Origin of the sequence: Streptomyces parvulus, assembly GCF_014648855.1 — a bacterium.
In the GTDB taxonomy this organism is placed as follows: Bacteria; Actinomycetota; Actinomycetes; order Streptomycetales; family Streptomycetaceae; genus Streptomyces; species Streptomyces parvulus.
Genome location: NZ_BMRX01000001.1, coordinates 510,368 through 623,808, shown reverse-complemented (window position 1 = coordinate 623,808; position 113,441 = coordinate 510,368). Strand labels below are relative to the sequence as shown.

98 protein-coding genes, 14 tRNA genes, 1 other RNA gene and 1 riboswitch (2 of these 114 running past the window's edge) are annotated in these 113,441 nt (G+C 73.3%); of the genes, 56 read left to right on the top strand and 57 right to left on the bottom strand.

The window, feature by feature from the left end:
• Positions 1–2,006 carry the 5' portion of an asparagine synthase-related protein gene (locus IE108_RS02945; protein ID WP_189397565.1) on the bottom strand. It extends 112 nt beyond the left edge of the window, so only the first 2,006 of its 2,118 coding nucleotides appear in the window; it begins with the start codon at positions 2,004–2,006; its stop codon lies off the left edge, out of view.
• 735 nt (positions 2,007–2,741) lie between these two features.
• Between IE108_RS02945 and IE108_RS02940 the strand changes: the two genes are divergently transcribed.
• The 4 genes from IE108_RS02940 to IE108_RS02925 all read left to right on the top strand — a co-directional run bounded on the left by IE108_RS02940 (position 2,742) and on the right by IE108_RS02925 (position 7,748).
• Complete coding sequence (locus IE108_RS02940; RefSeq protein WP_064728661.1) at positions 2,742–4,163, top strand: NsdA family TPR-like regulatory protein; 1,422 nt, start codon at positions 2,742–2,744, stop codon at positions 4,161–4,163.
• A 75-nt stretch (positions 4,164–4,238) separates the two neighbouring features.
• Positions 4,239–5,444 (top strand): L-2-hydroxyglutarate dehydrogenase, encoded by a 1,206-nt coding sequence (gene lhgD / locus IE108_RS02935; RefSeq protein ID WP_064728662.1) that lies wholly within the window; start codon positions 4,239–4,241, stop codon positions 5,442–5,444.
• A complete protein-coding gene (trmB, locus tag IE108_RS02930; RefSeq protein WP_064728663.1) occupies positions 5,441–6,328 on the top strand; it encodes a tRNA (guanosine(46)-N7)-methyltransferase TrmB in 888 nt (295 codons plus the stop codon). Before lhgD ends, trmB begins: the two co-directional genes overlap by 4 nt.
• A gap of 10 nt (positions 6,329–6,338) precedes the next feature.
• Positions 6,339–7,748 (top strand): PrsW family intramembrane metalloprotease, encoded by a 1,410-nt coding sequence (locus IE108_RS02925; protein ID WP_064728664.1) that lies wholly within the window; start codon positions 6,339–6,341, stop codon positions 7,746–7,748.
• Positions 7,749–7,801: 53 nt separating this feature from the next.
• Here IE108_RS02925 and IE108_RS02920 read toward each other — a convergent pair whose 3' ends face one another.
• From IE108_RS02920 to IE108_RS02895, 6 genes are all read right to left on the bottom strand, one after another.
• Positions 7,802–8,746 (bottom strand): aldo/keto reductase, encoded by a 945-nt coding sequence (locus tag IE108_RS02920; RefSeq protein ID WP_064728665.1) that lies wholly within the window; start codon positions 8,744–8,746, stop codon positions 7,802–7,804.
• Between the two features lie 135 nt (positions 8,747–8,881).
• Positions 8,882–9,919, bottom strand: coding sequence for a M23 family metallopeptidase (locus IE108_RS02915; RefSeq protein ID WP_064728666.1), 1,038 nt, complete (start codon positions 9,917–9,919; stop codon positions 8,882–8,884).
• Positions 9,920–9,929: 10 nt separating this feature from the next.
• Positions 9,930–10,086: riboswitch (cyclic di-AMP (ydaO/yuaA leader) on the bottom strand.
• 224 nt (positions 10,087–10,310) lie between these two features.
• On the bottom strand, positions 10,311–11,537 hold the full coding sequence (locus IE108_RS02910; RefSeq protein WP_064728667.1) for a PP2C family protein-serine/threonine phosphatase: 1,227 nt from the start codon (positions 11,535–11,537) through the stop codon (positions 10,311–10,313).
• 163 nt (positions 11,538–11,700) lie between these two features.
• Positions 11,701–11,774: transfer RNA gene (locus IE108_RS02905), tRNA-Met, on the bottom strand.
• Positions 11,775–11,826: 52 nt separating this feature from the next.
• A complete protein-coding gene (locus tag IE108_RS02900; protein ID WP_064728668.1) occupies positions 11,827–12,987 on the bottom strand; it encodes a dihydrofolate reductase family protein in 1,161 nt (386 codons plus the stop codon).
• A 131-nt stretch (positions 12,988–13,118) separates the two neighbouring features.
• Positions 13,119–13,967, bottom strand: coding sequence for a helix-turn-helix transcriptional regulator (locus IE108_RS02895; RefSeq protein ID WP_064728669.1), 849 nt, complete (start codon positions 13,965–13,967; stop codon positions 13,119–13,121).
• A gap of 145 nt (positions 13,968–14,112) precedes the next feature.
• Between IE108_RS02895 and IE108_RS02890 the strand changes: the two genes are divergently transcribed.
• The gene (locus IE108_RS02890; protein ID WP_064728670.1) at positions 14,113–14,892 is read left to right on the top strand and encodes an NAD(P)H-dependent oxidoreductase; all 780 of its coding nucleotides are present in this window, start codon (positions 14,113–14,115) and stop codon (positions 14,890–14,892) included.
• Positions 14,893–14,952: 60 nt separating this feature from the next.
• Here the strand turns inward: IE108_RS02890 and IE108_RS02885 are convergent.
• From IE108_RS02885 to IE108_RS02865, 5 genes are all read right to left on the bottom strand, one after another.
• Positions 14,953–15,025, bottom strand: a tRNA-Lys gene (locus IE108_RS02885).
• A 119-nt stretch (positions 15,026–15,144) separates the two neighbouring features.
• Positions 15,145–16,680: an amino acid permease gene (locus tag IE108_RS02880; protein ID WP_064728671.1), complete on the bottom strand. Its 1,536-nt coding sequence runs from the start codon at positions 16,678–16,680 to the stop codon at positions 15,145–15,147.
• A gap of 116 nt (positions 16,681–16,796) precedes the next feature.
• Positions 16,797–18,893 carry a DEAD/DEAH box helicase gene (locus IE108_RS02875; protein WP_189397564.1) on the bottom strand — a complete coding sequence of 699 codons (2,097 nt, stop codon included), beginning with the start codon at positions 18,891–18,893 and terminating at the stop codon, positions 16,797–16,799.
• Positions 18,894–19,124: 231 nt separating this feature from the next.
• Entirely contained in the window at positions 19,125–19,673 is a 549-nt protein-coding gene (locus IE108_RS02870) for a hypothetical protein (RefSeq protein WP_064731845.1), read from the bottom strand.
• A gap of 166 nt (positions 19,674–19,839) precedes the next feature.
• The gene (locus IE108_RS02865) at positions 19,840–20,190 is read right to left on the bottom strand and encodes a metallopeptidase family protein (protein ID WP_064728673.1); all 351 of its coding nucleotides are present in this window, start codon (positions 20,188–20,190) and stop codon (positions 19,840–19,842) included.
• A gap of 71 nt (positions 20,191–20,261) precedes the next feature.
• Between IE108_RS02865 and IE108_RS02860 the strand changes: the two genes are divergently transcribed.
• The 7 genes from IE108_RS02860 to IE108_RS02830 all read left to right on the top strand — a co-directional run bounded on the left by IE108_RS02860 (position 20,262) and on the right by IE108_RS02830 (position 26,774).
• Positions 20,262–21,833, top strand: coding sequence for a metallophosphoesterase family protein (locus tag IE108_RS02860; protein ID WP_064728674.1), 1,572 nt, complete (start codon positions 20,262–20,264; stop codon positions 21,831–21,833).
• 80 nt (positions 21,834–21,913) lie between these two features.
• Positions 21,914–21,986, top strand: a tRNA-Glu gene (locus IE108_RS02855).
• Positions 21,987–22,020: 34 nt separating this feature from the next.
• A tRNA-Asp gene (locus tag IE108_RS02850) sits at positions 22,021–22,095 on the top strand.
• Positions 22,096–22,124: 29 nt separating this feature from the next.
• Positions 22,125–22,198, top strand: a tRNA-Phe gene (locus tag IE108_RS02845).
• A 98-nt stretch (positions 22,199–22,296) separates the two neighbouring features.
• On the top strand, positions 22,297–26,241 hold the full coding sequence (gene hrpA, locus IE108_RS02840) for an ATP-dependent RNA helicase HrpA (RefSeq protein WP_064728675.1): 3,945 nt from the start codon (positions 22,297–22,299) through the stop codon (positions 26,239–26,241).
• Positions 26,242–26,334: 93 nt separating this feature from the next.
• A tRNA-Asp gene (locus IE108_RS02835) sits at positions 26,335–26,409 on the top strand.
• Positions 26,410–26,579: 170 nt separating this feature from the next.
• The gene (locus IE108_RS02830; protein ID WP_064728676.1) at positions 26,580–26,774 is read left to right on the top strand and encodes a DUF6274 family protein; all 195 of its coding nucleotides are present in this window, start codon (positions 26,580–26,582) and stop codon (positions 26,772–26,774) included.
• A gap of 431 nt (positions 26,775–27,205) precedes the next feature.
• Here IE108_RS02830 and bldC read toward each other — a convergent pair whose 3' ends face one another.
• Together bldC and IE108_RS02820 are read right to left on the bottom strand one after the other, a co-directional pair.
• Positions 27,206–27,412 (bottom strand): developmental transcriptional regulator BldC, encoded by a 207-nt coding sequence (gene bldC / locus IE108_RS02825; RefSeq protein WP_003949541.1) that lies wholly within the window; start codon positions 27,410–27,412, stop codon positions 27,206–27,208.
• A gap of 532 nt (positions 27,413–27,944) precedes the next feature.
• Positions 27,945–28,796 (bottom strand): DUF8083 family protein, encoded by an 852-nt coding sequence (locus IE108_RS02820; RefSeq protein ID WP_064728677.1) that lies wholly within the window; start codon positions 28,794–28,796, stop codon positions 27,945–27,947.
• A 220-nt stretch (positions 28,797–29,016) separates the two neighbouring features.
• On the opposite strand from IE108_RS02820, the gene IE108_RS02815 reads away from it, so the two are divergent.
• A complete protein-coding gene (locus IE108_RS02815) occupies positions 29,017–30,111 on the top strand; it encodes a Leu/Phe/Val dehydrogenase (protein WP_064728678.1) in 1,095 nt (364 codons plus the stop codon).
• Positions 30,112–30,431: 320 nt separating this feature from the next.
• Entirely contained in the window at positions 30,432–30,686 is a 255-nt protein-coding gene (locus IE108_RS02810; protein ID WP_003974884.1) for a DUF3073 domain-containing protein, read from the top strand.
• 69 nt (positions 30,687–30,755) lie between these two features.
• On the opposite strand, the gene purM is transcribed toward IE108_RS02810, so the two are convergent.
• From purM to purS, 9 genes are all read right to left on the bottom strand, one after another.
• Positions 30,756–31,823 carry a phosphoribosylformylglycinamidine cyclo-ligase gene (gene purM / locus IE108_RS02805; RefSeq protein ID WP_064728679.1) on the bottom strand — a complete coding sequence of 356 codons (1,068 nt, stop codon included), beginning with the start codon at positions 31,821–31,823 and terminating at the stop codon, positions 30,756–30,758.
• A 43-nt stretch (positions 31,824–31,866) separates the two neighbouring features.
• Complete coding sequence (gene purF / locus IE108_RS02800) at positions 31,867–33,393, bottom strand: amidophosphoribosyltransferase (protein ID WP_064728680.1); 1,527 nt, start codon at positions 33,391–33,393, stop codon at positions 31,867–31,869.
• Positions 33,394–33,455: 62 nt separating this feature from the next.
• Positions 33,456–34,244 carry an META domain-containing protein gene (locus tag IE108_RS02795; RefSeq protein WP_064728681.1) on the bottom strand — a complete coding sequence of 263 codons (789 nt, stop codon included), beginning with the start codon at positions 34,242–34,244 and terminating at the stop codon, positions 33,456–33,458.
• Positions 34,245–34,304: 60 nt separating this feature from the next.
• On the bottom strand, positions 34,305–35,102 hold the full coding sequence (locus IE108_RS02790) for a sterol carrier family protein (protein ID WP_064728682.1): 798 nt from the start codon (positions 35,100–35,102) through the stop codon (positions 34,305–34,307).
• 9 nt (positions 35,103–35,111) lie between these two features.
• A complete protein-coding gene (locus IE108_RS02785; protein ID WP_064728683.1) occupies positions 35,112–35,948 on the bottom strand; it encodes a M23 family metallopeptidase in 837 nt (278 codons plus the stop codon).
• Between the two features lie 28 nt (positions 35,949–35,976).
• Positions 35,977–36,462 carry an ArsR/SmtB family transcription factor gene (locus IE108_RS02780; RefSeq protein ID WP_064728684.1) on the bottom strand — a complete coding sequence of 162 codons (486 nt, stop codon included), beginning with the start codon at positions 36,460–36,462 and terminating at the stop codon, positions 35,977–35,979.
• A gap of 136 nt (positions 36,463–36,598) precedes the next feature.
• A complete protein-coding gene (gene purL / locus IE108_RS02775) occupies positions 36,599–38,857 on the bottom strand; it encodes a phosphoribosylformylglycinamidine synthase subunit PurL (protein WP_064728685.1) in 2,259 nt (752 codons plus the stop codon).
• Positions 38,854–39,534: a phosphoribosylformylglycinamidine synthase subunit PurQ gene (gene purQ, locus IE108_RS02770; protein ID WP_064728686.1), complete on the bottom strand. Its 681-nt coding sequence runs from the start codon at positions 39,532–39,534 to the stop codon at positions 38,854–38,856. Before purQ ends, purL begins: the two co-directional genes overlap by 4 nt.
• Complete coding sequence (gene purS, locus IE108_RS02765; RefSeq protein ID WP_064728687.1) at positions 39,531–39,803, bottom strand: phosphoribosylformylglycinamidine synthase subunit PurS; 273 nt, start codon at positions 39,801–39,803, stop codon at positions 39,531–39,533. Before purS ends, purQ begins: the two co-directional genes overlap by 4 nt.
• Positions 39,804–40,143: 340 nt before the next feature.
• Here purS and IE108_RS02760 point away from each other — a divergent pair, with 340 nt between their 5' ends.
• The 8 genes from IE108_RS02760 to IE108_RS02725 all read left to right on the top strand — a co-directional run bounded on the left by IE108_RS02760 (position 40,144) and on the right by IE108_RS02725 (position 44,754).
• Positions 40,144–40,461 carry a histone-like nucleoid-structuring protein Lsr2 gene (locus IE108_RS02760; RefSeq protein ID WP_064728688.1) on the top strand — a complete coding sequence of 106 codons (318 nt, stop codon included), beginning with the start codon at positions 40,144–40,146 and terminating at the stop codon, positions 40,459–40,461.
• A gap of 127 nt (positions 40,462–40,588) precedes the next feature.
• Positions 40,589–40,660: transfer RNA gene (locus IE108_RS02755), tRNA-Gly, on the top strand.
• Positions 40,661–40,740: 80 nt separating this feature from the next.
• Positions 40,741–40,813 (top strand) — tRNA-Gly (locus IE108_RS02750).
• A gap of 143 nt (positions 40,814–40,956) precedes the next feature.
• Positions 40,957–41,949 carry an ABC transporter ATP-binding protein gene (locus tag IE108_RS02745; protein WP_064728689.1) on the top strand — a complete coding sequence of 331 codons (993 nt, stop codon included), beginning with the start codon at positions 40,957–40,959 and terminating at the stop codon, positions 41,947–41,949.
• Positions 41,946–42,758, top strand: coding sequence for an ABC transporter permease (locus IE108_RS02740; protein ID WP_064728690.1), 813 nt, complete (start codon positions 41,946–41,948; stop codon positions 42,756–42,758). The genes IE108_RS02745 and IE108_RS02740 overlap by 4 nt, the downstream gene beginning before the upstream one ends.
• 47 nt (positions 42,759–42,805) lie before the next feature.
• Positions 42,806–44,044, top strand: coding sequence for a sensor histidine kinase (locus IE108_RS02735; RefSeq protein WP_064728691.1), 1,239 nt, complete (start codon positions 42,806–42,808; stop codon positions 44,042–44,044).
• Positions 44,041–44,658, top strand: coding sequence for a response regulator transcription factor (locus IE108_RS02730; protein ID WP_308433737.1), 618 nt, complete (start codon positions 44,041–44,043; stop codon positions 44,656–44,658). The genes IE108_RS02735 and IE108_RS02730 overlap by 4 nt, the downstream gene beginning before the upstream one ends.
• Positions 44,659–44,681: 23 nt before the next feature.
• Positions 44,682–44,754, top strand: a tRNA-Gly gene (locus IE108_RS02725).
• Between the two features lie 84 nt (positions 44,755–44,838).
• Here IE108_RS02725 and IE108_RS02720 read toward each other — a convergent pair.
• The 6 genes from IE108_RS02720 to ffs all read right to left on the bottom strand — a co-directional run bounded on the left by IE108_RS02720 (position 44,839) and on the right by ffs (position 53,790).
• Entirely contained in the window at positions 44,839–45,738 is a 900-nt protein-coding gene (locus IE108_RS02720; protein WP_064728692.1) for a phosphoribosylaminoimidazolesuccinocarboxamide synthase, read from the bottom strand.
• An 88-nt stretch (positions 45,739–45,826) separates the two neighbouring features.
• On the bottom strand, positions 45,827–47,284 hold the full coding sequence (locus IE108_RS02715) for a N,N-dimethylformamidase beta subunit family domain-containing protein (RefSeq protein WP_064728693.1): 1,458 nt from the start codon (positions 47,282–47,284) through the stop codon (positions 45,827–45,829).
• 166 nt (positions 47,285–47,450) lie between these two features.
• Positions 47,451–49,553: a M48 family metalloprotease gene (locus IE108_RS02710; RefSeq protein ID WP_079163568.1), complete on the bottom strand. Its 2,103-nt coding sequence runs from the start codon at positions 49,551–49,553 to the stop codon at positions 47,451–47,453.
• Positions 49,554–49,858: 305 nt separating this feature from the next.
• Positions 49,859–51,112 carry a phosphoribosylamine--glycine ligase gene (purD, locus tag IE108_RS02705; RefSeq protein ID WP_064728695.1) on the bottom strand — a complete coding sequence of 418 codons (1,254 nt, stop codon included), beginning with the start codon at positions 51,110–51,112 and terminating at the stop codon, positions 49,859–49,861.
• A 147-nt stretch (positions 51,113–51,259) separates the two neighbouring features.
• On the bottom strand, positions 51,260–53,614 hold the full coding sequence (locus IE108_RS02700; protein ID WP_064728696.1) for a DNA polymerase III subunit gamma and tau: 2,355 nt from the start codon (positions 53,612–53,614) through the stop codon (positions 51,260–51,262).
• A gap of 81 nt (positions 53,615–53,695) precedes the next feature.
• An RNA gene (ffs, locus tag IE108_RS02695) (signal recognition particle sRNA small type) lies at positions 53,696–53,790 on the bottom strand.
• Positions 53,791–53,864: 74 nt separating this feature from the next.
• Between ffs and IE108_RS02690 the strand changes: the two genes are divergently transcribed.
• A tRNA-Ser gene (locus IE108_RS02690) sits at positions 53,865–53,952 on the top strand.
• Between the two features lie 84 nt (positions 53,953–54,036).
• On the opposite strand, the gene IE108_RS02685 is transcribed toward IE108_RS02690, so the two are convergent.
• From IE108_RS02685 to IE108_RS02665, 5 genes are all read right to left on the bottom strand, one after another.
• A complete protein-coding gene (locus IE108_RS02685; RefSeq protein ID WP_107420213.1) occupies positions 54,037–55,971 on the bottom strand; it encodes a copper resistance CopC/CopD family protein in 1,935 nt (644 codons plus the stop codon).
• Positions 55,972–56,172: 201 nt separating this feature from the next.
• Complete coding sequence (locus tag IE108_RS02680) at positions 56,173–56,961, bottom strand: SDR family NAD(P)-dependent oxidoreductase (RefSeq protein WP_064728698.1); 789 nt, start codon at positions 56,959–56,961, stop codon at positions 56,173–56,175.
• A complete protein-coding gene (locus IE108_RS02675) occupies positions 56,958–57,449 on the bottom strand; it encodes a cupin domain-containing protein (RefSeq protein ID WP_064728699.1) in 492 nt (163 codons plus the stop codon). Before IE108_RS02675 ends, IE108_RS02680 begins: the two co-directional genes overlap by 4 nt.
• Positions 57,446–58,066, bottom strand: a complete 621-nt coding sequence (locus IE108_RS02670) for a GNAT family N-acetyltransferase (protein ID WP_064728700.1) — start codon at positions 58,064–58,066, stop codon at positions 57,446–57,448. The genes IE108_RS02675 and IE108_RS02670 overlap by 4 nt, the downstream gene beginning before the upstream one ends.
• Positions 58,059–60,251: a penicillin acylase family protein gene (locus tag IE108_RS02665; RefSeq protein ID WP_064728701.1), complete on the bottom strand. Its 2,193-nt coding sequence runs from the start codon at positions 60,249–60,251 to the stop codon at positions 58,059–58,061. The genes IE108_RS02670 and IE108_RS02665 overlap by 8 nt, the downstream gene beginning before the upstream one ends.
• A gap of 84 nt (positions 60,252–60,335) precedes the next feature.
• Between IE108_RS02665 and IE108_RS02660 the strand changes: the two genes are divergently transcribed.
• From IE108_RS02660 to IE108_RS02635, 7 genes are all read left to right on the top strand, one after another.
• Positions 60,336–61,064, top strand: coding sequence for a siderophore-interacting protein (locus IE108_RS02660; RefSeq protein ID WP_064728702.1), 729 nt, complete (start codon positions 60,336–60,338; stop codon positions 61,062–61,064).
• A 24-nt stretch (positions 61,065–61,088) separates the two neighbouring features.
• Entirely contained in the window at positions 61,089–61,679 is a 591-nt protein-coding gene (locus tag IE108_RS02655; RefSeq protein WP_064728703.1) for an HhH-GPD-type base excision DNA repair protein, read from the top strand.
• Between the two features lie 416 nt (positions 61,680–62,095).
• A complete protein-coding gene (locus IE108_RS02650) occupies positions 62,096–62,758 on the top strand; it encodes an HdeD family acid-resistance protein (RefSeq protein ID WP_064728704.1) in 663 nt (220 codons plus the stop codon).
• An 82-nt stretch (positions 62,759–62,840) separates the two neighbouring features.
• A complete protein-coding gene (locus IE108_RS02645) occupies positions 62,841–63,146 on the top strand; it encodes a hypothetical protein (protein ID WP_107420214.1) in 306 nt (101 codons plus the stop codon).
• A 54-nt stretch (positions 63,147–63,200) separates the two neighbouring features.
• Positions 63,201–63,335 (top strand): hypothetical protein, encoded by a 135-nt coding sequence (locus IE108_RS35075; RefSeq protein WP_256036151.1) that lies wholly within the window; start codon positions 63,201–63,203, stop codon positions 63,333–63,335.
• Between the two features lie 142 nt (positions 63,336–63,477).
• Positions 63,478–63,774, top strand: coding sequence for a type II toxin-antitoxin system VapB family antitoxin (locus tag IE108_RS02640; protein WP_003999914.1), 297 nt, complete (start codon positions 63,478–63,480; stop codon positions 63,772–63,774).
• A 110-nt stretch (positions 63,775–63,884) separates the two neighbouring features.
• On the top strand, positions 63,885–64,499 hold the full coding sequence (locus IE108_RS02635) for a LytR C-terminal domain-containing protein (RefSeq protein WP_064728705.1): 615 nt from the start codon (positions 63,885–63,887) through the stop codon (positions 64,497–64,499).
• Between the two features lie 16 nt (positions 64,500–64,515).
• Here the strand turns inward: IE108_RS02635 and upp are convergent, their stop codons facing one another.
• The gene (upp, locus tag IE108_RS02630) at positions 64,516–65,151 is read right to left on the bottom strand and encodes a uracil phosphoribosyltransferase (protein ID WP_064728706.1); all 636 of its coding nucleotides are present in this window, start codon (positions 65,149–65,151) and stop codon (positions 64,516–64,518) included.
• 139 nt (positions 65,152–65,290) lie between these two features.
• Here upp and IE108_RS02625 point away from each other — a divergent pair, with 139 nt between their 5' ends.
• The 10 genes from IE108_RS02625 (at position 65,291) to IE108_RS02580 (ending at position 71,749) form a co-directional block, all read left to right on the top strand.
• Positions 65,291–65,527: a hypothetical protein gene (locus tag IE108_RS02625; RefSeq protein WP_079163569.1), complete on the top strand. Its 237-nt coding sequence runs from the start codon at positions 65,291–65,293 to the stop codon at positions 65,525–65,527.
• Between the two features lie 301 nt (positions 65,528–65,828).
• A complete protein-coding gene (locus IE108_RS02620; RefSeq protein ID WP_064728708.1) occupies positions 65,829–66,371 on the top strand; it encodes a tRNA adenosine deaminase-associated protein in 543 nt (180 codons plus the stop codon).
• 74 nt (positions 66,372–66,445) lie between these two features.
• Positions 66,446–66,877, top strand: a complete 432-nt coding sequence (gene tadA / locus IE108_RS02615; RefSeq protein ID WP_064731848.1) for a tRNA adenosine(34) deaminase TadA — start codon at positions 66,446–66,448, stop codon at positions 66,875–66,877.
• A 66-nt stretch (positions 66,878–66,943) separates the two neighbouring features.
• Positions 66,944–67,028, top strand: a tRNA-Ser gene (locus tag IE108_RS02610).
• A gap of 131 nt (positions 67,029–67,159) precedes the next feature.
• A complete protein-coding gene (locus tag IE108_RS02605; protein ID WP_064731849.1) occupies positions 67,160–67,957 on the top strand; it encodes a peptidoglycan-binding protein in 798 nt (265 codons plus the stop codon).
• Entirely contained in the window at positions 67,954–68,964 is a 1,011-nt protein-coding gene (locus tag IE108_RS02600; RefSeq protein WP_079163571.1) for a helix-turn-helix domain-containing protein, read from the top strand. Before IE108_RS02605 ends, IE108_RS02600 begins: the two co-directional genes overlap by 4 nt.
• A gap of 42 nt (positions 68,965–69,006) precedes the next feature.
• On the top strand, positions 69,007–69,183 hold the full coding sequence (locus IE108_RS02595; RefSeq protein ID WP_107420215.1) for a hypothetical protein: 177 nt from the start codon (positions 69,007–69,009) through the stop codon (positions 69,181–69,183).
• Complete coding sequence (locus IE108_RS02590) at positions 69,183–69,476, top strand: Dabb family protein (RefSeq protein ID WP_064728709.1); 294 nt, start codon at positions 69,183–69,185, stop codon at positions 69,474–69,476. The genes IE108_RS02595 and IE108_RS02590 overlap by 1 nt, the downstream gene beginning before the upstream one ends.
• Positions 69,477–69,678: 202 nt before the next feature.
• Positions 69,679–70,518 (top strand): RNA polymerase sigma factor SigF, encoded by an 840-nt coding sequence (locus tag IE108_RS02585; protein WP_107420448.1) that lies wholly within the window; start codon positions 69,679–69,681, stop codon positions 70,516–70,518.
• Between the two features lie 292 nt (positions 70,519–70,810).
• Positions 70,811–71,749, top strand: a complete 939-nt coding sequence (locus tag IE108_RS02580; protein ID WP_064728710.1) for an RNA polymerase sigma factor SigF — start codon at positions 70,811–70,813, stop codon at positions 71,747–71,749.
• 184 nt (positions 71,750–71,933) lie between these two features.
• On the opposite strand, the gene IE108_RS02575 is transcribed toward IE108_RS02580, so the two are convergent.
• Complete coding sequence (locus tag IE108_RS02575) at positions 71,934–72,134, bottom strand: hypothetical protein (RefSeq protein WP_064728711.1); 201 nt, start codon at positions 72,132–72,134, stop codon at positions 71,934–71,936.
• A gap of 205 nt (positions 72,135–72,339) precedes the next feature.
• Between IE108_RS02575 and IE108_RS02570 the strand changes: the two genes are divergently transcribed.
• The 3 genes from IE108_RS02570 (at position 72,340) to IE108_RS02560 (ending at position 76,364) form a co-directional block, all read left to right on the top strand.
• Positions 72,340–72,840 carry a MarR family winged helix-turn-helix transcriptional regulator gene (locus IE108_RS02570; protein ID WP_064728712.1) on the top strand — a complete coding sequence of 167 codons (501 nt, stop codon included), beginning with the start codon at positions 72,340–72,342 and terminating at the stop codon, positions 72,838–72,840.
• 85 nt (positions 72,841–72,925) lie between these two features.
• Positions 72,926–75,433: an MFS transporter gene (locus IE108_RS02565; RefSeq protein ID WP_064728713.1), complete on the top strand. Its 2,508-nt coding sequence runs from the start codon at positions 72,926–72,928 to the stop codon at positions 75,431–75,433.
• Between the two features lie 109 nt (positions 75,434–75,542).
• Positions 75,543–76,364 (top strand): YceI family protein, encoded by an 822-nt coding sequence (locus IE108_RS02560; RefSeq protein ID WP_064728714.1) that lies wholly within the window; start codon positions 75,543–75,545, stop codon positions 76,362–76,364.
• Here IE108_RS02560 and IE108_RS02555 read toward each other — a convergent pair.
• Both IE108_RS02555 and IE108_RS02550 read right to left on the bottom strand, forming a co-directional pair.
• Positions 76,347–77,048: a GAF and ANTAR domain-containing protein gene (locus IE108_RS02555; protein ID WP_064728715.1), complete on the bottom strand. Its 702-nt coding sequence runs from the start codon at positions 77,046–77,048 to the stop codon at positions 76,347–76,349. The genes IE108_RS02560 and IE108_RS02555 overlap by 18 nt on opposite strands.
• An 18-nt stretch (positions 77,049–77,066) precedes the next feature.
• Complete coding sequence (locus IE108_RS02550) at positions 77,067–77,816, bottom strand: ANTAR domain-containing protein (protein WP_064728716.1); 750 nt, start codon at positions 77,814–77,816, stop codon at positions 77,067–77,069.
• Between the two features lie 215 nt (positions 77,817–78,031).
• Here IE108_RS02550 and IE108_RS02545 point away from each other — a divergent pair, with 215 nt between their 5' ends.
• Together IE108_RS02545 and IE108_RS02540 are read left to right on the top strand one after the other, a co-directional pair.
• Positions 78,032–78,412 (top strand): STAS domain-containing protein, encoded by a 381-nt coding sequence (locus IE108_RS02545; RefSeq protein WP_064728717.1) that lies wholly within the window; start codon positions 78,032–78,034, stop codon positions 78,410–78,412.
• Positions 78,413–78,447: 35 nt separating this feature from the next.
• Positions 78,448–78,918, top strand: coding sequence for a PPOX class F420-dependent oxidoreductase (locus tag IE108_RS02540; RefSeq protein WP_064728718.1), 471 nt, complete (start codon positions 78,448–78,450; stop codon positions 78,916–78,918).
• Positions 78,919–79,043: 125 nt separating this feature from the next.
• On the opposite strand, the gene IE108_RS02535 is transcribed toward IE108_RS02540, so the two are convergent.
• The 8 genes from IE108_RS02535 to IE108_RS02500 all read right to left on the bottom strand — a co-directional run bounded on the left by IE108_RS02535 (position 79,044) and on the right by IE108_RS02500 (position 89,465).
• Positions 79,044–79,802, bottom strand: a complete 759-nt coding sequence (locus tag IE108_RS02535) for a TetR/AcrR family transcriptional regulator (RefSeq protein ID WP_064728719.1) — start codon at positions 79,800–79,802, stop codon at positions 79,044–79,046.
• 120 nt (positions 79,803–79,922) lie between these two features.
• A complete protein-coding gene (locus IE108_RS02530; protein WP_064728720.1) occupies positions 79,923–81,413 on the bottom strand; it encodes an MFS transporter in 1,491 nt (496 codons plus the stop codon).
• A 90-nt stretch (positions 81,414–81,503) separates the two neighbouring features.
• The gene (locus IE108_RS02525) at positions 81,504–83,693 is read right to left on the bottom strand and encodes an ArnT family glycosyltransferase (RefSeq protein WP_064728721.1); all 2,190 of its coding nucleotides are present in this window, start codon (positions 83,691–83,693) and stop codon (positions 81,504–81,506) included.
• Complete coding sequence (locus tag IE108_RS02520) at positions 83,690–85,051, bottom strand: bifunctional glycosyltransferase family 2/GtrA family protein (protein ID WP_064728722.1); 1,362 nt, start codon at positions 85,049–85,051, stop codon at positions 83,690–83,692. The genes IE108_RS02525 and IE108_RS02520 overlap by 4 nt, the downstream gene beginning before the upstream one ends.
• 14 nt (positions 85,052–85,065) lie before the next feature.
• Positions 85,066–86,610: a sensor histidine kinase gene (locus tag IE108_RS02515; RefSeq protein WP_064728723.1), complete on the bottom strand. Its 1,545-nt coding sequence runs from the start codon at positions 86,608–86,610 to the stop codon at positions 85,066–85,068.
• The gene (locus tag IE108_RS02510; RefSeq protein WP_064728724.1) at positions 86,607–87,344 is read right to left on the bottom strand and encodes a response regulator transcription factor; all 738 of its coding nucleotides are present in this window, start codon (positions 87,342–87,344) and stop codon (positions 86,607–86,609) included. Before IE108_RS02510 ends, IE108_RS02515 begins: the two co-directional genes overlap by 4 nt.
• 76 nt (positions 87,345–87,420) lie before the next feature.
• Complete coding sequence (locus tag IE108_RS02505) at positions 87,421–88,311, bottom strand: amidohydrolase family protein (RefSeq protein ID WP_064728725.1); 891 nt, start codon at positions 88,309–88,311, stop codon at positions 87,421–87,423.
• Positions 88,312–88,583: 272 nt separating this feature from the next.
• Positions 88,584–89,465, bottom strand: coding sequence for a DUF2797 domain-containing protein (locus IE108_RS02500; protein WP_079163574.1), 882 nt, complete (start codon positions 89,463–89,465; stop codon positions 88,584–88,586).
• 190 nt (positions 89,466–89,655) lie between these two features.
• Between IE108_RS02500 and IE108_RS02495 the strand changes: the two genes are divergently transcribed.
• Positions 89,656–90,060, top strand: coding sequence for a winged helix-turn-helix transcriptional regulator (locus IE108_RS02495; RefSeq protein WP_064728727.1), 405 nt, complete (start codon positions 89,656–89,658; stop codon positions 90,058–90,060).
• Here IE108_RS02495 and IE108_RS02490 read toward each other — a convergent pair.
• The 3 genes from IE108_RS02490 to IE108_RS02480 all read right to left on the bottom strand — a co-directional run bounded on the left by IE108_RS02490 (position 90,035) and on the right by IE108_RS02480 (position 92,039).
• The gene (locus IE108_RS02490; protein ID WP_064728728.1) at positions 90,035–91,522 is read right to left on the bottom strand and encodes a peptidoglycan D,D-transpeptidase FtsI family protein; all 1,488 of its coding nucleotides are present in this window, start codon (positions 91,520–91,522) and stop codon (positions 90,035–90,037) included. The genes IE108_RS02495 and IE108_RS02490 overlap by 26 nt on opposite strands.
• A gap of 150 nt (positions 91,523–91,672) precedes the next feature.
• Positions 91,673–91,745, bottom strand: a tRNA-Arg gene (locus IE108_RS02485).
• Between the two features lie 203 nt (positions 91,746–91,948).
• Positions 91,949–92,039: transfer RNA gene (locus IE108_RS02480), tRNA-Ser, on the bottom strand.
• A 180-nt stretch (positions 92,040–92,219) separates the two neighbouring features.
• On the opposite strand from IE108_RS02480, the gene IE108_RS02475 reads away from it, so the two are divergent.
• Positions 92,220–92,708, top strand: coding sequence for an SSI family serine proteinase inhibitor (locus IE108_RS02475; RefSeq protein WP_064728729.1), 489 nt, complete (start codon positions 92,220–92,222; stop codon positions 92,706–92,708).
• Positions 92,709–92,908: 200 nt separating this feature from the next.
• Positions 92,909–97,186 (top strand): PAS domain-containing protein, encoded by a 4,278-nt coding sequence (locus IE108_RS02470; protein WP_107420218.1) that lies wholly within the window; start codon positions 92,909–92,911, stop codon positions 97,184–97,186.
• Between the two features lie 90 nt (positions 97,187–97,276).
• On the opposite strand, the gene IE108_RS02465 is transcribed toward IE108_RS02470, so the two are convergent.
• The 3 genes from IE108_RS02465 to IE108_RS02455 all read right to left on the bottom strand — a co-directional run bounded on the left by IE108_RS02465 (position 97,277) and on the right by IE108_RS02455 (position 100,430).
• Complete coding sequence (locus IE108_RS02465) at positions 97,277–98,953, bottom strand: long-chain fatty acid--CoA ligase (protein ID WP_064728730.1); 1,677 nt, start codon at positions 98,951–98,953, stop codon at positions 97,277–97,279.
• A 136-nt stretch (positions 98,954–99,089) separates the two neighbouring features.
• Positions 99,090–99,662 (bottom strand): SigE family RNA polymerase sigma factor, encoded by a 573-nt coding sequence (locus IE108_RS02460; protein ID WP_064728731.1) that lies wholly within the window; start codon positions 99,660–99,662, stop codon positions 99,090–99,092.
• Between the two features lie 441 nt (positions 99,663–100,103).
• Positions 100,104–100,430, bottom strand: coding sequence for a hypothetical protein (locus IE108_RS02455; RefSeq protein WP_064728732.1), 327 nt, complete (start codon positions 100,428–100,430; stop codon positions 100,104–100,106).
• Positions 100,431–100,797: 367 nt separating this feature from the next.
• Here IE108_RS02455 and IE108_RS02450 point away from each other — a divergent pair, with 367 nt between their 5' ends.
• From IE108_RS02450 to IE108_RS02440, 3 genes are all read left to right on the top strand, one after another.
• Positions 100,798–101,673, top strand: coding sequence for a bifunctional DNA primase/polymerase (locus IE108_RS02450; protein ID WP_064728733.1), 876 nt, complete (start codon positions 100,798–100,800; stop codon positions 101,671–101,673).
• A gap of 70 nt (positions 101,674–101,743) precedes the next feature.
• Positions 101,744–102,208, top strand: a complete 465-nt coding sequence (locus IE108_RS02445) for a hypothetical protein (protein WP_064728734.1) — start codon at positions 101,744–101,746, stop codon at positions 102,206–102,208.
• Positions 102,209–102,314: 106 nt separating this feature from the next.
• A complete protein-coding gene (locus IE108_RS02440) occupies positions 102,315–102,743 on the top strand; it encodes a hypothetical protein (RefSeq protein WP_159394615.1) in 429 nt (142 codons plus the stop codon).
• Positions 102,744–102,770: 27 nt separating this feature from the next.
• Here IE108_RS02440 and IE108_RS02435 read toward each other — a convergent pair.
• Positions 102,771–102,857 (bottom strand) — tRNA-Ser (locus tag IE108_RS02435).
• A gap of 60 nt (positions 102,858–102,917) precedes the next feature.
• Complete coding sequence (locus IE108_RS02430; RefSeq protein ID WP_064728736.1) at positions 102,918–104,408, bottom strand: S1C family serine protease; 1,491 nt, start codon at positions 104,406–104,408, stop codon at positions 102,918–102,920.
• A gap of 263 nt (positions 104,409–104,671) precedes the next feature.
• Here IE108_RS02430 and IE108_RS02425 point away from each other — a divergent pair, with 263 nt between their 5' ends.
• The 3 genes from IE108_RS02425 (at position 104,672) to IE108_RS02415 (ending at position 107,460) form a co-directional block, all read left to right on the top strand.
• Entirely contained in the window at positions 104,672–105,499 is an 828-nt protein-coding gene (locus IE108_RS02425; protein WP_064728737.1) for a glycerophosphodiester phosphodiesterase, read from the top strand.
• 139 nt (positions 105,500–105,638) lie between these two features.
• Complete coding sequence (locus tag IE108_RS02420; RefSeq protein ID WP_064728738.1) at positions 105,639–106,277, top strand: ATP-binding protein; 639 nt, start codon at positions 105,639–105,641, stop codon at positions 106,275–106,277.
• 193 nt (positions 106,278–106,470) lie between these two features.
• Positions 106,471–107,460, top strand: coding sequence for a DUF5926 family protein (locus IE108_RS02415; RefSeq protein ID WP_064728739.1), 990 nt, complete (start codon positions 106,471–106,473; stop codon positions 107,458–107,460).
• Between the two features lie 246 nt (positions 107,461–107,706).
• Here IE108_RS02415 and IE108_RS02410 read toward each other — a convergent pair whose 3' ends face one another.
• Together IE108_RS02410 and IE108_RS02405 are read right to left on the bottom strand one after the other, a co-directional pair.
• Positions 107,707–108,483, bottom strand: a complete 777-nt coding sequence (locus IE108_RS02410; RefSeq protein ID WP_229851567.1) for a hypothetical protein — start codon at positions 108,481–108,483, stop codon at positions 107,707–107,709.
• Positions 108,484–108,538: 55 nt separating this feature from the next.
• Positions 108,539–109,204, bottom strand: coding sequence for a bifunctional DNA primase/polymerase (locus IE108_RS02405; RefSeq protein WP_064728741.1), 666 nt, complete (start codon positions 109,202–109,204; stop codon positions 108,539–108,541).
• Positions 109,205–109,887: 683 nt separating this feature from the next.
• On the opposite strand from IE108_RS02405, the gene IE108_RS02400 reads away from it, so the two are divergent.
• Together IE108_RS02400 and IE108_RS02395 are read left to right on the top strand one after the other, a co-directional pair.
• Positions 109,888–111,321, top strand: a complete 1,434-nt coding sequence (locus IE108_RS02400; protein WP_064728742.1) for a PP2C family protein-serine/threonine phosphatase — start codon at positions 109,888–109,890, stop codon at positions 111,319–111,321.
• 134 nt (positions 111,322–111,455) lie between these two features.
• Positions 111,456–112,958, top strand: coding sequence for an aminopeptidase P family protein (locus tag IE108_RS02395; RefSeq protein WP_107420449.1), 1,503 nt, complete (start codon positions 111,456–111,458; stop codon positions 112,956–112,958).
• A gap of 90 nt (positions 112,959–113,048) precedes the next feature.
• Here the strand turns inward: IE108_RS02395 and IE108_RS02390 are convergent, their stop codons facing one another.
• Positions 113,049–113,441, bottom strand: partial view of an ATP-binding protein gene (locus IE108_RS02390; RefSeq protein ID WP_064728744.1) — the 3' portion only. It continues 72 nt past the right edge of the window; 393 of the gene's 465 nt are visible here — the last part of the coding sequence; the start codon falls outside the window, past its right edge; its stop codon occupies positions 113,049–113,051.

Here is a 113,441-nt window from a genome sequence, read left to right as displayed (position 1 = left end):
CGGGCCAGCAGACGCCGCAGCCACAGCTCCAGGGAGACCAGGTCCGCCACCCCGTCCAGCGGCAGCGCCTCCCCCGCCGCCACCGCCCGCACCGCTTTGCGCACCACCCGCGCCTCCACCAGCCCCGCCTGCGCGAGCAACGGCGTGTCGAAGAGCCCGAGCAGCGAGTCCGCGGACACCCGCAGCCCCGCCCGGGACGCCGTCGCGGCCAGCCCCTGCGTGGGCGCCCCCCACCCGCTCGGCAGCTCACTCACCCCCGCCCCCTCCAGCACCGTCCGCAGGATCACCCCCCGCGCCCCCGGCTGCACCCGCAGCGCCTCCGGCAGCGCCCGGCACGCGCGCACGACCTGGTTGTCGAGGAACGGCGCGTGCAGCCGCTGGAAGCGGATCTCCGCCGCCTGCTCCAGCACCCGCACGTCCGCGGCCCGCCGCGCCAGCGCCGTACGCGCGCGGAAGTCACCGGGCCGCTGCCCGGGCCCCACCCCCGACCGCTGCGAGGAGGTCTGAAGGCGAACCGATACTTCAGCCAGCGCCTCTCCGGTCAGCCACCGCGCCGCCGGCCCGGCCCCGGCCCAGGTCAGCGCGGCGAGGGACGCGTCCATCGCCCCGTCCCCGAGCGGGTCGAACCGCCGTCTCAGCAGCCGCTCGGCGAGCACTTCGAGCCCCGTCCGGTAGGGCGTCCGCGCCAGCCGCCGTGCCGCCCCGTACACGCGCGCGGGCACCAGCACGGACCCGTCGGCCTTGGCGAGCGCGGCGACCGGCCGCACGAGGTGGCGCCGTTTGCGGTCCATCAGCAGGTCGGCGAGGCGCGCCGGATGGGCGTCCAGCACCTCCCGCGCCCCGTACCCGGTGAAGTGGTCCGCGCTGCCCGCCGCCAGCCGCGCCCGGTGCCGAGCGGCCGCGACGAGGGACGGTCCGGGTTCGTCGGTGAGCGGCCCGTCCAGGTCCGCGTAGGGCAGCATGTCCTCCCCGCCGGTGACCACCACGTGGTGCAGCCGGGGATTGGCCGCCAGCGCGCCCGCCCGCACCAGCTCGGCCTCCTGCCCGCCGGCGGCGAGGTCGTTGAAGGTGACGGCCAGCAGCCGCTCCCCCGCGCCGGTGCCGTGTCCGAGCACGGTCCCCGGCATCCCGGGCAGCCCGGCGGCCAGCAGCGCGAGGGTGCCCGAGGCCGGGCCGCCGGAGAGGTCGGCCCCGATGCCCGGCACCGGCATCCCGCGCGCGGCCCGCCGCTCCGCGGGCCCCATGCCCGGGACGGGCCCGGGGTCGATGCCGTCCCCGGGGACGTGCCGGGGCGCGGCGAGCCGGGTGCGCACGGCTTCCACGAGGGCGTCGCGCACCCCGTCCACCGCGCGGTCGGGATCGGCGGAGGGCGCCGCGACGGCGAGCGAGGCGACCGGCTCGTACCCGGCGATCTCGCGCGCCCCGGCCCGCAGGATCAGCGCGTGTCCGGGCGGCACGCGCTTCACGCCGTCGTACGGGGTGGAGTCGTCCAGCGCGGCGGGCACGTCGGGCGCGGCGAGCAGCGCGGCGAGGTGGCCGAAGTCGAGGTTGGCCTCGACGAGGTCGGCGAGCGGCAGGGCGGCGGTGGCGTAGGCGGTGCCGCCGGACCAGGGGGTGTGGAAGACGGGCCGCGCCCCGGCGAGGTCTCCGCAGACGGTGATCCGCCGGCCCACCTGGACGACGGCGGTGTAGCTGCCGGGCCACGCGGTCAGGTGCCGCAGGGCGCCGCCGCGCGCGGCGAACAGGGCGACCCGCAGCTGCTCGTCGGAGGCGCCGCAGATGCCGAGGACGGCGATCCGGGTCTGCGGGTCGGCGGTGACGACGCGCACTTCGTCGGGGCGCCAGTCGCCGACCGCCCACAGCGGATCGGGGTCGCCCCACAACGGCTGGGCGCCGACGGGCTGCACGGTCTCGCCGTCGTAGCCGGTGGCGCCCGCGGAGCCGGCCGCGCCGGTGATCCCCGCGGCTCCCACGGCGGCACTGCTCCACCCCACCAACCACCGCATCGACGCCTCCACAGGCTGGGGACAACCAGTGCACCGTACGAACTGGTTCCCCATGCTGCCATGAAGGGCGCGCCACAGAGCAGCGGCGGAGCCGCACGGGCTCCCGTGAATGCGTCCTCGCGGTCACCCGGCCGGGACGCCAACTCCTGTTCCGCTTCCGCTCGGTAGCCCTGCGGCACTCCTTCCGCACCCCACCCGGGGTCGCGAAGACGATGCGAATGCGCCCCCGAAACGCGCCGTTTTGGCTCCCCCTCGCGCCCTCAACTCCCGTGGTGAGGACGGATCTACGTCCCGAACACCGGGGCTTGTTTTCAGCCAAATCGACGACGCACGGACACGCTCGAACACGCTGCGTGCGGATGACGCACAAGCTCCCCGCCGGCCTGCCGGCGCTCGGCCCGGGAGGCGGGACTCGCCCCCCGGGCCGGTCCGCCGCCCGCGGGGATGTAGGCGGCGGTGTCCCCCAGCCCGCTGGATCCAGTACAGCGGGCCGACCCACGCACCGACCATGGAACCGCTCCCCCGATGGCCGGAGAAGAGCGCACGGACGGGCGCACGGCCACACACCAGGAGCACGCCGCAACGGACCGTGCACGCACCGCACTTGAGTACGGACCACAATCCCGCCATCCGGAACAATGCCTCTTAACGCCTGGGATCCGGCGAACTACGCTGGGTTTACGAATGCCGCGTGGTTATGCCAGCGCGGCAGCCGTCTGTGTCGAGGGGTGGCGCATGTCCAGGGAGCAACGCGGGCCGAACGAAAAGCTCGGCGCCGTTCTCGCCCTCGCGGGAATCAGCAACGCAGGACTCGCCCGGCGCGTCAACGACCTGGGCGCCCAGCGCGGGTTGACGCTGCGCTACGACAAGACGTCGGTGGCGCGCTGGGTGTCGAAGGGGATGGTGCCGCAGGGTGCGGCGCCGCACCTCATCGCCGCCGCCATAGGGCAGAAGCTGGGCCGCCCGGTGCCGCTGCACGAGATCGGCCTGGCGGACGCGGACCCCGCACCCGAGGTGGGCCTCGCCTTCCCCCGGGACGTCGGGCAGGCGGTCCGGTCCGCCACCGAGCTGTACCGGCTCGACCTAGCCGGACGCCGGGCCGGCGGCGGCATCTGGCAGTCGCTCGCGGGCTCCTTCGCGGTGAGCGCGTACGCGACACCCGCCTCGCGATGGCTGATAACCCCGGCCGACAGCTCGGTGGCGCGCGACGTGGGCCCGGCCGAGGGCTCAGGCGCACCGCTCAAAGTCGGCCACAGCGATGTGCAGAAACTGCGCGAGGCCGCCGAGGACGCGCGCCGCTGGGACTCCAAGTACGGCGGCGGCGACTGGCGTTCGTCGATGGTCCCCGAGTGCTTACGCGTCGAGGCGGCACCCCTGCTGCTCGGCTCCTACTCCGACGAGGTCGGCCGCGCCCTGTTCGGCGCCTCCGCGGAGCTGACCCGGCTGGCCGGCTGGATGGCCTTCGACACCGGCCAGCAGGAGGCGGCCCAGCGCTACTACATCCAGGCGCTGCGCCTGGCCCGCGCGGCGGCCGACGTCCCGCTGGGGGGCTACGTCCTGGCCTCGATGTCCCTGCAGGCCACCTACCGCGGCTTCGGCGACGAGGGCGTGGACCTCGCGCAGGCCGCCCTGGAGCGCAACCGGGGCCTGGCCACCGCGCGCACCATGAGCTTCTTCCGGCTGGTCGAGGCGCGCGCCCACGCGCGGGCGAACGACGCGGTGGCGGCCGGCGCCGCGCTCAAGGCCGCCGAGAGCTGGCTGGAACGCGCCCGTCCCGGTGACAGCGACCCGTCGTGGCTGGGTTTCTACTCCTACGACCGGTTCGCCGCCGACGCGGCCGAGTGCTACCGCGACCTGAAGGCACCACGCCAGGTACGCCGCTTCACCGAGCAGGCCCTGTCGCAGCCGACGGAGGAGTTCGTACGCTCGCACGGGCTCAGGCTCGTCGTGTCGGCGGTGGCCGAGCTGGAGTCGGGCAACCTGGACGCGGCCTGCGAGCAGGGCGTGCGGGCGGTCGAGGTGGCCGGCCGCATCTCCTCGGCCCGCACCACCGAGTACGTGAAGGACCTCCTGCACCGCCTGGAGCCGTACGGGGACGAGCCGCGGGTGGCGGAGCTGCGCGAGCGCGCGCGCCCGCTGCTGGTGACTCCGGCCTGATCCACCGCCCGCTTCCGGGTTTGAAGGCATTGTCAGTGGCGCAGTGCACTATCGGAGCCGGGAGGTGGACCGGGAATGGAACGAGCGTTCGACTGCGACGTACTGGTGATCGGTGGCGGCATCGTCGGCCTGTCGACGGCCTACGCGATCACCCGCGCCGCCCCGGGCACCCGGGTCACGGTCCTGGAGAAGGAACCGGGCCCGGCCCGGCACCAGACCGGGCGCAACAGCGGCGTCATCCACAGCGGGGTCTACTACCGCCCGGGCTCGCTGAAGGCGCGCTCCGCGGTGCGGGGCGCCGCCGAGATGGTGAAGTTCTGCGCCGAGTACGGCATCGCCCACGCCGTCACCGGCAAGCTGATCGTCGCCACCGACCGCGCCGAGCTGCCCCGCCTGCACGCCCTCGTCCAGCGCGGCCGGGAGAACGGCATTCCGGTGCGCGAGCTGGGCGCCGCCCAGATCCAGGAGTACGAGCCCGAGGTCAGGGGCCTCGCCGCCATACACGTCGGCACCACCGGCGTCTGCGACTACGTCGCCGTGGCCCGGCAGCTGGCCCACGCCTCCGGCGCCGAACTGCGCTACGGCGCCGAGGTCCGCCAGGTGGACCGCCGCCCCGGCACCGGCGTCGCCGTCCGCACCCGCTCCGGCGAGGTGCTGCGGGCCCGCGTCATGGTCAACTGCGGCGGACTGCACTGCGACGAGATCGCCCGCCTGACCGGCGACGACCCGGGGATGCGGATCGTGCCGTTCCGCGGGGAGTACTACGAGCTGGCCCGCCCCGAGCTGGTGCGGAGCCTGGTGTACCCGGTGCCGGACCCGGCGTTCCCCTTCCTCGGGGTGCACCTGACGCGCGGGATCGACGGCGGCGTCCACCTCGGGCCCAACGCGGTCCCGGCGCTGGCCCGGGAGGGCTACGGCTGGGGCGTGGTCCGGCCCCGCGAGCTGGCCGCGACGCTGGCCTGGCCGGGCTCCTGGCACATCGCCCGGCGCCACTGGCGGTACGGGACCGGGGAGCTGCACCGCTCGCTGTCCAAGGCCGCCTTCACCACCGCCGTGCGCAGACTGCTGCCGGCGGTGGCGGAGAGCGACCTGGTGCCGGCGCCGGCCGGCGTGCGGGCCCAGGCGGTGCTGGCGGACGGGACGCTGGTGGACGACTTCCTGATCAAGGAGGGCGCCCACGCGGTGCACGTGCTGAACGCGCCCTCCCCCGCCGCCACCGCCGCCCTGCCGATCGGCCGGGAGGTGGGCCGCAGGGCGCTGGCCCTGCTGGGAGGGTCATGAGCCCGGCACGCGCGGGCCGTAAAATCGGGGGCACTGTGTCTGATCTCCCCAAGGCCTCCGACGCCCACCAGCCCGCCGACGCCCATGCCGGCGCCTCCCTGCGGCACACCCGCGCCAAGGGCGAGCCGCGCTTCCCCGACGGCCCGAAGGCCGACCCCGCCGGGTCGCACTTCGAGCGGCGGATCCGCAGCTTCCAGCCCCGGCGCAGCCGCGTGACCACCGGACAGGCGGACGCGCTGCAACGGCTGTGGCCGCTGTGGGGGCTGGACGTGGACGGGCAGCGCGACCTCGACCTCGGCGAGCTGTTCGGCGACGCGCGCCCCGTCGTCCTGGAGATCGGCTTCGGCATGGGCGAGGCCACCGCCCGGATGGCTGCGGCCGACCCCGGCACGAACATCCTCGCCGTGGACGTCCACACCCCGGGCCAGGGCAACCTCCTCGCTCTCGCCGAGCGGCACGGGCTGTCCAACATCCGGGTGGCCAACGGCGACGCGATCATCCTGCTGCGCGAGATGCTCGCCCCCGGCTCCCTCTCCGGCCTGCGCGTCTACTTCCCCGACCCGTGGCCGAAGACGCGCCACCACAAGCGGCGCCTGATCCAGGCCGAGTTCCTGACCCTGGCCGCGACCAGGCTCGCGCCGGGCGCCCTCGTGCACTGCGCCACCGACTGGGAGCCGTACGCCGAGCAGATGCTCGACGAGCTGACGGCCCACCCCGACTTCGAGAACACGGCGCCCGGGGGCGGCTTCGCGCCGCGTCCCGCGCACCGGCCGCTGACCCGTTTCGAGGGCCAGGGACTGGACAAGGGACATGTGGTGAACGACCTGCTCTTCCGTCGCGTACCGCTTCGCGACGCCCACGAAGAGCAGCCCCCCACCGGTTAGGGTCCATGCCGTGGCCACCAGTCCCCCGTGTCCGACGCCTCAGCCGGCGTATCCGCGTACACATCCGCACTGGTGGCAGCGCCCCTGGGTGCGCTACGGCGCGCTCATCACCCTGCTCGCGCTCTCCGGCCTGGTGATCCTCGCGCTGGTCCGCGAACAGACCGGGACCCAGGGCTTCCTGGTCGGGCTCGGCCTCGCGGTCCTGCCCGTGCCGCTGCTGGCGGCCGCCTTCCGCTGGCTGGACCGGGTCGACCCCGGTCCCTGGCGCAACCTGCTGTTCTGCTTCTCCTGGGGCGCCTGCGCGGCGGCCCTCATAGCGATCGTCGCCAACAGCTTCGCGACCCGATGGATAGCGACCGCCACCGCCGACCCGGCGAGCGCGGACACCCTGGGGGCCACGGTGATAGCGCCGGTCGTCGAGGAGTCCGCCAAGGCCGCCGCGGTCCTCCTGGTCTTCCTCTTCCGCAGGCGGGACTTCACCGGCATCGTCGACGGCGTGGTGATCGCGGGGGTCACCGCCACCGGCTTCGCCTTCACCGAGAACATCCTCTACCTGGGCACCGCCTTCGGCACCGACCAGCTCACCGGCTCCGGCGGCATCGCCTCGGTCACCGCGGCCACCTTCTTCGTCCGCGTCGTGATGTCGCCGTTCGCGCACCCGCTCTTCACCGTGCTCACCGGCATCGGCTTCGGCGCCGCCGCGCTCTCCGCCGGCCGCCACCGCCTGCGCCGCGCCCTGCTCCCGCTGTCCGGCCTGCTGCTCGCGATGGGCGTGCACGCCCTGTGGAACGGTTCGGCCGCCTTCGGCGAGTGGGGCTTCTACGCCGTGTACGCCGCCTTCATGGTGCCCGCCTTCGGCCTGCTGACCTGGCTGGTCATCTGGACCCGGCAGCGCGAACTGGGCACCGTGCGCGCGGAGCTGCCCGCCTACGTGGCGGCCGGGTGGCTGACGCCCGCCGAGCCGTACGCGCTGGGCTCGATGCGGGCCCGCCGCGTCGCCCGGCAGCACGCGCGCCGGCACGGCGGCAAGGAGGCGGCCCGCGCGGTGGCCCAGTACGAGGCGTACGCGACCTCACTGGCGTTCCTGCGCCGGCGCGGCCGCCGGGGCGGGGCGGGCGCCGACTACGGCGTGCGCGAGCGGGAGATGCTGGACGCGCTGTGGCACCGGCGGGACGCGGCCCGCCCGGCCCTGGACCACGCGGCCCGGACGACGGCGCCGCCCGTGCCCCGAACCGCCCCGCCCTGGGCCTACCCGTACGGGACGTACGGCCCCTACGGCGGCGCTCCCCCGGGGCCGTACCAGGCCCCGTTCCCGTACCCGGCGCACCCGCCCCACCAGGCCCGGTCGCCCTATTCCGCTCCGGCGCCCCAGGTCCCGTACGCCCACCCGTACGCGCCCCCGGATCCCTACCGGCCCTAGCCGGGGACGGCCGGGGACGGCCGGGCGCCCCCGAGCCCGTCAGGCGAGTCCGCTCAGGCCGACGCCCGCGTCAGGGCCGCGATCTCGTCGTCCGTGAGGCTCAATTCCCCCACGCCCAGCAGCGCCGGCAGCTGCTCCACCGTGCGCGCCGACGCGATCGGGGCGGCGACGGTCGGCTGAGCGGCCAGCCAGGCGAGGGCCACCGTGGCGACGGGGGCACCGTGCGCCTCGGCGATCTCGTCCAGGGCGGCGAGCACCCGCCGGCCGCGCTCGGTCTCCAGGTGCTTGCCCGCACCGCCGGCCCGCGGGCTGTCTACGCTGGTGCCGGGCCGGTACTTGCCGGTGAGGAAGCCGGCCGCGAGGGCGTAGTACGGCACGGCCGCGAGACCGGAGCGCTCGGCGAGGTCGCGCAGCGGACCCTCGTAGGTGTCGCGGGAGACCAGGTTGTAGTGCGGCTGGAGGGCGACGTACCGGGCGAGGCCCTCCCGGTCGGAGAACTCCAGGGAGGCCGCGAGCCGCTCCGCGGAGATGTTGGAGGCGGCGATGTGCCGCACCTTGCCCGCCCTCACCAGCTCGTCGAGCGCGCCGACGATCTCCTCGACCGGCACCTCGGGCTTGTCGAAGTGCGTGTAGTAGAGGTCGATGTGATCGGTCCGCAGACGCCGCAGCGAGGCGTCGGCCGCCGCCTTGATGTTCGCGGCGGACAGGCCCGGGTACTCGGGGTGCTGGCTGACCTTGGTGGCGAGGACGACGTCGTCACGGTTGCCGCGGGCCGCGAACCAGGCGCCGAGGACGGACTCGGACTCGCCGCCGCTGTTGCCGTCGACCCAGGCGGAGTAGGAGTCGGCGGTGTCGACGAAGTTGCCGCCGGCCGCCGTGTAGGCGTCCAGGACGGCGAAGGAGCGGTCCTGGTCGGCGGTCCAGCCGAAGACGTTGCCGCCGAGGGCGAGCGGGAAGACCTCGAGGTCGGAGGAGCCGAGCTTGCGCAGAGAAGTCATGTAGAGCGTCAACGAACATACCGGATCGGGTCATTCCGGCGCGGACGCAAAAACCCCGCCAACCGGCAGCCCTGACGTCGGGGGGTCGCCGTCAGGACCGCCGGGGACCAGCGGGTGGGCGGATGGGCCGGTGGCTCAGGGCGTGAGGCCCTTGCTCTGCAGCCAGGCCATCGGGTCGATGCCGGAGCCGCCGCCGGGGTGGACCTCCATGTGGAGATGCGCGCCGGTGACGTTGCCGGTGGCGCCGACGCGGCCGATGACGTCACCGGTGGTGACCTCCTGGCCGACGCTGACGCTGATCGAGGACTGGTGGGCGTACCAGATCTCGGTGCCGTCATCCAGGGTGAGCACGGTCTTGTAGCCGTACGACCCGTCCCAGCCGGCGGACGTGATGGTCCCGCTGTGGACGGCCTTGAGCAGGGTGCCCGTGGGCGCGGCGAAGTCGAGGCCGGTGTGATGGCCGGAGGACCAGTAGGCGCCGGCCTGACCGAAGGTCGAGGAGATCGTGTACGAGGAGGTCGGCAGCGTGAACTGCTTGGCCAGCTTGGCCAGGCGCTCGGCCTCGGCCTTCTTCGCGGCCTCCTCCTCCGCCTTCTTCTTGGCGGCGGCGGCCTTCGCCTCGGCCTCCTTCTCCGCCTTGGCGGCGGCTTCCGCGGCCTTCTTCTCGGCGGCGGCCGCGGCCTCGGCGGCGGCCTTGGTCTCGACCTGGGCCTGCTGCTGCTCGGCCTGCGCCATGATCCGGGCCCGCAGGGACTCGCCGGCGCCGGCGGTGTCGGTACCCTCGGCGGTGTCGGCGGTGGCGGTCACGCCGATGCCGCTGAGCGGGGTGGTGGACCCTTCCGGCTGCGGCTCCTCGTCGGAGATGAGCGAGCCGACGTTCGGCAGGTCCGGCATGGAGATGGAGACCGGCGGCTTGCCGGTCTGCGCGCTGGCCATGCCGCCCGCGCCGACCGCGGCGATGACGCCTACGCCGAGGACGGTGGAGCTGCGGGCGAGCCCGCCGCGCTGCTTGGCGACGCGGTGCCGGCCGCGTACGGGGCGGATGGAGTCCGCGGTGGGATTCCACTCCTCCCAAGGGCCCTCTTCGGCGCGGTTGTTCTCGTAGCCGAAGGTGTCGGAGTCGTACCGGTTCGGCACGAACGGGGCCTCGGGGGCAGGCCGGTTGGACGCCACGTGGGCGTACTCCTTTCCTTCCTTTCGCCTACCGGGTTAGCTGACGGGTTCGGAGCAGGAAGGTCTCCTACGGGCGCATGCAGTCGTGTTGCCACGGCGTCAAACGCCCGATTCACCCCAATGTGGTGGTTCCCCGGTTCCCTTGCGGGATTCGGCGCGTGCGCACGGAGCCGCCTTCTGTGACGGCTGGGACGACCGCGCTGCGTTATCGAACGTTAATAGACCCGGGGCCCGGATTCCAAGCCGTTCCTCTTGATCATTAACGAATACGGCCCGGACGTACACCTCAGGAACGGTGAAAACCGGGCGAGTTGACCCCCGCTCGGTATTCCCCTTCACGCCACTGTTTTCTGACGGATCGTCAGTCGTTATGCGGAGGGAGGCCGCCTCGTCACGGCTCGTGACAATGATCATGCTCGCCGCGCCGTGGCCGCCGCACGGCGAGCAGCGCCATGTCGTCGGCCATGCCGCCCCCGGAGTGGCGGCGCACGTCGCGGGCGAGGGTGTCGAGCAGCTTCGCCGGATGCCGGAAGACCCGGCCGGCCAGCCGGGTGTACGGGTCGTAGAACTCGCCGCGCTCGTCGCGGGCCTCCGACAGGCCGTCCGTGTACAGCAGCAGCGTGGCCCCGCCGGGGAAGGCGGTCTCCTCGGCCCGGTCGGGCCACACGCCCAGCTCGCCCATGCCGAGCGGCAGCGCCGCCTCCCGGGCGGGCAGCGGCCCGAGGGTGCCGTCCCCGTGGAGCAGCAGGGGCGGCGGATGGCCCCGGTTGACGATGCGTACGGTCCCGGTGCCGTGCGGGAGTTCGGCGAGGACGGCGGTGGTGAACCCCTCGAAGGCGTCGAGTCCGTCGCGCCGGGTGCCCTCCCGCGCCAGCGCCCGCTCCAGGCGCTGCGCCACCGCCTCCAGCGTCGCCTCCTGCTCGGCGGCCTCCCGGAAGGCGCCGATCACCACGGCGACGGCGGCCACCGCCCCCATGCCCTTGCCCCGCACGTCCCCCACGATGAGCCGGACGCCCCGCGCGCTGTCCTGCACCGCGTACAGGTCGCCGCCGATGAAGGCGTCGGCCTGCGCGGCCTCGTAACTGGCCGCGATCTCGAAGCCGGCGATCCGCTCGGCCGGCTCGGGCAGCACGGCGCGCTGGGCGGCCTCGGCGATCTCCCGGGCGGTGGCGAGGCGCTCGTCGGTGCGGCGGACGAAGGCGTTGACGAAGACGGCGAGCGCGGCGACCGTCGCGATGGTGATCAGCTCGGTGAGGGAGTCGACGTAGTGGATGACGCCCTTGCTCGCCTGGAGCCCGATCACCGAGGCGACCACGGCGACGCCGGTGAGGGCCGTGCCGCGCCGGGAGTAGATCGGCGCGGCGACCAGCGGCGCGGCGGTGTAGAGGGGGCCGGCGGTGAAGTAGCGCGGGGTGAAGATGTCGTACAGGACGGCGATCACGATCAGCAGCGGGGGCAGCGAGCGCACCAGGGCCCGGCCGTAGGCAGTGCGCCAGGGGCGCGGGCGCGGCGCGGGGGCCGCGGGCCGTCCCTCGTCGCCCAGGCCGAGACCGGGGTCGGGCACGGGATCGCCGGGGAGCCGGCCGCCGGCTCGGGCGTGCGCTCCCTCGTCCTCCACGTCACCTGGCCGCACCACTGGTCTCCCGCGCCCCCTGTCCGCGCCGCTTGCCGTGCCGGACTCCAGGTTTCCCGGGGCGGGTGCGGGCGGCGAGCGGTGCGGGCCGTCCGGGTGAACGCACCGAGGGCCGGAACCCTTTCGGATTCCGGCCCTCGGCCTTCAGTAGCGGGGACAGGATTTGAACCTGCGACCTCTGGGTTATGAGCCCAGCGAGCTACCGAGCTGCTCCACCCCGCGTCGTTGTGTCACCAGTGTACGTCATCCGGCGGGTGCCGCGCACACACGCCCCTCAGGCCCCGTCCAGATGCCGGTTCGGGGCCTTGGCCCGCTCCTCGAACTCCGGGAGTACGACGACCGCGGCACCCCCGGCGGCGAGCACCCCGCCGCCGTCCGCGCCCGGCACGAAGGTGTCCGGCTCCCGCCAGGCGGTGACCACGCGGCGCACCCCGGCGCCGAGGATCAGCCGGGCGCAGGGCGCGGGCCGGGAGGCGCGGCGGGCGCAGGGCTCCAGGCTGCTGTACACGGTGGCGCCGGGGAGCGCCGGGTCGGCGGGGTCGATCTTGGCGAGGGCGGCCTCCTCGGCGTGCGCGACCGGGTCGCCGCCCTCCCGCGAGTGCCCCCGCGCCAGCTCGCGGCCGTCGGCGGCGACCACGACGGCCCCCACGCTGAACGCGGTCCGGGACGGCGGGCACAGCTCCGCCAGCTCGCAGGCGAGCGCCAGCCAGTGCCGGTCGGCGGCGCTCACGCGACGGCCGGCGCCGGGCGCGGTCGGCAGGTACCGGGCCAGCACGACGTCCTCGATCCGCCGCGACTCCACCAGCCGCAGCCGGCCGCCCTGGTAGGCGCCGGGCCCGAAGAGGCGGGGGGCCGCGGGGTCGCCGACGAGCAGCGGCGCGAGGACGAGCTGGAGCTCGTCGGCGAGTTCCTGCTGGAGCAGCTGGGTGTGGACGGTCCCGCCCCCCTCCACCATGAGCCGCCGCACCCCGCACCGGTCGTGCAGGTACTCCAGCGCGGCCCGCCAGTCGAGGGCGCCGCCGAGCGGGACGACGACGTCGTCGGCGATCCCCAGCCCCCGGGCCCGCCCGGCTCCCTCGTCCGTGGTCAGCAGCACCTTGCGCCCGCCGGTGTGCCAGAAGCGCGCCGCCGGGTCCAGCTCCCCGCTGCCGCTGACGGTGACCTTGAGCGGGTACTCCGGCCTGCCGGCCGCCACCCGCGCGGCCCGCCGCTCCGCGGAGTTCACCAGCAGCCGCGGATTGTCGGCCCGGATGGTCCCGGCCCCGACCAGGATCGCGTCCACCGAGGCCCGCACCTCGTCGACCCGGTCGAAGTCGGCGGGGGACGACAGCAGCAGACGCTCGGGTCCCGTGTCGTCCAGGCAGCCGTCCAGGGAGACGGCGGCGGAGAGGAGGACGTAGGGGAGGGGCCTGCCGGTCCTCTCGGGGGCGGTCATGTCCGGACGTGCTCCTTCGTGCTTCGGCCCCGGTCGTCGTGGACCCACGCGAGCGGGCGGGCGCGCTTCCTGCGGGAATGAGGAGCGTAACCAGCGCCGGACGTCACGTCCGCCTCGGAACCGTCCCGCCGCTACTCACGGACCTGGGTGTTCACGGTGGGTTGCGGGTCGCCGCTGTCCGCGCCCAGGCCCGCGAGCAGGCGCAGCCCGTCCTCGGTGGCGCTGCCGGGGGCGGCGGAGAGCACCAGCAGTTCCATGCCCGACGCGTCCGGCAGCGAGAAGTTCTCCTGGTGCAGTTCCAGCAGTCCGACCAGCGGGTGCCGGTACGCCTTGCGGCCATGGGTGCGGGCGCACACGTCCGCGCGGGCCCAGAGGCGGCGGAAGCGCTCGCTGCCCATCGCCAACTCGCCGATGAGCGAGGCCAGGCGGGGATCCTCGGGGTACTTGCCCGCGGCCAGCCGCAGGTGTCCGACCGCGTCGAGGGTGCAGTTCTCCCAGTCGGCGTAGAGGCCCCGCTCGGCCTCCTCCAGGAAGATGTGCCGGGCGGTGTTCAGTCCCGGGAGCGGCCGGCCGTAGAGGAGCCCGGCCAGGCGGTTCCCGGCGAGCACGTCGAGGCGGTGGTTCATGATGACCGCGGGTGCGTCGGCGACCAGGTCGAGGACGCGCAGCAGCTCCGGACGGACGCGGGAGGCCGGTGCCTTCGGCCGGCGGCGGCGCTGCCGGGCGAGCCGGTGGAGGTGCTCGCGTTCGGTCTCGTCGAGGCCGAGGACGCCGGCGAGGGCATCGAGGACCTGTTCGGAGGGCTGGGTGGCGCGGCCCTGCTCCAGGCGTACGTAGTAGTCGACGCTCACTCCGGACAGGTGCGCGACCTCTTCGCGGCGCAGTCCTTCGACCCGGCGGCGGCTGTCGGTGGGGATACCGGCGGACGCCGGGTCGACCCGGGATCGACGGGTCCGCAGGAAACCAGCGAGATCGTCCATGCCCCCCAGTATGGCCACGGGCGGGGACCGTGAGGGTGGCCCTGCCGGTACCAGGAAGTCCCGTCCGACGGTCGAGGCGCCCCTGAACGACGGGCGCCGCGGCGTCCAGGATCGATGGCATCGCATCCGATCCGAAGGAGTCCCCGTGAAGACGCTGATCGTCCACGCCCACCCGGAGCCGAAGTCGCTCAACGGCTCGCTGAAGGATCTCGCGGTGTCCACCCTGGAGGCCGCCGGGCACGAGGTACGGGTGAGCGACCTGTACGCGATGGGCTGGAAGGCGGTCGTGGACGCCGCCGACTACGGTCCCGAGGCGTCGAGTCCGCTGCAGGTCGCCCGGGACTCGGGCCGGGCCTTCGAGGGCGGGACGCTCACCCCGGACGTGCGTGCCGAGCAGGAGAAGCTGCTGTGGGCCGACACCGTCATCTTCCAGTTCCCGCTGTGGTGGTACTCGATGCCGGCGATCCTCAAGGGCTGGGTGGACCGGGTGTTCACCTTCCGCTTCGCGTACGGCGTCGGCGAGCACAGCGACACGAAGTACGGCGAGCGCTACGGCGAAGGCACCCTCGCGGGCAGGAAGGCCCTGCTGTCGGTGACCATCGGCGGCCAGGAGTCGCACTACGGCGCCCGCGGCATCAACGGCCCCATCGAGGATCTCCTGTTCCCGATCCACCACGGCATCCTCTACTACCCCGGCATCGAGGCCGTGCCGCCCTTCGTCGTGTACGGCGCCGACCGGATGACCGCCGAGGACTACCCGGACGTCGCCAAGGCGTGGGAGCGGCGCCTGCTCACGCTGGAGTCGACCGAGCCGATCCCCTTCCGGCGGCAGAACTTCGGCGACTACGAGATGCCCTCGCTGCAGCTGAAGGAGGGGCTGGAGCCCGCGGGCCGCACGGGTTTCGGGCTGCACGTGCGCGGGTGACCGCCGTGCGACACGCACAGGACCCCAGCTCGGTCCTGCCGTGAGCTGGGGTCCAACGCGTAGGCCCTGTGGGACTCGAACCCACAACCAATGGATTAAAAGTCCACTGCTCTGCCAATTGAGCTAAGGGCCCAGGGCGTCCGTCGCGCGGTGCCGCGCGATGTAGCCACACCGAGCATAGCCCGACGTGGCCGAGACGCCGATCGGGTATCCGGGTCACGGCCGCGTCGGCGCGCGGTGCGGGCGGCGGGGCTACGGGTCCACCGGCTCGGGGGCGTTCGCGCGGGCGGCCACGCGGGCGCGGGTGCGGGCGTGGTCGGGGTTGAGGAACCAGTGCCGGGCCGAGGCCAGCCACCAGGTCGCCGCGAAGCCGAGGACGACCAGGACCGCGATCGGCGCGTAGTTGAAGGTCTCCCAGGTGACCGGCGAGACCTGCGGCAGCATGAACAGGACCGTGATGACGCCGACCCAGGCCACCGCCACCACGCCGATCGTCCGGGACCAGCGGCCCAGGTGCCAGGGCCCGCGTTCGAAGGCGTCGCCCTTGCGGACCCGCAGCAGCGTCGGGATGACGTAGGCGATGTAGAGGCCGATGACGGCGATGGACGTCACCGCCGCGTACGCCGTGACGTTGATCAGGTAGGGCAGGCCGAGGGCCAGCGCGGACAGGGCCGCCAGCCAGACCGCCGCGACCGGGGTGCGGGTGCGCGGGTTCACGGTGTGCCAGACGTGGGAGAAGGGCAGCGCTCCGTCGCGCGAGAACGCGTAGATCATGCGGCTGTTGGCCGTCACCGACGCCATCCCGCAGAAGAGCTGCGCCCCGATGACGACCAGCAGCAGGAGCTTGCCCGCGGTGGCCCCCAGCGCGTCCAGGAGGATCTGGGCGGGCGGCGCGCCGGTCGGGGAGGTGAGGGCGCCCTCGTAGGACTGGATGGCGAAGGTGAAGCCGAGCAGGAGGACGAAGCCGGCGATCCAGGAGGTCCAGATGGAGCGGACGATGCCCTTCGGCCCGGCCGTGGACGCGTCGTGCGTCTCCTCGGTCATGTGGGCCGAGGCGTCGTAGCCGGTGAAGGTGTACTGGGCCATCAGCAGGCCGATGAGGACCACGTAGACGCCGCTGCCCCAGCCGGTGTTGTTGACGAACTCGCCGAACACGAAGGACGCCGACTGGTGGTGGTCGGGGGCGAAGGTCAGCGCGCCGACGATGACCGCGACGCCGAGGACGTGCCACCAGACGCTGACGCTGTTCAGCAGGCCGACGATGCGCACGCCGAAGGTGTTCAGCAGGCCGTGCAGGACCAGGATCCCGGCGAAGAGGAGGATCGTGCGGCCCGGCGTGACCTCGAAGTCGAACTGCAGGTTCAGGTAGGCGCCGAGGAAGGACGCGGCGCCGAAGTCGATGCCGGCGGTCACGGCGACCTGCCCCAGCACGTTGAACCAGCCCGTGAACCACGCCCAGGCCGCCGCCGTACGGGGCGGGGCCAGGCGGTGGGCCCAGAAGTAGAGGCCCGCCGAGGTCGGGTAGGCCGAGCAGATCTCCGCCATGGCCAGGCCGACGAACAGGGTCATCAGGCCGACGGCGACCCAGCCCCAGGTGATGACGGCGGGGCCGCCCGTGTTCATGCCGAACAGGTAGAGGGTCAGGCAGCCGGAGAGGACCGAGATGATGGTGAAGGAGACCGCGTAGTTGGAGAACGCCGACATGCGGCGGGCCAGAACCTGGGTGTAGCCGAGCTGGGCCAGCCGTTCCTCGTCCGACAGCCCACTCACCTTGGCGTCATCTGTCATGCCCCCAGCAATTCCCTCGCGAGGCGCGTGACATGCGTCACCCCGTGGCCGAAAGCAGAGCGCCGTGGCCCCCACCCGTCAGGGCAGGGGCCACGGCGCGTGCGGGCGTTCAGGCGTCAGCCGTTGCGCTTCCAGCGGGGCTTGTCGTCGCGGCGGCCGAAGGACGAGCCGCGGTGGTCGTCACGGCGGCCGTACGGGCGGTCGTGGCCGCCGGAGCGGAAGCCGGGACGGTCGCCCTGGCGGTCGCGGTTGAAGGGGCGGTCGCTGCCCGGGCGGTCGCCCTGGCGGTCGCGGTTGAACGGGCGGTCGCCGCCGCGGTGTCCACCGCGCTCACCGCGGTCGTCCCGGCGGAAGCCGCCGCGGTCGTCACGGCGCTCGAACGAACGGCCACCACGGTCGTCACGACGGTCGTCACGGCGGAAACCGCCACGGTCGTCACGACGCTCGAACGAACGGCCACCACGGTCGTCACGACGGTCGTCCCGACGGAAACCACCGCGGTCGTCACGACGCTCGAACGAACGGCCACCACGGTCGTCACGACGGTCGTCCCGACGGAAACCGCCACGGTCGTCACGACGGTCGTCGCGGCGGAAGCCACCCCGGTCGTCACGACGGTCGCCGCGGTCGGCGAAGCGGTCGCGGCCACCCGTGGCGCCGCGCTCCGGCCGGTCGGTCTTCTCGGCCTTCTCGACCTTCTCCACGTCGCGCGCGCCGGGCTGCTCGGGCAGCGAGACCTCGGTCTCGGACGCGGCGGCGGCCACCTCGGCCAGCACCGTCTCCGGGTCCTCGCCCCGCTCCCGCGCGACGCGGGCGACCAGGCGGTCGGCCTCCTCGCGCAGCTCGGTGGCACGGCGCTGCGCGCGCTCCAGCTCCTTGCCCAGCTGGGCGACCTCGCGCTCGGCCTGCTGCGCGGCGTTGCCCGCCGACTCGGCCTGGACCTCGGTCATCGACCGGGCGCCGGTGATCTCGGCGACCTCCGGCTCGAAGGCGGCGCCGCCCTGGATGATGTGACGCGTGGCGTCGACGCCCGCGTCCTCCATCAGCCGGAAGATCTGCCGGCGCTGGTGCGGCAGGGAGAGGGAGACCACGGTGCCGGTGCGGCCGGCGCGCGCGGTGCGGCCGGCGCGGTGCAGGTAGTCCTTGTGGTCACCGGCCGGGTCCACGTTCAGGACCAGGTCGATGCCGTCGACGTGGATGCCGCGCGCGGCGACGTCGGTGGCGACCAGGACGTTGACGTAGCCGTCCTTGAAGTCGGCCAGCGTGCGGGTGCGCGCGCCCTGGGTCATGCCGCCGTGCAGGGCGTCGGCCTTGGCGCCCGCGTCGCGCAGCTGCTCGGCGACGCGGTCGGCGCCCAGCTGGGTGCGGACGAAGATGATGGTGCGGCCCTTGCGGGAGGCGATGGCCGCGGTGACCGGCGCCTTGTCCTTGGGCTTCACGACCAGGATGTGGTGCGACATGGTCGTCACGGCGCCCTGGGCGGCGTCGACCTCGTGGCTGACCGGGTTGTTCAGGTACCGGTCGACGAGGGTCTTGATCTCGTTCTCCATGGTCGCGGAGAACAGCATCCGCTGACCGCCCGCGGGCACCTGGTCGAGCAGCTCGGTGACCTCGGGCATGAAGCCCAGGTCGGACATCTGGTCGGCCTCGTCGAGGACCGCGATCTCCACGTTCTCCAGGGAGCAGGCGCCGCGGTTGATGATGTCGCGCAGCCGGCCCGGGGTGGCGACCAGGACGTCGACGCCGCGCTCGAGGGCGTAGATCTGGTTGCCCATCGAGGTGCCGCCGCAGACGACCTTCATCTTGAGGCCGAGGACGTCGCCGTACGGCTGGAGCGCGTCGGCGACCTGCATGGCCAGCTCACGGGTCGGGGTGAGGATGACGGCGCGCGGCTTGTGCTTCTCGGTGCGGCCGCCGGCCAGCGTGGCCAGGGTCGGCAGACCGAAGGAGAGGGTCTTGCCGGAGCCGGTGCGGCCCCGGCCGAGGATGTCCTTGCCCGCCAGCGCGTCCGGGATGGTCGCGGCCTGGATGGGGAAGGGGGTGGTCACACCGTTCTGCGCGAGCTTGCGCACGACGCCCTCGGGCAGCCCCAGCTCGGCGAAGGTCACCTCGGGGGCGGCGGGGGTGTCGGTCGCCTCGGCGGCCTCGGCCGCGCCCTCGACGCCTTCGGCGTTCTCGGGCATGACGGCGTGATCGGTACTGGTCATGGACATGCGAATGCGAAACCTTCCGGAGTCTCTCGTCGGCACGCGCCCGTCAACTCCGTGAATCGCGATTCGCAATACGACCGCCTCGATGCGGTCCACCACGGCAAGGGAGAGTACGCGCCACACGGCGCGCTCTGCGGTGGCGCCGGGCAAATGGGATCAAACGATCTACCACCATACGCACCCCACACCCCCGAAGGCAAACCGGCCCGCAATGCCCAGGTCAGGGGCGCGCGCCTAGGCCGGCGCCCCGGCCGCGGGTGCCGGTTCGCGCTGGGCGAGCTGGGTGCCGGGCGGCTCGTGCGCCGACGAGGAGGGCTCGGCCACCGTCGGCTCCACGGTGGGCGTCGACGGCGGCTCCTCGGTCGGCGTCGGCGGGGGCTCCACCGTCCGGGACGGCTCGGCGGGCGGCGTCCAAGTGGGGCCGGGCCCGCCGCCCCCGCCCTTCGGCGGCGGGGTCCCGGTCGCGCGCCCCGGCGGCCGCGCCGTGGCGGTGCCGTCCCCGCCCTTCGCGCCCCCGGCCCTCCCCTTGCCGTGCTCCTTGCCCCCGCCCTTGGCCCGCTTGCCCTTGCCGTCCTTCTCGTCACCCTCGGCCGCGCCGTATCCGGCGCCGCCGCCGGACGCCGCCGGGCCGCCGTCGGGCGCCTCACCGCCCCGCTCACCGGCGGAGTGCGACGGCCTGGCGCGCCCGCCGGACTCGTCGTCGCCGACGCTCATGCAGCCGGCGGCGGCGGCGACGGCCAGGGCCGTGGCGGCCAGACGGACGGGTACGTACAAGGGGCGCACGGCCACCTCCGGGATTCAAGGAGTCGCCGTGCCCAACTCCCGTCACCCACAAGAGGACACGCGCCCGGCGAGGCGGACTTGACCCGAGCGCGTCACCCGTACCCCGGGCACCTCACCCGCACCCCGGGCGCGCGCCCCCGACGCGTCCGGGCCCGCGCCGGACGCGTCACCCGTACCCGAGGGCGTGCAGCCGCTCGTCGTCGATCCCGAAGTGGTGCGCGATCTCGTGGACCACCGTCACCTCGGTCTCCGCCACCACGTCCTCGCGCGTCTCGCAGAACCGCAGCGTCGGCCCCCGGTAGATCGTGATCCGGTCCGGCAGCACCCCCGCGTACCACTCCCCGCGCTCCGTCAGCGGCGTCCCCTCGTACAGCCCGAGCAGCTCGGGATCCTCCGCCGGCGGTTCGTCCTCCACGAACACGGCGACGTTGTCCATCAGCCGCGTCAGCTCCGGCGGGATCCGGTCCAGCGCCTCGGCGACCAGTTCCTCGAACTCCTCGCGCGTCATCTCCAGCACGGACCCATTGTCGGGTACGACCGTGCCGTACGACCCGCATATCCGCCCCGGGGCATGGGCATACGGGACCAATGGCCCGCGTCCCCGCCGCAGCCCCGCACGCCCTGGCCGAGGTGATGAACTCCATCCGCAACGCCCCGCGCGCCCTGATCCGCCGACGCCGCGCCCGCCGCACGCCCCCCACCCCCGAGCTGGCCGCCCGCCCGCGGCCCTGGACACGGGCCGCGGGACTCGTCGCCGTCGTGCTGCTCGGCGCCTGGCTCGGCCTGCTGGTCGTCGGCGACGTCCGCGTCCCCGTCGGCCCCATGAACACCACGATGACGCTGCGCCCCTCCGTCGCCGGCGGCACGAAGATCAACGTCTCGCCCCTGGGCGCCCTCCAGCTCGACAGCCACATCGCCCCGGTCCGCCTCGACGTCAACGTCGACCAGCTCGACCCCGACCGCGCCCAGGCCCTCGTCGACCACCCCGAGCGCCTCTCCGGCCTCCAGGACGAGGTGGCGCGCGACGTGGAACACGGCACCCTCGACCTCGCCGTCCGCTCCTGCGTCGCCGTCGTCACCGGCGCCACCGCGCTCGGCCTCGCCGTCTACCGCCGCCCCGGACGCGCCCTCGGGGCCGGCGGTCTCGCCCTGACCCTGCTGGTCGCCTCGGGCGGCACCGCCTACGCGACCTGGAACCCCGACTCGGTCCTGGAACCCAGGTTCTCCGGCCTGCTCTCCTCCGCGCCCTCCCTGGTGGGCAACGCGCGCAGCATCGTCACCGAGTTCGACGTCTACCAGAAGGAACTGGCCCGCCTGGTCACCAACGTGACCAAGCTCTACGACGTCACCTCCACGCTCCCCGCTTACCAGCCCGACCCGACCACGATCCGGGTCCTGCACGTGTCCGACATCCACCTCAACCCGGCGAGCTGGAAGATCATCGCCTCGCTGGTGCGGCAGTACAAGGTGAACGTGATCGTCGACTCCGGCGACACGATGGACCACGGCACCGCCGCGGAGAACGGCTTCCTCGATCCCATCGAGGACCTCGGCGCCCCCTATGTGTGGGTCCGCGGCAACCACGACTCCCGGGAGACCCAGAACTACCTGCGGAGCCTGAAGAACGTGCACGTCCTCGACGACGGCCGGGCGCGGAACGTCGCGGGACTGCGCTTCGCCGGCATCGGCGACCCGCAGTTCACCCCCGACCGCTCCGGATCGGACGGCGCCGAGGCCTCCCAGGAACTGGCCGGCGCCCGCCTCGCCTCCGCCCTGCGCGACCAGTCCACCGTCGGCACCCCCGTGGACGTCGCCGTCGCCCACGAGCCGTCGGCCGCCCGCGAGGTCGACGGCGCGGTGCCCCTGGTGCTCGCCGGGCACCTCCACCGGGAGGACATGGAGGTCATGAAGTACGGCACCCGCCTGCGCGTGGAGGGCTCCACCGGCGGCAGCGGACTGCGCGCGGTCGAGGGCAAGTACCCCGACCCGATCCAGGCGTCCATCCTCTACTTCGACCGGGACACCCGGCGCCTCCAGGCCTGGGACGAGATCAAGCTGGGCGGTCTGGGCCTGACGACGGCCGAGGTCAGCCGCCACCTCCCCAAGGAGAACCAACCGGGCGCCACCCCGTCCCCCAGCCCCTCCCCGAGCCCCTCGTAAAGCGTTTTGGCGATACCTCCCGCCATCCCATATGCTTCTCACGTCCCCGACGCGCTGCGAAGCGCCCAGGCGGGCCGATAGCCCTCATCGTCTAGCGGCCTAGGACGCCGCCCTTTCAAGGCGGTAGCACGGGTTCGAATCCCGTTGGGGGCACGCAGTACATGTGCGACACTGTCGTACGAAGCTTGGTCCTGTGGAGCAGTTTGGAGTGCTCGCCACCCTGTCAAGGTGGAGGCCGCGGGTTCAAATCCCGTCAGGACCGCTGAGGTTTCGTTTCACGTGAAACCTCGCGGCTGGGTAGCTCAGTTGGTACGAGCGATCGCCTGAAAAGCGATAGGTCGCCGGTTCGACCCCGGCCCCAGCCACATATGAACCCCCGTCGAGATCATCGACGGGGGTTCTGTGTTGCCCGGATGGAAATCGCTCGCCAGGTTTTTCCCGGGGATGAGATCCTGGAAGCCGTATGTCTACGCATCCCGCCCCCGCCCTCGGTTCCCTCGCGCCCCGGCTGGCCGAGCTGTCACTGCGCGACGCGCACCGGCTAGGCCGGCGGCTCGAAGGCGCGCGGAAGATCCGCAAGCCGGAGGCCCGCGCCGCCGTTCTCGCCGAGATCGAGACCGAGGTGGCCAAGGCCGAGCAGCGCGTCGGGGAGCGCCGGGCCCGGGTCCCCGCGGTCAGCTATCCCGAGCAGCTCCCGGTCAGCCAGAAGAAGGACGAGATCGCGGCCGCCATCCGTGATCACCAGGTCGTGATCGTGGCGGGCGAGACGGGCTCCGGCAAGACGACCCAGATCCCGAAGATCTGCGTCGAGCTGGGCCGGGGCGTCCGCGGCATGATCGGCCACACTCAGCCCCGCCGGATCGCCGCCCGCACCGTCGCCGAGCGGGTGGCGGACGAGCTGGACACGCCCCTCGGGGAGACGGTCGGCTGGAAGGTGCGGTTCACCGACCAGGTGAACCCGGAGTCCACCTTCATCAAGCTGATGACGGACGGCATCCTGCTCGCCGAGATCCAGACCGACCGCGAGCTGCGCGCCTACGACACGATCATCATCGACGAGGCCCACGAACGGTCCCTCAACATCGACTTCCTGCTGGGCTACCTCGCCCAGCTGCTGCCCAAGCGGCCCGACCTGAAGGTCGTCATCACCTCGGCGACCATCGACCCCGAGCGCTTCTCCCGGCACTTCGGGGACGCGCCGATCGTCGAGGTCAGCGGCCGGACCTACCCGGTGGAGGTGCGCTACCGGCCGCTCCTCGAGGAGGACGGCGACGACGCCGACCGCGACCAGATCACGGCCATCACCGACGCCGTCGAGGAGCTGATGGGCGAGGGCAAGGGCGACATCCTCGTCTTCCTCTCCGGTGAGCGGGAGATCCGGGACACGGCGGACGCGCTGGAGAAGAAGAAGTACAGATTCACTGAGGTGCTGCCGCTGTACGCGCGGCTGTCGCACGCCGAGCAGCACCGGGTGTTCCAGCAGCACACCGGGCGCAGGATCGTTCTGGCCACCAACGTCGCCGAGACCTCGCTGACCGTGCCGGGCATCAAGTACGTGATCGACCCCGGCTTCGCCCGGATCTCGCGGTACAGCCACCGCACCAAGGTGCAGCGGCTGCCGATCGAGCCGATCTCGCAGGCCAGCGCCAACCAGCGCAAGGGCCGCTGCGGGCGCACCAGCGACGGCATCTGCATCCGGCTGTACGCCGAGGACGACTTCGAGGCGCGCCCGGAGTTCACGGACGCCGAGATCCTGCGGACCAACCTGGCCTCCGTCATCCTCCAGATGACCGCGGCGGGCCTCGGCGACATCGAGAAGTTCCCCTTCATCGACCCGCCGGACCACCGCAACATCCGCGACGGCGTGCAGCTGCTCCAGGAGCTGGGCGCGCTGGACCCGGCGCAGAAGGACGTACGCAAGCGCCTCACCGACACCGGCCGCAAGCTGGCCCAGCTGCCCGTCGACCCGCGCCTGGCCCGGATGGTGCTGGAGGCCGACAAGAACGGCTGCGTGCGTGAGGTCATGGTGATAGCCGCGGCGCTCTCCATCCAGGACCCGCGCGAGCGGCCCTCGGACAAGCAGGCCCAGGCCGACCAGCAGCACGCCCGCTTCAAGGACGAGACCAGCGACTTCCTCGCCTTCCTCAACCTGTGGCGGTACGTCCGCGAGCAGCAGAAGGAGCGGGGTTCCTCGTCCTTCCGCCGCATGTGCAAGCAGGAGTACCTCAACTTCCTGCGGATCCGCGAGTGGCAGGACATCTACACGCAGCTGCGCACGGTCGCCAAGCAGATGGGCATCCACCTCGACGAGCAGGACGCCCCCGACGACCGCGTGCACGTCTCGCTGCTCGCCGGACTGCTCTCCCACGTGGGCATGAAGGACGTCAAGGAGGGCGCGAAGAACGAGTACCTGGGCGCCCGCAACGCCAAGTTCGCGATCTTCCCCGGGTCGGCACTCTTCAAGAAGCCCCCGCGGTTCGTGATGTCCGCCGAGCTGGTGGAGACCTCCCGGCTCTGGGCCCGGGTCAACGCGAAGATCGAGCCGGAGTGGGTGGAGCCGCTCGCCGGCCACCTCCTCAAGCGCACCTACAGCGAGCCGCACTGGGAGAAGGACCAGGCGGCGGTGATGGCGTACGAGAAGGTCACGCTGTACGGCGTGCCGATCGTGGCCCAGCGCAAGGTGAACTACGGCCGGATCGACCCCGAGGTCAGCCGCGAGCTGTTCATCCGCAACGCCCTGGTGGAGGGCGACTGGCGCACGCACCACAAGTTCTTCGCGGACAACCGCCGGCTGCTCACCGAGGTCGAGGAGCTGGAGCACCGGGCGCGGCGCCGGGACATCCTGGTCGACGACGAGACGCTGTACGACTTCTACGACCAGCGGGTGCCCGAACACGTCGTCTCGGGCGCGCACTTCGACTCGTGGTGGAAGCACAAGCGTCACGAGCAGCCCGACTTCCTCGACTTCGAGCGCGAGATGCTCATCAACGAGAAGGCGGGGGCGGTCACCAAGGACGACTATCCGGACTCCTGGCGGCAGGGTCCGCTGAAGTTCCGGGTGACGTACCAGTTCGAGCCGGGTGCGGACGCCGACGGCGTGACGGTGCACGTGCCGCTCCAGGTACTCAACCAGGTCACGGACGAGGGCTTCGACTGGCAGATCCCCGGGCTGCGGGAGCAGGTGGTCACGGAGCTGATCCGGTCCCTGCCCAAGCCGATCCGCCGCAACTATGTACCGGCCCCGAACTTCGCGCAGAAGTTCCTGGAGCGGGCGGTACCGCTCCAGGAGCCGCTCACGCTCACCATGGCGCGCGAGCTGAAGCGCATGGTGGGGGTGCCGTTCGACGCGGAGGACTTCGACTGGGCGAAGGTCCCCGACCACTTGAAGATCACCTTCCGGATCGTCGACGAGCGGCGGCGCAAGCTGGCCGAGGACAAGGACCTGGAGGCGCTCAAGCTCCAGCTGCGGCCGAAGGCCCGCAAGGCCCTGTCGCAGGCCGCGGCGGCCACCGCCGTCCGCAGCGGCGGTGAGTCGCTGGAGCGCTCGGGCCTGACCGACTGGACGATCGGCACGCTCTCCCGGGTCTTCGAGACGCGCCGGGCCGGGCAGCCGGTGAAGGCGTACCCGGCGCTGGTCGACGACGGCGACACCGTGTCCGTGCGCCTCTTCGACACCGAGGCCGAGCAGGCGCAGGCGATGTGGAAGGGCACGCGCCGGCTGATCCTGCGCAACATCCCGGTCAACCCGGCGAAGTTCGCGTCCGAGAAGCTGACCAACCAGCAGAAGCTGAACCTGTCCGCCAACCCGCACGGCTCGATCCAGGCCCTGTTCGACGACTGCGCGACCGCCGCGGCCGACAAGCTGATCGCCGACTTCGGGGGCCCGGCGTGGGACGAGGAGTCCTACCGCAAGCTCTACGAGCGGGTCCGCGCGGAGATCGTCGACACCACCGTCCGCACGGTGGGCCAGGTGCAGCAGGTGCTGGCGGCCTGGCAGGCCTGCGAGCGGCGCCTGAAGTCGGTCCGGAGCCCGGCCCTGCTGGCCAACCTCCAGGACGTACGGGGGCAGCTGGACGCCCTCGTGAAGCCCGGCTTCGTCACCGAGGCGGGGATCAAACGCCTGCCGGACCTGATGCGCTACCTGGTCGCCGCCGACCGGCGCCTCCAGCAGATGCCGACCGGTGCGCAGCGGGACACCTCGCGCATGGAGAAGGTGCACGAGATGCGGGACGAGTACGCCTGGCTGCTGGAGCAGATGCCGCAGGGCCGGCCGGTGCCGCAGCAGGTGCGGGACGTGCGCTGGATGATCGAGGAGCTGCGGGTCAGCTATTTCGCCCACGCGCTGGGCACGGCGTACCCGGTCTCCGACAAGCGGATCGTGAAGGCCATCGACGCGCTGGCGCCGTGACGGGACCTGCACGGAGGGTGAGTTCGACCGGGGGGCAACCCTCCTGTACAGTCTCTTCTCGCAGCGCAACGCAAGGAAAGCGCCGCGAAACCTGGTCCTGTGGAGCAGTTTGGAGTGCTCGCCACCCTGTCAAGGTGGAGGCCGCGGGTTCAAATCCCGTCAGGACCGCAAGTGAGAGGCCCGCACCGATCGGTGCGGGCCTCTTCTGTTACCCCGGTGCCATCCGGCCCCACCGCCCCCAGAGGCCCTCAGCGCCCCTCTCCCGGCCTTGACGGCGTCACATTCGCTCGGTACTCCATGAAGCAGGGAACGTCCCCTGTGGGCCCCGGAGGTGGCGTATGGCGGCATCGGTCAGGCACGAGACGCGGGCCCTGCTCCGCGCGCACCTGTCGGCCGCGTCGTCGTACCGGCACGCGACGCGCCACTGCGCGATCTGCCACCGGCTGCTGCGCCTGGCGCTGGACGCGCCGGCCCCACAGTCTCCGGCGGGACGTCAAGAGGGCGTCGAGGACGACAGCGTGCCCGCGGCGTGACGCCGGAGGAGCCCAACGCCCTTGCCACACAGACCTCCTGGAAGCGGCGCCTCCACTAGCGCACGGGCGGGGCGGCCAACAACCACCGTGGCGTGTGACGGGTGTCACCGCATGAGTTTTCCCCACGGTGGCACTTACGGCTCCCCTACAACTGGTCAATTTAATATGTGCAATTGCACTACGTCCCGCGGTGTCCGCCCAGCCGTTCCGACACCCGCCCCCAGACTCCGACAAGGCCGCTCACCGAACCGGGGCCGGCACCGCGTCCCGCAGCACAGGACCGGACACAAAAAAGATCGCGCTGGACCCGGCGGAGTCCAGCGCGATCAACGACGCACCCCTGTTGGGGCAGGAACGGCGTCGTGTGAAGCTGTGGTTCCAGGCGCCTCGGCAGGTTGGGGGACCTGCGGTTTGCCCGGATATTCAGTTGTTCAGGCCTCGCTGCGCTGCTGCGGAATGCCCGCGAGCAGGGCGCGGACCTCGGCCTCGCGGTAGCGGCGATGCCCGCCGAGCGTGCGGATCGACGTGAGCTTGCCGGCCTTCGCCCAGCGCGTGACCGTCTTCGGGTCAACGCGGAACATGGTGGCGACCTCAGCCGGGGTCAGCAGCGGCTCGGCATCAGGGGTGCGAGCGGTCATGAGCGGCCTCCTCGGGAGAACCGAACCTTCTCGGTTCATTCCTCTAAATTCTGCACCTTGACCCGCGTTGCCCGAAATGGCGGACGCGAGTCGAGTCGGTTATAGGACGAACGGCTTGTCCTCGGCACTACAACTACACCATCTGTCCAGCCGCGTCGGCCAAACCGATGGAATTGCCCTCCCAGGTGTTCATCAGCGACGGAAGCCGATGGACCATGCCATAGCGGACAGTCACGCCACTGTGACGATCAGTCACAGGGCGATCAGGAGTCACCAGACCCCCCAAAGCGTGCAATGCTGAGATTCCGCCCACAGTGCAGCACAGCAGGACGGAAGGAGCCCTCCCCGGGCTCCTTGTCCTATTTTGGCATGAGGAGGGGGAAGGGGCGCAAGAGTGATGTACGTGCAGTCCGTCACGCTTGACGTATACGCCCGGATCGGGACCTACGTCCCATGTTGACTGGGCATCAGCACATCCGCGGCAGGTGTCGGATCGGAAGACGAAACCTCAAAACGGGCGGTACGTCAAACGTCAGTTCGCCGAGCGGCGGTCCCGCACCGCCCGCCAGCGCTCCACCAGCCGCCCGTACGCCTCCCCCGCGGTGGCCGGATCACCGTGGCGCAGCGCCTCGATCCCCTCGGCCACGTCCGCGGCGGAGTGGTCGTCCTCCAGCTCCCCGGCCGGGACGGCGTGCACCAGGCCGCCGTAGTCCAGCTCCACGAGCGAGCGCGGGTGGAACTCCTCCAGCCAGCGGCCGACGTCCATCAGCCCGTCGATCAGCGGACCCTCGTCGACGGCCTCCTTCAGGGCCCGCAGCCCCCGCGCCACCCGCCGCCGGGCCTGCACCATCGGCGTCCGGTAGCGCAGCACCGGCGCGGCCGGCCCCTCGTCGCCGCCGCCCTTGTCGTACTCCCGCTCCGCGTCGGAGACCAGCACGAACCAGTTGATCGGCACCTGCCAGGTGGCCGTACGGATCCACGGGCGGGCGTCGGGGTTGCGCTCCAGCCAGCGCTCGTAGTCCTGTGCGGTCTCGCGGCGCACCACCGGAGGGATCAGGGCGTCCAGGACGGGCTCCGGGAAGTCCCCGGCCAGCTCGCCCAGCGCCTGCCAGCCGCGCAGCCGGGTCCGCCAGGGGCAGACGCAGACCACGCCGTCGACCTCCGCGACGAAGGCGTCCGCGCTCTCGTGCACCGGCACCGCCACCGGCGGGGTGGGCAGCAGATCGGCCAGGGAGCGGCGCAGCTCCACCTGGTAGGAGGGGAGGTCCGTGCGGCGGGCGTAACGGGCCCAGTGCTCGCGCTCCGGATCGCGGAAGGCGGCCAGCGGTTCGTACACGCGCAGGTACGCCGCGTAGGGGACGATCACCGAGGACACCTTGGGCACGCCTGCTCCCTCCCCCGCGCTCCGCACCGAAAACCTGCCGGAGCCGATCACAAACGCGCGGGAATCTCTGCAAATCGTCGCACGCCCGTACTCCGTGCGGTGGTGATCCTGAGCACGGTGCGGCGGGGGGACCCCGTCAGGCCCTAATCTCGTGCCACAGTCCCCGCCACCCGCACGGGGACAGGTCTCCACCCGCCGAACCTACACAGGAGTCACCACCGTGACCGACGTAACCGGCGCACCTGCTGATGTACTGCACACCCTGTTCCACTCGGACCAGGGCGGTCATGAGCAAGTCGTGCTCTGCCAGGACCGGGCCAGCGGCCTCAAGGCCGTCATCGCCCTCCACAACACCGCCCTGGGCCCCGCGCTCGGCGGTACGCGCTTCTACCCCTACGCGAGCGAGGCGGACGCCGTCGCCGACGCGCTGAACCTCGCGCGCGGGATGTCGTACAAGAACGCCATGGCCGGGCTCGACCACGGCGGCGGCAAGGCCGTGATCATCGGCGACCCGGACCGGATCAAGACCGAGGAACTGCTCCTCGCCTACGGCCGGTTCGTCGCCTCGCTCGGCGGCCGGTACGTCACGGCGTGCGACGTCGGCACCTACGTCGCCGACATGGACGTCGTGGCCCGCGAGTGCCGGTGGACCACGGGGCGCTCGCCCGAGAACGGCGGCGCCGGCGACTCCTCCGTGCTCACCGCCTTCGGCGTCTACCAGGGCATGCGGGCCTCCGCCCAGCACCTGTGGGGCGACCCGACGCTGCGCGACCGCACCGTCGGCGTCGCGGGCGTCGGCAAGGTCGGTCACCACCTGGTCGAGCACCTGCTCGCCGAGGGCGCGCACGTGGTCGTCACCGACGTGCGCAAGGACGTCGTGCGGGCGCTCACCGAGCGGCACCCGTCCGTGGTCGCCGTCGCCGACACCGAGGCGCTGATCCGGGTGGAGAACCTCGACATCTACGCGCCCTGTGCGCTCGGCGGCGCGCTGGACGACGAGTCGGTGCCGGTGCTGACCGCGCGGGTGGTGTGCGGCGCCGCCAACAACCAGCTCGCCCACCCGGGGGTGGAGAAGGACCTCGCCGACCGCGGGATCCTCTACGCGCCGGACTACGTGGTGAACGCCGGCGGGGTCATCCAGGTCGCCGACGAGCTGCACGGCTTCGACTTCGACCGGTGCAAGGAGAAGGCCGCGAAGATCTTCGACACCACGCTGGCCATATTCGCACGTGCGAATGAGGACGGGATTCCGCCCGCCGCGGCGGCCGACCGGATCGCCGAGCAGCGGATGGCGGAGGCCCGCCCGGGCGCGTGATCGCACGGCGGCCCGCCGGTGATCGGGAAGGGTCCGCGCAGGTTTGACCGGTACCCGCCGGGGGGAGTTGGAGAGAACTCTCACTTATCCCGGCGGGTCGACCGTCGAAAGGTGGTTAAAATCGCCATTGACCAGCGAGGACGGGGCGCCTCGAAGGTTCTGGGGATGGCCACGTGCTGCGGGCGACGTACCGTAGGGGCGTGGGCTCAGGTACCGTGGAAGCCCTACGGACCGGTCTCTCCACGGAGAGCCCGTTCCGGACCATGAACGCGTGTCAAGACTCTGGGGCCGTCGAGCCCCGTCGTTGAGGGGGTCGAGCCATGGGGCGCGGCCGGGCCAAGGCCAAGCAGACGAAGGTCGCCCGCCAGCTGAAGTACAACAGCGGTGGGACTGATCTCTCCCGCCTGGCCGAGGAGCTGGGCGCATCGCCGTCGAATTCGCAACCGCCTAATGGCGAGCAATTCGAGGACGATGAGCAGGACGATGACGTGTACGCGAAGTACGCCGACCTCTATGAGGACGACGACGAGGACGAGGACGGCCAGTCCCCGTCCCAACAGCGACGCGGCGCTTGACCTTGCACTGAGCACTTTCCCGGTCGGTGACGTCTGTCACCGGCCGGGTTCTGTGCTACCCGCAGGTGCTCAGCCGGCGTAGTCCCCGACCATCTCCGCGCCCGTCTCGTGGTGCGCGCGGTCGGTGATCTCGCCGGCCACCCAGGCGTCCACGCCTCGGTCGGCCAGGGTGGCGAGGGCCACGTCGGTCGACTCCTCGGGCACGACGGCGATCATGCCCACACCCATGTTCAGGGTCTTCTCCAGCTCCAGGCGCTCGACCCGGCCCGTGCGGCCGACCAGGTCGAAGATCGCGCCCGGGGCCCAGGTGGAGCGGTCCACGACGGCGTGCAGCCCGTCGGGGATCACGCGGGCCAGGTTGGCCGCGAGCCCGCCTCCGGTGACGTGGCTGAAGGCGTGGACCTCGGTGGTGCGCAGGAGGGCCAGGCAGTCCAGGGAGTAGATCTTGGTCGGCTCCAGCAGCTCCTCGCCGAGGGTGCGGCCGAGACCGTCCAGGTGGGCGTCGAGCGCGAGGCCGCCCTCGTTCAGCAGGACGTGGCGGACGAGCGAGTACCCGTTGGAGTGAAGCCCGGACGACGCCATGGCGATCACCGCGTCACCCGAACGGATGCGATCCGCGCCGAGTACCCGGTCGGCCTCCACGACGCCCGTACCGGCGCCGGCGACGTCGAAGTCGTCCGCCCCGAGCAGGCCGGGGTGCTCGGCCGTCTCGCCGCCGACCAGGGCGCAGCCGGCCAGGACGCAGCCCTCGGCGATGCCCTTGACGATCGCGGCGACGCGCTCGGGGTGGACCTTGCCGACGCAGATGTAGTCGGTCATGAAGAGCGGCTCGGCGCCGCACACCACGATGTCGTCCATGACCATGGCGACCAGGTCGTGGCCGATGCTGTCGTAGACGCCCAGCTGCCGGGCGATGTCGACCTTGGTGCCCACGCCGTCGGTGGCGGAGGCGAGCAGGGGGCGCTCGTACTTCTTGAGCGCGGAGGCGTCGAAGAGGCCGGCGAAGCCGCCGATGCCGCCGAGGACCTCGGGGCGGCGGGTCTTCTTGACCCATTCCTTCATCAGCTCGACGGCGCGGTCGCCCGCCTCGATGTCGACGCCCGCGGCTGCGTAGCTGGCACCAGTTGTGTCAGACATGACGATGAGAACCTTTGTGTCGTACGGCAGGTGGTGCGGACGGCTACGGGCGACGGATGGCGTCGGCGGCGGCCGTACCGGCGGGCCCGGCGGCCAGCTCGGTCTCCAGGAGCTGCTTGCCGAGCAGCTCGGGGTCGGGGAGTTCCATCGGGTACTCGCCGTCGAAGCAGGCGCGGCACAGGTTCGGCTTGGCGATGGTGGTCGCCTCGATCATGCCGTCGATGGAGATGTAGGCGAGGGAGTCGGCGCCCATGGAGGTGCCGATCTCCTCGACGCTCATGCCGTTGGCGATCAGCTCGGCACGGGTGGCGAAGTCGATGCCGAAGAAGCAGGGCCACTTCACGGGCGGGGACGAGATCCGGATGTGGACCTCGGCGGCGCCGGCCTCGCGGAGCATGCGGACCAGGGCCCGCTGGGTGTTGCCCCGGACGATGGAGTCGTCCACCACGACCAGCCGCTTGCCCTTGATGACTTCCTTCAGGGGGTTCAGCTTCAGGCGGATGCCGAGCTGGCGGATGGTCTGCGAGGGCTGGATGAAGGTCCGGCCGACGTAGGCGTTCTTGACCAGACCGTTGCCGAAGGGGATGCCGGAGGCCTCGGCGTACCCGATGGCGGCGGGGGTGCCGGACTCCGGGGTCGCTATGACCAGGTCGGCCTCGGCGGGGGCCTCCTTCGCCAGCTTGCGGCCCATCTCGACGCGGGAGAGGTAGACGTTGCGGCCGGCGATGTCGGTGTCCGGGCGGGCCAGGTACACGTACTCGAAGACACAGCCCTTGGGCTTCGCTTCCGCGAATCGCGATGTGCGCAGGCCGTTCTCGTCGATGGCGACGAACTCGCCCGGCTCGATCTCCCGGACGAAGCTGGCGCCGCAGATGTCGAGGGCGGCGGACTCGGAGGCCACCACCCAGCCGCGCTCCAGCCGGCCGAGGACCAGCGGGCGGATGCCCTGCGGGTCGCGGGCGGCGTACAGGGTGTGCTCGTCCATGAAGACGAGCGAGAACGCGCCGCGCACCTGGGGCAGCACCTTGCCGGCCGCCTCCTCGATGGTCAGCGGCTTGCCGTCCTCGTCGGCCTGGCCCGCGAGCAGCGCGGTGACCAGGTCGGTGTCGTTGGTCGCCGCGACCCGGGTGGAGCGGCCGTCCTGCTTGGGCAGGTCGGCGACCATCTCGGCGAGCTGGGCGGTGTTGACGAGGTTGCCGTTGTGCCCGAGCGCGATGGAACCGTGCGCGGTGGCGCGGAACGTCGGCTGGGCGTTCTCCCACACGGAGGCACCGGTGGTCGAGTAGCGGGCGTGACCGACCGCGATGTGACCCTGGAGCGAACCGAGCGAGGTCTCGTCGAAGACCTGGGAGACCAGGCCCATGTCCTTGAAGACGAGGATCTGGGAGCCGTTGCTTACCGCGATACCCGCGGATTCCTGGCCTCGATGCTGGAGGGCGTAGAGCCCGAAGTAGGAGAGCTTTGCGACCTCTTCGCCCGGAGCCCAGACACCGAAGACGCCGCATGCGTCCTGGGGGCCCTTCTCGCCTGGAAGCAGATCGTGATTGAGTCGACCGTCACCACGTGGCACGCCACCGAGTGTAGGCGAGATCGACCACTGGTCCGAATTGGCGATATCGGCTCACCCGTGGATCACCGACCGGCCTCGGCCCGCACGGTCGTTCCGTCTTCGCTGGTCAGCGTGAGGGTTCCCTGGTCGATCCGGTACTCGACCGGACCCTTGAGGAAGCTCAGCATCCGCTTCTCGGCGTCCATGAGTGAGCCTTCGCACATCATTCGGGTCGTGGAGGGGGCGCCGACGGTGATACGGCCGTCGCTGACGGTGGCCTCGGCGTTGAGGCGGTTGCACGGGAGGCGTCCGGAGACGGTCTTGGCCTCCGGGTCGAAGGTGAGCCGGGTGCGGTCCTTCCCGGCCGGGCCGGTCACGGTCCACTCCGTGCCGTACAGCGACGCGTCCTTGGGCTTGCTGAGCTTGACGGTGTCGCCGCCGGACGTGGTGAACGTCAGGCCCTCACCCTCGCTCTCGGTGGTGAGCGTGCCCGCGGTCAGGGCGCGGCCGAGGGACTTCTCGAACTCGACGGGGGTCTGGGCGCAGGCCTTCTCGGTGAACATGGCGTCGCTGAGCCGGACCTTCTCGCCCTGGACGTCGGCGCGCGCGCTGAAGGTGTTGCAGCCGGTGCTGCCCTCGGCGGCGCCGCCGTCGTCGATGCGGACGCGGGCCTCGTCGGGCGCCTTGTGGGTGGTGCCGTCGACGGTGACGCTGTCGATGCTCCACTGGACGCCGGTGATGGACTTCCCGGCGCCCACGGAGGCGCTGCCGTCGTCCGCCTTCTCGCTGCCGCAGGCCGCGGCGAGCGGGACGAGCGCGGCGACGGCCGCCACGGTCAGGGTCTTGCTGCGCTGCTTCCTCTGCCTGTACATGACGATTCGACGGAGGACTGGAGGATCCGGTTCCCCCCTCTTTCGCCCAGGGGCTCCCGGTCAGCCGAGCAGGGGCAGCAGCGCCCCCAGGTCGGCCCGCTCGCCGCTCGCGCTCAGCTTCGCCCCGGCCACGGCGTCCTTCCAGGTCAGCCGCCCGGCGGCCAGACGGACCCAGGTCAGCGGGTCGGTCTCGACGACGTTCGGCGGGGTGCCCCGCGTGTGCCGGGGGCCCTCGACGCACTGGACGACGGCGTACGGCGGGATCCGCACCTCGGTCGAGGCGCCGGGCGCCTTCGCGGCGAGCGCGTCGGCGAGCAGCCGGGTGGCGGCGGCCAGGGCCTGCCGGTCGAGCGGGATGTCGAGGCCCGGCACGGCGGCGGTCAGGTCGTCGGTGCGGACGACGAGTTCGACGGTGCGGGTGACGACGTAGTGGGCGAGCGGCAGCGCGCCGGCGCTGGTGGGGAGGAGCCTGCCGCCCGGGTGGGTGTCGAGGCGCTCGGTGAAGCGCCGCTCGACGTCGGCGAGGTGGGCGTCCAGGTCGGGGTGGTCGGCCGCCAGGCGCCGGGCGGTGCCGGCGATGGCGTCCGCGTCGGCGGCGATCGCCGACGGCCAGTCGAGCAGCCGCCCGTCCTGCCGCGCCGGTTCGGGCTCGTCGAGCAGCCGGTCCACTGCCGTCAGCGCCATCCCGACGTGCGCGACCAGTTCGCGTACGGTCCAGTCCCCGAGCCGGGTGGGCAGCGCGAGCTGTCCGGGTGTGAGGGTGCGGACGGCCGCCCGCACGTTCTGGAACTGGGCGAGCACGGCGGCACGGGTGCGGGCGGGGTCGTAGGCGCGGGGGCGTCTCCTGGCGGGGGGCATGGGGCGAGCCTATGCGGGTGCGGTGGTCGGCGAGGGTGCCTCGAAGATCTCCCCGTTGCGCGGGACGCCGATGCCGCGCCAGGTGAAGGGGACGCCGCGGGCGGTGTCCGGGTCGGGGCCGTCCATCAGCTGGAAGTGGACGTGCGGCTCGGTGGAGTTGCCGGAGTTGCCGCAGTGGGCGAGCACCTGGCCGGCGGCGACCCGGTCGCCCTCGCGGACGGCCAGGGAGCCGCGCCGGACGTGGGCGTACAGGGCGTGGGTGCCGTCGCCGAGGTCGAGGACGACGTGGTTGCCGATGACGCGTCGGGCGCCGGCCAGTTCGCGGACCGAGCCCTCCAGGACCATCAGGTACAGCAGCGCCGGGAGGGACGTGCGGCTCAGGTGGTCGCGCTGGGTGTCGCGGGCGCGGACGACGGTGGCGTCGGCCACCGCGAGCAGCGGGGCGCCGAACGCCGGGAAGTCGCGGTTGCGGCGGGCGAGCGGCCAGAGCACGCGGAAACCGGGGCGGGCGCCGGGTCCGGGCTCGGCGACGAGGTCGATGGCGAAGGTCTGGCCGTAGGCGTGGACGCCGTGGCTCGGGGTGCGGTCGGCGGGGCTGTTCAGCGCGGACCAGCGGCCGCTCACGGGCGGGCCGACCTCGACGGGCTCGCGCGCGGCGCCGGGGGCGTCCGGGGCGCCGCCGCCCCAGCGGTTGACCACGGTGATCAGGACGTACGCGAGGACCAGCGGCAGGAAGTTCCACCACCATCCGTGATCGAGGTCGAAGAGCACACTGGCCGCGACCGCGCCGACGAAGGCCAGTTGCAACAGGCGGAAGGCCGTCATGGCGAGCTTACGTCCGGACATGGTTCCCCCTTGATCGCGGTGTTCCCGGTCAGTGCCGGGCCGTCGACAGCGCCACCAGCAGCGGCACGACCCGCCCCGGCGGCACCTCGTGGCGTCCCCGGCCGGCGGCGTGCAGCCAGCCGGCGCCGGTGAGCTGGCGCAGGTGGTGGTAGATCTGGCCGGTCGTGCCGACGCCGTCCAGCTCGGCGAGTTCGGCCGCGGTGCGCCGGCCGCCGAGGATCTCGCGCAGCAGCCGCAGCCGTACCGGATGACCGAGCGCGGCGAACACCTCGGCGCTCTCCGCCCAGTCGGCGTCCATCAGGCCGTCGGTGAACGTGCCGTGCTGCCAGGCGTACTGCTCCCCGGTCGGGAGGCGGACGGTGCCGGTGAACAGGACACCGCCGTCCACCGCGCCCAACTCGGCGAGCTGCTCCTTCAGCCCCTCCAGGGCCCAGAAGTCGCCCTCGCCCGGGCGGGGAGCCGGCCGCTCGCCGGCCTCCTCCAGTGCTGCCAGCCGCCGTTCGAGATCGGCCACGCGTTGTTCCAGTCGCTCCACTCCATTGAGATTACGTAAGTACGTAATTCTTGGCAAGAGGGGCCGGCCGGCCCGTCCGGACATGCGGAAGGGCCGCCCGGAAGGTTCCGGACGGCCCTTTCACCTGGTGCGACTCCTAGGCCAGCAGCCCCGGGATCGTCCCCTCGTGGGCCTCGCGCAGGTCGGTCAGGGAGAGGGAGAACTCGCCCTGGACCTCCACCGTTTCGCCGTCGACGACACCGATGCGCGTGACGGGCAGGCCGCGCGCGCCGCACATGTCGTTGAAGCGGACCTCCTCGGAGCGCGGGACGGCGACGACCGCTCGGCCCGCCGACTCCGAGAAGAGGAAGGTGAAGGCGTCGAGCCCGTCCGGTACGACCAGACGCGCACCCCTGCCGCCGAGCAGCGCCGACTCGACGACCGCCTGGACCAGACCGCCGTCGGACAGGTCGTGCGCGGAGTCGATCATGCCGTCGCGGGAGGCGGAGATCAGGATCTCGCCGAGCAGCCGCTCGCGCTCCAGGTCCACCTTCGGGGGCAGGCCGCCGAGGTGGTCGTGGACGACCTGCGACCAGGCCGAGCCGCCGAACTCCTCGCGGGTGTCGCCGAGGAGGTACAGCAGCTGGCCGTCCTCCTGGAAGGCGACCGGAGTGCGCCGGGCCACGTCGTCGATGACGCCGAGGACCGCCACGACCGGGGTCGGGTGGATGGCCGCCTCGCCGGTCTGGTTGTAGAGCGAGACGTTGCCCCCGGTCACCGGGGTGCCGAGCTGGAGGCAGCCGTCGGCCAGACCGCGCACGGCCTCCGCGAACTGCCACATGACCGCCGGGTCCTCCGGCGAGCCGAAGTTCAGGCAGTCGGAGACCGCGAGCGGCTTGGCGCCGGTCGTCGCGACGTTGCGGTACGCCTCCGCGAGGGCCAGCTGGGCGCCCGTGTAGGGGTCGAGCTTGGCGTAGCGGCCGTTGCCGTCGGTGGCGATGGCGACGCCGAGGCCGGACTCCTCGTCCACGCGGATCATGCCCGAGTCCTCGGGCTGGGCGAGGACGGTGTTGCCCTGCACGAAGTGGTCGTACTGCTGGGTGATCCACTGCTTGGAGGCCTGGTTCGGCGAGCCGACCAGCTTCAGGACCTGGTCCTTCAGCTCGCCGGACGACTGCGGCCGGGGCAGCTTGTTCGCGTCGTCCGCCTGGAGGGCGTCCTGCCACTCGGGGCGGGCGTAGGGGCGCTCGTAGACCGGGCCGTCGTGGGCGACGGTGCGCGGGTCGACGTCGACGATCTTGCCGCCGTGCCAGAAGATCTCCAGCCGGTCGCCGTCGGTCACCTCACCGATGACGGTGGCGATGACGTCCCACTTCTCGCAGATCTCCAGGAAGCGGTCGACCTTCTCCGGCTCGACGACCGCGCACATGCGCTCCTGCGACTCGCTCATGAGGATTTCCTCGGGAGAGAGGGTCGAGTCGCGCAGGGGTACGTCGTCCAGCGTCACGCGCATGCCGCCGGAGCCGTTGGACGCCAGCTCGCTGGTCGCGCAGGACAGCCCGGCCGCGCCGAGGTCCTGGATGCCGACGACCAGCTTCTCCTGGAACGCCTCCAGGGTGCACTCGATGAGGAGCTTCTCCTGGAAGGGGTCGCCGACCTGGACCGCCGGGCGCTTGGACGGCTTGGCGTCGTCGAAGGTCTCGGAGGCGAGGATCGACGCGCCGCCGATGCCGTCGCCGCCGGTGCGGGCGCCGTACAGGATGACCTTGTTGCCCGCGCCGGACGCCTTGGCGAGGTGGATGTCCTCGTGCCGCATGACGCCGATGGCACCGGCGTTGACCAGCGGGTTGCCCTGGTAGCAGGCGTCGAAGACGACCTCGCCGCCGATGTTGGGCAGGCCCAGGCAGTTGCCGTAGCCGCCGATGCCGGCGACGACGCCGGGCAGCACGCGCTTGGTGTCGGGGTGGTCCGCGGCGCCGAAGCGGAGCGGGTCCACGACGGCGACGGGGCGCGCGCCCATCGCGATGATGTCGCGCACGATGCCGCCGACGCCGGTCGCGGCGCCCTGGTAGGGCTCCACGTACGACGGGTGGTTGTGCGACTCGACCTTGAAGGTGACCGCGTAGCCCTGGCCGACGTCGACCACACCGGCGTTCTCGCCGATGCCGACGAGCATCGCGTCGGACCGGGGGGCCTTCTCGCCGAACTGGCGCAGGTGGACCTTGCTGCTCTTGTACGAGCAGTGCTCGGACCACATGACGGAGTACATGGCGAGTTCGGCGCCGGTCGGGCGGCGGCCGAGGATCTCGACGACCCGCTCGTACTCGTCCTTCTTCAGGCCCAGTTCGGCCCAGGGCAGCTCGACGTCGGGGGTCGCGGCCGCGTGCTCGACCGTGTCCAGAGGCGTCCGGCTCATGCGTTGACCAGCTTCTTGAGGATCGAGGTGAAGAACGGGAGGCCGTCGGTGCGGCCGGTGCCGATCAGCGGCTCGACGGCGTGCTCCGGGTGCGGCATGAGGCCGACGACGTTCCCGGCGGCGTTGCTGATGCCGGCGATGTCGTTGAGCGAGCCGTTGGGGTTCATGCCCAGGTAGCGGAAGGCCACCCGGCCCTCCGACTCCAGCTCGTCCAGCGTCCGCCGGTCGGCGACGTAGCGCCCGTCCATGTTCTTCAGCGGGATGTGGATCTCCTGGCCGGCGGTGTAGTCGCTGGTCCAGGCGGTGTCCGCGTTCTCCACCCGCAGCTTCTGGTCGCGGCAGATGAAGTGCAGGTGGTCGTTGCCGAGCATTCCGCCGGGCAGCAGGTGGGCCTCGGTGAGGATCTGGAAGCCGTTGCAGATGCCCAGTACCGGAAGGCCGGCCTTCGCCTGGTCGATGAGGGTGTCCATCACCGGCGAGAAGCGGGCGATGGCGCCGGCGCGCAGATAATCGCCGTACGAGAAACCACCGCAGAGCACCACGGCGTCGACCTGCTTGAGGTCCTTGTCCTTGTGCCAGAGGGCGACGGGTTCGGCGCCGGCCACGCGGATCGCGCGCTGCGTGTCCCTGTCGTCGAGACTGCCGGGGAAAGTGACGACGCCAATACGAGCGGTCACTTCACGGCCTCCGCGACTGCGTCTTCCGACTCGACGCGGACGGTGAAGTCCTCGATCACGGTGTTGGCGAGGAAGGATTCCGCAAGATCATGGATGCGGGCGAGGGCTGCGTCGTCGACGGGCCCGTCCACTTCCAGTTCGAATCGCTTTCCCTGGCGGACGTCCGAGATCCCTTCGAAACCCAGCCGCGGCAGTGCGCGCTGCACCGCCTGGCCCTGGGGGTCGAGGATCTCCGGCTTGAGCATGACGTCGACTACGACGCGTGCCACTGGCACTCCCGGTGTGTGGTGCTGAGCAGGTTCCTTCAGACTACCCGTACAAAATTTCTACGCGCGTAGCCTTGGAGGAAACTACGTGAGCCCGATCACGATCCGGCATCAGTACGAGTCGTCCGCGAAAAGCTTCGGGAAAGATCCCGGATCGGCCGCGGACTCCTATTGCGCGACGGACACGCCTGGAGATTTAGTCGGTCTTCCCATTGCAATGCCGGGCACTGTACAAATGAAATGTCATTAGCCGATACTTTGCCCAATTACAGGCGAACAGTCGGCATCATCGCGGCGTCTTGGCACGTCATCGCGGAGATGCCGCACGAAGGGACCGATATTCGTGGCGCAGCGTGTCGTGGTCACTCTCTTTGACGACATCGACGGCTCGGAAGCGGCGGAGACGATCGCCTTCGGTGTGGACGGCCGGATGTACGAGATCGACCTGAACGAAACCAATGCCCGGAAACTGCGCAAGGCCCTGGAGCCGTACGTGTCGGCCGGCCGCAAGCGGTCGAGGTCCGGGAAGGCGTACCGGCAGACCGAGGTCGCCCCGGACCCGGCGGCGGTCCGCGCCTGGGCCCAGGCGAACAAGATGGACGTGCCCGCGCGGGGCCGGATCCCCAAGAAGGTCTACGAGGCGTTCGCCGCGGCCCGGTGAGCCCGGCCGCGGCCGACGACCGCTCAGCCGCCCCTCGCGGCACCCGACTTGCGCGGCACCCCGGGTGATCAGCTAAAGTCTGGAGCACGCCGAGGGGCGAGGCCGAAGGGCCGGGCCCACGGAACATGCGGGTGTAGTTCAGTAGTAGAACATCCCCCTTCCAGGGGGAAGGCGCAGTGTGCAATTCCTGTCACCCGCTCTGCACAGCCGTACCGATGACCCGATTGGATCAGGTAGGCTGGTGCTCGCACCGATCGGTGAAGGCCGGTCGGCGGCAATGCGGACGTAGCTCAGTTGGTAGAGCGCAACCTTGCCAAGGTTGAGGTCGCGAGTTCGAGCCTCGTCGTCCGCTCGGGAATCAGACCCCGGTCCTCCGTGGACCGGGGTCTTTTCGTGTGTCCGGCACCATCCGCGGGACGCCTTCTGACATTTGTCATGCCCGGTGATGACGGCCCGCACTGTCGAACGCCCCGGATCGCCGGAAGGCTTGAGGGCATGCAAACCAACGGACACGAACACGTGATTGAGGTCACTGGCCTGCGGCGGGTGTACGGGGGCGGGTTCGAGGCCGTGCGCGGTGTCGACTTCTCCGTGCGCCGCGGGGAGGTCTTCGCCCTGCTGGGCACCAACGGCGCCGGCAAGACCTCGACGGTCGAGCTGCTGGAGGGGCTCGCCGCCCCCGCCGGCGGCCGGGTGCGCGTCCTCGGGCACGACCCGTACACCGAGCGCGCCGCCGTCCGCCCCCGCACCGGGGTCATGCTCCAGGAGGGCGGCTTCCCCTCCGAGCTGACCGTCGCCGAGACGGCGCGGATGTGGGCGGGGTGCGTGAGCGGCGCCCGCCCGCCGGCCGAGGTCCTCGCACTGGTCGGCCTGGAGTCGAAGACCGGCACCCGCGTGAAGCAGCTCTCCGGAGGCCAGCGCCGCCGCCTCGACCTGGCGCTCGCGCTGCTCGGCGACCCCGAGGTGCTGTTCCTCGACGAACCCAGCACCGGCCTGGACGCCGAAGGCCGCCGGGACACCTGGGAGTTGGTGAGCGCGCTGCGCGACCGGGGCACGACCGTGCTGCTGACCACGCACTACCTCGAAGAGGCCGAGAACCTCGCCGACCGGCTCGCGATCATGCACGAGGGACGGATCGCCGCCACCGGCACCCCGGCCGAGGTGACCGCCGCGCAGCCGTCCCGGATCTCCTTCGAACTGCCCGAGGGCTACTTCGTGGGCGACCTGCCGCCGCTCGACGGCCTGGGGATCAGCGGCCACGAGGTCGAGGGCCGGATGGTGAGGCTGCGCACCCACGAACTCCAGCGCGCGGCCACCGGCCTGCTGGTGTGGGCCGGCCAGGCCGGGGTGGAACTGCGCCGCCTGGACGTCCGCTCGGCCTCGCTGGAGGAGGCCTTCCTCAGCATCGCCAAGGACGTGTCCGGCAGGAGCGCCGACGCGACGGCCGCCGGGACGCCCGACGGGACGACGAAGGAGTACGCGACATGAGCGCCACCGGCACCAAGCACGCGGCATCCGCCGTGAACTCACCGGTCAGCACGCCGAGGACCCGCATGACGGCCCTCGCCCGCGCCGAACTCACCCTGCTGGGACGGAACAAGGGCACCCTCTTCGCGGCCCTGTTCGTGCCGCTGGTGCTGCCGTTCAGCGTGAAGTCGGCGGCCAAGGAGATGGACCTGGCCGGCGCCGGCCTGACCACCGGGACGCTCGTCCTGCCCGCCGCGATCGGCTTCTCCCTGCTCTTCGCCGTCTACTCGGCGCTCGTCGGCGTCTTCGTCGTACGGCGCGAGGAACTCGTCCTGAAGCGGCTGCGCACCGGTGAGCTGCGCGACGTCGAGATCCTCACCGGATCCGCGACGCCGGCCCTGCTCAGCGGGCTCGTGCAGTCCCTGCTGCTCGCGGCGGGCTGCGCCGTGCTCCTCGACCTGTCCGCGCCGTCCGCGGTCCACCTCTCCGTCCTCGGACTGCTGCTCGGCCTGGTGCTGTGCGCCGCTCTCGCCGGGGTCACCGCGAGCTTCACCCGGACCGGTGAGAGCGCGCAGGTCACGCCGCTGCCCTTCATGTTCGTCTCGATGCTCGGCTCCGGCATGTTCGTGCCGCTGGAACTGCTGCCCGACCGCCTGGCCGCCGTCTGCGAACTGCTGCCGATGACGCCCGTGATCACGCTGATCCGCGGCGGCTGGACCGGCGACCTGACCGGCGGCGAGACGCTGGGCGCCGTCGTGACGGCGGTGGCCTGGACCGTGCTCGCGGTGTTTGCTGTACGACGGTGGTTCCGCTGGGAGCCACGGCACTGACGTACGGGACGGGCGAGACGTACGGGATGAGCGGGAGCGGCGGGCACATGCGCAGGCCAGGCGGATGGTGGCGGCTCAAGAGCACGCCGGAGAAGGTGGAGACGTACACCCGGTGGTCGTTCCACTTCTTCGGGGTGAGCGAGATCGGCGGCATCGGTCTGGCGACCTACAGCCAGGTCGGACCCGGCTTCGCGACCGTGCTGTCCCTGATGGTCGTCACCCACGCCGCGGCGTGCATGGCGACCACCTCGCGGGCCCTCGACTGGACGCTCGGCCGCCGTCCGCCGCCGACGCGGCAGCTGTGGGCGCTCGGCGCGCTCACCGCCCTCGTCGCGGTCGTCGCGATCGCGCTGGCGGAGCACGGTCCGGCGGGCGAGGACGTGGACGCGGCGGCCCTCGGGGTCTTCGTGGGCGTCCAGGGCTTCGGCGTCGGCGCGCTGGCCCTCGGGGTGCACGACCGGCGGCGGCGCGTCATGGCGCTGGTCGCCGGGGTCGCGGTGGGCGCGGGACTCGTGGCCTTCGCGGTGGGCCTGTCCTGGAGCGGCGCGCTGGTCACCGGGGGCGTCCTGCTGCTGGCCGGGGCGTTCCTCGCCGCCACCGCGGTGTTCTCCGTCTGGCTCCTCAAGGCGGTCTACGCGCTCGACGACGCCAAGGAGACCCGGGCCCGGCTGGCGGTGGCCGAGGAGCGGCTGCGGTTCGGCCGTGACCTGCACGACGTGATGGGGAGGAACCTGGCGGTGATCGCGCTCAAGAGCGAGCTGGCCGTCCAGCTGTCCCGGCGCGGGCGGCCGGAGGCGGTGGACCAGATGATCGAGGCGCAGCGCATCGCGCAGGCCTCGCAGCGCGAGGTCCGGGACGTCGTGCGCGGCTACCGGGAGGCCGATCTGGAGGTCGAACTGGCCGGCGCCCGCGGCGTGCTCTCGGCGGCCGGCATCGTCGCCGAGGTCACCGGCGAGACGGCCGGGCTGCCCGCCCAGGTGCAGTCGGCGCTCGGCTGGGTGGTGCGGGAGGCGACGACGAACGTGCTGCGGCACGGGGACGCGGAGAAGGTGACGGTGGTGGTGCGGAGGACGGAAGGGCGTGTGGTGCTGACCGTGGAGAACGACGGGGCCGCGGACGCGGACGGCTCCCCGGCCGGGGGTTCCGGGCTCGCGGGGCTGCGGGAGCGGCTGTCCGGGGTGGACGGGACGCTGGAGGCGGGGAACGCCGGCAAGGGCGTGTTCCGGGTGACGGCCGAGGTGCCGCTGCCGCCCGCCACCGGCGCCGGACGGGAGGTGGCGCCGTGACGGCCGCACCGGTGCGGGTGCTGCTCGCCGACGACGAGCACCTGATCCGCGGCGCGCTGGCCGCCCTGCTGTCCCTGGAGGAGGACCTCGTCGTGGTCGCCGAGGCGGCCACCGGCCCCGAGGCCCTGGCGATGGCCCGCGCCCACGCGCCGGACGTCGCCGTGCTGGATCTCCAGATGCCCGGCGCCGACGGTGTGAAGGTCGCCACATCGCTGCGCGCCGAGCTGCCCTCCTGCAAGGTGCTGATCGTGACCAGCCACGGCCGGCCGGGGCACCTGAAGCGGGCGCTCGCGGCGGGGGTGCGCGGGTTCGTGCCGAAGACGACCAGCGCCCAGCGGCTGGCCGAGCTGATCCGCACGGTGCACGCCGGAAACCGTTACGTCGACCCCGAGTTGGCCGCCGACGCGATCTCCGCCGGGGACTCGCCGCTGACCGCGCGGGAGGCGGAGGTGCTGGAGCACGCCGCCGACGGGGCGCCCGTCGCGGAGATCGCGGAGCGGGCCGCGCTCGCCGAGGGGACCGTGCGGAACTACCTGTCGTCGGCCGCGGGCAAGCTCGGGGCGGAGAACCGGCACGCGGCGGTGCGGCTCGCGCGGGAGCGGGGTTGGGTATAGTGGCTCTCGCGCCACGGCGCAGCGCGAACGTAGCTCAGTTGGTAGAGCGCAACCTTGCCAAGGTTGAGGTCGCGAGTTCGAACCTCGTCGTTCGCTCCGTGTGCGAAGGCCCCCGGCTCCTGCCGGGGGCCTTTCGCGTGTCCGGGGGCTTCCCCTGTCGGAAGCCCCCCGGGAGTGCCGCTAGGACCAGCGCTGACCGGTCAGCAGTTCGTACGCCTCGACGTACTTGGCGCGGGTGGCGTCCACGACCTGCGGCGGCAGCGGCGGCGGGGGCTGCTCGCTCCCGCGGTCCCAGCCGGACTCCGCCGAGGTCAGCCAGTCCCGCACGAACTGCTTGTCGTACGACGGCTGCGCGCGGCCCGGCTCCCACCGGTCGGCCGGCCAGAAGCGGGAGGAGTCCGGGGTGAGCACCTCGTCGGCGAGGACCAGGTCGTCCCCGTCGAAGCCGAACTCGAACTTGGTGTCGGCGAGGACGATGCCGCGCTCGCGGGCGATGTCGCGGGCACGCGAGTAGACGGCGAGGGTCGACTGGCGCAGGGCGGCCGCGGTGTCCGCGCCGACCTGGCGGGCGACCTCCTCGTAGGAGACGTTCTCGTCGTGCTCGCCGACCTCGGCCTTGGTGGCCGGGGTGAAGATCGGGGCGGGCAGCTCGGAGCCGTCGACGAGGCCCTCGGGGAGGGCGAGGCCGCACACGGTGCGGGTCTCGTCGTACTCCGCGAGCCCGGAGCCGGTGAGGTAGCCGCGGGCCACGCACTCCACGGGGACCATCCGCAGCGACTTGCAGACCAGGGCGCGGCCCTCCCAGTCGGCGGGGGCGCCGGGGGGCAGCTCGGTGCTCAGGACGTGGTTCGGCGCCAGGTCGGCGAGCTGGTCGAACCACCACAGGGAGAGCTGGGTGAGGACCCGGCCCTTGTCGGGGATCTCGGTCGGCAGCACCCAGTCGTAGGCGGAGATGCGGTCGCTGGCGACCATCACGAGGTCGCCCGCCTCGTTCCGGTACAGCTCGCGCACCTTGCCGGTGTGCAGGTGCACCAGACCCGGAACCTGGAGCGGCTCGGGCTTTTCGACGAATCCGGACACGGTTCCTCCCCGTGGTTCTGTCCAATACCCCGATTGTCCCGTACCTCGCCAGGAGGGCGACGGGCGGGGCGGTGCCCGTGTGTGCGGGTCAGTCCCGTTTGCAGATGCGGTCCAGGAGGTTGGCGGTCGCGCGCTGGACGCGCGGGTCGACGTGGCCGGGGCGGTCCAGGGCCGGGGACCACGCGAACGTCCCGGACGCGAAGACCCAGGCGCCCGACGGGGCCCGGTACAGCGAGGTCTCCTGGTGGCGCCGGGCGCCGTGGGCGTCGGTGTACGGGGAGTGGGCGAGCAGGACCCGTTCGTCGTGGGCGGGGAGCGCGGTGCGCGGGAAGTAGCGGTCGGCCTCGCCGGCCACCAGGTCCTCGATCTCGTCGCCCTCGTGGGCGCCGGTGGCCTCCCAGAGCCAGTGGTCCGCGTTGCGGACGACCAGCGGGTGGGGTTCGGGGACGCGGCCGGCGTACTGGATGCCGAGCAGCTGCTGCTCGGGGCGGTCGACCTCCCGCCACAGCGCGGGCCGGCCGGGACCGCGGCGTTTGCGGCAGGTCAGCAGGCGGTCGGCGGTGCCGGAGGGGGAGGGGGCCAGCTCCACCTGCCAGTACAGGGTGTTGGCGGAGAGGAAGACCAGGGAGGTGCCCCGCTCGCGGGCGAGTTCCGCGGTGCGGCGCATGGGGGCGGACCAGTACTCGTCGTGGCCGGGGAAGACCAGCCCCCGGTAGCGGGACGGGTCGACGCGGCCGGAGTGCAGGTCGCGGGCGTCGGCGTAGGCGAGGTCGTAGCCGTAGCGCTCGGCGAAGCGGATGAAGTCGTAGGCGTGGCCGACGTGCAGCGGCAGCCCCGCGCCGGCGTACGGCCGGTCGAAGGAGACGGTCGTGGCGGCGTCCGCCTCGCCGAGCAGCCGGCCCTCCTCGTCCCAGGCGTGGTAGAGGCTGGCGCCGGTGCGGCCGTCCTCCGGGTACAGGTTGTACGCCTGCCAGGTGATGTCCGGCAGCAGGAGGAGCAGGTCGGCCGGGTGGCTGTCGCGGATCGTGAAGGGCACGTGGGAGCGGTGGCCGTCGGCGGTGGTGAGGACGGCGACGTAGGCGCCGATGCTCCAGTACGACGGGATCTGGAGCCGCCAGGACAGCCACCAGTGGTGACAGGAGACCGTGCGGTCGGCGGTGAGCGGCGGGGGCTGGACGATGCCGGACAGGCGGGGGCTGGTGGTGATCTTGGCGGCGCCGTCACCGCCGTAGTGCCCGATCCGGTACACGTCGACGGCGAACTCCTGCGGCGGGTCGACGGTGATGTGGAAGTCGATGGCCTCGCCGGGGGCGGCGGCGCCGGTGGCGGTGAAGCCCTTGATCTGGCGGCGCACGTCGTCGGCCGCGCGCGGGCCGCCCCGGGCGCGGGCGGGGTCCTGGTCCGCGTACCAGGCGACGACCTGGCCGGTGTCGCCGAAGTACGTCTCGCCGCCGCGCAGCCACGGCAGGGGACCCTGCCCGAAGGGGTCCGTCACGGCGTGCGCCAGTGCCCCCGACTCCCAGCGGCGGATCTGCTCGGACCCCATGGGACCGCCCCCTCCCTCGTGCCCCCGTGGTCATGCGTATGACGAACGCGCTTGCCATGTGCGCGATTCGGTCCCCAGCACATCACATCCAGCACGCGGGCTGTCACTGTTCGTCGCGAAGTGGCAGAAAGTGGAATCGAGGGCTCCGATTCAGCGGGCGGGCCCGTCAGACCAGGCGCACCGGCTTCTCGGGGCGTATCCCCAGCTCGGTCATCCAGTGGCGCAGGGGGCCCGGGTCGCCGGTCTCGACGAGGCTGAGGACGCTGGGGGCCAGGTCGGCCGCGCGGGCCCCGTCGAACAGGAGCGAGGGTCCGTCCAGCCAGTCGAGGCCCGGGGTCGCTCCGGCGGTGTCCATCGCCGCGCAGCAGACCATCGCGGTGATGTGCGCGGTGAGGATCTCGCGTCCGCTGCGCGGGGGCTGCAGCGGCAGGAGGGGGAGCGCACCGTCGTCCCAGAGGGCGGCGTCGGGTCCGGCGGCGCCGGCCGTCGCCGCGGGGGTGGCGGGGGCCGCGGTCCCGGCGCCGGCCCGCTGCGCCGCCGCCTCCTCGCGGGCCAGCTGGGCGCTGAGTCCGGCGGCCAGGGCGGCGCCGCGGGTGGTGGTGCCGCCCAGGTCGTCGTCGTCCTCGGGGTGGGTGGGGGTTTCTCCGGGGGCGGGGGTGTCGCCGGGGGCGGTGGTGTCGCCTGGGGCGGGGGCTCCGTCGGTGGGCGGGTGCGGGGTCGCCTGCGGGGCGGGTGCCGTGCGGGAGGGGTCGATGGGGCCGTCGGTGGGTGCCGTGTGCGGCGGGGCTGCTGGGCCGACGGCGGGTGTCGTGCCGGGCAGGGTTCCGGAGCCGTCGGCGGGTGTCGCGCCCGGCAGGGTTCCCGGGCCGTCGGCGGATGCCGTGCCCGGCAGGGTTCCCGGGCCGTCGGCGGATGCCGCGCCCGGCAGGGTTCCGGGGCCGCCGGCGGATGCCATGCCGGGGGCGGCTCCCGGGCCGTCGGTGGGCACGGTGAGGTGGTCCAGGACGCGGGCCAGGGTCGGGCCCTCGGTGCCCGGTGCCGTGTCCTCCTCGGCGGCGCGGCGGACGCCCAGGGTGTCCAGTACGCGGTGGAGGCGGGCCGCGTCCGTGCGCCAGGTGCGGTCCACGACCTCCTCGGGATACTCGTCCCAGTCGACCGGCGACCAGTCGGGGCCGGTCTCGGGGCCGCCGTGGAAGAGGCGCGCGGTGAGCAGCGAAACCGCCTCGTCCATCGCGCCCGGCTCCTCGAGCAGGTCGCAGGCGGGGCGCTCCCCGAGGCGCGAGGCGAAGCCCTCGGCCAGACGGTCGCGGCGGGACAACTCGGTGAGGGCGGCGACGACCCCCACGTCAAGCCGCGAGGGCCAGCGGCCCATCCGCCAGGCGGGCAGCGCCACCCGGGTCAGCAGCCGGTCCCAGCCCGCGTAGGCGAGCCCCACCTGCTCCTGCGCGGCGATCCGCAGACCGTAGTCCACAGCCTGTGCACGCTCCGCCGCCGCCGACGCGACGCCGCGCTCCATCTGCGCCGCGTGCACCCGGCAGCCGCGCAGCAGCAGCCGGCACACCCGGGCGAGGCCCGCGCACGCCGCCCGGGACAGCGGGTTGCGCCGGTCGGCCGAGGCCACCGCCACCGCGGCGTCCAGGCCCCGTATGAAGCGTCGGGCGGCGGCTATGTCGGGGTGCGCCGAGGGTCCGGTGCCGGCGACGACCGGGGCGAGGACGGCACGCAGTTCGCCCACGCGCATCCACCACAGGAAGGGCGAGCCGATGACGAGGACGGGCGCGGCGGCACCGCGGGGGCGGGCGTGCCCGCCGGGGACGGCCGGGTCGGTCCGGCGCGGCGCCGGGGGCGGTCCGTGGGCCGGATGGGTGCGGTCCTCCAGCCAGCTGTCGCAGTCCGGCGTGAGCGCTATCGCGGAGGGAGCGGGCACGTCGAGCCGGTCGGCGAGGTCGCGCACCATCCGGTAGAGGTCCGGGGCGGACTCCTCGGCGATGGTGACCGTGGGGGTGGCGGCGGGCCGGGCGCGGGCCACGACCAGCGCCACCGCGGCCGCGGCCAGGAGCACGAGCACCGCGAGGACGGACACGGCCCAGCGGGCGGCGTCCCAGCCGGTGCCCGGCAGACGCCCGGTGGCGCCGCCCACCAGCAGGACCACGGCGACGGCAGCGGGCAACAGGGCGACGGCCAGCGCGCGACTGCGGACGCGCAGCACGGCCAGCGCCCGGGAACGCGCGGCCTGCGCGCCCATCTCCTCACCACCGGTACCGGTCACGGCCGGACCTCACCCCCTCATCGACGTCCTGTCTGTCCTGGCCATCGCACTGCTCGTCTGCTGGTGCTCACTCCCCCACTGTGGCACCCGCCACTGACATCGCAATGTCGGTGGGCCAAGTGCCGGAACGCTTGCGCGGCACCATAGTTGGGGCCTCCGCGCCCGTCAGCCGTATGGGCTATCGGTCACTCGATGGAATGGCTTTGGGGAAAGGTGGATGACGGATTGCAAGGATCAGGCCCCGGTTCCTGGGACGGAACCGGGGCCTGCGGGACGGGGCGCGCGGAGGCTCGCGCAGGGGCCGGTCAGGCGCCCGCGGCGGCCTTCGCGGCGATGTCCGTACGGTGCTGGGAGCCGTCGAGGCCGATGCGGGCGACGGCCCGGTAGGCGCGGTCGCGGGCCTCGGTGAGGTCGGTACCGGTGGCCGTGACGGACAGGACGCGGCCACCGGCGCTGACGACGGCGTCGCCCTCGGCGCGGGTGCCTGCGTGCAGCACGTAGGCGTGCGGGGCGTCCTGGGCGGCCACCTCGGCGAGGCCGGTGATCGGGTCGCCGGTGCGCGGGGTGCCGGGGTAGTTGTGGGAGGCCACGACCACGGTGACGGCCGCGTCGTCGCTCCAGCGCAGCGGCTCCAGGTCGGCGAGGTTGCCGGTGGCGGCGGCCATCAGGAGGCCGGCCAGCGGGGTCCGCAGGCGGGCCAGGACGACCTGGGTCTCGGGGTCGCCGAAGCGGGCGTTGAACTCGATCACGCGCACGCCGCGCGAGGTGATCGCCAGACCGGCGTAGAGCAGCCCGGAGAACGGGGTGCCGCGGCGGCGCATCTCGTCGACGGTCGGCTGGAGCACGCTCTGGACGACCTCGTCGACCAGCTTGGGGTCGGCCCACGGCAGCGGCGAGTAGGCGCCCATGCCGCCGGTGTTGGGGCCCTCGTCGCCGTCGAGGGCGCGCTTGAAGTCCTGGGCGGGCTGGAGCGGGCGGACGTTGTCGCCGTCGGTGACGGCGAAGAGGGAGACCTCGGGGCCGTCCAGGAACTCCTCGATGACGACGCGGTCGCAGGCCGCGGCGTGCTCACGGGCCGCCTCGATGTCGTCGGTGACGACGACGCCTTTGCCGGCGGCCAGCCCGTCGTCCTTCACGACGTACGGGGCGCCGAAGGCGTCGAGGGCCTCGTCGATCTCGGCCGGGGTGGTGCAGACGTAGGAACGGGCGGTCGGCACGCCCGCGCCCGCCATGACGTCCTTGGCGAAGGCCTTGGAGCCCTCCAGGCGCGCGGCCTCCCCGGAGGGGCCGAAGACCGGGATGCCGACCGCGCGGACGGCGTCGGCGACCCCGGCGACCAGGGGCGCCTCGGGTCCGACGACGACCAGCTCGGCGCCCAGCTCCGTGGCCAGCGCGGTGACGGCCGCGCCGTCGAGGGCGTCGACCTGGTGCAGTTCGGCGACCTCGGCGATGCCGGCGTTGCCGGGTGCGCAGTGCAGCGCGGTCACGTCGGGGTCGAGGGACAGGGAACGGCACAGGGCGTGTTCGCGGGCGCCGCCGCCGATGACAAGGACCTTCACGCGAGCCAGCCTAACGGGAACGGGCCGGGGCCCCTTGTGCGGGCTTCCGAAGGGGCGGGCGGCGCCGCCTTGTGGGTTCCTCCAGGAGCGGCCCGGGCGGGTCCGCTCCCACGGGCCGGCCGGCCGGACGGGCCCGCTCCCACGGGGCTACTCGTGCGCGATCTCCTCGACGACCGTGGCGCCCAGCTCGCGTACCAGCAGGTCCCTGCCGGAGAGGGCGGACTCGTCGAGGTCCGGGTCGTCCTCCTCGGGGATGTCGTCCTCGGGGGAGACCTGCCGCGGCTCGGGCGCAGGGGGCCGGGGGGCGGGGGGCGCCGACGAGGCCGACGCGCCGCCGGACTCCGGAGCCGGCGGGGCGGAGGGCCGGGGGGCGGAGGGCGCGGGGGCCGGCGGACGCTGCGCGGGCGCGCCGCCCCCGTAGCCACCGCCGCCACCGGAGCCGCCGAAGCCGCCTCCGCCGAAGCCCCCGCCCGAGCCGCCGTGGCCGCCGGAGGGGCCGGCGGGGGGCGGTGCCGAACCGCCGGAGGGGTCGACGACCGCGTCGATCTTCCACTGCACGTTGAACTGCTCGGCCAGGGCCTGGCGCAGCACGTCCTCGCTCCCGCTGCTCACGAAGTTGTCGCGGGCGCCGGCGTTGACGAAGCCGATCTGCAGGGAGGTGCCGTCGAAGCCGGTCACCTGGGCGTTCTGGCTGAGCAGGATCCAGGTGAAGCGGCGGCGGTTCTTGACCGCCTCCAGGATGTTGGGCCAGATCGTGCGGGGGTCGATCCCGGCGCCCGGCGCCTGGGCGGCGGGGGCCTGCGCGGGAGCCGAGGACGCGGGGGCCTGGGGCGTCGCGGGTGCGGGAGCGGTCTGCGGAGCCTCGGCGGGACCGGAAGCGGGACCGGCCGTGGGTCCGGAACCGGGACCGGGACCGGCGGTGGGGCCGGGCGCGGCCGGCGTACGGGCGGGCTGTCCGCCGCCCGCCGGGGCGGCCGTGGGCCATCCTCCCGGGCGGCGGCCGCCGCCCGCGGATGCCGCGGTCGGCCAGGCACCCGGCGCGGAGGCGGGACCTGGCTCGGGGGCGGGGGCGGGCGCGGGGGAAGGGCTGGGTGACTGAGGAGGCGTGGGAGCGGGAGCGGGTTCGGCCGCCGGGGCGGGGGTGGGTGCCGGCTGGGGCTGTCCGCCGCCGGCGCCCTCGCCGGGAGCGGTGTCCGGGGCCGTCGCGCCGCCCTGCGGCCTGACGGCCGCCCGGGCCGCCGCGGGCCCGCCGCCCGGCGCCACCGGAGCGGCGGCGGCACCGCCGTGCGCCTCGGGCCCCGGCACGTACCCCATGGCGGGCGCGCCCGCGCCCCCGGAGAACTGCACGCCCCGCTCGATCCGGTCCAGGCGCGCCATCACCGACCGCTCGTCGCCGTACGCGGCGGGCAGCAGCACGCGCGCGCAGATCAGCTCCAGCTGGAGCCGGGGCGAGTGGGCACCGCGCATCTCGGTGAGGCCCTCGTTGACGAGGTCGGCGGCGCGGCTCAGCTCGGCGGCGCCGAAGGAGTCCGCCTGGGCCCGCATCCGCTCCAGGACGTCGGCGGGGGCATCGATGAGCCCCTTGTCCGCCGCGTCGGGCACGGCGGCGAGGATCACCAGGTCGCGCAGGCGCTCCAGGAGGTCGGTGACGAAGCGGCGGGGGTCGTTGCCGCCCTCGATGACGCGGTCCACGACCTCGAAGGCGGCCGAGCCGTCCCCTGTGACGAACGCCTCGACAACGGAGTCGAGCAGCGAGCCGTCCGTGTAGCCGAGCAGGGCGGTCGTCATGTCGTACGTCACACCGTCCGCGCCGGCGCCCGCGAGCAGCTGGTCCATGACGGACATGGAGTCGCGGACGGACCCCGCGCCGGCCCGGACGACCAGCGGCAGCACGCCCTCGGCGACCGGGATCTCCTCCTTGCCGCAGACCTCGGCGAGGTAGTCGCGCAGGGTGCCGGGCGGGACGAGGCGGAAGGGGTAGTGGTGGGTGCGCGACCGGATGGTCCCGATGACCTTCTCGGGCTCGGTGGTCGCGAAGATGAACTTGAGGTGCTCCGGGGGCTCCTCGACGACCTTCAGCAGGGCGTTGAAGCCCTGCGGGGAGACCATGTGGGCCTCGTCGATGATGTAGATCTTGTACCGGCTCTGGGCGGGCCCGAAGAAGGCCTTCTCGCGCAGGTCGCGGGCGTCGTCCACACCGCCGTGGGAGGCGGCGTCGATCTCGATGACGTCGATCGACCCCGGCCCGTTCCTCGCGAGGTCGCGGCAGGACTGGCACTCACCGCAGGGGGTGGGCGTGGGCCCCTGCTCGCAGTTCAGGCAGCGCGCCAGGATCCGCGCGCTGGTCGTCTTGCCGCATCCGCGCGGACCGCTGAACAGGTACGCGTGATTGACCCGGTTGTTCCGCAGCGCCTGCTGCAGCGGGTCGGTGACATGCCCCTGCCCGATGACCTCGGCGAAGGACTCCGGGCGGTAACGGCGGTAGAGCGCGAGAGACGACACGCATACGAGGTTATAGGCGCCCACCGACAACCGGATCGCCCCGCCGGACGCCGGCCTCGGCCCACCGGCACGACCGGGAACGCAAACGCCCCCCACGCACCCGCCAGAGCCAACCTACCCTTGCTGCCTTCCGGCCCTGGGGGAGTTCAGTCAGATAGCGCCGCGTGAGGGGCTAGCCCACACGTTACCCGATGTGGGGCGCTCAGAACGAGTTCGCAAGCACTCCTCCACGTCATGTAATGTTCTCGGCGGAGGATTCGCCTAGAGGCCTAGGGCGCACGCTTGGAAAGCGTGTTGGGGGCAACCCCTCACGAGTTCGAATCTCGTATCCTCCGCCAGTGCCTCACCGGGCACGATGTCGAAGGGCCCCCTGGAAACAGGGGGCCCTTCGTCGTTGTCTCTCCGCGGTCCCGCCGCCGGCGTCACCGCTCGATGCGGATCCGCCTCGACTCCGTCACCTGGTCGATCTCCGAGACGCGGACCGTCGTGCGCATCGTCCAGGTGCCGGGAAGGGGGAGGGTGAGGGTGTTGGCGCTCCAGTAGCCGCCGCGGTCGACCAGGTGGGCCTCGATGGGGCCGACGTCCTTGTCGGGGAGGGTGAAGGAGAGGCGGAGTTCGGGTACGGCGGCCAGGGCGCCGTCGGGGCCGAAGACCACGGCCTGGACGGCGTTGTCGCCGGTGCGGCCGGGGTCCAGGGTGATCTGGACCGTGCCCCGGGCGGAGTCGCCCAGGTCGAAGGGGACGTCGGTGACGGAGGCCGGCAGCACCCCGCCGGCCGGCGCCGAGCGCGCCGCCTCGTCCGCCGCGCGGCCCGGCACCGTGCTGGTCAGCACGGTCGTGATCATCAGGACGACGGCCGCGACGACCGCCTCGACCAGGACGGAGCGGCGCAGTCCGCGGCGGAGGGCGTCGGTGGCGGTGGATGGGGCGCCGGGGGTGGTGGGCGGGTCGCCAGGGGTGGTGGGCGGGTCGCAGAGGGGCGGTGGCACAGGGGTGGGTGGCCCTGGAGTGGGCGGCTCCGCGTTGGTGGAGTCGGGGGCGGAGGGTTGCGGGGCGGGTGGGGCGCCGGCCGGGATCGGCTCCCGCTCCATGTTCCGTTGCCGGTCCAAGTTCCGTTGTCGCTCCCGGTCCCGGTCCCGCTGCAAGTTCCGTTCCTTGTCCCAGTCCCGTTGCCGCTCCTCCTGCCGGGCGGGGACTGCCGCATTGGCCAGGGACGCCGTCCAGCGGCGGGACACGGCCGCCGCGGTCAGTGTGACGGCCACCAGGGCCACCTTGGCGAGCAGCAGCCTGCCGTACGTCGTCCCGGTCAGTGCCGGCCAGGAGCCGAGGCCGCGCCAGGACTGGTAGACGCCGGTGACGACGAGGACGGTCACGGAGGTGAGGGCGACGCGGGAGAAGCGGGCGGCCGTGGCGGCGTCCGGGGTCGTGCGCAGGGTGGTGAGGAGGGCGACGAGGCCGCCGAGCCAGACCGCCGTGGCCAGCAGGTGCAGTACGAAGGACGTCATCGCGAGCGGCACCTGGAGGCCGGCGGAGGCGTGCTCCCCGGCGGACCAGGTCAGCGCGAGGGCGACGGCGAGCACCGAGCCCGTGGCGGTGGCCCATGGGCTGCGGTGGCGGCCGTCGCGGGCCGCGCGCGTCAGGAGGAGCGCCACCGGCGCGAGCAGGGCCAGCCGGGCCAGCAGCAGCACGCCGGGCCGGCCGGTGAGGGTATCGGCGAGCGCGTCCGCGTCGAGGGCGTCCGCCGGGCCCGTGCCCGCCTCGTACGGGGCGCGCAGGACCAGCAGGGCGAGGGTGGTGCCCAGCAGCGTCCACCAGCCCGCGGCCAGGGGGCGACGCAGCCCGGTGGTGTCCGGGGGGCGGCACAGGGCCACGAAGGCCGCGACGCCGATGAGGAGGGCGGCCGCGAGGTAGGCGAGGTAGCGGGCGGTCTTGTGGAGGAGGGCGGTCAGGGGGTCCTCGGACGGTCCCGCGTCCACCGGCACGGACGCCGCCGCCGAGGGCTTGCCGACGGAGAAGGTGAAGGCGCCGGAGGCGGGGTGGCTGTCGGCCGACACCACCCGCCAGGCCACGGTGTACGTCCCCTCCCCCAGGCCGGCCGGGAGGTCGACCCGGGCCGTGTCGGAGCGGCCGCCTGCGCGCCCCGCCTCCCCCGTCCGCACCCGGTGTCCGCCGGGGTCGAGGACGCGGAAGGAGTCGTCGCGCAGGCCGACGGACTCGCTGAAGGTCAGGGTGACGCGGTCGGGGGCCCGGCCGAGGACGCTTCCGTCGCCGGGGTCGGTGGATTCGAGGGCGGCGTGGGCGGAGGCGGAGGTGGCGCCGCCGAGGAGGAGCAGGACCAGCAGGGGGCCCAGCAGCAACAGCCGCCGGATCGCAAGGCGTTCGGGCCGTCCGCGGTGTTCCTCCTCCGCTCGCCGGTCCGGCCGGCCTCCCCGCCACCGGGCTCCAGCGCGTGCACCGTCCACACACCTCACGTCGCATCTCCGTCGTCGGGACCCACTGCCTCGGGGATGTGTACGGACCCGGGAGCCGCCCCGCTCACCCGTCCGCCCCGCGGATCCTCACCACGACGGACGTGCCGTCACCCCGCCGTCCACCACGAGGTCGTGGCCGGTGATCCAGGACGCCAGCCGCGAGGCGAGGAACACGCACGCGTCGCCCACGTCCTCCGGGCGGCCCAGGCGTCCCGTGGGCGCCGCCAGCCGCCAGCGCCGTACGCCCTCCGGCCAGGCCTCGTCGAGGCCCTCGCGGTCGATGAGCCCGGGGGAGACGGAGTTGACCCTGACTCCCCAGGGCCCGTACTCCTGCGCCGCCGAGCGGGCGTGCATCACCACCGCCGCCTTGGAGGCGCTGTAGTGCGCGTGGGCGGGTGCGGGCGCGGACGCCTCGATGGAGGCGATGTGGGTGACCGTGCCGCCGCCTTCCTGGGTCCGCATGACGCCGGCCGCGGCCTGGGTGCAGGCGAAGACGCCGGTCAGGTTGGCGTCCAGCACCGAGCGCCACTCGGCGGCCGTCATGCCGGGCAGGTCCCGCAGCGGCTGCACACCGGCGTTGTTGACCAGCGCCGTCAGGCGGCCGCCGCCCCAGTCGGCGGTCTCCTCCACCACGCGCCGGGCGGCCTCCTCGTCGGTGAGGTCGGCGCGCAGTACCGTGGCGCGTCCGCCGGCGGCCGCGATCCGGCCGGCCGTCTCCCGCGCCGCGTCGAGCGACGTACGGCAGTGCAGCGCGACCGCCGCGCCCTCCTCGGCGAACCGCAGCGCGATGCCGCGGCCGATGCCGCCACCGGCGCCCGTGACGAGCGCCACCTGACCGTCGAGGAGCCGTGCGGGCGGGTTCACATGCGGCTTCATGGGCGGCACAGTTCCACGATCCGCGCGGCCCGGCCCGGATAGCGCGCCGTGAGGCCCGCCGCGTCGCCGTGCTCGTAGTCCCCGTAGGTGAAGCCGGGCGCCATCGTGCACCCGAACAGCGTCCACGCGCCGCCCGCCGCCACGGCGCCGCCCATCCAGGTGCCGGCCGGGACCGTGAGCTGCACGTGCTGCCCGCCCAGGACGTCCGGTCCCAGCACGGCCGTCCGCGTGCCGCCGTCGGGGGAGAGCAGCAGCAGTTCCAGCGGGTCGCCGAGGTAGTGGTGCCAGACCTCGTCGGCGGGCAGGCGGTGCAGGGCGGAGAAGTCGCCGGGGCGGGCGGTCAGCAGGGCGACGATCGCCGACCCCTCGGGGCGTCCGTCCGGGCGTTCGGGGCCTGCCCAGGTGCGCCGGAACAGGCCGCCCTCGCGGGGGATCGGCTCCAGTCCGTAGTGCGCGATCAGGTCCTCTGCGGTGGGTGGCGGTGTCACCCCCGGAACGCTACCTCCCGGCGGAGGAAGGCCAGTTGTGCCTTCTTCTCCGGCAGGTACACGTCCGGCAGGTCGACCTCGGGCAGGACGACGGCGGGACCGGCGGTGAAGCCCTGCCGCAGGAAGCGGGCGACGGCCTTCTCGTTGTCGATGTCCGGGTCGACGACGATGCGGGTGCGGTCGAGGCCCACCAGCACGTATCCCAGCAGCGCCGCCGCCAGCGCGGCCGTCCAGCCGGGCCGGGCACCCTCCGTTCCGGGCGGGGCCAGCAGCAGGTGGACGCCGATGTCGCCGGGCTCGACGTCGTAGCACTCGCCCACCCGGTCGCCCGCGGGCTCGTAGGTCTGGAGCAGGGCGACCGGTTCGCCGTCCTTGACCACGAGGTGGGCGTGGTGGGTGTCGAGGGTGTCCATGTGCGCGTAGACGTCCTCGACCTGGTCCCGGGTCAGTTCCGTCATCCCCCAGAACGCGGCGCGGCTCTCGCTCACCCAGCGGTGGATCACCGCGGCGTCCTCGGCGGGGTCGAGGGGCAGGACGCGGACGGTGCCGAAGCCCGCGAGGTCCTGCTCGTGCACGGGGGTGCGGGTGGCGTACGCGGAGGTCTGCGGATCAGACATCGGATTCCTTCGTGAGCTGGTCGAAGTCCGTGACCACGGGGGCGAGTTCCCCGGCGAGCCACAGGGGCTGCTGGTCCTGGTGGTGCGGTGAGCCGGGGACGCCGGAGGCACCGTGCGGCACCGCCCAGCGGCTGCCGCTCCGGTCGGCGAGGTCCCAGACGTAGCGGGCGGCCGGGCCTCGGGCGGCCAGGTCGGTGACGCCCGGCACGGGGGACGTGCACAGGACGCAGTCGTGGTCGCCGGAGAGCCGCGGGCCGGGGGCGGGGGCGGGCGCGGAGCCGTCGGTGGGGGTGGGGGTGGGGTCCGGCAGTGCGCGCCAGGCGGTGAGGCGGTGGGTGTCGCCCCAGGTGCCGGCCGGCGGCCGGGCAGCCACCTCCTCCAGCGCGGCCCGGACGGCGGCGGCGCGGTCGATGCCGTACAGGTCCTCGGCGCGCAGCAGGTGTTCGAGGGCGTGGCCGACGCGGGGCACGAGCGCGAGCCACGGCTGGAGCACCTCGGGGTACGCGGGCGGCACGGACGCGGGCGCGAGGACGGGGTGCGCCGCCAGCCGCCGTACGACCGCGGTGCGCAGGGCGGCGTAGTGGGCCGCGTCGGTGCTGTCGGCGTCCATGTGCCGGTCCCAGGCCAGGAGGCGGTCGCGGAGGGCGGCGGCCTCGGGGGTCAGGCCGTCCAGGGTGGTGAGGCGGTCGAGGAGGGCGGCCGCCGAGCCGAGCCGGGTGTCCGTGTGGATGGCCGGCATGTCCGCGGCCGACCAGCGCTCCCGGCCGGCGAGCAGCTCGGTGATGCGGTCGGCGCGGTGCGGCGGGGCGAACTCGATGCCGAGCGGGGTGGCGGGGCCGCGCTGGTTGGCCATCACGGCGACGCCGTCGGTGAGGCCGGCCCGGGGCGGGGTGTGCCAGCCGTCCCAGGCGTGGCCGGGCTCCCAGGCGGGCACCGGGCGCAGGCGGTTGGCGTCCGGCCGTATCGGCACGCGCCCCGCGACGCGGTGCAGCAGGCCGCCCTCGGTGTCGGCGGCCTGCACCACGTTGACCGGTTCGGCCCACGCGTCCAGGGCGCGGTCCACGTCGGCGACCCGGCGGGCCCGGAGCAGGGGCAGCAGGGCGCCGAAGCCCAGGTCGGCGGTGACGCGGGGCGGGTAGCGGAGGCTGAGGGCGGCCGGGGTGCCGTCGTCGAGGCCCTCGGGGCCGCCGGCGATCACCGGGCCCCGGTCCGTCTCGATGACCTCGACCTCCACGGTCTCCCCCTCCGTCCCCTTCTCCCCCGCGACTCTGATGAGTTCGGTGTGCCGGGCGGCGCGGTGCCAGACGCCGTCGGGGCCCAGCGCCTCGACGCCGGCGCCGGTGCGGCGCAGCCGCTCGTGGTAGAGGTCCTGGTAGTCGGACATCGCGTTGGTGATGGCCCAGGCGACCGTGCCGGTGTGGCCGAAGTGGGCGATGCCGGGGATGCCGGGGACGGCGAGGCCGACGACGTCGAACTCCGGGCAGGACAGGTGGATCTGCTGGTAGACCCCGGGGTCCTCGATCCAGCGGTGCGGGTCGCCCGCGATGAGCGCGTGGCCCGTCGTGGTCCGGTCGCCGCTCACCAGCCAGCCGTTGCTGCCGGCGGTGCCGGGGCCGTCGGTGGCGAAGAGGGCGACGGCCTCCGGGCCGAGGTGGGTGGTGATGTGCTCGCGCCAGAGCTTGGCGGGGAAGCCGGCGAAGAGGATGTGCGTGGCGAGCCAGACCGCGAGCGGGGTCCAGGGTTCCCAGCGGCCGGGGGTGAGGCCGGTGCGGGTGAATTCGGGGGCCGGGGCTTCGGGGGTGGCGGGGGTGGGGGTGGTGGTTGTGGGGGTGGTGGTTGTGGGGGTGGTGGTTGTCGGGGTGGTGAGGGTGGTGGACAGGCCCTCGTTCACGCCGTCCACGTACGCCCGTATCCACGCGGCCGTCTCCGGGTCCTTCTCCTCCAGGGCCGCCTGGCAGCGGCGGGCCGTGTCGGCGAGGCGGGCGCGCCGGGCGAGGCGGTCCCAGGAGAGGGCCCCGGGGCCCAGGAAGGACGCGGAGGTGCCCACGGCCCGGTGGCGCTCGACCTCCAGTTGCCAGGCCCGGTCGCGGGCGGTCACCCGGCCCTGGGCGCGGGCCAGTTCCTGCACGCTGTCCGCACGCAGGTGCGGGATCCCCCAGGCGTCGCGGTACGTCTCGGCGCTCACCCCTGTGCCTCTACTTTCCTTTAGGTTAGGCTCACCTAAGTTATTGCGGTGGTGGCCGAATAGTACGTGAAGGGTGAAGAAACGATGGGGCAGGGGCGGGGTTGGGAGGGCGCGGTCCTCAAGCTGATGCGCGCGAAGGACTTCGAGTTCACGGTCACGGACGCGGAGGACGTGACCCCGGAGTTCCGGCGGCTGCGGCTGACCGACGGCGGCATGCTGGCGGCGACCGGGGTGCACCCGACGATGTGGGTGCGGCTGTGGTTCGACAACGCGGGCAAGCCGCACCAGCGGGGGTACACGCTCGTCGACCCGGACGCCGAGGCCGGCACCTTCGGCATCGAGTTCGCCCTGCACGAGGGGTGCGCGAGCGACTGGGCGCGGGCGGCGAAGCCGGGGGACACGATCGAGGCGACCGTCCAGGGCACGGGGTTCGACTTCCCGGAGCCCGCTCCGTCGCGCGTGTTCGCGGTCGCCGACCCGGCGTCGCTGCCCGCGCTGAACTCCCTGCTCGACGCGCTGGGGCCGGTGCCCGCGACGATCTGGTTCGAGGGGGGCGCGGACGAGGGGCTGCCCTTCCGCACGGATCCTGGGCGGCACGAGGTGCGTGCGGTGCCGCGCCGGGACGCGGGGGCGCATCTGGTGGCCCGGGTGAAGGAGGAGCTGCCGGAGCTGGTGCGCGAGGCCGGGGGGGAGCCGTACGTCTGGATCGCGTGCGACACGGTGACCACGCGGGCGCTGGCCTCGTACGCGCGCAAGGAGCTGGGCGTTCCCAAGCAGCGGGTGAACGCGCTGGGGTACTGGCGCGCGACCTGAGCCGGTACGCGCGATCATCGGGGCATGGACGTCACACTGCACCTCGCCCAGGACCCCGAGGCCGACGAACTCCTCGGCCGCAGCCCGCTCGCCGCGCTGGTCGGCATGCTGCTCGACCAGCAAGTGCCGATGGAGTGGGCGTTCAAGGGGCCGTCGACCATCGCGCGGCGCATGGGGGCGGAGGATCTGGACGCGCACGACATCGCGGCGTACGACCCCGAGGGCTTCGCGGCGCTGCTCTCCGAGAAGCCGGCCGTGCACCGGTACCCCGGGTCGATGGCGGGGCGGATCCAGCAGCTGTGCCGGTATCTCGTCGAGACGTACGACGGTGATGCCGAGGGGGTGTGGCGGGGGGTCGAGTCGGGGGTGGAGCTGTTGAAGCGGCTGGAGGGGCTGCCGGGGTTCGGGAAGCAGAAGGCGCAGATCTTCCTGGCGCTGCTGGGGAAGCAGCTCGGGGTGCGGCCCGAGGGGTGGCGGGAGGCCGCGGGGGCGTACGGGGAGGCGGACGCGTTCCGGTCCGTCGCGGACATCACGGGGCCGGAGTCGTTGACGAAGGTGCGGGCGCACAAGCAGGAGATGAAGGCTGCGGCCAAGGCGAAGGCCTCCGGCCAGTAGGCCGTCGGGTGCCTGCGGCGGCCTGTGGCGGGTTGGGTGGGGGTGCGCGTAGCGCCTTCGGTTCGGGGGTGGGTCGGGGGTGCGCCGGGGGGTGTCCGTCCTCGGAACGGCGCGGAATCGGTGGCTCAAGATCCCAAGGGCGTTGACGCGCCAACCGCTGCGGGCGGACACCCCCCGGCACACCCCCTTCTCGCCGTCCGCGGCTCTCCGACCCAGCTGCGGGCAGTCGTGCCGCTGGGGCGGCACGGGTGGGCGCAGCGGCACCCAGCTACGCCGGGCCGCGTCTCCCACCCCCGGCGCCCGCACCCACCCCGGGTGACACGTGAACGCCGAGCCGTCTCGCGCTCGGCGGGCCGCGTCAGTCGGCTGGACCGTCCCGGGTGGCGGGAGTGCCGGGCGCGTTTTCAGCATGGAGCATGACTGAGCCACCTGGCGGGCCTCCCGGAGGGACGCCGTACGACGATCGCGGGGTTCACGCGCGGCGCGGTGCCGACGGGGGGCGGTCCGAGCCCGTTTTCGAGGGGCCCCTGCACCTGCTGTCCCGCACCGCGTGGCGGACCGTGCTGTTCACCGGGATCGCCTCGCTGGTCCTCGGTGTGCTCGTGCTGGTGTGGCCCGGCGCCTCGCTGGTGGCGGCCGGGGTGCTGTTCGGGCTCTACCTCGTCGTCAGCGGCGTCCTGCAACTGGCCGCCGCCTTCGGCACGCACCGGACGACCTCGCTGCGGGTGCTGGCCTTCGTCAGCGGCGCGGTGTCGATCCTGCTGGGGCTCTTCTGCTTCCGCGGGCCCTTGCAGTCCGTGCTGCTGCTCGCCCTGTGGATCGGCATCGGGTGGCTGTTCCGCGGCGTCACCCAGATCGTGGCCGCCGTGCACGACCCGCAGATGCCGGCGCGCGGCTGGCACGTCTTCCTCGGCGTCGTGACCGTGGTGGCCGGCATCGTCCTGATCGACTCGCCGGTCGAGTCGGCCTCCGTCCTCATGCTGGTCGGCGGCGTGTGGCTGGTCGTCGTCGGCGTCGTCGAGATCGTCACGTCCCTGCGGCTGCGCGGGCGCGCGCGTCAGGTCCCGCACGAGCTGTGAACGCCGCCCGCGCCTACGCCGAGCGAGCGGTTCTCATACCCGGCGCGATGCCCGGCGCGGGCCCGGCGGGGACACGAGTGAGGTGAGCCCCGCACCGCACGCCGCCACCGCACGCGCCGCCTGGCTGCGGGTGCTCGTGCTGCTGCTCGCGCTGGTCGTGCCCTGCGCGCACGCCGCGGCCGAGGCGGTGCCGGTCACGACGGTGTCCGCCGGTGCGGTGGGGGAGTACGACCAGGTCGACAGCGCCCTGCGCACACCCGTGCGCGGCGCCCGGCGGGCCGCGCCCGTCATCCGGCGGGCGGTCCGCCGTATCCGCTCCGCGCCCTCCGCTCCAGCCGTCCCGCGCTCCCGCGCGCGCGGCCGGCGCTCCGTGGTCCTGCGCTGCTGAGAGGTCCCGGCTCCAGCAGCACCGGAACCCACAGCACGGAGAACAGGAGCAGTCATGCCCAACGACCCCTACGCCGTCCTGCGCGCCCTCCTGCGGGCCGAGGCCGCCCGCAGCACCCCGAAGCCCGGCAACGCCCCGCAGGCCCCCGTCGAACGGCCGCTCACCACGCGGGAAGGGGGACGCGGCTGAGGCAACGGAGCGGGCGGCGGGGGCGGTTCGGGACCGCCCCCGCCGCCGGGTTCCCGAATGATCCCCTTTACGGCGTCATTTCCAGCACCGCACTCGGGCGCCATGGCTGCGCCCGCAACGTCCGGGCCGGTAGGCTTTCCGTGTGATCTTCAAGCGCATCGGAAACGGCCGGCCGTACCCCGACCACGGCCGGGAAAGCACCCGGCAGTGGGCGGACGTCGCTCCGCGTCCGGTCCGCCTCGATCAGCTCGTGACGACCAAGGGCCAGCTCGATCTGGAGACCCTCCTCGCCGAGGACTCCACCTTCTACGGCGACCTCTTCGCGCACGTCGTGAAGTGGCAGGGCGACCTGTATCTGGAGGACGGTCTGCACCGCGCGGTGCGCGCCGCGCTCCAGCAGCGGCAGGTGCTGCACGCGCGCGTCCTCGAACTCGACTGACCCTTTCGGGTTGCCTTGCGGCCCACCTCGGAACGTCGACTGATCATCTAATAGGCATCGCCGCCCCGGCGCATTACGCTGCGCCCATGAGCATGCTGACTCCTCCCGGCATGGGTGGCCAGTACAAGATCACGGGGGACAAGTACCCCCGGATGCGCCCGGCCCGGCGACGCGGCAGGCTCGCGTTCCTCGGCGTCGCCGGCGTCACCGTCCTCGGCGTGCTCGGCTGGGGCACGCTCCAGCTCGTGGACGTCTTCACCGGCGGCGACAAGGCCTCGGCGGCCGGTGCCGCGGGCTGTGCCCCGTCTCCGAAGGCGAGCGCCGCGCCGGCCGCGGTGAAGCCGCCGAAGCCCGGTCAGGTCACCGTCAACGTGCTCAACGCGACCACCCGCGGCGGCCTCGCGCAGAAGACCGCCGACGAGCTGAAGAAGCGCGGCTTCCGCGTCGGCGAGGTGAGCAACGCGCCCAAGGAGTACGACAAGAAGGTCGCCGGCACGGGGCTCCTGCTCGGCCCGGCCGGCTCCCAGAAGGGTTCGCTCACCGTGCTCGGCACCCAGCTGGGCGGCGCCGAGCAGCGCGTCGACGCGGCCCGCAAGGGCGCCGAGGTCGACCTGATCATCGGCGACGCCTTCAAGGGCCTGGCGAAGCCGGCGGACGCCGACGCGGCGCTGACCCGGCTGAGCGCGCCGCAGCCGACGCCCGTCGCGGAGAAGAAGAGCTGCTGAGCAGCCCCGGGGGGTGCTACTCGGCCGCCCCGTACATGCGGTCGCCCGCGTCGCCGAGGCCCGGCACGATGTAGCCCTGCTCGTTCAGCCGCTCGTCGACCGAGGCCGTCACCACCGTCACCGGGGTGCCGGCCAGCTCGCGCTCCATGACCTCGACGCCCTCGGGGGCGGCGAGCAGCACCACGGCCGTCACGTCGTCGGCGCCGCGCTTGATCAGCTCCTGGATGGCGGCGACCAGCGTGCCGCCGGTGGCCAGCATCGGGTCCAGGACGTAGACCTGGCGGCCGGACAGGTCGTCCGGCATGCGCGTGGCGTAGGTGGAGGCCTGGAGCGTCTCCTCGTTGCGCACCATGCCGAGGAAGCCCACCTCGGCGGTGGGCAGCAGCCGGACCATGCCGTCGAGCATGCCGAGACCGGCCCTCAGGATCGGCACCACCAGCGGGCGCGGGTGCGAGAGCTTGACGCCGGTGGTCGGGCAGACCGGCGTGCGGATGTCGACCTGCTCGGTGCGCACGTCGCGCGTGGCCTCGTAGGCGAGCAGGGTGACCAGCTCGTCGGCGAGACGGCGGAAGGTCGCGGAGTCGGTGCGCTGGTCGCGCAGCGTGGTGAGCTTGTGGGCGACCAGGGGGTGGTCGACGACGTGGAGACGCATGTCCCCCACAGTAACCGGGCCCCACGGGGCCGTCGTCCCCGCGCCGGACAAGGCGCCGGACCACCGCTCCACTCGTTCGCCGGAGTCAAACCGCCCGGGCGGGGGAAGGCGGGAGGGACGGAGACTGGGTGGTGAGACTGTGCCTGACCGGAACTTCCACGACATGCCGTCCCGGGGCGAGGAGCCGGGGACCCGACGCGGCACCGAGCCCGAGGGCGGTGCGGAACGGGACCGGGGAGCCGAACGGCGGCGCCGCCGGGCCCAGTTCCTGCGGGACCTCGCGGAGGCCCGCGAGCTGAGGGACCGCGTCCAGCCGCGCCGCGTCAAGGTCGCCCGGCTGCGGCACGCCATGCGGATGCGCACCTTCCGCTGGTGACGTCCCCGCCCCGGCGGGGGAAGATCGCGCGCCGCGCCGACGTTGGTCGGTACGGACGTACGCGGGGACCCGACGGAATCCGCGTACGATCCGCACGTGGCGGCCGCCGGGTGGCCCTGCGGGAACGTACTTCGCGTGACTTGGGCCGAAACTGCCGGACACAGGGCTCCGAAGACGTCCCCCGAGCGCCTTGTTTCTGCCACGATTCCGAGTGGGTGGGCTCGGAGCACCGCTCCCCCGCCCACAGCCTCCGCCGGGGGGAACCCCAACCGGCACGCCTAGGACCAGTGGGAGAGTCACGGTGTACTTCGCCGCACTGCTCGCGCGCACCGAAGACGGGTGGGAAGCGAGCGACACGGAGCTCGACGATGTGGAGACCCTGTCGGATCTTGCCGACCTGGCGCGGGAGGCCTCTCCCGACGAGGACACGGTGCTCGTGCTGATCGAGCAGGAGGACGCGTGGTTCGGAGTCGTCCGCGTGGACGGCGAGGAGGACCCCCGCATCTACGTGTCGGACGCCGCCGCTGCCGCCCGCAGCAGCTACGGCGAGATCCTGCTCACCGACGAACTGCTCGGCCGGGACCCCGGTGACGACGACGACCTCGACGCCCTCGACCTCGACGGCACCGAGGACGGCGAGTCCGACGACGACGAGGACGGTGCCGAGGGCGGTGACGGGGCCGCCGGTGCCGCCGAGGCCGTGCCGCACGGGCCGGTCGGCGACGCGGAGGTCCTCGACGACCTCGGCGTGAGCGAGAAGGAACTGCGCTCGATGTCCGGGGACGCCGTCGGGGAGATCGCCGAGGCGCTGGGCGCCTCCGACGTGCTGGAGACCGTCCGCTGAGCGAACAGGAACAGGACGCCGGCGCGGACCGCTCCGTGCCGCCCGACCCGGTGCGCGACCCGTGGCGGCCCGCGATGCGGCTCGCCCTGGCCGAGGCCGGGCGGGCCGCGCGGGGCGGCGACGTCCCGGTCGGCGCCGTGGTGCTGGCACCGGACGGCCGGACCGTGCTGGCCGCCGGGCACAACGAGCGCGAGGCCACCGGCGACCCGACGGCCCACGCCGAGGTCCTCGCCATCCGGCGGGCCGCCGCCGTGCTCGGTGAGTGGCGGCTGGCCGGCTGCACGCTGGTCGTCACCCTGGAGCCGTGCACGATGTGCGCGGGCGCGCTGGTCCAGTCCCGCGTGGACCGCGTCGTCTACGGCGCCCGCGACGACAAGGCGGGGGCGGCCGGCTCCCTGTGGGACGTCGTGCGCGACCGGCGGCTCAACCACCGTCCCGAGGTGGTCGAGGGCGTGCTGGCGGACGACTGCGCCCTGCTGCTCACGGACTTCTTCCGGGACCGCTGACGGCCCCGCACCGGGCGTCCACAACCGATTTCAAACCAGGCCGCACTCTGTTGTAAGGTCTCTCTCGGTAGCGTGTCCGAGCGGCCGAAGGAGCTCGCCTCGAAAGCGAGTGTGGCGCAAGTCACCGAGGGTTCAAATCCCTCCGCTACCGCTCTTGAAGGGCCTCGTCGCAAGACGGGGCCCTTCGTGCGTCGAGGGCACCGGACACGGGGGTGCGCTGATGCAGAATGAGCCGTGCCACGGGGGGCCGGGCCTGCGGTCCGGAACGCGATGGGGGGAAGCGTGTCGCGCTGGAGGGAACTGCCCGCGGGGTTGCATCCGTCCGTCCACCAGCTGATCGTGCGCCTGCGCACGCTGAAGGACCGCAGCGGACTCAGCACGCTGCGGCTCGCCGTACGGACGGGCTACAGCGCCAAGTCCTGGCAGCGGTACCTGAACGGCAGGGCCCTGCCGCCGGCGGAGGCGGTCCGGGCGATCTGCCGCGTCGGCGGTGACGACCCGGCCGGGCTGCTGGCCCTGCACGAGATCGCGGCCGAGCGCTGGGCGGAGGGCGGACCGGTCCCCGCCGAGTCGCACGAGGAGCCGGCCGCGGCGCCGGCGCGGACCGCCGGGGACCGGCGGCCGTACGGGCGTCACCTGCGGGTGGCGGTCACCGCTGGGGCCGTGGTCACCGTGGTCTCCGTCTCCGTGGCGCTCCTGCTGGCCGTGCGGCTCACCGAGGCCCGCGCCCAGTTGGCACGCGAGCGCGGCGACGCCGTCGCGACCACCCCGGCGACCGTGACGGCGGACCTCGTGCCGGTCATCTACACCTGCCGGCTGGAGCGGCTCGACGGCCGCTGGTACGCGGGGCTGAGCCGGACCAGGGATCTCCTGCTGTCCAACACCCAGGTGGGACTCGAAGTGGCCGAGGCGCAGTGCCTGCTGCGCCGGGCGGGCACCGCCCCGGGGGACATCGACGGGATCTTCGGCCCGAAGACCCGGCGCGCGGTCGAGCGCATGCAGAAGCAGAACGGGCTGATCGTGAACGGCGTCGTCGACCCACCCACCTGGAAGGCCCTGCGGGAGGCGGATCCGAAGTGACCCCGGAGCACACCCGGCTGGTCGCGGCGCTCAGGGAACTGCGCGTCGGCGCGGGTCTGACCCTGGCGGCGCTGGCGGAGCGGACGGCGTACAGCAAGTCCTCCTGGGAGCGCTACCTCAACGGCAAGAGCCTGCCTCCGCGTCAGGCCGTCCGGGAGCTGTGCCGGCTCGCGGGCGAACCGCCGGGACGGCTGCTGGCCCTGTGGGAGATCACCGAGGCGCACTGGAGCGGACGCGCGGCGTCCTCCCCCGCTCCCGCGGCCGCCCGTCCCGCTCCGGAGGACGGTTCGCCGCTTCCGCCCCCGCTCACGCGGGTGCCGGCCGGCACCGGTGCCTGGCGGCGCCCCGGCCGGAGCAGGCTCCTGGTGCTGCTGGCAGCGGCGTACACCGTGATCGTCGGTGGGGTGGCGGCGGTGCTGTTCCTCCTGCTGCCGGACTCGGAGGAGCGGGAGGAGGACCCGCGGCCGGCGTCGGTACCCTTCTCCCTCGCTCCCCTGTGCCACGGGGCCGCCTGCGAGGGCCGGGACCCGATGCGCCTGATCTGCGGTATCGGCCCCGACACCCTCGCCGCGTACCGCACGGCCACCGGCGCCCACGTCGAGCTGCGCCACAGCGACAAGTGCGGCGCGAGCTGGGCCAGGACCTGGGGGACCGAGATCGGCGACCGGCTGGACGTCACGGCGGACGGCCCCACCCACAGCGTGCTCGTCGCGAACGCGGACGACGCGGCGGCCTTCATGTACACCGGCATGACCGAGGTCTCCCGGGGCAGCACCGTGCGGGCCTGCTTCCGGCCCGCGTCGGTGGACGGCGAGCGGGAGTGCTTCGAGGCCCGCGTGGGCGAGGCCGCCACGGCGACCCGGAGCGCCGCGCCCGCGGTGCCGTCGGGCTCCGGCGGGCAGCCGGCCGGCGCCGCGGGGCCGGAGAACTCCGGGGAGGCGCCGGGCCTCCGTCCCGCTCTCCCGGACGCACACCGTCGTCAGACGGGAACCTTCGTGCGATCATGAGCGACCGAAAGGCGTGCGTCGAAAGGGACAGGGGAGGCCGCGGTGGCGGTGAACTCGAAGAAGATCGCCGTCTACGCGCTCGTGGTCTTCGCGCTGTACGTGATCATCACGGATCCGGCGAAGGCCGCCGACTACGTCCAGATAGGTTTCCAGGGGATCTCCGACGCGGCGAGCGCCGTCGGCGACTTCATGACCTGGGCCGCCAACGGAGGAAAGTGATGATCCGCCACCTGGTGCTGTTCAAGCTGAACGACGGCGTCGAGCGGGACGACCCGCGCGTCGTGAAGGGCGTCGAGGCCTTCCGGGCCCTCGGCGGCCAGATCGAGGAGCTGCGCTTCTGGGAGTGCGCCTGGAACATCAGCGACCGGCCCATCGCCCACGACTTCGCCATCAACTCGGCCGTGGACGACACCGACGCCCTCACGCGCTACCTCGAGCACCCGGCGCACCAGGCCGGTGTCGCGCTCTGGCGGGAGTTCGCCACCTGGGTGATCGCCGACTACGAGTTCTAGCCGTCCACGGGCTCCGGGACGCCCCGCGTCCCCGGTCCCGCGCTCCCACGGCCCCGTACCTGCCCGGTGCGGGGCCGTTCCGCGTTCACTCAACACGACGTTATGCGGTGCTTGCACACAGTGGACATGTCTTGTGATGCTATGACCGCTTTTGACGGATGAGTTGACGGAAGAGCTGACTGATCACGAGGTGGAGTTGACCGTGCCGGCCAGTACTGCGCCTCAAGCACCGCCCGCACCGCCCGCCCAGGCCCAGGAGGCCCCCGCGCCGCAACGCAGCCGGGGTGCCGACACCCGGGCCCTGACCCAGGTGCTCTTCGGCGAACTCAAGGACCTCACCCCGGGCACCCCGGAGCACGACCGGGTGCGCGCCGCGCTCATCGAGGCCAACCTCCCGCTGGTGCGCTACGCCGCCGCCCGCTTCCGCTCCCGCAACGAGCCGATGGAGGACGTCGTCCAGGTCGGCACCATCGGGCTCATCAACGCCATCGACCGGTTCGACCCGGAGCGGGGCGTGCAGTTCCCGACCTTCGCGATGCCCACCGTCGTCGGCGAGATCAAGCGGTACTTCCGCGACAACGTCCGCACGGTGCACGTGCCGCGCCGGCTGCACGAGCTGTGGGTGCAGGTCAACAGCGCCACCGAGGACCTGACGACCGCCTTCGGGCGCTCCCCGACGACCGCCGAGATCGCCGAGCGGCTGCGCATCACCGAGGACGAGGTGCTGTCCTGCATCGAGGCGGGACGGTCGTACCACGCCACCTCGCTGGAGGCCGCCCAGGAGGGCGACGGGCTGCCCGGACTGCTCGACCGGCTCGGCTACGAGGACCCGGCCCTCGACGGCGTCGAGCACCGCGACCTCGTCCGGCACCTGCTGGTCCAGCTCCCGGAGCGGGAGCAGCGGATCCTGCTGCTGCGCTACTACAGCAACCTCACCCAGTCGCAGATCAGTGCGGAACTGGGCGTCTCCCAGATGCACGTGTCGAGGCTACTGGCGCGTAGTTTCCAGCGACTAAGGTCCGCGAACCGGATCGACGCGTAATCTCGGAACGGGCTGGAGACGCAGTCGAAAGCGCGAGCGAGGTATCACCGGGGCGAGCGAATCGCTCACCAGGGCCGTTGCGCTCCCAATCGGGCTGAAAGGCCGTCAGACCCCCTGTTTCCAGGGGGTATTCGTGTCTCGGATGTCGACATGTCACTACAGCGCGTTGCCGACATGTGACATTCTGCCGGAGACGCGTTTGCCGGAGCCCCGGCTCCGGTATTCAGGTGAAGGCTGCGTTCCCGCCGTGGGAGCGTCCGCCGCGACCGTCCCGCGACCCAAAGGGGGTGGCATGTCCGCAGACCAGGGCAGCTCGAAGGTGCTCGCGCTCGCTGAGAGCGAGACCGCGCCCGACACGATCGAGGCGCTCGGCCCCGTCGGCCCCATCGGCCCCGCCGATGAGATTCAGGCCGTCGAAGCCGTCGAGAACCTCGACGCCGTGCCGGCCCAGAGCCTTCCGGCCTCGGAGGCCATCGACACCCGCACCCTGTCCCGCTCCCTGTTCCTGCGGCTCTCCACCCTCGACGAGGACAGCCCGGAGCGCGCCTACGTCCGGGACACCCTGATCGAGCTGAACCTCCCGCTGGTGCGTTACGCCGCCGCGCGCTTCCGCTCCCGCAACGAGCCGATGGAGGACATCGTCCAGGTCGGCACCATCGGCCTGATCAAGGCGATCGACCGCTTCGACTGCGAACGGGGCGTGGAGTTCCCGACGTTCGCGATGCCGACGGTCGTCGGGGAGATCAAGCGGTTCTTCCGCGACACCTCGTGGTCGGTGCGGGTCCCGCGCCGCCTCCAGGAGCTGCGGCTGGCGCTGACGAAGGCCAGCGACGAGCTGTCCCAGAAGCTGGACCGCTCCCCGACGGTCGGCGAGCTGGCCGCCGTGCTGGGCGTCTCCGAGGAGGACGTCGTCGACGGCCTCGCGGTGGGCAACGCCTACACCGCCTCCTCGCTGGACTCCCCGGCCCCGGAGGACGACGGCGGCGAGGGCTCGCTGGCGGACCGCCTGGGGTACGAGGACACGGCGCTGGAGGGCGTGGAGTACCGCGAGTCCCTCAAGCCGCTGCTGGCCAAGCTGCCGCCGCGGGAGCGCCGGATCATCATGCTGCGTTTCTTCGCCAACATGACCCAGTCGCAGATCGGCGAGGAGGTGGGCATCTCCCAGATGCACGTCTCCCGGCTGCTCACCCGGACCCTGTCGCAGCTGCGCGAGGGCCTGATCTCGGACTGACGCCGGGGCCGCGACCTGGCCCGGGCCAACAGCACGGCGACCGCCGCGGCACCTCGGGGGTGCCGCGGCGGTCGTCGTCGTGCCCATGCCGCGCCGCGACGGTCGCCGTCGAGCCCATACCCGCGCCGCGGGCCCGGGGCAGCGGCCACGCCCCGCGACGCCGGCATGATCCAAACGACAGGCCCTAGCCCAGCGCCAGCCAGGCCACCGCCGCGACGACGACGACCGCGGCGATGATGCCGACGATCAGGCCGATGCGGGGGCCGGAGGACGAGGCGGCGGGGGTCGCCTGGCGGCTCTGCGGGGCGTCGTCCACGAACGCGCGGAACATCTGGGTGCTGCCGGCGGGGTCGTTGGTGCCCTGGGGGCCCTGGTTGTTAGCCATGGGCCGAGACACTAGCGAATCCGCGGGTGCGGCCCAAGTGCGGGGCACCTCACCGCCCTTGCCGCGCCCCACCGGCCGCCACCTGCGCGTTTACTTTCGTAATACTTGCCTTTGCCAACTTTTTATGGCGCAGCACCCCGTTTTGTTTGCCTGTAGCAACCAACGGAACTTATCGTTGCCCTAAGCAACGAATCGGGAGGTGCGCATGGCCGGGAAGGCGCAGTACGAGGAGCTGATCCGTCAGTTCAGTGCCTTCGGCGCCGTGAAACGCGAGATGGGCCGACTGCTGCCGGCCGACTGCCCCGGCGGATCGGCGGCCGTGATGACGCTGCTCGGCCGCCACGGGGACATGCGCATGAGCAAGCTCGCCGAGCTGCTCGCCGTGGACATGTCGGTGACCAGCCGCCATGTCGCCCACGTCGCGGACCGGGGCTGGATCGAACGCTTCCCCGACCCGGCCGACAAGCGCTCGCGCATCCTGCGCCTGACGCCCGAGGGCCACGCCCAGCTCGACGACATCGCCGAGCGGACCACCCAGCTGCTCGCCCACCGGCTGAGCGACTGGTCCGACGACGAGGTCGGCCAGCTCTCCCGGCTCATGGCCCGCCTCAGGGCCAGCTTCGACGACTGCCGGGCCCCCGCGGTCCGGCCTCCCGCACTGTCCGGGGACGAACAGTCCACCCGTACACCCGCGATCACCACGTAAGTAAAGGAAGTCCATGGCAACGACCACACCAGCCGGTGTGCGGGCTCATGCCAAGCACGGGGGAGGCTCCACCGGAGACGCTCCGATGACGCACCGGCAGATCATGGAAGCGCTGTCCGGGCTGCTGCTCGGCATGTTCTGCGCCATTCTGTCCTCGACCATCGTCACCAACGCGCTGCCCGAGATCATCGGGGACCTCGGCGGCGGCCAGAGCGCCTACACCTGGGTCGTCACCGCCTCGCTGCTGACGATGACGGCCTCGACGCCCCTGTGGGGCAAGCTCGCCGACCAGATCAGCAAGAAGGCGCTGGTCCAGACGGCCCTCGTCGTCTTCGTCATAGGCTCCGTCATCGCCGGTCTGGCGCAGAACCCGGCGATGCTGATCACCGCCCGCGCCATCCAGGGCCTCGGCGGCGGCGGTCTCTCCGCCCTGGCGCAGATCATCATGGCCGCGATGATCGCCCCGCGTGAGCGCGGGCGCTACTCCGGCTACCTCGGCGCCACCTTCGCCGTCGCCACCGTCGGCGGCCCGCTGCTCGGCGGCGTCATCACCGACACCAGCTGGCTCGGCTGGCGCTGGTGCCTCTACGTCGGCGTGCCCTTCGCGATCATCGCGCTGATCGTGCTGCAGAAGACGCTGCACCTGCCGGTGAACAAGCGGAAGGTCAAGGTCGACTGGACCGGCGCCTTCTTCATCACCGCGGCCGTCTGCCTGCTGCTCATCTGGGTCACCTTCGCCGACGACAAGTACTCCTGGGCCTCCTGGCAGACGGGAGTCATGGTCGGCGGCGCCATCCTGCTGACCCTGATCTTCCTCTTCGTCGAGTCCAAGGCCAGCGAGCCGATCATCCCGCTGCGCCTGTTCAAGAACCGCACCATCACGCTGGCCTCGCTGGCCTCGCTGTTCGTCGGTATCGCGATGTTCGCGGGCACCGTCTACTTCAGCCAGTACTTCCAGCTGGCCCGGGACAAGTCCCCGACGATGTCCGGGCTCATGACGATCCCGATGATCGGCGGCCTGTTCGTCTCGTCCACGGTCTCCGGCATCGTCATCACCAAGACCGGCAAGTGGAAGCGCTGGCTGCTGGCCGGCGGCGTGCTGCTCACGGCGGGCCTGGGCCTGCTCAGCACCATGCGCTACGACACCCCGTACTGGCACATCGCGATCTTCATGGCGCTGATGGGTCTCGGCGTCGGCATGATGATGCAGAACCTCGTGCTCTGCACGCAGAACCAGGTGGCCCCGAGCGACCTGGGCGCGGCCTCCTCCACGGTGACCTTCTTCCGGTCCCTGGGCGGCGCGGTGGGCGTCTCGGTGCTCGGCTCCGTGATGTCCAGCCGGATCAGCCACTACGCCTCCGACACCATCGGGCAGCTCAGCCCGCAGGAGCAGGCGGCGGCCGCCAAGGCCTCCGGCAGCGGCGCCATCCCCGACATGGACATGCTGCCCCACGGCATCCGCGAGTGGCTGGAGAGCGCCTACGGGCACGGCATCGCCGACATCTTCCTGTACGTCGCCCCGATCGCCCTGATCGGCTTCCTGGTGACCCTGTTCATCAAGGAGGTCCCGCTGCGCACCTCGGGCGCCCTCGCCCAGGCCGCGGAGGCCGCCGCCGAGGCCACCCCGCCCACCGCGGGCTCCCCGGCCGAGGCCACCCGGGTCGCCGACGCGCCGGTTCCGGCCGGTGCCATGGCGGCCCTGGCGGCTCCCGCCGCACCGTCGGCCGTCTCGGACACCGAGGTCGTCGGGGTCGCCGGGGGCGCCGCCACCCAGCGGCTCGGCGCCGTCGCCACGGCGACCGGCCCCGGTGAGCCGGCGGCGTCCGTCGCCGGCGGCATCGCGGTCCGCGGCTTCGTCCGCGGGGCCGAGTCCGCCCCGGTCCCGCAGGCCGCCGTCACGCTGATCTCGCTGGCGGGCCGGCAGCTGGGCCGGTCGGTCGCCCAGGCCGACGGCTCCTACGTGCTGGACGCGCCGAGCGCGGGTTCGTACGTGCTGATCGCCTCCGCCGACGGCTTCCAGCCGCAGGCGTCCACGATCGTCGTCAACGACGAGCCGGTCGCCTTCGACATCCTGCTCAGCGGCACCAGCGGTCTGACCGGCCTGGTCCGCGCGCTGGAGAACGGGCTGCCGGTCAAGGACGCCATGGTGATCGTGACCGACGTGCGCGGCGATCTGCTGGCCAGCGCCGCCACCGGCGAGCAGGGCGAGTTCTCCTTCGCCGAGCTGGTGCCCGGCACGGTGACCGTCGCGGTCAACGCCGTCGGCTACCGGCCGCGCGCCCTGCCGGTCGAGGTGGGCGGCACCGGGGTCACCCGGGTCGAGGTCGACCTCCAGGCCGGCTCCCGGGTCCAGGGCGTCGTGAGGGCACCGCAGGGTCCGCTGGCCGACGCCCGCGTCACCCTGGTCGACGCGGCCGGCAACGTGGTCGGCACGGCCACCACCGGCGCGGACGGGGCGTACGCCTTCACCGACCTGGACGCCGGTGAGTACACCGTCATCGCGACCGGCTACCCGCCGGTGGCGACGGCCCTGACGGTCGCCGGCCCGGGTGCCGACGGCCACGACATCGAACTCGCCCACCCCGGCGAGTAGCGAGACCCCGGCCCGTGGTGGCGTGCGCGCTCTGAGCGGAGGTGCGCCCGCCCACCACGGGCCGGCTTCTTTACGACCACTTTCTGAGCCTTTGCAGGGAGAAAACGGGATGGGACTGACCGCGAGGATCCGAACGCGGGACGGATGGGCCGTGTCGCACGCGGTCGTCACGGTGACCGACATGACCGGCACCCAGGTGCTGCGGGCCGAGGCGGACACCGAGGGCACCGTGCGCGACGCCACCGCGCTCACGCCGGGGGCGTACACCGTCATCGTCACCGCGGTCGGCTACGCGCCCGCCGCCTCCAGCGCGATCGTCACCGCGAGCGGCCGGGCCGAGGTCGGCACGGTGACGCTGGCCCGCCACGGCGGCACCGAACTGCCCCCGCCGGGACCCTGGACGGTCGACCCGGCGCACTCCGCCGTCTCCGCCGTCGCCCAGCACCTCGGCATCTCCAGCGTGCGCGGCCGCTTCACCGACTTCGCGGCCCTCGTCGAGATCGCGCCGGACGACGTCGCCAAGTCGCGGGTCGAGGCGGTGATCCGGGCCGCGTCCATCGACACGGGCAACGGCATGCGCGACACCCACCTGCGTTCGCCGGACTTCCTGGACGTCGAGCGCTTCCCGGAGATCACCTACCGGTCCACCGGGGTGTCCGAGGCGGGCCCCGACCGCTGGACCGTCAACGGCGAGCTGGGGCTGCACGGCGTGGTGCGCCCCGTCGACCTGGACCTCGCCTACCTCGGCACCGGCGCCGACCCGTGGGGCGGCACCCGGGCGGCGTTCCGCGCCACGACCGAGCTGCGCCGCGAGGACTTCGCCATGAACTACAACCAGGTCGTCCAGGCCGGCATCGCCGCCATCGGGACGACCCTCAGGGTCGAGCTGGACATCCAGGCCGTGCAGGGCGAGTCACTGCCGGCCGTCTGAGCCGTCGCGGGGCGCCCGGGCCACCAGCTCGGCGCAGAGATCCCGGAGCTTGACGTTCCGGTTCTGCGAGGCCCGGCGCAGCCGCTCCATGGCCTGGTGGGCGTCCACGCGCTCCCGGGCCATGACCATGCCGACCGCCTGGTCGATGACGCCGCGGGAGAGCAGGGCCGTGCGCACGTCCTCCGCCGAGGCCTGCTCGCGCTCGATGCGCAGGGCCTCGTTCACGGCCGCCGCCGTCCGCTCCACGAAGGCGCGGGCGGTGTCCCGCCCCTCGGCGAGGGAGTCGGGTTCGAGGCCGTAGAGGTTGAGCGCGGCGTCCGGCTCCCCGTCGACGGGCAGCGGCAGCGCCAGCACGCAGCGCACGCCGGTACCCAGCGCGTACGCGGTGTACGCGGGCCAGCGGGTCTCGGTCGCCAGGTCGGCCGCGTACTGCGGGGTCTGCGTGTCGGCGGCGTCCACGCAGGGGCCCGAGCCGTTCTCGTACTGGCGCAGGTCCAGGCCGCTGGGCAGCCCCGTGCTGCCCGCCAGGGTCATCAGCCGGTCGGACCGGCGCACCGTGACGGAGCAGGCGGCGGCGCCGGTCACCTCCGCGACCGCGCGGTCGGTCACGTCGCGCAGCAGGGTGTCGAGACCCTGGCTGCGCGCCAGCGCCCGGTCGAGGGTGTCGGGAGTCTGCGAGGTCATGCCCCTACGTCTTTCCCGTCACCGCTCATTGACGCCTCTTGCGCCCGGACCCGCGTTCGCGTCGACGATGCGCCGGGCGAGGTCCCGCAGCTTCACGTTCTCACGCTGGGACGCCTTCACCAGGGACTCGAAGGCGCCGGCCGCGTCGATGTCCATGCGCTCCATGAGGATGCCGGTGGCCTGGCCGATCAGGTCCCGGGTGCGCATCGCCTCGGTGAGCTGCTCGCGCACGGTCGCCGAGTCCAGGGCGAGCGAGACGTGGGCGGTGAAGAGCCGTCCGATGCGGGTCGCCTCCTCGTCGAAGGCCTGCGGTTTACGCGCGTACGCCGTCAGCACGGTCAGGCGGCGCCGGTCGGCGCGCAGCCGGAGCGAGAGCGCCGAGCGCAGGCCGAGGCCGGAGAGGGTGTTGCCGCCGCCGTCGGCCTCGCTGTCGGCCGTGCGGACCACGGGGGTGGCCCACAGGCGCTCCCAGTCGGGGTGCGGGGTGTGGCCGCCGTGCCGGGGCTCGGCGGCGAAGCGCACGGTCTCGTCGGTCCAGGCGAGGGTGCGCAGGCGTCCGCCGCGCTGGATCTCCGCGATGCCCGCGTGGTCGGCGCCGGGCAGCAGGCGTACGGCCAGCTCGACGGCGGCGTTCATGGTGGCGTCGGGGGTGCCCGTCCCATGGAGCTGCTGTGCCGCGGCCGTCAGGGACTCGGCCAGCTCGAAGCCCGCCGGAAAACACGGCAAATCAGGAAATTCGGACGCAGCCACCACGAACCTCTTCGGCATGCCCGGCCAAAAGGCCGTGCGCAGGAGAGCTCCGCAGCACATTCCCGACTGCGAGCACAGGACGAACAGCACTTTAGCTGCTTGGTTGCCCGCCGGTGACGCCCGGCCGAAGGACCGGGCGGCCGCCTTCCGCACCGCCCGGGCCCGTGATGGAATGAGAGCGGGTCAGGAAGCGGCCCGGCCGGAACCGGACGGACCTCTGTCAGGTGGGTGCTGTGACCTTCCTCCCCCAGCCCTGCGGGCCGCGCGAGCCGGGTGAACCACCCGGCAGCGCCGTTCTCGCCATGCCCAGCGAGATCGACTTCTGCAACGCGTCGGGCCTGCTGCCCCTGATCATGGCCGCCGTCGACCAGCGGCCCGCCGGTTTCCGCCTGCTCGTCCTGGACCTCACCGGGACCCGCTTCATGGACTCGCAGGGCATCCGCCTCCTGACCGCGGTACGCCACCGCCTGCCCGCGGGCGCCCGGCTCGGCCTGGTGGTCGCCCCGAAGGGCGTACCGAGCCGCGTGCTGGAACTCTCCGGCCTGCGCCGCGACGTGCCGGTCTACGACAACGTGGGGGAGGCGCTGCGCGCGGGGGCCGGCCGGGACGCCTGACGCCCCCGGGCGGGGTGGCGACCTAGGCTGGCGGCATGGCACCCAACATCGCGACGAACACCCGTGTCTCCCTGGACGAGTTGCTGGACTTCGTCCGCCCCCGGCACCGGGCGATCCTGCTGACCCGGCGGACTGACGGCGGACCGCAGGCCTCGCCGCTGACCTGCGGGGTCGACGACTCCGGCCGGATCGTCGTCTCCACCTACCCGGAGCGGGCCAAGACCCGCAACGCGCGCCGTGACACGCGGGTCGGCCTCGTCGTGCTCAGCGACGACTGGAACGGCCCGTGGGTGCAGATCGACGGCACGGCCGAGGTCATCGACTCGCCCGAGTCGGTGGAGCCGCTGGTCGAGTACTTCCGCAACATCTCCGGCGAGCACCCCGACTGGGACGAGTACCGGCAGGCCATGGTCCGGCAGGGCAAGTCGATCATCAGGGTCACGCCGGAGCGGTGGGGCCCGGTGGCCACCGGCGGCTTCCCGGCGCGCCTGGCGGCGGACGACTGACCCTCCGGGGGCCGCGGAGAGGCCCGGAGCCGGCGGCCGGCTCCGGGGGTGACCGCGGGGCGGTGAGTTGACCTCCGGCCCGGTGCGTCGGCCGCCCGCGCCGCCGGCAGGGTGCCGGGGGCGGGTCAGCCGCGGTCGACCATCGTCTCGATGCCCGCGATCAGTACGTCCAGGGCGAACTCGAAGTCGCGGTCGAGCATCTCCGCGACGGTGCCGCCGCCGCGCGCGGCCATGATCTCCTGGGCCTGCCCGATGACGCCCTCGGTGTCCGGCACCTCGGTCGCCGCGTCCATCGAGTCCGCGTAGTACTCGTCCGGGCTCCGTCCGACGTCCGCGGCCCGCGCGAGGAAGCGGCCCTCGACGGTGCCGTAGCCGTTGACGAACTGGAAGACGGCGGCGATCGCCCCGGCCAGCCGGTGCTCGGGCAGGCCGCTGCCGCGCATGACGGTCTGCACGGCCCGGGAGAAGGCCAGCGCGTGCGGCCCGATGTTCAGGTACGTGCCGAGCAGCGGGGCGAGCCACGGGTGGCGGACCAGCAGCGCGCGGTTCTCCGCGGCCAGCGCGCGCAACCGGGCGCGCCAGTCCCCGCCGGCCTCCACAGCGGGGTGGCGCAGCTCGCCGAAGACCGCGTCCAGGGCGAGTTCGAGCAGTTCGTCCTTGGTGTCGACGTACCAGTAGACGGACATCGCGGTGACGTTCAGCTCGGCGGCCAGACGCCGCATGGAGAAGCCCGCGAGGCCCTCGGCGTCCAGCAGCCGGACGGTGACCGCCGTGATCCGCTCCCGGTCCAGTCCCGACGGCTGCCCGCCCCGGCGGCCGCCGCGCCGCCCCGCGTCCGCCATCCAGACACTGGCCCGGGGGCCCTGCCGCCCTGCCTTCGCCATGCGCGTCGTCTCCTCGACTCGTCGAACGCCGGTCGGCCGGACGCCCCGTGCGGGCGCCGGGAACGGCGCGACCAGCCGCACCGGGCCGGCAGCCGCACAACTACCCTGCCACCCGGCCCATCAGGCGGCCATCTTCTCCGCCCGCCGCAGCAGCACCGCCGCCACGACCCCGCCGAGCAGCACGGCCACCGACCCCACCAACTGGCTGCTCTCCAGCCCCGACGAGAACGCGTCGATCACCCGCTCCCGCTCCGCCTCCCCCTCGGCCGCGGCCAGCGCGCCCGGCAGCGACGCCGCCGCGACGGGCACCAGCGCCGCGAACCGCGAGTTCAGCACCGCCCCCAGCACGGCCACCCCGAGGCCGTTGCCGAACTCCGCCAGCGTGCCGTTGACCCCCGCGCCGACCCCTGCCCTGGCCGGCGGGATGGCGCTCATCAGGGCGTGCGCCATGGCGGGGTTGCCGAGCGCGCAGCCCACGCCGATCAGCAACAGCCCCAGCAGCGTGCCGGCGTAGCCCTGCCCGGTGAGGGTGGCGATGGCGACCAGGCCCGCCGACATCAGCACCATGCTCAGCAGCACCGCGACCGGCGTGCCCAGCCGGGCCAGCCACTTCGCCGCCACCCCGGAGAAGTTGAGCAGCACCACCGTCAGGGCGAGCGGCGCCGTCCGCAGCCCCGCCTCCAACGGGCCGTAGCCCAGCACGAACTGGAGGTGCTGGGTGAGCAGGAACAGCGCGCCACCCATCCCGAAGGTGATCAGCACCAGCCCGGCCACCGCGCCGGTGAACCGCAGGTCGCGGAAGAGGTGGAGGTCGAGCATCGGGTACGGGACCCGGCTCTCCCAGTACGCGAAGAGGGCCAGCGCCGCCACCGCGACGGCGGCCGTGGCGAGCACCCTCCCGGACGCCCAGCCGTGCTCGGGCCCGGAGATGATCGCGTAGACCAGGGCCGCCATGCCGATGGTGGAGAGCACCGCGCCGACCAGGTCGGGGCGGTCGCCCCGGCGGTCCTTGGACTCGGGGACCAGCGTCACGACCGCGACCAGGCCGAGGGCGACCACCGGCAGGTTGATCAGGAAGATCGCGCCCCACCAGAAGTGGTCCAGCACGAACCCGCCGATCAGCGGCCCGCCGGCGAAGCCCAGGGCACTGACCGCGCTCCAGATGCCGATGGCCTTCGCGTGCTCGGCGGGTGCGAAGATCTGCATGACCACCGCGAGGGTGGTGGTCAGCAGCAGGGCGCCGCCGACGCCCATCCCGGCCCGTGCCGCGATCAGCTGACCGGTGGTCTGCGCGAGCCCGGCGGCCAGCGACCCCAGGCCGAACAGGGCGAGGCCGGCCGCGAGCATCCTCTTGCGGCCGTACCGGTCGGCGGCGCTGCCCGCGGTGAGCAGCAGGCCGGACTGCACCAGCGAGTAGGCGTTGATCATCCACTGGATGTCGGAGGTGGCCGCGCCCAGCTCGTCGGTGAGCGAGGGGATGGCCACGTTGAGCACGGTGTTGTCCAGGACCACCGTGAGCTGGGCGAGGCTGATGACCCCGAGGATCAGCCAGCGCCGCGGGTGGCCCTGGACCGCGGGGGCGGCCTTCCGCTCCTGGGAGGACGTCGTCATGCTGTACAGCGTATAGGCACTCCCATACGCTGTACAGCAGAGCAGTGTCCGCAGGTGCCGCAGGCCCGCCGGCCCCGCAGGCCTTCCCCGTCAGCTCGTCGGTTGGGTGAGGTCGTAGAAGGTCGCCGAACCGGCCGTGACCTTCTTGAAGTTGGCCTCGACCCACGAGGTGATCTGCGACGCGGTGCCGGAGCCGCCGCCCATGCCGCCTCCCGTGCCGCCGCCGATGAAGTAGTGGATCCTGCCGTCCGCCACGTACTCCTTGAACCGGGCCAGCGTCGGCGACGGGTCCGTGCCGTTGAAGCCGCCGATGGCCATCACGGGTTCACCGGTGCCGAGCTGGTAGCTCGCGGCGTTCTGGGAGCCGATCGCGGCGGCCGCCCAGGTGTAGTCGCCGGCGTCCGTCTCCAGCAGCTTCTTCGCCTCCGAGTCGACCTGGGCGCCGTTGAGCAGGCCGCCCATGGCTCCGCCGCCCGTGCCGCCGCGTTCGCCGGAGCCGCCGCCGGGGCTGGGGCGGCGGCCGGGCGCGGTGCCGTTGCCGTTGCCGGGGGCGCCGTTGCCCTGCTGGTTGCCGCCGGGCGCGGTGCCGGGGAGGCCGCCGACGGTCCCGGTACCACCGCCCTGCCCCTGCCCCTGGCGCGGTGGGGTGCCGCCGCCGGGGAACTCACCGCCGCCCGGGAAGCCGCCGCGGCCACCGCCCGGCCCGCCCATCATGCTCGCGCCGGCCGGACCGGCCGTGACGATCGACCCGCTGTGCCCCTCCCCCACGGTGCTCAGCGTGTACGCGGCCGGTGCCGCCAGCGACGCCGCGATGCCCAGCCCGGCCGCCGCGAGTGCCGTCCGCCGACCCAGCCGCCCGGCGAAGACCAGCCCGAGCGCGGCGACCAGGCCGCCGACCAGGACCGCCCACTTGAGCCACGGCAGGTAGTCGGGCGTGCGGTTGAGCAGAACGTATCCCCACGCCGCGGTCGCCGTCACGGCGGCGGCCAGCGCGAGGGAGGCCCACATCCGCTCCCGCCGTTCCCACAGCGTCGCGGCGCCCGTGCCGACCACCGCCGCCAGGTAGGGCGCGAGGGCCACCGTGTAGTACTGGTGGAAGATGCCGGCCATGTAGCTGAAGACGGCCGCGGTCATCAAGAGCGAGCCGCCCCAGACCAGGAGGGACGAGCGCGCGGTGTCGGTGCGGCCGCCGCGGCGCGTGGCGACCAGGCCCGCGACGAGCAGGATCAGGGCGGCCGGCAGCAGCCAGGAGATCTGGCCGCCGGTCTCGGAGTTGAACATCCGGTCCCAGCCGGTCTCGCCCCACATGCCGCCGCCCGCGCCGCCGGGCCCACCGCCGCCGCCGACGCTGCCGGTCTCCTCGCCGTTCAGCCGGCCGAGGCCGTTGTAGCCGAAGGTCAGCTCCAGGAAGCTGTTGTTCTGCGAGCCTCCGACGTACGGCCGCGACGAGGCCGGCCACAGCTCCACCACCGCGACCCACCAGCCGCCGGAGACCACGACGGCGAGCGTCGCCAGGGCGAGTTGCCCGAGCCGCCTGCGCAGCCGCACCGGCCCGCAGACCCCGTACACGAGGGCGAGCGGGGGCAGGATCAGGAAGGCCTGGAGGGTCTTCGTCAGGAAGGCGAAGCCCACCGCGACGCCGGCCCACACCAGCCACCTGGTCCGGCCGTCCTCCAGCGCCCGTACGACGAGGTAGCAGGCGACGGACATCAGCAGCGCCAGCAGCGCGTCCGGGTTGTTGAAGCGGAACATCAGCGCGGCGACGGGCGTGAGCGCCAGCACCGCACCCGCGATCAGCCCGGCCGCGGGGCCGGACCGGCGGCGCACCGCCGCGTACACGACGGCGACCGTCGCGACGCCCATCAGCACCTCGGGGACCAGGACCGACCAGGAGGAGAGCCCGAAGACCCGCACCGTGAGCGCCATGGGCCACAGCGCGGCGGGCGGCTTGTCCACGGTGATGGCGTTGCCCGCGTCGAGCGAGCCGAAGAAGAAGGCCTTCCAGGACTCGCTGCCGGCCTGCACGGCGGCCGAGTAGAAGGAGTTGGCCCAGCCGGAGGCGCTCAGGTCGTACAGGTAGAGCAGCGCGGTGGCCAGGAGCAGCCCGAGGAGGGCCGGGCGGGCCCAGCGGGGGTCCTCGGGGCGGCCCCGCCACAGCCCACGCGGCCGGGACCACCGGGGACCGCGGTGCGGCCGCGGTGCGGCGGGCGGCTCCGGGTGCCCGCCGCCGTGGTTTCGCGTGTCTCCCGCCGGGGCGGGCTGTTCGTGCTGCGTCGTCATCGTCGTTCCCGGGGTTCGGTGTCGGCGGTCCGCACGGGCCGGCGGCGGGCGGTCGCGTCGCTCCACACGAGGTACTGGCCGGGGTGCGCGGGCTCCGGTGTGCGGGCGGCGTCCGCGGGCGGCGCGTCGGGGAAGACCCAGGCGCGGAAGAGCAGGAAGCGCAGGACGGTGGCCGCGAGGTTGGCGGCGATCAGCACGGCCAGCTCGGTGCTGTGGTCCGGGTCGGCCGCCGCCGCGTTCAGGGCGGCGAGCGAGCCGCTGGTCAGCGCGAGGCCGATGCCGAAGACGACCAGCCCCTGCGCCTGGTGCCGGACGGCGCCGCCCCGGCCCCGCACCCCGAAGGTCAGCCGCCGGTTGGCGGCGGTGTTGGCGACGGCCGAGACGAGCAGCGCCGACGCGTTGGCCGTCTGGGAGCCGGCGAAGAGGCGGAAGCCGCTGTAGAGGAGCAGGTAGCAGAGGGTCGACAGGACGCCCACGACGCAGAAGCCGACGAGTTGCCGCGCCAGCCCCTGCGGTACGTCCGTCAGCTCGCGGTCGCGCGGGTCGTCACCGAAGGGCCGGGCCAGCCGGTCCAGTGGCAGCGATCCGGTGGCCAGCGCCCTGCCGATCCGCCAGACGCCCTTGAGGTCGTCGGCGGCGGTCCTGACGATGTGCACCGTGGAGTGCGGGTCGTCGACCCAGTCGACCGGCACCTCGTGTATCCGGCACCCGGCGCGCTCGGCGAGCACCAGCATCTCGGTGTCGAAGAACCAGCCGGTGTCCTCCACCAGCGGCAGCAGCACCTGGGCGACGTCCCGCCGGATCGCCTTGAAGCCGCACTGGGCGTCGGAGAAGCGGGCCTGGAGGGAGCCGCGCAGGATGAGGTTGTAGGTACGGGAGACGAACTCCCGCTTGGCGCCGCGCACCACCCGCGAACTGCGGGCGAGCCGCGACCCGATCGCGAGGTCGGAGTGCCCGGAGATCAGCGGCGCCACCAGCGGCAGCAGGGCGTTGAGGTCGGTGGACAGGTCGACGTCCATGTAGGCGAGGACGGGGGCGTCCGAGGCGGACCAGACGGTCCGCAGGGCCCTGCCCCGGCCCTTGCGCTCCAGCCGGACGGACCTGACCTCCCCGAGGTCGGCCGCCAGCCGCGCCGCGACGTGCGCGGTGGCGTCGGTGGAGGCGTTGTCCGCGACGGTGATGCGGAAGGCGTAGGGGAACGTCCGGGTGAGGTGCTCGTGCAGCCGCTGGACGCACGGCCCGAGGTCCTTCTCCTCGTTGTACACGGGGACCACTACGTCCAGGACGGGCGTGCCGGCTCCTGTGGCCGGGAGATGCTCCCGCGCCGGCAGGGGGCCGGGAGAAGAGTCGGTTCGCATGGGACCGACTCTTCTCAACCCCCCTGTCGCGCCCGTGTGGTGAGGCTGTGGCGTGCCTGTGAGTGCGCGCGCGTGTCCGGCCGGCCGTGACCGGCGGGCAGGCGCACCGTGAACACCGTTCGCCCCGGCGCGGACGAGACCGTCACGTCGCCGCGGTGCGCGGTCGTCACCGCGTGCACGATGGCGAGCCCGAGCCCCGTGGAGCCGGTGGCCCGGGAGCGCGCCGAGTCGCCCCGCGCGAACCGCTCGAAGACGTGCGGCAGCAACTCCGCGGGGATCCCCGGCCCGTCGTCCTCGACGTCCACGCACAGCCACGCGCCGACCGCCCGCACCCGCGCGGTGACGGTGGTGCCGGGCGGGGTGTGGCTGCGGGCGTTGCCCAGCAGGTTGACCAGCACCTGCTGGAGGCGGGCGGCGTCCGCTGGCACCGGAGCGGGCACGTCGGGCAGGTCGAGCCGCCAGTTGTGGCCGAGCCCCGCCGCGCGGGCGTCGCCGACCGCGTCCACGACCAGCGGCACGAGGTCGGTCGGCTCGATCCGCAGGGGGCGTCCGGCGTCCAGGCGGGCCAGCAGCAGCAGGTCCTCGACCAGCAGGGTCATCCGCCCGGCCTCGGACTCGATGCGGCCGAGGGCGTGCCGGGTGTCGGGGCCGACCTCCTCGCCTCCCCTGCGGGTGAGTTCGGCATACCCGCGGATCGACGACAGCGGGGTGCGCAGCTCGTGACTGGCGTCCGCGACGAACCGCCGGACCCGCGTCTCGCTCTCCTGCCGTGCGTGCAGCGCCCCGTGCACGTGGTCCAGCATCCGGTTGAGCGCGGCGCCGACCCGGCCGACCTCGGTGTGCGGGTCGCACTCGGACTCCGGGACGCGTTCGTCGAGGTTCACCTCGCCCGCGTGCAGGGGGAGTTCGGCGACCCGGGTGGCGGTCGACGCGACCCGGCGCAGGGGGCGGGTGGCGACGCCGACGAGGACGGTCCCGGCGAGGGAGGCGGCGACGAGACCGGCGGCGGTGACACTGGCCTCGACGAGGACCAGGGTGCCGATGGTGCCGTCGACGCCGGAGGTGGGCAGGGCGGCGTAGTAGCCCTCGCGGTACTGGACCCGGTAGTCGCCGAGGCCGGGGATCTCGACGGTGTGCTTCTTCCCGTCGCGGGGGACGGCGGCGATCGCGTCCCGCTCCGTCCCGCTGAGGGAGACCGGGGTGAGGCCGCTGAGGTCGGTGCTCCCGTCGTCCTCCTCGCCGTACTTGGCGTCGACGACGGCACCGTCGAGCACCTCGGCGACGATCGTGCCGCGGGGCTGCGGTCCGCGGGTGACGAACTCGGCGAGATCCATCCGCTGCGGGACCCCGCCGGTCCGGGGCTCACCGGGCGGCCGGAACCCCGACACGCGCATCGCGACCTCGGCCACCTGCCCGTCCAGCTGCTCGTACAGATGGGAGCGCAGCGCCAGCGTCGTCACGGTCCCGATCACCGCGCAGACCACGGCGATCAGCGCCACCGACGCGACGACGAGCCGCGTCCGCAGGGTCCGCGGCCGCGGTCGTCGCCACCCGCTCACGCGGCGGGCTTGATGAGGTAACCGGCTCCGCGCCTGGTGTGGATCATGGGCTCGCGCCCGGCGTCGATCTTCCGCCGCAGGTAGGAGATGTACAGCTCGACGACGTTGGCCTGACCGCCGAAGTCGTACGACCACACGCGGTCCAGGATCTGCGCCTTGCTCAGCACCCGCCGCGGGTTGCGCATCAGGAAGCGCAGCAGCTCGAACTCGGTGGCGGTGAGGTGGATCCCGTCGCCGCCGCGGGTGACCTCGTGGCTGTCCTCGTCCAGGGTGAGGTCGCCGACGACGAGGACGGACTCGGAGCGGCGGTCGGCGGCGCCCGCGCGCCGGATGAGGCCGCGCAGCCGGGCGACGACCTCCTCCAGGCTGAAGGGCTTGGTGACGTAGTCGTCCCCGCCCGCGGTGAGCCCGGCGATACGGTCCTCGACCGCGTCCTTGGCGGTCAGGAACAGCACCGGCACGTCCGGCAGGTCGCGGCGCAGCCGCCCGAGCACGCTCAGCCCGTCCATGTCGGGCAGCATCATGTCCAGGACGACGGCGTCGGGGCGAAAGTCCCGCGCGGACTGGACGGCGCCGTGGCCGTCACCGGCGCTGCGGATCTGCCAGCCCTCGTAGCGCAGGGCCATGGAGAGCAGTTCGGTGATGGACTGCTCGTCGTCCACCACAAGCACCCGGACGGGGCTCCCGTCCGGCCTCAGCAGTTCGGTGCGCCCCTGGGGCGAGGTCGTGGTCATACCGGAGACGATGTCGGGGCGCTCTGAGAACGCCCTTGCCCCAAGCTGTGAATTCTCTGAGAAACCCCGGGGTGCCTCAGCCCCCCGCCAGGCCGAACAGCCGCGCCGCGTTGTCGTGGCACACCCCCCGCAGCCACGCGTCCCCCAGGTCCAGCCGCTCCAGGGCGAGCAGCTGGTGCAGGTAGGGGTACGGGATGTTGGGGAAGTCCGAGCCGAGCAGGATCCGGTCGCCGAGGTCCGCCAGCCTCGGCAGCGCCCGGCGGGGAAAGGGCGCGAGGCGTTCGCTGAAGTCGGTGAAGGCCATGGTCGTGTCCAGCCGCACCTCGCCGTACCGCTCGGCGAGGTCCAGGAAGTCCTCGTACTCGGGCATCCCGAGGTGCGCGACGATCAGCCGCAGCCGGGGGTGCCTGGCCAGGACCCGGGCGATCGGCTCGGGACCGGTGTGCTTGCCCGGCGCCGGCCCCGACCCGCAGTGGATGACGACCGGGACGCCCGCCTCGGCCAGCACGCCCCAGGCCGGGTCGAGCAGTTCGTCGGCCGGGTCGTACGCCCCCACCTGCACGTGCGCCTTGAAGACGCGCGCCCCCGACTCGACGGCCCGGCGGACGTACGTCTCGACGCCCGGCTCGGGGAAGAGGGTGGAGGTGTGCAGGCAGTCGGGCGTGCGGCGGGCGAAGTCCAGCGCCCAGCCGTTCAGCCACTCGGCCATCCCCGCCTTGTGCGGGTACAGCATGGCCGTGAAGGCGCGGACGCCGAACGCCCGCAGCAGCGCCGCGCGTTCGTCCTCCTCGTGGCGGTAGGTGATCGGCCACTCGAAGCCGCCGGTCAGCGGGCCGAGGTCGTCGAAGTAGGCCCAGACCTTGGCCAGGACCCGCTCGGGCATGAAGTGCGTGTGCACGTCGACCAGCCCGGGCAGTCCGAGCCCCTCCCAGAACCGCCGGACCTGCCCGGCCTCGTGATCACTCATGGGGCCACGATCGCGCCCGGCCCGCCCCGGGACAAGGGGGTCTCGGACCGGCCGGTCTGGCGCGCCCCTTCGCCCCTGTACGCCTCCGTGCGCCGCCGCACAAGGAGGGCCCGGGACAGCCCCGTCCGGGGTCCTCCTTCACATCAGCGGCGTTCCAGAGCCACCCCTTGTCCCTGCACGCCCCGGGACACCGGCCGCCTCGCAACAATCCGCCCGCATCCGGCCGCCCTCGTCGTCCCCGGCGCGCTCGGCCCCAGGGCGCCTCAGAACGATCAGAACAGCCCGTCCTGCACCCCGGCCGCCTCCCGGAACCCCCGCACCGGCACCGCGCAGGGGTCTCCGCCGGCGGCGACCAGCTCCCAGCCCGTCATCAGCCGGGTGTCCAGGACGACGACCCCGCGCTCCGTCGCGAGGTGCAGGTCCGGTCCGGCCGCCGCGACCAGCCCGCCCCCGATCTCCCCGCCCGCCACCAGCTCGGCCACCTCTCCCACGGCGGCCGGGAAGCGGTCCGGATCCCCGATCCCGAAGACGTCCGCGTGGTCCACACCCTCGAACGGCTCGGGCGTCAGCGACTCCGGCCAGCCGCCCAGCGCCACCGCCCGCGCGTGCAGCTCCGCGATCTCGGCCGTCCGCTCCGCCTGGTCGCCGGGCAGCGCGGCGCGCACCGCCCGCTTGTGGGCGTACGGAATCCGGTCCGGGACGCCGAGCGCCGCGCGCAGCAGCTCCTCGGTCCGCCGCGCGGCCATCAGCGGCCCGCACCCCAGCCAGCTGAAGCAGACGGCGCCCTGCTCCAGCAGCCGGGCCGCGCCCCGCGCCCGCGCGGTGATGCCCACCTTGACCAGGCCGGGCCCGAACCAGGCCAGGTAGACGCGGTAGGGCTGCGGATCGTCCGCGATCGTGTCGGCGGCCACCGAGTGCGCCCGGTCCAGCCGGGCGCACTCCTCGCACCGCGCCCCCGTGCTCCGTCCCGGCACGGCGGCCCGGAGCGGGCACGCGTTCCCCCGTGCTCCCACGCATGTCCGCACACCCCCCTCGGCGACCGCGAAGGCCACCCGTCTCCCCCGTGCCAGGGCACTACTCCGCCCCCCGGCCCACCTCAGCACCGGGCCCTCGGCCGACCAGCGCAGCCCCGCGCACTTCCATGCCTGTGCCATCGCCGTCGAGACTACGGGCCACCACTGACAACGGCCGGTGACCGGAGCGGAGCCACGGCGGCCGGCGCTCACCGGCGCCGAGCCGCCTCCGGACGGGCACCTGCGGAGGGAACCCCCGGGGGGGAGGGGCGACCGCCCGCCGCCCCCGCCCCTCGCCCGTCCCCGGGCGGCCCCCGCCCGGACGTACCGTATGGACATGGCAGACATCGACCCGCTGTGCCCCGAGCGCCTGGTCATGGAGCACGTCACCAGCCGCTGGGGCACCCTGGCCCTGATCGCGCTGCTGGAGCGCCCCTACCGGTTCAGCGAACTGCGCCGGGAGATCGGCAGCGTCAGCGAGAAGATGCTGGCCCAGACCCTGCGGACGCTGGAGCGCGACGGCCTGGTCCACCGGGACGCCAAGCCCGTCATCCCGCCCCGCGTCGACTACTCCCTGACCGCCCTCGGCCGCGAGGCCGCCGAGCAGGTCAGGGACCTGGCGCTGTGGACGCAGCGGCGGATGGCGGCGGTCGAGCGGGCCCGCGAGGCGTACGACGCCACCCAGGCCCGGCCCGCGGCCGCCCCCGGCGTCACTGCTGGAGGACCGCCTTCATGACGCTCTTGGCGATCGGCGCGCCCAGACCGCCACCGGAGATGTCCTCACGGGAGATGTCCATGTCGGTCGGGTCGATGAAGACGGCGACCGCCACGGAGGACCCGTCCTGCTTCTTGCCGTAGGAGACGAACCAGCCGTACGGCACCTCGTCGTTGACGTTCACACCGCGCTGCGCGGTACCGGTCTTGCCGCCGACCGTGATCCCGTCGATCTGGGCGCGGCGGGCGCTGCCCTCCTTGGCGGTGAACTCCATCATCTCCTGGACCTTCTGCGCGGTCTCGGCGGAGACGGCCTCGCTCATCACCTTCGGCTCGGTCTTCTCCAGCGTGCCGAGGTCCGGTCCCTTGACCTCGTCGACGATGTACGGCTGCATCACCTTGCCGTCGTTGGCGAGCCCGGCGGTGACCATGGCCATCTGCATCGGCGTGCTGGTCAGGCTGCCCTGGCCCATGCCGGTGAGCGCGGTGCCCGGGGCGTCGAGGTCCTCCGGGTAGAGGCTCTTGGCGGCGAGCAGGTCGCCGAACTCCTCGGAGTAGACGTTCTCGTTGAACCCGAACTTCTGCGCCGTCTCGCGCATCTTGTCCTGCCCCACCTTGGAGGCGGCGTCCAGGAAGACGTTGTTGCAGGAGTACTGCATGGCGGTCTTCATCGAGGCCTTGTCGCAGACCGCGTCGCCGGCCTCGCTGCCGATCTTGTTGCTGGCCTGCGGCAGCTGGTAGGGGGAGGCGGCGTCCGTGCGGGCGTCGACGTCCGAGACGATCCCGTGCTCCAGGGCGGCGGCCGCGGTGAGGATCTTGAAGGTCGAGCCGGGCGGGTAGGTCTCGCGCAGCGCGCGGTTGGCCAGCGGCTTGTTCTTCTGCTTGTCCAGCGCCACGAAGCGGTCGGACTCCTTGAAGGTGCTGCCCGCGAACTTCGAGGGGTCGTAGGAAGGCGCCGAGACCAGCGCCAGCACCTTCCCGGTCTGCGGATCCAGCGCGACCACGGCACCGCGGGCGCCCTTGAGGTCGGTCAGCCCGTCCCAGGCGGCCTTCTGCGCCTTCGGATCGATGGTGGTGACCACCGATCCGGCCCGCCGGCCCTCACCGCTGACGACGTCGGCGAACCGCTGGAAGGCCAGCCGGTCGTCCTTGCCGGTGAGGATGCCGTCGTAGGTCTTCTCCAGCAGCGTCATGCCCTGGGCCTGCGACGCGAATCCCGTCACCGGCGCGTACATCGGCCCGTCGAGGTAGGTCCGCTTGTACTTGAGGTCGGTGCCCTTCACCTCCGCGGACCCGGTGACGGCCCGGCCGCCGACGACGATGTCGCCGCGCGGGGTGGCGAACTGCTCGATCTGGACGCGCCGGTTCTTGTCGTCGGAGGCGAGCTCCGGGGCCCGGACGTACTGCAGCCAGTTCGCCCGGATCAGCAGACCGAGCACCAGCAGCCCGCAGAAGATCGCCACGGCCCTCAGCGGCTTGTTCACCGGGTGCCTCCGTCGAGGCTCGGCCGGTCGGATATGAAGAAGATGCGTACGCGCAACATGCGCACACCCTAGACAAAGTTGTGAATGACCATCACGCCGACGGCAAACAGCGAAGGCCCCGTCGGTCTTCGACGGGGCCTTCGCGAGATGTGCACTCGGCAGGATTCGAACCTGCAACCTTCTGATCCGTAGTCAGATGCTCTATCCGTTAAGCTACGAGTGCTTGTCTTCTTCAGTTTTGCCGCCGCTCCCGGCCCTTCCGGCCCGCTCGCGGCGACAGGAAGAACATTACATGACTGCCGCCGCCATGTGAAATCCGTTAGCCCCACCCCTTGTGAGCTGGGAAAACAGCCCTCGGCCGGGATGCGCGGCGCCGGACGAACAGCGAAGCCCCGGCCGAGTGGGCCGGGGCTTCGGTGATCGGTGCGGAGGCGGAGGGATTTGAACCCTCGATGGGCTTTAAGACCCAAACCGCATTAGCAGTGCGGCGCCATAGACCGGACTAGGCGACGCCTCCAGACAACATCACCGTCTCGCGGGCGAGCGCGAGCGGTGCGTGCCGATGATGACACAGTTGAGCGCGCTGTCACCAATCGACCCCCACGGTACTAGGCGCGCGGGCCGCGGGGCAAAGCCTTACGGCGGCCCCCGGGGACCCGCCGCGCAACGTCCGGCGCGCCCGCGCGTTGGGCAGGGCATGTTCCAGGTCTCCCGCACCCCCGCCGCCCGCCTCCTCGGCGCTGCCGCCGTGTCCCTCGCGTCCCTCGCCTCCCTCTCCGCGGCCCACCCGGCCGCGGCCACCGGTGCCGGTGCCGGTGCCGGTGCCAGTACCGTTTCGGTCCCGGCGGGTGATCACCTGACCGTCACCGTCCGGGACGCCGGCGCGGGCGCCGACGGGACGTTCGAGCTGTACTGCAACCCGGGCGGGGGCACCCACCCCGACCCCGAGGGCGCCTGCGCCGCCGTCGAGCGCGACACCCGGTGGGGGCAGGACGCCTTCGCCCCGGTCCCGGAGGGCAGCGTCTGCACCATGCAGTACGGCGGCCCGGCCACCGCGCACGTCACCGGCGTCTGGGCCGGACGCCCGGTCGACGTGACGTACGACCGGCGCGACGGCTGCGAGATCTCCCGCTGGGACCGCATGGTGCCGCTGCTGCCCGAGGTGGGGGCGCGGGGACGGTCGTAGAGGGCGCGGGGCGAGGTGCCGGGCGGGCGCCCGGCGGGCGCCGCTCACACGTTCTACGTCACTTCCTCGTGCGACCTCCGTCGCATCCCACGCCGCCCGCCGGGGCCCAACCCTTAGACTCCCTCGCGTGACACCCTGGGGGCCGGTTGGCAAGATGGCCCAGGCGGTCGGCAAGTGCGGTAACAGGAGGGAAGCGTCTCGTGAGCAGCAGGCCATCCCGAGGCGCTGCTCGCCTCGCAGCCATACTGGACGCGCTGCCCGACGCGTTGGTCCTGGTCAACGCCAACGGCACCGTGGTCAACGCGAACACCATCGCCCTGGAGGCCTTCGAGACTCCGGGCACCGCGCTGGTGGGCCGCGGACTGCTGGACCTGCTCCCGCAGTTCGACTCGCGCCTCATCCCCGGCTCCATGCGGCGCCCCGACCACGTCGACCCCCGGGCGCGGACCAAGCCCACCCGGATGACGGCGCGGCGCACCGACGGCTCGGAGTTCCCCGTCGAGGTCACCAGCGCCAACCTGGAGACCGGCCAGCAGGCCTACGACACCTACGGCTACACCGGCGACGAACTGCTGATGCTCGTCGTCCGCGACCTCTCCGGCACCGTCGACACCGAGGCCGAACTGGCCCGTTCGCAGCGCCAGACCGAGATGATCCTGCGGGCCGCCTCCGAGGGCGTCGTGGGCACCGACACCGACGGCCGCATCGTCCTCGTCAACCCGGCCGCCGCCCAGATACTGGGCTACCGCGCCGGTGAACTCGGCGGCCGCGAGCTGCACACCCTCGTCCTGCACTCGCGGGCCGACGGCTCGCCCTTCCCGTACGACGAGTCGCCGCTGGCCGACACCCTGCGCTCCGGGCGCAAGCACCGGGTGCGCGGGCAGGTGGTGTTCGCCAAGAACGGCGACCAGCTGCCGGTCGACCTGACGACCGCGCCCGTGCGCGACGGCGACCAGCTGGTCGGCGCCGTGATGACCTTCACCGACCGGCGTCCGTACGACGCGCTCGTCCAGGAGCACGAGGAGGCGGAGCAGCGGCACGCCGAGGAGCTGGAGCGGCTCGCCGAGGAGCACGCCGCCGAGCTGACCGCGCTGCGCCGGGAGCACGCCGCCGAGCTGGAGGAGCTGCGCGAGAAGCACGCGGAGGAGACCGCCGTGCACGCCGACCGCTACGCCGCGCTGGGCGAGCGGGAGAAGGACCGGTACGAGGCGATCGCCGCCCGGCACGAGCAGCTGCTCACCCTCCTCGGCGGCTCCCTGCGCGGCCCGCTGGACGAGCTGCGCCGGGAGCTGGCCGCGCTGGCCTCCGACGACGCGGGGCAGCTGTGGCCCGAGGCGAACCAGGTGCTGCACCACCTCTCGGCCGGCTACTCCCGCATCACCACGCTCATCGACAACGTCCTCGGCTACCAGCGCCTCGACGTCGGCGGCGAACAGGTCGTCCGCACCAAGGTGATGCTCGACGCCGTCGTCGCCGCCGGTGTCGACGGTGCCGTGGAGCTGATCGGTCCCGGGCGGGTGCAGTTCGCGGTGCACGCGCCGCCCATCGAGGCCGAGGTCGACGTCCGGCTGCTGGCGACCGCGCTGGCCCACCTCGTCGCGGACGTCGCGGGCGTCGACGCCACCGGCAACTCGCCCGTGTCGGCGACCGGCGGCTACCTGGACAACACGGTCGTGGTCGCGGCGGCGCAGCGCGGTTCGGTCGTCCGCATCGAGGTGCGCGGGCCGTACGCCGGGGGAGACCCGGTGCACGAGCCGATCGTGCGCGGGATCGTGCGGGCGCACGGCGGCGTGCTCCAGACGCACGAGGTGCCGGGCATGAGCGGCAGCGCCTACGTGCTGGAGGTGCCGATCGGCGGCGGCGCCGGGGCCGTTCCGGCGCCGGTACCGGTGCCGGATCCGGTCGGGGCGGGCGGCGAGGACGCCGGGGCCGTGGGTGCCGCGGGTGCCGACAACGCGCTCGCCGTCCGTGAGCCGGCCGCCGGGGGCGGGCGGCGCCGGGCCCGGCGCGCGGCGTCCTCCGTCGACGCGTTCCTGGAGAGCGAGTCCGGGGGCGGCGAGGAGCAGGGCCCGCCCGCGACCGAGGGCACCGCGCCCACCGGGCGACGCAGGCGGCGCGCGGCCCAGCCGCAGGAACAGGCCGCGTTGGAGCAGGGTGCACCGCAGCAGGGCGCACCGCAGCAGGCCGGGCAGGCGTACGCCGCCCAGGCGCCGGGCGCCCAGTCCCCGGCGGCGCTCGCGGTGCCCGCGCAGGCAGGGTCGGGCGAGGGGTCCGGCGGTACGGGGCGCCGGCGCGGCCGGCCCGCCGAGGACGCGGGTGCCGGTGCCGCGGAGCTGCCGCCGGGAGCGCGGGCCGGGGTGGCCGAGGGCGCCGTCGTCATGGCCGGCGAGAACCGGGGCGGGTCCGCGGCCTCCAACACCGGCCTGGGCGGCACCGCCGTACCGCCGCAGGGTGTGCCCGCGCCCGCCGGGGGCCTCGCCCGGCAGGACGGCGCCGAGCAGCAGGCGCTGCCGCCGGCGCTGCCCGCGCAGGCCGGGGAGTCCGACCCGCCGGACGCCGACCGGCCCACGGGGCGCCGCCGCCGCGCCCTGGCCTCCGCGAACGAGCGGGCCGCCGCGCAGGAGGCGGCGCCGCGCCAGGTGTTCGCGCTGCCGCCCGCCGACGCGGACCGCCCGGCCGACGGCACGGTGGCGGGCCAGGTCCCGGCGCAGAGTGCTCCGGCGGCCGCCCACGCCCGGGGCCCGGTCCCCGCGCGGGCCCAGGCACCCGCACCGAGCCCGGCCCAACCGCAGGCGCAGGCGCAGGCGCAGGCGCAGGCGCAGGCCGCGGCACCGTCCCAGGCTCAGGCGCAGGCCGCGGCGCAGCCCCAGGCCGCCCCGCTGCCCGGCCCGGCCGCCCTCGGCGACGCCCCGGTCGACGAGGGCCGCCACGACGCCGTACCGCACGACCAGGCCGAGGACCACACGCCGCCGCAGCCGCACCCGGCCGAGGCGCCCACGGGACGGCGCCGCCGGGCCGGGGCCGCACGGGCCGCGGAGGAGGCCCCGCCGCAGGGCGGACAGGCGCAGGCCACGCCGCCCGCGCAGGCCGTACCCGGTGTCCCGGCCGCGCCCGAGGCCCCGCAGCCCTGGCCCGCCACCCCGCCCCAGGGCGAGGGCGCCGGTGCTCCCGGCCCGGCCTCGACGCCCCCGCGGGGCGTCCCCCACTCCACGCCGAGCCAGGGCACCCCGCTGCCGCCCGAGAACGCGCCCGCGCCCCGCGCCGCCCAGCCGCTGCCGGCCGAGGCGTCCGCGCCCGCCGACCCGAACGCGACCCAGGGGCGTTCGATCAGCGTCCGGACGCTCGGCCAGGGCGTGCCGTTCAACCGGCAGGCGGTGCAGGTGCAGCAGCCGTCGGCGACCCCCGCACCGCCCCAGGCGGCCACCTCCGGGCGGCGCCGCAAGCTGGGTACGCCGCCCGACCCGCGCGGGGACCAGCCGGCCCGCCCGCACCCGGCGACCGAGCAGCCGGCCGCCGCCCCGCAGCCGAAGCAGCAGCCGCAGCCGCAGCCGCAGCCGCAGGGTCAGGAGCAGCCCTCCCTGGGCGGCGGACAGCAGCGGCTCGCTCCCGCCTCCGAGGGCGCCGGACGCTCGTACGCCATAGGGGCGCCCGACAAGGACGCCGCCGAGGGGCCCGAGCCGCTGGACGGGCCCGGCGGTGCCGTGGAGGTGGCGGATCCGCCGCGTCCGCAGCCGATGGACGACGAACTGCCGCCGGAGCCGCTGGACAACCCGCGCCGGCTGCTGGTGTGGCCCGCCCCGGACGTCTCCACGCAGCAGGCGCTCAGCGACCGCGGCTACCGTCCGGTGATCGTGCACTCGCGCGAGGAGGTCGACGCGCAGATCGCGGCGTTCCCGGCCGCGCTGTTCGTGGACCCGCTGACCGGGCCGATCACCCGTACCGCGCTCCAGTCGCTGCGGCAGGCCGCGGTGGCCGCCGAGGTGCCGGTGCTGGTCACGGCCGGCCTCGGACAGGCCTCGCGGGACGCCGCCTACGGCGCCGATCCGGCCGTACTGCTGAAGGCCCTCGCGCCCCGGGACACCGAGCAGCACCCGCCGCGCGTCCTGCTGATCGAGGAGCACGCGGAGATCGCGCTGGCGCTGACCTCGACGCTGGAGCGGCGCGGGATGCAGGTGGCGCGGGCGGCGAGCGACGCCGACGCGGTGGCGCTGGCCGGGCAGTTCCGGCCGAACCTGGTGGTGATGGACCTGATGCAGGTGCAGCGGCGCCAGGAGGGCTCCGCCGGGATCGTCGGCTGGCTGCGCGCGAACGGGCAGCTCAACCGCACCCCGCTGGTCGTCTACACCGCCGCCGTCGACCAGGCCGACCTGCCGCGGCTGGCCTCGGGCGAGACCGTGCTGTTCCTGGCCGAGCGCTCCACCAGCGGCGAGGTGCAGGGCCGGATCGTCGAGCTGCTGTCCCGGATCGGGACCAACTGACGCCCAGGCGTCCCAGGCGTCCCGGACGCCGACGGCCGACGGTACGGGTACGGTCCCGCACCGTCGGTCCGCCTCCCCGGCCGGACTCGGTCAGAGGCGGGTGACGTCCAGCCCGCCCTCGGCGTACTGCCTGCGCAGCACCTTCTTGTCGAACTTGCCGACGCTCGTCTTCGGCACCGTCTCGATCACCGTCCAGCGCTCCGGCAGCTGCCACTTGGCGATCTTGCCGTCCTCGGCGAGGAAGGCGCGCAGCTCCTCGAAGCCGACGCTCGCGCCCTCCTTGAGGACGACGGTGGCCAGCGGACGCTCGCCCCACTTGTCGTCGGGGACGGCGACGACGGCGGCCTCGGCGACCTCCGGGTGGGACATCAGGGCGTTCTCCAGCTCGACGGAGGAGATCCACTCGCCGCCGGACTTGATGACGTCCTTGGCCCGGTCGGTGAGGGTGAGGAAGCCGTCCGGGGAGATGGTGCCGACGTCGCCCGTCTTCAGCCAGCCGTCCTCGCTGAACTTGTCGTCGGGGCGCAGCGGATCGGCTCCCGGCCCGTTGTAGTAGGCGCCGGCGATCCAGTTGCCGCGCACCTCCAGCTCCCCGGCGGACTCGCCGTCCCAGGGCAGCCGCTCGCCGCCGGGGCCGGTGAGGCGGGCCTCGACGCCGGCCGGGAAACGGCCCTGGGTGAGCCGGTACGCGAACTCCTCGGCCGTACCGATCGCGTGGGCCGGCGGCCGGGCGACGGTGCCGAGCGGGGAGGTCTCCGTCATGCCCCAGGCGTGGCAGACCCGCATGCCGAGCGAGTCGAAGGCCTCCATCAGGGAGGGGGGACAGGCGGAGCCGCCGATGGTGACCTGGGTGAGGGAGGAGACGTCCCGGGGCTTGGCCGTCAGTTCCGCGAGGAGACCCTGCCAGATGGTGGGGACCGCGGCGGCGTGCGTCGGCCGCTCGCTCTCGATCATCGCGGCGAGCGGGGCGGGCTGGAGGAAGCGGTCCGGCATCAGCATGTTCACGCCGGTCATGAAGGTGGCGTGCGGCAGTCCCCAGGCGTTGACGTGGAACTGCGGGACCACGACCAGCGAGGTGTCCTCGTCGGTCAGGCCCATCGACTGGGCCATGTTGACCTGCATGGAGTGCAGGTAGATGGAGCGGTGGCTGTAGACCACGCCCTTGGGGTCGCCGGTGGTGCCGGAGGTGTAGCACATGGCGGCGGCCGCCCGCTCGTCCAGCTCGGGCCAGTCGTAGGTGGCCGGCTTCCCCGCGATCAGGTCCTCGTACTCGTGCACATGGGCGGAGGCCCCCTCCAGCAGGGAGCGGTCGCCGGGGCCGGTGACGACGACGTGCTCGACCGTCTTCAGGTGCGGGAGCAGCGGGGCGAGCAGCGGCAGCAGGGAACCGTTGGCGATCACGACGCGGTCGGCCGCGTGGTTCACGATCCAGGCCAGCTGCTCGGGCGGGAGGCGCAGATTGAGGGTGTGGAGGACCGCGCCCATGGAGGGGATCGCGAAGTAGGCCTCGACATGCTCCGCGTTGTTCCAGGCGAGCGTCGCGACCCGTTCGTCGTCGCCGACCGCGAGGTCCTCGCGCAGGGCGTGCGCGAGCTGGGCGGCGCGGGCGCCGATCTCGGCGAAGGAGCGGCGGTGCGGCTCGTCCTCACCGGTCCAGGTGGTCACCTGCGAGCTGCCGTGGATCGTCGACCCGTGGGTCAGGATCCTCGATATCAGCAGCGGTACGTCCTGCATCGTGCTCAGCACGGTGTCCTCCCGGGGCGACATTGCCTACGCGGCGGTAAGGGTTGCGCTGATTCTGCGCACATACCGCGCGGTATGTCACTACTCCCGGGTGATCGATCAGTGCGGGCTGCCCCGCCGGGAGCCCGGACGGCTCACGGCCCGAAGGCCCTTTCTGCCGTCAGCTGCGGACAATCCCCAGCTCAGGGTCCTCGCGGAGCTTGCCGAGCGCCCGGGAGACGGCGGACTTCACGGTGCCCACGGAAACCCCGAGCACTTCGGCCGTCTGGGCCTCGCTGAGGTCCTCGTAGTACCTGAGGACGACCATCGCACGCTGCCGGGCGGGCAGCTTCATGATCGCCCGCCACATCGCGTCGTGCAGCGCCTGCCGCTCCGCCGGGTCGTCGCCGGCCGGCAGGGGCTCCGGCTCGGGCAGCTCCTCGCAGGCGAACTCGTCGACCTTGCGCTTGCGCCACTGCGAGGTCCGGGTGTTCAGCAGGGCGCGGCGCACGTAGCCGTCCAGGGCGCGGTGGTCCTCGATGCGCTCCCAGGCGACGTAGGTCTTGGTCAGCGCGGTCTGCAGCAGGTCCTCCGCGTCGCTCGGGTTCGCGGTGAGCGACCGGGCGGTACGCAGCAGCACCGGCTGGCGGGCCTTCACGTACGACGAGAACGACGGGTACGGGAAGGTCTGCGCCCTTGCTGGCGCCGTGGCTGTGGCGGCTTCGGAAGCGCTGGTGCAGACGGGTGTGGTCATGGCTCAACGCTAGGAGCGAGGGGGTGTCCGGCGGATCGGCCGCAGGTCCCGAAGCGGACTCCGCCTCAGGTTGTAGGGGTGGGGCCCGCTGCACCTCCTGTAGGTGGACGAGGGGTGGAGGGCCACTGCGGGTTCACCCTAGGGGCCTCTGCAGCGGAGCGGCCGCGTCCTCCGCGGGCCCGCTCTCGGCGAAACGAATGGGCGGCGACACCGAAGCACAGCCGAAGCGTCTGGGCGGCGGCACCCGAGCACAGCTGAAGGGTCTGGGCGGCGACACCCGAGCACCGCCGGAAACGTCTGGGCGGCGACACCGACGCGCCGCCGGAAACGTCTGGGCGGCGGCACCGAAGCACCGCCGCCCAGACGCACTGCGACCCCTTGAAGCACACCCGCGATCACCGGGGGCCGACGCGGCAGCGCGCCCGCGCCGGCCCCCTCAGCTCACCACCACAGCGGGGAGAAGCTGACGGCGACGTTCTCGTTGCCCTGGTTGATCGCCGTGAACGCCGAGCCGTCGACCTGCGCGGTGTTGCTCTGGTTCGACGCGCCCGAGCCGACGGCCTGCTGCTGCGTCGTGGACGAGTTGCCGTTGTTGCTGCCACCGACACCGCTGCCGAGGATGCCGGCGTTGGCGCTGGCGGCGGTCGCGCTCGATCCGTCGTCCGCGAAGGCACCGTTGTCCGCCGTCGCCACACCGCCGAGGAGCGCGGCTGCGAGCGGAAGGGCGGCGACGGCGGCGACGACACGGGCGGTACGGATGCTTGCCATGTTTGTTCCTCCAGAACTGGACCTGCGTGAAGCTGCGTGAAGGTGCGTGAAGCTCTCTGAACTTGGGCTATTGCCAAGGCAGTTGGCCGACCGCCTCGACGCTGTGCACGACGTCGCGTGATCAGAGTTGCCCACCGGATCCCCGGCGAACCACCCCGGAAGCCCTGATTCGCCCTCAAGCGTGAGGACAAGTCGATAAACCCCTTTGCTCACCTTCACCGCCCAGCACGGGGCAGCCCGGACACTCCCGCCCCAAGCCGCACAACGGACGAAGCGTTCCGTCACATCCGCGAAGTCGGCCCACATCCCCGGCGCGTCACACTCCCCCACCCTTCCCTTTCTCGAACATACGTACGACCATGGATGCATGGCCACCACCGACCGGCAGGCCACGACGCTGGCCCTCGCACACGCCCTGTCAGCCGCGGAACGCGGACTGGCCGTGATCCCCCTGTCCCGGACGAAGCTCCCGGCCCTGCGCTCCCCGCACCGCGCCGGCCCGGCGCCGGACCAGTCCTCCTGCCACGGCGAGTGCGGCCGCTTCGGGCACGGCGTCCACGACGCCTCCACCGACCCGGCCCGCATCCGCGAGCTGTTCGCCGCCGCACCCTGGGCCACGGGCTACGGCATCGCCTGCGGCCTGGCCCCGCACCACCTCGTCGGCGTCGACCTGGACACCAAGTCGGAGACCGACTCCTCGGCCGCCCTGCGCGAACTGGCCCTGCGCCACCTGTTCACGATCCCGCCCACGGTCGTCGTCCTGACCCCCAGCGGAGGCCGCCACCTCTGGCTCACCGGCCCGCCCGAGGCCGTGGTCCCCAACTCCGCGGGCCGCCTCGCGCCGGGCATCGACATCCGGGGCGCCGGCGGCTACCTGGTCGGCCCCGGCTCCCGCACCCGCCACGGCGTCTACACGACCGCGCCCGGCACGTCCCACCTGCCGCCCGCCCCCTGCCCACCCGCATTCCTGCGCCTCCTGCTCCCCCCGCCCCGCTCCCCCCGCGCCCCGCACGGCACCCCCGACGCCCACGACGGCCGCGGCCTCGTCCACTTCGTCCTCGCCGCCCACGAGGGCCAGCGCAACACCCGCCTCTTCTGGGCGGCCTGCCGCGCCTACGAGAACGGCATCGGCCCGGCCCTCCTCGACCCCCTCCTGGACGCCGCCCGGGCAACCGGCCTCACCGAACGCGAGGCCCGCACGACCATCGCCTCGGCGGCCCGCATGACCGGCCACCACCCCTGACCCACCGCCCGCCCCCGCCACCCCACCGGCCGTCCCCACCGCCCCACCCGGCACGAACCGAAAGACCCCGATGCACAACCGCCCCGGAGTGCCGGCCATGTCCCTGGCCAGAGTCGTCCTGACCTGCGGCCGCACCGTCGACCTGGCCGAACTGCACCTCACCCCCACCTACGGCACCCGGCTGGACGGCTACCCGTGCCGCCCCGTCAACGACCTCCGCATCCGGACCCTCCGGCACACCGCCGAGCGCATGTCCCCCGCGACCCCCGTCCACCTGGTCCCGCCGCCCCGCGACTACCCCGACCAGTACGCGGGCGCCCAGGGCCCCGTCGAGATCCTCCCCCGCGTGGCCTGCGCGGCCCGCCTCTCCTCCCGGCCCCTGAACCCGTCCCGGGACCCCCTCCGCTACCACTCCACCCTCACGGTCATCTGGTTCCAGCCCACCCCGCCCCTCCCGGACCCCGACACCCCACCCCCGGCCCTGCACCACCTCGACTGGGCCGGGCTGGCCCGGGACGTCGAGGTGGGAGACTGACGCCATGGGGCGGGGGACCCGGGGACGGGACAAATGGGGACCGGTCGCCGTGGCAGCGGTGTGCCTCGTGGTCGCATCGGCCGCAGGCTGCACGGTCGCCGTACAGATGGCGGACGCCAGACGGATCGACGCGTCTCCTTTACGCATCCGCGGAGTCGTCGACAGGGTGGTGCAGGTCAAGGGCGGGACCAAGGTCCACGTGTCCTACCGCGTCGACGGCCACCGCTTCACCACGGACGACCTTCCCGTAGCAGGAAACGCAGGCCCCGAACCCCCCGAGCGGGGCACCGCGGTCTGCCTGGAAACCGCCGCCACGGACCCAGGAACCGTCCGACTGTGCGGCCAGAAGTACCCGACGGGCGACGACGTGATCCCGGCCCTGGGCCTCCTGACCGCGGCCGGCATCGCGGGCACGGCAATGTCCGCCGGATGGTTCACGACGACGGCCCGCCAACGCCGCCGCACCGCCCACCGAACCGCCCCTCGGCCACCCGACGACGGCTCAGCCCTCCACGAGGACGACCCCCGACCGTAGAACCTGGTCAGGGGCCGTAACTCACTGCGGTGGGTGTGGGATTTGAACCCACGGTGACATCGCTGCCACGACGGTTTTCAAGACCGTTCCCTTAGGCCGCTCGGGCAACCCACCCCGCGCCGGTCGTGATCTGTGGCGCGGGACCAGGGTAGCGGGTCGGTGTGGGGGTGTGGGTCAGTCGTCGCCCAGCTTGGAGCCGAGGGTGACTTCGGTGGTGCGCTGCTTGCCGTCGCGTTCGTAGGTGACCGTGACCTTGTCGCCGGGCTTGTGGGTCCAGATCTCGCCGATCAGGGTCGGGCCGCTGTCGATCACCCGGTCGTCCAGCTTGGTGATCACGTCGCCGGGCTTGAGGCCGGCGTCGGCCGCGGGGCCGCCCTTCTCGACGGGGGCGGAGCCGCCCACGCCCTGCTCGGTGAGCTTCGCGCCGTTCGTCGTCTCCTCCAGGGAGACCGAGGCGCCGATCTTCGCGTAGACCGGCTTGCCCGACTTGATCAGCTGCTGGGCGACGAACTTCGCCTGGTTGACCGGGATCGCGAAGCCCAGGCCGATGGATCCGGACTGGCCGGTGCCGAAGCCGCCGTTGCTCGTGGACTGGATCGCGGAGTTGATGCCGATGACGTTGCCCTGGGCGTCGAGCAGCGGGCCGCCGGAGTTGCCCGGGTTGATCGACGCGTCGGTCTGGAGGGCGCTCATGTAGGACGCCTTGCTGTCCGCGGCGCCGTCGCTGGAGGCCACGGGACGGTTCTTGGCGCTGATGATGCCCGTGGTGACGGTGTTGGACAGGCCGAAGGGGGCGCCGATGGCGATCGTGGAGTCGCCCACGGCCACCTTGTCCGAGTCGCCGAGGGGGAGCGGGTTCAGGTCGGACGGGGCGTTCTCCAGCTTGATGACCGCGACGTCGTAGCCCTGCGCGTTGCCGACCACCTCGGCGTCGTACTTCTTGCCGTCGGGGAAGACCGCGCTGAGCTTGCCGCCGTCCACCGCCTCCGCCACCACATGGTTGTTGGTGACGATGTGGCCTTCCTTGTCGAAGACGAAGCCGGTGCCGGTGCCGCCCTCGCCGTTGCTCCCCTCGGCCTGGATGGTGACCGTGCTGGGCAGCGCCTTGCCCGCCACGCCGGCCACCGTGCCCGCCTCGCGCTTGACGGAGCCGCCGGTGTCGGAGGCGGAGACCGTGGTGGAGCCGCCGCCGTCGTTGTTCTTGGCCAGGGTGTAGCCGAGACCGCCGCCCAGACCACCCGCGACCAGCGCCGCGATCAGGACCCCGGCGAGCACACCGCCGCGTCCGCGGCCCGAACCGGACGCGGGGGGCTGCTGGTACGAGGCACCCCAGCCGCCGCCTCCCGCCCCGCCGCCGGGGCCTTCGCCGAAGCCGCCACCGCCGCCGGCACCGGCACCGCTGCCGCCGCCTCCGTACGCCGGTGTACCGGGCGGCGGGGGCGGAGGCCAGGAGGCGTCGGGGGGCGTGTGGCCGTGGGGCGGTGCCCCGGTCGGCGTCGGGGCGGGCGGTGTGGCGGCCGGGTCCTGCGGGGTGGGGGCCGAGGCCTGCTGCGCGGGGGGCTGGTGCGGCGCGGGCGGCTGGGCGGAGGCAGCGGGAGCGTCCACCGGCACGGGTGGTGCGGACGGGGCCGGGGGTACCGCGGTGCCCTCGTTCTCGGTGCTCACAGCTTCTCTCCTCGTTCCACGGCGGTGTGTCGGTCACCCGGATCGCGCTCAGCCGCGCTCACGCGGTGGTCCACGGTCCGGCGCGATGCGGGTGTGCTGGCCTGTTTGTATGCCATCAGCTTTTCCCACGGGCCGTCAGGGCACCATAAGCGGTTGCTGTGGGTCCCGGACCGTTCCTTACATGGGATGTCCAAGACTAAACGGACGCATGGACGAAGCGACCCGATGGCACGTCTACCCGCGCGCGGTGGCACCATGACGCGGTGACCCACGCACGGCAGCACCGGATCCAGGTCGTCGCCCACCGCGGAGCCTCCGAGGAGGCCCCCGAGCACACCCTGGCCGCGTACCGGAAGGCGATCGAGGACGGGGCGGACGCCCTGGAGTGCGACGTGCGCCTGACGGCGGACGGTCACCTCGTCTGCGTGCACGACTGGCGGGTCAACCGCACGTCGAACGGCCGGGGCGCGGTGTCCGCCCTGGAGCTGGCCGACCTGGCCGAGCTGGACTTCGGAGCCCGCCGGACCCGCGAGTTCTGGCGTACCCGCGACGAGCAGCCGGACTGGGAGCACCGGCCCGAGGACCGGGAGGAGACCTCCGTCCTGACCCTGGAACGGCTGCTCCAGCTGGTGGCCGACGCCGGACGGCGGGTGGAGCTGGCGATCGAGACCAAGCACCCCACCCGCTGGGCGGGGCAGGTGGAGGAGCGGCTGCTGCTGCTCCTCAAGCGGTTCGGGCTCGACGCCCCGGCCTCGGCCGCCGAGTCCCCGGTGCGTGTGATGAGCTTCTCGGCCCGCTCGCTGCACCGGGTGCGGGCCGCCTCGCCGACGCTCCCGACGGTGTACCTGATGCAGTTCGTCTCACCCCGGCTGCGCGACGGGCGGCTGCCCGCGGGTGTCCGGATCGCGGGCCCCTCGATCCGGATCGTGCGCAACCACCCCGCCTACATCGAGCGGCTGAAGCGCGCCGGTCACCAGGTGCACGTCTGGACCGTGAACGACACCGACGACGTGGATCTCTGCGCCGACCTGGGCGTGGACGCCGTCATCACCAACCGGCCGCGTGCGGTGCTGGACCACCTCGGGCGCTGACAGGCAAGGCGATTCGTCCGCAGGCCTTGACCCGGCGGCCCGTCTGCCGCATTCTCCGGTCTCGGCCACACCGACGAAATCCAGCCACGTGACTACGGGGAGTGCTCCGGCGCGTTCGCTGCGTGTTCGACCGTGTCGAATGCGTCACTGGGCGGCGACGGTCCGGTTTCCGGTTCAGGCCGGAGGGGCATCCACACCGTGGCGTGGGGCGAAGGAGGTCTCGGGGGTGGCGTTGGTGGTGGCACAGGAAGTGCCCACGTCGTCGAGCATGGCCGTTCCCCATGGCCCTGCGGGCGTGGGGCGAGCGAGGCACCGCATGCGCGAGCAGTTGCGCGGCGGCGGTGTGGCGGAACCGGTCATCGACGACGCAGTTCTGGTCCTTTCCGAACTCTTGAGCAACGCGTGCAAGCACGGCCGCCCCCTGGGCGACGCGCTGGCCGGGGACGGCGACGTGCGTGCGGCCTGGCGGGTCGATCCGGCCGGCCGGCTCGTCGTGGAGGTCACGGACGGCGGCGGGCCGACCCGCCCCACCCCGGCGACCCCGTCGGTCACGGCGCACGGCGGCCGCGGGCTGAACATCATCACCGCGCTCGCCGACGACTGGGGTGTACGGGACGACGCGCGCGGTGAGGTCACGGTCTGGGTCGTCGTCCACGACGACGTGCACGACCCGGACGCCGGGCACCGGCGCGACGACTTCGCCACCCGCATCTCGGCGCCGGCCGTCTCCGAGATCCCCGGGCTGGACTTCGCGGACGTCGTCGACGAAGCGGGCTGAGCCGGCCGGCGACCGTGCGAGGGTTCGCCGCCCGCCGTCCGCCGTCGCCCACCGTCCGCCGTCGCCCGCCAACCGCCGTCGGCCTCCATCCGCCGTCGGCGGCCCGGCCGTTGTCCACAGGATCCCGTCGGCATCGGCGCGAACGGCTAGGCTCGCGCCGTACTAGATGAGCCGCTACCGGGAGACACCCACGATGGCCAAGAAGCGACCCCAGACGAAGGCCAAGCGCCCGCAGCCCGGCGGCGGAGCCCGCGCCGCGGGTGCCGACGGGCAGATCCCGGTCGTCGGCGCCCGCGAACCCTGCCCCTGCGGCAGCGGCCGCCGGTACAAGGCGTGCCACGGCCGGGCCGCCGCGCAGGCCACGACCGAGCTGGTCCACCGTCCCTTCGAGGGGCTGGCCGGCGAGTGCGACTGGGTGGCGCTGCGCGAGCTGGTGCCGGCGGCGACGGTGGAGCTGACCCTGCGGAACGGCCTGCCGGAGGGCGTCCCCTCCGTCACCCTGGCCACCGTGCTGCCGATGGCCTGGCCCGCCCTGCGCCGCGACGACGGCTCGGTCCTCCTCGGCCTGCAGAACGACACGGCGTCCGGCGACATCAGCCGCGACCTCGCCGACACCCTCCAGCAGGCGCTCACCGCCGCGCCCGGTACCCCGGTGCAGGGGCGCCGCGCGCCGGCCGAGGGTCCCCGGCTGCAGGACCTGCTGGCACCCGAGGCCGCGTTCGAGCCGCAGGTGCACGCGGGCTTCGAGTTCTGGGTGCCGGACCCGGAGAACGCCACGCCGGAGGTGACCGCCTCCCTGGAGCGGGCCAACGCCGCGGCCATCCCGACCGTGCGCCTGCGGAGCGTGGACGCCGCCTACTGGTGCGAGACGCCGGAGAAGAACCACCTGCGCTGGGTCATGCCGGACGAGGAGGAGCGCCTCCTGGACGCCCTGGCGCGGCTGCACGCGGCCGGGCGGTCCTCTCTCGGCGAGGGCACGCGCCTCGTCGGTTCCTTCCGCGCCCACGGGCTCACCGTTCCGGTGTGGGACCTGCCGAGCGAGGTCACCGCGGAGGACGTCGAGAAGCCGGCCGCCGAGTTCGGCGAGCGGCTCGCCGAGGCCCTGGCCTCCGACGCGCCGCTCACCCACGACGAGCGCCGGGCCCGGGGCGGCCTGACCAACCGACAGGTCACGCTCAGCTGACGCCCCGCGGGACACGGGCCGGCCCGGCTGACCGACCGGTCAGCCGGAGCACCCGCCGCCCCGCGGGTGACTCCGATCACAACTCACGGCGCGGACAAGCCAATCGGTGACCGGAAAACAGGAGATCGAATTTGCTAACCGCCGATCTCTTGTTACCGTTCGAGTAGCCCGGTTGCTGGTGCATCCCCCGTCGCCAGCAACCGGGTCTTTCCATGCCCCCGGCCGCGCACGCACCGCGACCGGCCGTCAACTCCCCGTTTCCGCTGGTGAGTTGCTGCCCTCTCGATCGGCGCGGCCGACGAATCCGCCATCCGCGTCACCCCCGGCTCCCGCCCCGGGCCCGCCCTCCTCGCCGTGTCCGGCATCCCGGTTGCTGCCGGTGCGCAGCAGCAGCGGCCCGTACCCGGCCCGGCCCGCGAACTCCGCGACGGCGGTGTATCCGGCCAATCCGTGCCGGGTGCGCTGCCGCGGTGTCTCGCAGGTGCCGGGCGCATCCTCGGCGCTCACGGCGCACCGCATGCGCAGGCTGCGCCCGTCGGCCTCCATGAGGCTCAGTACGGCTTCGAGCCGGTCACCGGTGGCGTTGCGGTAGTAGGTCCGCGCCCACGTCTCAGGCCCCTGGGCGAGGACGCAGGTCTGCGCCTCGACGCCCTCGGGCGAGGTGAGTTCGGGTCCGCAGCGCACGGCCGTGGCCGGTCCGGGCGGCAGCGGCGACCGGGCGGGAGCGGTCCCGGACGGCGCCGGAGCCAGGTCGGCACCGTCGGCGGACGCCTTGGCGTCTCCGCCCGGCGCGAGGATCCGGACGGCCGCGGGAGCCTCCGGTCCGGTCTCGCGCGACGGTCCGGCGGACGCCACGGCGAACGGCAGCACCACCGCGCAGACCACGACGGCGACGAGCCCGTACAGACGGAACCGCCGGCGGTCCGGCCCACCAGGGCCGGGCCCACCACGGTCCGGTCCGGCGCGGTGCGGTCCGGGACGGCTCGGCGCGACGGCCCGGTGCTCCCCAGCATGAAGCGGCATGGTCCGGACGATAACGACGAAGACCGGGCCCGCCCTCGGTGCGCGCCGGGCGCCCCTACAACTCGGGCGCGCTCACACCCGTACGAGTGAGGGCGTCCACGGCCGCGTCCACGACGGCCTCCACGTCGGGCACCCAGGGCGAGGCGGAACCGGGCAGCGGCGCCCGCTCCCAGCGGACGGCGCCGCCGCCGGTGTCGGACGGCGGCAGCGCGAGGTAGCCGCCCTCGCCGTGGAAGCGCAGGGAGCCGGGGACGAAGTCCTTGGCGTAGAGCAGCTCGCCCAGCTGCTCCATGGAGTACGGCCGCACCAGCACCGACCAGCGCGTGGGCGAGGCGACGACCGGGCCGACCCGCAGACCGGCGCGGTCGAGCGCGGCCAGGGCGTGCGCGGCCGGCAGGGCGGGCAGCGAGACCGCGCACGGTGCGGCGCCCCCGGTGGCCAGGACGATCGGCGCGGTGGGCCGGTTGGACCACCACCAGCGGACCATGCGGGCATCGGTGGTGGCGGCCAGCAGACCGGGGTCGAAGGGATGCGCGCCCGGCACCGTGCACTCGGGATCGGGGCAGCCGCAGCGGGACCGCGCCTGCGGGTCCGCCGCCACGCCCGGGAGGACGGGCCACTGCCATTGCGTCGCGTAGGTCAGGGCCGCGCCGATCAGCTCAGGCCGCCCGCCGTCGTGCCGGGACAGGAGCCTGCGTCGCCTTCCGAGGATCTCGCGCATGAGCGCTCGTTCCTTTCCGTTGCACGCCTGGCAACACCGTGGTCACTCACACCATGTGTCGAGCATTCGCTGTGCGTAGCTGGTGGCGCATCACATCCGTGCCGCTGGACGCCTCCCGCACCGGGGCGCGCTCCCCCGAGCGGCGCCCCGCCGGGGAAACACCACTGCCGAAGGCAGGGGAAACCCCTGTGGGTCGAGCATTGACTGCGTCCGTGACGGTTCCGACCACACTGCGTCTGGCAAGAGCATGGGCGTGGCGCGGGGGTGGCGAAGTCTGGCGTTTGCCGTTCCGCGTATTTCTCTCCGCCTCCGCCACGGGAGGATGGGGCACGGTCGTCGGTGGATAGGACGCCCGGGTCCGTCGCCAGGTTCCGGGTGGCCCCCAACCACCCCCGGCCTTCTCCGAGTACGTACCCATCACGACCGCTGTGACGCTCCGTGAAGCACCCCCAGTCGACCGCAACAAGCCGTCCTCTGGGGCAGTTTCAAGCCAATCTAGCTGTTCCGCAAGAGTTCCGGAAGGAGGCCGCTCGCACCCCACGGACACCAGGAATCCCGGCAGGACAATGCTGGACATCCCCTTACGAGTGCGTGTACATGTGGAGACACTGCTAGCGGCGCAGAATGACATGGGGGTTTGCGATGCTTTTGAGCAGTAAGCGCCGGTCGGAAAGCCGGACACCATGAACGCCCCGCACCCTCCGAAAGTGGCCGGAATCGATTCAGCGGTCCCGTCCCCCGCACACACTGTCGCGCCAGCCGCACCCGGCACTTCCCCGGCCGGCGCGCCGGGCACCGCCGACGCTCCCGCCCCCGACGACACCCCGGGCAGGGCCGCCGCCCCCGGCACCCTGCTCCAGGACCGGCTGGCCGGCTGGGTCTCGGACCTCACGACCCTGCACGAACTGACCGAACGCCTGGTCCGCACGGACACCCTCTCCGACGGCCTCCAGGAACTGCTGCGCGCCGGAGCCGCCCTGGTGGGCGCCCGGCGCGGTCTCGTCGTCCTGGAACCGGCCGACGGACTCGGCCCGGACAGCACCGTCGGCCTCGGACTGGGCCGCGCCGATCTCGGCCACATCGAGACCGTGCCGCGCACCTCCCTGCCCCACGGACGCATCCTCGACGGATTGCCGGTCGGCGAGGAGGGGGTGGCCGAGCCCGACCTGCTGGCCGAGAAGGGCGTCGACCCCCGCCACCGCGAAGTCGCCGCCCGCCTCGGCTACGCCGCCAGCTACGCGCTCCCGATCGCCGCCGAGGGCACCCCCCGCCTCGGCGCCGCCGCCTGGCTCTACGACGAGCCCGCCGAACCGGACGACCACCAGCGCCATCTGGCCGGCCTCTACGTCCGCTACGCCGCGCCCCACCTGACCCGCCTCCTGGAGGTCGAGCGCACGCGCGCGTGCATGGCGACCATGGCCGAGGAGCTGCTCCCCTCCCGCCTGCCGCGGGTGCCCGGCGTCCAGCTCGCGGCCCGGCACCGCACCGGCCCGCTCGGCGGCGGCGACTGGTACGACGCGCTGCCGCTGCCGGACGCCGCGCTCGGCCTCTCGGTCGGCTCCGTCACCGGGGCCGGTCCCAGCGCGGTCGCCGCGATGGGGCGGCTGCGCGCCTCGCTGCGCGCGTACGCCGTGATGGAGGGCGAGGACCCGGTCGCGGTCCTGTCCGACCTGGAGCTGCTGCTGCGGCTGACCGAGCCCGCCCGCTCGGCCACCGCCCTGTTCGGCTACTGCGAACCCGCGCTGCGCCGGATCACCCTGGCCGGTGCCGGGCACAGTCCACCGCTGCTGATCGGGGAGCGGCGCACGGAGTTCGTCGAGACCTCCGTGTCGGCGCCGCTCGGGATGCTCGCCTGCTGGGAGGCGCCCAGCGTGGAGGTGCAGGCCGAACCGGGAGAGACGGTTCTGCTGTACACCGACGGGCTGCTGCACCGCACGGGGGACCGGGCCGACCGCGCCTTCGCCCGGCTGCACGCGGCCGCCGCCGGCGTACCGAGGGTCGCCCGCCAGGACCCGGAGGCCGTCGCCGAGCACGTCCTGCGCACCGTGCTGCCGGACGGCAGGGCCGAGGCGGACTCCGAGGAGGACGTCGTCCTGCTGGCCGTCCGGTTCGAATAACGGACAATGACGCCTCGGAGGCGTCGGACAACGGACGGTAGCGACCTCCCGGTAACAGGCCCTTCGCCCCTGGGCCCCCTTCCGTACGACCGTACGATGGGGGGTGGTCCAGTGCCGTATCGAGGAGGATGACCGTGGCGGAGGAGCTCACCCAGGAGAACCCGGAGATCCCGGAGACCCCGGAGGCCGTGCTTGAGGACGCCGCTGACGCGGACGGCGACGAGCCGGTCAAGCAGCGCAAGAACGGCCTGTACCCGGGCGTGTCCGACGAGCTGGCCGAGAACATGAAGTCCGGCTGGGCCGACACGGAACTGCACGACCTGGAGCCCATCGCCCAGGCCGCCGAGACCGCCGCCCGGCGCGCCGCCCTCTCGGCCCGCTTCCCGGGTGAGCGCCTGGTGATCCCCGCGGGCAACCTGAAGACCCGCTCGAACGACACGGAGTACAGCTTCCGCGCCTCGGTCGAGTACGCGTACCTGACCGGAAACCAGACCGAGGACGGCGTCCTGGTCCTGGAGCCCAAGGGCGACGGGCACACCGCGACCATCTACCTCCTGCCCCGCTCCGACCGCGAGAACGGCGAGTTCTGGCTCAGCGGCCAGGGCGAGCTGTGGGTCGGCCGCCGCCACTCCCTCACCGAGGCCGGGAAGCTGTACGGCATCCCCGCCTCCGACGTCCGCGAGCTGGCCGCCAACCTGCGCGAGGCCACCGGCCCGGTGCGCGTCGTCCGCGGGCACGACGCCGGCATCGAGGCCGCCCTCACCGACAAGGTCACCGCGGAGCGCGACGAGGAGCTGCGGGTCTTCCTCTCCGAGGCCCGCCTCGTCAAGGACGAGTTCGAGATCGGCGAGCTGCAGAAGGCCGTCGACTCCACCGTCCGCGGCTTCGAGGACGTCGTGAAGGTCCTCGACAAGGCGGAGGCGACCAGCGAGCGCTACATCGAGGGCACCTTCTTCCTCCGCGCGCGCGTGGAGGGCAACGACGTCGGCTACGGCTCCATCTGCGCCGCAGGACCGCACGCCTGCACCCTGCACTGGGTCCGCAACGACGGCCCGGTCCGCTCCGGCGACCTGCTGCTGCTCGACGCCGGCGTGGAGACGCACACGTACTACACGGCGGACGTCACGCGCACCCTGCCGGTCAACGGCCGCTACAGCGAGCTGCAGAAGAAGATCTACGACGCGGTGTACGACGCCCAGGAGGCCGGGATCGCGGCCGTGCAGCCGGGCGCCAAGTACCGCGACTTCCACGACGCGTCCCAGCGCGTGCTGGCCGCGCGGCTGGTCGAGTGGGGCCTGGTCGAGGGCCCGGTCGAGCGCGTGCTGGAGCTGGGCCTCCAGCGCCGCTGGACGCTGCACGGCACCGGCCACATGCTCGGCATGGACGTCCACGACTGCGCCGCCGCGCGGGTCGAGACCTACGTCGACGGCACCCTGGAGCCCGGCATGGTGCTCACCGTCGAGCCGGGGCTGTACTTCCAGGCCGACGACCTGACCGTGCCCGAGGAGTACCGGGGCATCGGCGTCCGCATCGAGGACGACATCCTCGTCACGGCGGACGGCAACCGGAACCTCTCCGCCGGGCTGCCGCGCCGGTCGGACGAGGTCGAGGAGTGGATGGCCGCGCTCAAGGGCTGACACGCGGCGGCCGGAGGGCCGACGGACGATGACGGCCGGACACCTTTGCGGTGTCCGGCCGTCGTCGTACCGGCTGTCACCGGCGCCGGGTCACACCGCCACCAGCGGTGCGTCCTCCCGCCACTTGAGGATCTTGTCGAAGCTCACCACGGCACCGCACCGCCCCGGTTCACTGCCGATCCGGACGTGGTCGGCGAGTTCGGCGATGAGGCACAGGCCCCGCCCGCTCTCGGCGTCGGCGGAGACGGGGCGGCCCACGCTGCCCGGCCGGCCCGGCGCCTCGGCGGGGAAGCCGGGACCCGTGTCGGAGACCTCGATGCGGCAGCGCTCACCGTCCAGGTACGCCGTGACGCGGTAGGCCTCCGTGGGGCCGCCCGAGCCGCCGTCCCCGCCGTGCTCGACGGCGTTGGCGCAGGCCTCGCTCAGGGCGACGGAGAGATCGAAGGAGATGTCCGGGTCGACGCCCGCGGTCTCCATGGTGCC

Coding starts and splice junctions, on each gene's coding strand:
- IE108_RS02475 (WP_064728729.1), top strand. CDS start 92,220: ATGTTCCAGGTCTCCCGCACCCCCGCCGCCCGCCTCCTCGGCGCTGCC.
- IE108_RS02830 (WP_064728676.1), top strand. CDS start 26,580: ATGGCGGCATCGGTCAGGCACGAGACGCGGGCCCTGCTCCGCGCGCAC.
- IE108_RS02635 (WP_064728705.1), top strand. CDS start 63,885: ATGGGTGGCCAGTACAAGATCACGGGGGACAAGTACCCCCGGATGCGC.
- IE108_RS02740 (WP_064728690.1), top strand. CDS start 41,946: ATGAGCGCCACCGGCACCAAGCACGCGGCATCCGCCGTGAACTCACCG.
- IE108_RS02900 (WP_064728668.1), bottom strand. CDS start 12,987: ATGACCGCCCCCGAGAGGACCGGCAGGCCCCTCCCCTACGTCCTCCTC.
- IE108_RS02500 (WP_079163574.1), bottom strand. CDS start 89,465: ATGGCACAGGCATGGAAGTGCGCGGGGCTGCGCTGGTCGGCCGAGGGC.
- IE108_RS02525 (WP_064728721.1), bottom strand. CDS start 83,693: ATGACGACGCAGCACGAACAGCCCGCCCCGGCGGGAGACACGCGAAAC.
- IE108_RS02860 (WP_064728674.1), top strand. CDS start 20,262: ATGGCCCGCGTCCCCGCCGCAGCCCCGCACGCCCTGGCCGAGGTGATG.
- IE108_RS02535 (WP_064728719.1), bottom strand. CDS start 79,802: ATGGCGAAGGCAGGGCGGCAGGGCCCCCGGGCCAGTGTCTGGATGGCG.
- IE108_RS02785 (WP_064728683.1), bottom strand. CDS start 35,948: ATGTCCGGACGTAAGCTCGCCATGACGGCCTTCCGCCTGTTGCAACTG.
- IE108_RS02575 (WP_064728711.1), bottom strand. CDS start 72,134: ATGGCTAACAACCAGGGCCCCCAGGGCACCAACGACCCCGCCGGCAGC.
- IE108_RS02410 (WP_229851567.1), bottom strand. CDS start 108,483: ATGCCGCTTCATGCTGGGGAGCACCGGGCCGTCGCGCCGAGCCGTCCC.
- upp (WP_064728706.1), bottom strand. CDS start 65,151: ATGCGTCTCCACGTCGTCGACCACCCCCTGGTCGCCCACAAGCTCACC.
- IE108_RS02505 (WP_064728725.1), bottom strand. CDS start 88,311: ATGAGTGATCACGAGGCCGGGCAGGTCCGGCGGTTCTGGGAGGGGCTC.
- IE108_RS02450 (WP_064728733.1), top strand. CDS start 100,798: ATGGCCACCACCGACCGGCAGGCCACGACGCTGGCCCTCGCACACGCC.
- IE108_RS02875 (WP_189397564.1), bottom strand. CDS start 18,893: ATGTCCATGACCAGTACCGATCACGCCGTCATGCCCGAGAACGCCGAA.
- IE108_RS02920 (WP_064728665.1), bottom strand. CDS start 8,746: ATGACTTCTCTGCGCAAGCTCGGCTCCTCCGACCTCGAGGTCTTCCCG.
- IE108_RS02895 (WP_064728669.1), bottom strand. CDS start 13,967: ATGGACGATCTCGCTGGTTTCCTGCGGACCCGTCGATCCCGGGTCGAC.
- IE108_RS02590 (WP_064728709.1), top strand. CDS start 69,183: ATGATCCGCCACCTGGTGCTGTTCAAGCTGAACGACGGCGTCGAGCGG.
- IE108_RS02415 (WP_064728739.1), top strand. CDS start 106,471: ATGGCCAAGAAGCGACCCCAGACGAAGGCCAAGCGCCCGCAGCCCGGC.
- bldC (WP_003949541.1), bottom strand. CDS start 27,412: ATGACCGCTCGCACCCCTGATGCCGAGCCGCTGCTGACCCCGGCTGAG.
- IE108_RS02560 (WP_064728714.1), top strand. CDS start 75,543: ATGGGACTGACCGCGAGGATCCGAACGCGGGACGGATGGGCCGTGTCG.
- IE108_RS02680 (WP_064728698.1), bottom strand. CDS start 56,961: ATGAAGCCGCATGTGAACCCGCCCGCACGGCTCCTCGACGGTCAGGTG.
- hrpA (WP_064728675.1), top strand. CDS start 22,297: ATGTCTACGCATCCCGCCCCCGCCCTCGGTTCCCTCGCGCCCCGGCTG.
- IE108_RS02810 (WP_003974884.1), top strand. CDS start 30,432: ATGGGGCGCGGCCGGGCCAAGGCCAAGCAGACGAAGGTCGCCCGCCAG.
- IE108_RS02735 (WP_064728691.1), top strand. CDS start 42,806: ATGCGCAGGCCAGGCGGATGGTGGCGGCTCAAGAGCACGCCGGAGAAG.
- IE108_RS02530 (WP_064728720.1), bottom strand. CDS start 81,413: ATGACGACGTCCTCCCAGGAGCGGAAGGCCGCCCCCGCGGTCCAGGGC.
- IE108_RS02405 (WP_064728741.1), bottom strand. CDS start 109,204: ATGCGCGAGATCCTCGGAAGGCGACGCAGGCTCCTGTCCCGGCACGAC.
- IE108_RS02880 (WP_064728671.1), bottom strand. CDS start 16,680: ATGACAGATGACGCCAAGGTGAGTGGGCTGTCGGACGAGGAACGGCTG.
- trmB (WP_064728663.1), top strand. CDS start 5,441: ATGAGCCCGGCACGCGCGGGCCGTAAAATCGGGGGCACTGTGTCTGAT.
- IE108_RS02510 (WP_064728724.1), bottom strand. CDS start 87,344: ATGACCACGACCTCGCCCCAGGGGCGCACCGAACTGCTGAGGCCGGAC.
- IE108_RS02540 (WP_064728718.1), top strand. CDS start 78,448: ATGGCACCCAACATCGCGACGAACACCCGTGTCTCCCTGGACGAGTTG.
- IE108_RS02655 (WP_064728703.1), top strand. CDS start 61,089: ATGGACGTCACACTGCACCTCGCCCAGGACCCCGAGGCCGACGAACTC.
- purL (WP_064728685.1), bottom strand. CDS start 38,857: ATGAGCCGGACGCCTCTGGACACGGTCGAGCACGCGGCCGCGACCCCC.
- IE108_RS02650 (WP_064728704.1), top strand. CDS start 62,096: ATGACTGAGCCACCTGGCGGGCCTCCCGGAGGGACGCCGTACGACGAT.
- IE108_RS02745 (WP_064728689.1), top strand. CDS start 40,957: ATGCAAACCAACGGACACGAACACGTGATTGAGGTCACTGGCCTGCGG.
- IE108_RS02455 (WP_064728732.1), bottom strand. CDS start 100,430: ATGGCAAGCATCCGTACCGCCCGTGTCGTCGCCGCCGTCGCCGCCCTT.
- IE108_RS02520 (WP_064728722.1), bottom strand. CDS start 85,051: ATGCGAACCGACTCTTCTCCCGGCCCCCTGCCGGCGCGGGAGCATCTC.
- IE108_RS02420 (WP_064728738.1), top strand. CDS start 105,639: ATGCGTCACTGGGCGGCGACGGTCCGGTTTCCGGTTCAGGCCGGAGGG.
- IE108_RS02565 (WP_064728713.1), top strand. CDS start 72,926: ATGACGCACCGGCAGATCATGGAAGCGCTGTCCGGGCTGCTGCTCGGC.
- IE108_RS35075 (WP_256036151.1), top strand. CDS start 63,201: ATGCCCAACGACCCCTACGCCGTCCTGCGCGCCCTCCTGCGGGCCGAG.
- IE108_RS02660 (WP_064728702.1), top strand. CDS start 60,336: ATGGGGCAGGGGCGGGGTTGGGAGGGCGCGGTCCTCAAGCTGATGCGC.
- IE108_RS02495 (WP_064728727.1), top strand. CDS start 89,656: ATGGACATGGCAGACATCGACCCGCTGTGCCCCGAGCGCCTGGTCATG.
- IE108_RS02550 (WP_064728716.1), bottom strand. CDS start 77,816: ATGCCGAAGAGGTTCGTGGTGGCTGCGTCCGAATTTCCTGATTTGCCG.
- IE108_RS02555 (WP_064728715.1), bottom strand. CDS start 77,048: ATGACCTCGCAGACTCCCGACACCCTCGACCGGGCGCTGGCGCGCAGC.
- IE108_RS02715 (WP_064728693.1), bottom strand. CDS start 47,284: ATGGGGTCCGAGCAGATCCGCCGCTGGGAGTCGGGGGCACTGGCGCAC.
- IE108_RS02400 (WP_064728742.1), top strand. CDS start 109,888: ATGAACGCCCCGCACCCTCCGAAAGTGGCCGGAATCGATTCAGCGGTC.
- IE108_RS02790 (WP_064728682.1), bottom strand. CDS start 35,102: ATGCCCCCCGCCAGGAGACGCCCCCGCGCCTACGACCCCGCCCGCACC.
- IE108_RS02465 (WP_064728730.1), bottom strand. CDS start 98,953: ATGTCGCCCCGGGAGGACACCGTGCTGAGCACGATGCAGGACGTACCG.
- purM (WP_064728679.1), bottom strand. CDS start 31,823: ATGTCTGACACAACTGGTGCCAGCTACGCAGCCGCGGGCGTCGACATC.
- IE108_RS02440 (WP_159394615.1), top strand. CDS start 102,315: ATGGCGGACGCCAGACGGATCGACGCGTCTCCTTTACGCATCCGCGGA.
- tadA (WP_064731848.1), top strand. CDS start 66,446: ATGCGGCTCGCCCTGGCCGAGGCCGGGCGGGCCGCGCGGGGCGGCGAC.
- lhgD (WP_064728662.1), top strand. CDS start 4,239: ATGGAACGAGCGTTCGACTGCGACGTACTGGTGATCGGTGGCGGCATC.
- IE108_RS02445 (WP_064728734.1), top strand. CDS start 101,744: ATGCACAACCGCCCCGGAGTGCCGGCCATGTCCCTGGCCAGAGTCGTC.
- IE108_RS02795 (WP_064728681.1), bottom strand. CDS start 34,244: ATGTACAGGCAGAGGAAGCAGCGCAGCAAGACCCTGACCGTGGCGGCC.
- IE108_RS02940 (WP_064728661.1), top strand. CDS start 2,742: ATGTCCAGGGAGCAACGCGGGCCGAACGAAAAGCTCGGCGCCGTTCTC.
- IE108_RS02670 (WP_064728700.1), bottom strand. CDS start 58,066: ATGTCTGATCCGCAGACCTCCGCGTACGCCACCCGCACCCCCGTGCAC.
- IE108_RS02460 (WP_064728731.1), bottom strand. CDS start 99,662: ATGACCACACCCGTCTGCACCAGCGCTTCCGAAGCCGCCACAGCCACG.
- IE108_RS02580 (WP_064728710.1), top strand. CDS start 70,811: ATGTCCGCAGACCAGGGCAGCTCGAAGGTGCTCGCGCTCGCTGAGAGC.
- IE108_RS02570 (WP_064728712.1), top strand. CDS start 72,340: ATGGCCGGGAAGGCGCAGTACGAGGAGCTGATCCGTCAGTTCAGTGCC.